This window comes from Paenibacillus sp. LBL, from assembly GCF_029893715.1.
Lineage (GTDB): Bacteria > Bacillota > Bacilli > Paenibacillales > Paenibacillaceae > Paenibacillus_AQ > Paenibacillus_AQ glucanolyticus.
The window spans coordinates 173,014-288,356 of sequence record NZ_JARXYU010000003.1 but is presented as its reverse complement, the minus strand read 5'-3'; the positions used below and the strand labels follow the sequence as shown (position 1 = coordinate 288,356).

Annotated in this window: 81 protein-coding genes (1 of these 81 running past the window's edge); 23 read left to right on the top strand and 58 right to left on the bottom strand. The window is 48.5% G+C overall.

Going from position 1 to position 115,343, the window contains the following annotated elements; genetic code table 11:
• Positions 1 to 138: 138 nt before the first annotated feature.
• A complete protein-coding gene (locus M2277_RS09660) occupies positions 139 to 1,386 on the top strand; it encodes a glycosyltransferase family 2 protein (RefSeq protein WP_006207745.1) in 1,248 nt (415 codons plus the stop codon).
• Between the two features lie 377 nt (positions 1,387 to 1,763).
• Here the strand turns inward: M2277_RS09660 and M2277_RS09655 are convergent, their stop codons facing one another.
• The 8 genes from M2277_RS09655 to M2277_RS09620 form a co-directional block, all read right to left on the bottom strand.
• The gene (locus M2277_RS09655) at positions 1,764 to 2,417 is read right to left on the bottom strand and encodes a response regulator (protein WP_006207744.1); all 654 of its coding nucleotides are present in this window, start codon (positions 2,415 to 2,417) and stop codon (positions 1,764 to 1,766) included.
• Positions 2,396 to 3,250 (bottom strand): sensor histidine kinase, encoded by an 855-nt coding sequence (locus tag M2277_RS09650; protein WP_006207743.1) that lies wholly within the window; start codon positions 3,248 to 3,250, stop codon positions 2,396 to 2,398. The genes M2277_RS09655 and M2277_RS09650 overlap by 22 nt, the downstream gene beginning before the upstream one ends.
• A 1,071-nt stretch (positions 3,251 to 4,321) precedes the next feature.
• Entirely contained in the window at positions 4,322 to 6,553 is a 2,232-nt protein-coding gene (locus tag M2277_RS09645; protein ID WP_006207741.1) for an alpha-L-rhamnosidase-related protein, read from the bottom strand.
• Between the two features lie 26 nt (positions 6,554 to 6,579).
• Entirely contained in the window at positions 6,580 to 7,419 is an 840-nt protein-coding gene (locus M2277_RS09640; protein WP_006207740.1) for a carbohydrate ABC transporter permease, read from the bottom strand.
• A gap of 14 nt (positions 7,420 to 7,433) precedes the next feature.
• The gene (locus M2277_RS09635) at positions 7,434 to 8,330 is read right to left on the bottom strand and encodes a carbohydrate ABC transporter permease (RefSeq protein ID WP_100086460.1); all 897 of its coding nucleotides are present in this window, start codon (positions 8,328 to 8,330) and stop codon (positions 7,434 to 7,436) included.
• Between the two features lie 57 nt (positions 8,331 to 8,387).
• On the bottom strand, positions 8,388 to 9,683 hold the full coding sequence (locus M2277_RS09630; protein ID WP_006207738.1) for an ABC transporter substrate-binding protein: 1,296 nt from the start codon (positions 9,681 to 9,683) through the stop codon (positions 8,388 to 8,390).
• Positions 9,684 to 9,703: 20 nt separating this feature from the next.
• Positions 9,704 to 12,034 (bottom strand): glycoside hydrolase family 65 protein, encoded by a 2,331-nt coding sequence (locus tag M2277_RS09625; RefSeq protein WP_006207737.1) that lies wholly within the window; start codon positions 12,032 to 12,034, stop codon positions 9,704 to 9,706.
• Positions 12,035 to 12,180: 146 nt separating this feature from the next.
• Positions 12,181 to 13,191: a LacI family DNA-binding transcriptional regulator gene (locus M2277_RS09620; RefSeq protein ID WP_280754666.1), complete on the bottom strand. Its 1,011-nt coding sequence runs from the start codon at positions 13,189 to 13,191 to the stop codon at positions 12,181 to 12,183.
• Between the two features lie 215 nt (positions 13,192 to 13,406).
• Between M2277_RS09620 and splB the strand changes: the two genes are divergently transcribed.
• Positions 13,407 to 14,432, top strand: a complete 1,026-nt coding sequence (splB, locus tag M2277_RS09615; RefSeq protein WP_006207735.1) for a spore photoproduct lyase — start codon at positions 13,407 to 13,409, stop codon at positions 14,430 to 14,432.
• Positions 14,433 to 14,558: 126 nt separating this feature from the next.
• On the opposite strand, the gene M2277_RS09610 is transcribed toward splB, so the two are convergent.
• Both M2277_RS09610 and M2277_RS09605 read right to left on the bottom strand, forming a co-directional pair.
• Positions 14,559 to 16,580, bottom strand: a complete 2,022-nt coding sequence (locus M2277_RS09610; protein WP_006207734.1) for a bifunctional diguanylate cyclase/phosphodiesterase — start codon at positions 16,578 to 16,580, stop codon at positions 14,559 to 14,561.
• Between the two features lie 373 nt (positions 16,581 to 16,953).
• On the bottom strand, positions 16,954 to 17,262 hold the full coding sequence (locus tag M2277_RS09605) for a winged helix-turn-helix transcriptional regulator (protein ID WP_051449079.1): 309 nt from the start codon (positions 17,260 to 17,262) through the stop codon (positions 16,954 to 16,956).
• Between the two features lie 219 nt (positions 17,263 to 17,481).
• Here M2277_RS09605 and M2277_RS09600 point away from each other — a divergent pair, with 219 nt between their 5' ends.
• Both M2277_RS09600 and M2277_RS09595 read left to right on the top strand, forming a co-directional pair.
• Positions 17,482 to 17,700 carry a hypothetical protein gene (locus M2277_RS09600; RefSeq protein WP_006207732.1) on the top strand — a complete coding sequence of 73 codons (219 nt, stop codon included), beginning with the start codon at positions 17,482 to 17,484 and terminating at the stop codon, positions 17,698 to 17,700.
• Positions 17,697 to 18,281: an NAD(P)H oxidoreductase gene (locus M2277_RS09595; protein ID WP_280754665.1), complete on the top strand. Its 585-nt coding sequence runs from the start codon at positions 17,697 to 17,699 to the stop codon at positions 18,279 to 18,281. Before M2277_RS09600 ends, M2277_RS09595 begins: the two co-directional genes overlap by 4 nt.
• Before the next feature lie 136 nt (positions 18,282 to 18,417).
• On the opposite strand, the gene M2277_RS09590 is transcribed toward M2277_RS09595, so the two are convergent.
• Positions 18,418 to 21,465 (bottom strand): FG-GAP-like repeat-containing protein, encoded by a 3,048-nt coding sequence (locus M2277_RS09590; protein WP_280754664.1) that lies wholly within the window; start codon positions 21,463 to 21,465, stop codon positions 18,418 to 18,420.
• A 196-nt stretch (positions 21,466 to 21,661) separates the two neighbouring features.
• Between M2277_RS09590 and M2277_RS09585 the strand changes: the two genes are divergently transcribed.
• Positions 21,662 to 22,075: a DUF2500 domain-containing protein gene (locus M2277_RS09585; protein WP_006207729.1), complete on the top strand. Its 414-nt coding sequence runs from the start codon at positions 21,662 to 21,664 to the stop codon at positions 22,073 to 22,075.
• Positions 22,076 to 22,313: 238 nt separating this feature from the next.
• On the opposite strand, the gene M2277_RS09580 is transcribed toward M2277_RS09585, so the two are convergent.
• Positions 22,314 to 23,264 (bottom strand): phosphotransferase enzyme family protein, encoded by a 951-nt coding sequence (locus M2277_RS09580; protein ID WP_006207728.1) that lies wholly within the window; start codon positions 23,262 to 23,264, stop codon positions 22,314 to 22,316.
• Between the two features lie 211 nt (positions 23,265 to 23,475).
• On the opposite strand from M2277_RS09580, the gene M2277_RS09575 reads away from it, so the two are divergent.
• Positions 23,476 to 24,099, top strand: coding sequence for a TetR/AcrR family transcriptional regulator (locus M2277_RS09575; protein WP_006207727.1), 624 nt, complete (start codon positions 23,476 to 23,478; stop codon positions 24,097 to 24,099).
• Positions 24,100 to 24,168: 69 nt separating this feature from the next.
• Here M2277_RS09575 and M2277_RS09570 read toward each other — a convergent pair whose 3' ends face one another.
• The 4 genes from M2277_RS09570 to M2277_RS09555 all read right to left on the bottom strand — a co-directional run bounded on the left by M2277_RS09570 (position 24,169) and on the right by M2277_RS09555 (position 29,194).
• On the bottom strand, positions 24,169 to 25,308 hold the full coding sequence (locus M2277_RS09570) for a toxic anion resistance protein (protein WP_006207726.1): 1,140 nt from the start codon (positions 25,306 to 25,308) through the stop codon (positions 24,169 to 24,171).
• 141 nt (positions 25,309 to 25,449) lie between these two features.
• Positions 25,450 to 27,138: a vWA domain-containing protein gene (locus M2277_RS09565; protein ID WP_006207725.1), complete on the bottom strand. Its 1,689-nt coding sequence runs from the start codon at positions 27,136 to 27,138 to the stop codon at positions 25,450 to 25,452.
• Between the two features lie 15 nt (positions 27,139 to 27,153).
• A complete protein-coding gene (locus M2277_RS09560) occupies positions 27,154 to 27,897 on the bottom strand; it encodes a hypothetical protein (RefSeq protein ID WP_006207724.1) in 744 nt (247 codons plus the stop codon).
• A gap of 454 nt (positions 27,898 to 28,351) precedes the next feature.
• Positions 28,352 to 29,194: a MurR/RpiR family transcriptional regulator gene (locus M2277_RS09555; RefSeq protein ID WP_006207723.1), complete on the bottom strand. Its 843-nt coding sequence runs from the start codon at positions 29,192 to 29,194 to the stop codon at positions 28,352 to 28,354.
• A gap of 199 nt (positions 29,195 to 29,393) precedes the next feature.
• Here M2277_RS09555 and M2277_RS09550 point away from each other — a divergent pair, with 199 nt between their 5' ends.
• The 4 genes from M2277_RS09550 to M2277_RS09535 are packed head-to-tail and all read left to right on the top strand — an operon-like array spanning position 29,394 to position 34,015.
• Positions 29,394 to 30,284, top strand: coding sequence for a DUF8171 family membrane protein (locus M2277_RS09550; RefSeq protein WP_006207722.1), 891 nt, complete (start codon positions 29,394 to 29,396; stop codon positions 30,282 to 30,284).
• Positions 30,277 to 32,421 (top strand): ABC transporter ATP-binding protein, encoded by a 2,145-nt coding sequence (locus M2277_RS09545; RefSeq protein ID WP_006207721.1) that lies wholly within the window; start codon positions 30,277 to 30,279, stop codon positions 32,419 to 32,421. Before M2277_RS09550 ends, M2277_RS09545 begins: the two co-directional genes overlap by 8 nt.
• Positions 32,396 to 33,205 (top strand): energy-coupling factor transporter transmembrane component T family protein, encoded by an 810-nt coding sequence (locus tag M2277_RS09540; protein WP_006207720.1) that lies wholly within the window; start codon positions 32,396 to 32,398, stop codon positions 33,203 to 33,205. Before M2277_RS09545 ends, M2277_RS09540 begins: the two co-directional genes overlap by 26 nt.
• A gap of 33 nt (positions 33,206 to 33,238) precedes the next feature.
• Positions 33,239 to 34,015: a PHP domain-containing protein gene (locus M2277_RS09535; protein WP_006207719.1), complete on the top strand. Its 777-nt coding sequence runs from the start codon at positions 33,239 to 33,241 to the stop codon at positions 34,013 to 34,015.
• Positions 34,016 to 35,089: 1,074 nt separating this feature from the next.
• Here the strand turns inward: M2277_RS09535 and pstB are convergent.
• The 7 genes from pstB to M2277_RS09500 form a co-directional block, all read right to left on the bottom strand.
• Entirely contained in the window at positions 35,090 to 35,845 is a 756-nt protein-coding gene (gene pstB / locus M2277_RS09530; RefSeq protein WP_036636430.1) for a phosphate ABC transporter ATP-binding protein PstB, read from the bottom strand.
• A 54-nt stretch (positions 35,846 to 35,899) separates the two neighbouring features.
• Positions 35,900 to 36,808 (bottom strand): phosphate ABC transporter permease PstA, encoded by a 909-nt coding sequence (gene pstA, locus M2277_RS09525; protein ID WP_006207718.1) that lies wholly within the window; start codon positions 36,806 to 36,808, stop codon positions 35,900 to 35,902.
• Positions 36,805 to 37,767, bottom strand: a complete 963-nt coding sequence (gene pstC / locus M2277_RS09520; protein WP_006207717.1) for a phosphate ABC transporter permease subunit PstC — start codon at positions 37,765 to 37,767, stop codon at positions 36,805 to 36,807. Before pstC ends, pstA begins: the two co-directional genes overlap by 4 nt.
• 106 nt (positions 37,768 to 37,873) lie before the next feature.
• Complete coding sequence (locus M2277_RS09515) at positions 37,874 to 38,728, bottom strand: phosphate ABC transporter substrate-binding protein (protein WP_006207716.1); 855 nt, start codon at positions 38,726 to 38,728, stop codon at positions 37,874 to 37,876.
• A 55-nt stretch (positions 38,729 to 38,783) separates the two neighbouring features.
• A complete protein-coding gene (locus M2277_RS09510) occupies positions 38,784 to 40,178 on the bottom strand; it encodes a stalk domain-containing protein (protein ID WP_231887978.1) in 1,395 nt (464 codons plus the stop codon).
• A 283-nt stretch (positions 40,179 to 40,461) separates the two neighbouring features.
• The gene (locus M2277_RS09505; protein WP_280754663.1) at positions 40,462 to 45,417 is read right to left on the bottom strand and encodes a pullulanase; all 4,956 of its coding nucleotides are present in this window, start codon (positions 45,415 to 45,417) and stop codon (positions 40,462 to 40,464) included.
• Positions 45,418 to 45,820: 403 nt separating this feature from the next.
• Positions 45,821 to 46,273 (bottom strand): hypothetical protein, encoded by a 453-nt coding sequence (locus M2277_RS09500; protein ID WP_006207713.1) that lies wholly within the window; start codon positions 46,271 to 46,273, stop codon positions 45,821 to 45,823.
• A gap of 408 nt (positions 46,274 to 46,681) precedes the next feature.
• Between M2277_RS09500 and M2277_RS09495 the strand changes: the two genes are divergently transcribed.
• Positions 46,682 to 48,598 (top strand): beta-N-acetylhexosaminidase, encoded by a 1,917-nt coding sequence (locus tag M2277_RS09495; RefSeq protein ID WP_006207712.1) that lies wholly within the window; start codon positions 46,682 to 46,684, stop codon positions 48,596 to 48,598.
• A gap of 116 nt (positions 48,599 to 48,714) precedes the next feature.
• On the opposite strand, the gene M2277_RS09490 is transcribed toward M2277_RS09495, so the two are convergent.
• On the bottom strand, positions 48,715 to 50,034 hold the full coding sequence (locus M2277_RS09490; RefSeq protein WP_006207711.1) for a sulfatase-like hydrolase/transferase: 1,320 nt from the start codon (positions 50,032 to 50,034) through the stop codon (positions 48,715 to 48,717).
• A gap of 159 nt (positions 50,035 to 50,193) precedes the next feature.
• Here M2277_RS09490 and M2277_RS09485 point away from each other — a divergent pair, with 159 nt between their 5' ends.
• Positions 50,194 to 51,063: an AraC family transcriptional regulator gene (locus tag M2277_RS09485; protein WP_006207710.1), complete on the top strand. Its 870-nt coding sequence runs from the start codon at positions 50,194 to 50,196 to the stop codon at positions 51,061 to 51,063.
• Positions 51,064 to 51,091: 28 nt separating this feature from the next.
• Here M2277_RS09485 and M2277_RS09480 read toward each other — a convergent pair whose 3' ends face one another.
• The 18 genes from M2277_RS09480 to M2277_RS09395 form a co-directional block, all read right to left on the bottom strand.
• Complete coding sequence (locus M2277_RS09480) at positions 51,092 to 52,075, bottom strand: hypothetical protein (protein ID WP_006207709.1); 984 nt, start codon at positions 52,073 to 52,075, stop codon at positions 51,092 to 51,094.
• Entirely contained in the window at positions 52,075 to 52,563 is a 489-nt protein-coding gene (locus tag M2277_RS09475) for an RNA polymerase sigma factor (RefSeq protein WP_280754662.1), read from the bottom strand. The genes M2277_RS09480 and M2277_RS09475 overlap by 1 nt, the downstream gene beginning before the upstream one ends.
• A 192-nt stretch (positions 52,564 to 52,755) precedes the next feature.
• Positions 52,756 to 59,016, bottom strand: a complete 6,261-nt coding sequence (locus M2277_RS09470; RefSeq protein WP_280754661.1) for a 5'-nucleotidase C-terminal domain-containing protein — start codon at positions 59,014 to 59,016, stop codon at positions 52,756 to 52,758.
• A 182-nt stretch (positions 59,017 to 59,198) separates the two neighbouring features.
• On the bottom strand, positions 59,199 to 60,152 hold the full coding sequence (locus tag M2277_RS09465; protein WP_006207705.1) for an ABC transporter permease: 954 nt from the start codon (positions 60,150 to 60,152) through the stop codon (positions 59,199 to 59,201).
• A gap of 6 nt (positions 60,153 to 60,158) precedes the next feature.
• Positions 60,159 to 61,214: an ABC transporter permease gene (locus tag M2277_RS09460; protein WP_006207704.1), complete on the bottom strand. Its 1,056-nt coding sequence runs from the start codon at positions 61,212 to 61,214 to the stop codon at positions 60,159 to 60,161.
• The gene (locus M2277_RS09455; protein WP_006207703.1) at positions 61,207 to 62,739 is read right to left on the bottom strand and encodes an ABC transporter ATP-binding protein; all 1,533 of its coding nucleotides are present in this window, start codon (positions 62,737 to 62,739) and stop codon (positions 61,207 to 61,209) included. Before M2277_RS09455 ends, M2277_RS09460 begins: the two co-directional genes overlap by 8 nt.
• 396 nt (positions 62,740 to 63,135) lie before the next feature.
• Positions 63,136 to 64,248, bottom strand: a complete 1,113-nt coding sequence (locus M2277_RS09450) for a BMP family lipoprotein (RefSeq protein WP_006207702.1) — start codon at positions 64,246 to 64,248, stop codon at positions 63,136 to 63,138.
• Between the two features lie 525 nt (positions 64,249 to 64,773).
• On the bottom strand, positions 64,774 to 64,962 hold the full coding sequence (locus M2277_RS09445) for a hypothetical protein (protein WP_006207700.1): 189 nt from the start codon (positions 64,960 to 64,962) through the stop codon (positions 64,774 to 64,776).
• 443 nt (positions 64,963 to 65,405) lie between these two features.
• Positions 65,406 to 66,425 carry an SPFH domain-containing protein gene (locus M2277_RS09440; protein ID WP_006207699.1) on the bottom strand — a complete coding sequence of 340 codons (1,020 nt, stop codon included), beginning with the start codon at positions 66,423 to 66,425 and terminating at the stop codon, positions 65,406 to 65,408.
• Between the two features lie 21 nt (positions 66,426 to 66,446).
• Positions 66,447 to 67,247: a TPM domain-containing protein gene (locus M2277_RS09435; protein WP_148248425.1), complete on the bottom strand. Its 801-nt coding sequence runs from the start codon at positions 67,245 to 67,247 to the stop codon at positions 66,447 to 66,449.
• Positions 67,244 to 68,275: a TFIIB-type zinc ribbon-containing protein gene (locus M2277_RS09430; RefSeq protein ID WP_006207697.1), complete on the bottom strand. Its 1,032-nt coding sequence runs from the start codon at positions 68,273 to 68,275 to the stop codon at positions 67,244 to 67,246. Before M2277_RS09430 ends, M2277_RS09435 begins: the two co-directional genes overlap by 4 nt.
• A gap of 27 nt (positions 68,276 to 68,302) precedes the next feature.
• Positions 68,303 to 69,004 (bottom strand): PspA/IM30 family protein, encoded by a 702-nt coding sequence (locus M2277_RS09425; protein WP_006207696.1) that lies wholly within the window; start codon positions 69,002 to 69,004, stop codon positions 68,303 to 68,305.
• 160 nt (positions 69,005 to 69,164) lie between these two features.
• The gene (locus M2277_RS09420) at positions 69,165 to 69,611 is read right to left on the bottom strand and encodes an Hsp20/alpha crystallin family protein (RefSeq protein WP_006207695.1); all 447 of its coding nucleotides are present in this window, start codon (positions 69,609 to 69,611) and stop codon (positions 69,165 to 69,167) included.
• Between the two features lie 266 nt (positions 69,612 to 69,877).
• Positions 69,878 to 70,105, bottom strand: coding sequence for a helix-turn-helix domain-containing protein (locus M2277_RS09415; RefSeq protein WP_006207694.1), 228 nt, complete (start codon positions 70,103 to 70,105; stop codon positions 69,878 to 69,880).
• A gap of 77 nt (positions 70,106 to 70,182) precedes the next feature.
• Positions 70,183 to 70,425 carry a cold-shock protein gene (locus M2277_RS09410; RefSeq protein WP_006207693.1) on the bottom strand — a complete coding sequence of 81 codons (243 nt, stop codon included), beginning with the start codon at positions 70,423 to 70,425 and terminating at the stop codon, positions 70,183 to 70,185.
• A gap of 107 nt (positions 70,426 to 70,532) precedes the next feature.
• On the bottom strand, positions 70,533 to 70,733 hold the full coding sequence (locus tag M2277_RS09405) for a cold-shock protein (RefSeq protein ID WP_006207692.1): 201 nt from the start codon (positions 70,731 to 70,733) through the stop codon (positions 70,533 to 70,535).
• 323 nt (positions 70,734 to 71,056) lie between these two features.
• Positions 71,057 to 73,843, bottom strand: a complete 2,787-nt coding sequence (locus M2277_RS09400) for a glycoside hydrolase family 3 C-terminal domain-containing protein (protein ID WP_280754660.1) — start codon at positions 73,841 to 73,843, stop codon at positions 71,057 to 71,059.
• A 463-nt stretch (positions 73,844 to 74,306) separates the two neighbouring features.
• On the bottom strand, positions 74,307 to 74,576 hold the full coding sequence (locus M2277_RS09395) for a hypothetical protein (RefSeq protein ID WP_280754659.1): 270 nt from the start codon (positions 74,574 to 74,576) through the stop codon (positions 74,307 to 74,309).
• 345 nt (positions 74,577 to 74,921) lie between these two features.
• Between M2277_RS09395 and M2277_RS09390 the strand changes: the two genes are divergently transcribed.
• Together M2277_RS09390 and M2277_RS09385 are read left to right on the top strand one after the other, a co-directional pair.
• Positions 74,922 to 75,407, top strand: a complete 486-nt coding sequence (locus M2277_RS09390; protein WP_006207689.1) for an RNA polymerase sigma factor — start codon at positions 74,922 to 74,924, stop codon at positions 75,405 to 75,407.
• Positions 75,404 to 76,015, top strand: a complete 612-nt coding sequence (locus tag M2277_RS09385; protein ID WP_006207688.1) for a zf-HC2 domain-containing protein — start codon at positions 75,404 to 75,406, stop codon at positions 76,013 to 76,015. The genes M2277_RS09390 and M2277_RS09385 overlap by 4 nt, the downstream gene beginning before the upstream one ends.
• 189 nt (positions 76,016 to 76,204) lie before the next feature.
• Here the strand turns inward: M2277_RS09385 and M2277_RS09380 are convergent, their stop codons facing one another.
• Both M2277_RS09380 and M2277_RS09375 read right to left on the bottom strand, forming a co-directional pair.
• Positions 76,205 to 78,226, bottom strand: coding sequence for a fructose-specific PTS transporter subunit EIIC (locus M2277_RS09380; RefSeq protein WP_280754658.1), 2,022 nt, complete (start codon positions 78,224 to 78,226; stop codon positions 76,205 to 76,207).
• A gap of 248 nt (positions 78,227 to 78,474) precedes the next feature.
• The gene (locus M2277_RS09375) at positions 78,475 to 80,427 is read right to left on the bottom strand and encodes a BglG family transcription antiterminator (protein WP_280754657.1); all 1,953 of its coding nucleotides are present in this window, start codon (positions 80,425 to 80,427) and stop codon (positions 78,475 to 78,477) included.
• A gap of 267 nt (positions 80,428 to 80,694) precedes the next feature.
• Here M2277_RS09375 and M2277_RS09370 point away from each other — a divergent pair, with 267 nt between their 5' ends.
• Complete coding sequence (locus M2277_RS09370; RefSeq protein ID WP_280754656.1) at positions 80,695 to 84,681, top strand: glycoside hydrolase family 10 protein; 3,987 nt, start codon at positions 80,695 to 80,697, stop codon at positions 84,679 to 84,681.
• Positions 84,682 to 84,819: 138 nt separating this feature from the next.
• On the opposite strand, the gene M2277_RS09365 is transcribed toward M2277_RS09370, so the two are convergent.
• Complete coding sequence (locus M2277_RS09365) at positions 84,820 to 86,073, bottom strand: mechanosensitive ion channel family protein (RefSeq protein WP_006207686.1); 1,254 nt, start codon at positions 86,071 to 86,073, stop codon at positions 84,820 to 84,822.
• 252 nt (positions 86,074 to 86,325) lie between these two features.
• Between M2277_RS09365 and M2277_RS09360 the strand changes: the two genes are divergently transcribed.
• The 5 genes from M2277_RS09360 (at position 86,326) to M2277_RS09340 (ending at position 91,878) form a co-directional block, all read left to right on the top strand.
• Positions 86,326 to 88,008, top strand: a complete 1,683-nt coding sequence (locus M2277_RS09360; protein ID WP_040680143.1) for a sigma-54-dependent transcriptional regulator — start codon at positions 86,326 to 86,328, stop codon at positions 88,006 to 88,008.
• Between the two features lie 162 nt (positions 88,009 to 88,170).
• On the top strand, positions 88,171 to 89,154 hold the full coding sequence (locus M2277_RS09355; RefSeq protein WP_006207684.1) for a 2-keto-3-deoxygluconate permease: 984 nt from the start codon (positions 88,171 to 88,173) through the stop codon (positions 89,152 to 89,154).
• 53 nt (positions 89,155 to 89,207) lie between these two features.
• Positions 89,208 to 90,503 (top strand): four-carbon acid sugar kinase family protein, encoded by a 1,296-nt coding sequence (locus M2277_RS09350; protein ID WP_006207683.1) that lies wholly within the window; start codon positions 89,208 to 89,210, stop codon positions 90,501 to 90,503.
• Positions 90,500 to 91,501 carry a 4-hydroxythreonine-4-phosphate dehydrogenase PdxA gene (pdxA, locus tag M2277_RS09345; RefSeq protein WP_006207682.1) on the top strand — a complete coding sequence of 334 codons (1,002 nt, stop codon included), beginning with the start codon at positions 90,500 to 90,502 and terminating at the stop codon, positions 91,499 to 91,501. Before M2277_RS09350 ends, pdxA begins: the two co-directional genes overlap by 4 nt.
• 200 nt (positions 91,502 to 91,701) lie before the next feature.
• On the top strand, positions 91,702 to 91,878 hold the full coding sequence (locus tag M2277_RS09340) for a hypothetical protein (protein ID WP_006207681.1): 177 nt from the start codon (positions 91,702 to 91,704) through the stop codon (positions 91,876 to 91,878).
• 149 nt (positions 91,879 to 92,027) lie between these two features.
• On the opposite strand, the gene M2277_RS09335 is transcribed toward M2277_RS09340, so the two are convergent.
• On the bottom strand, positions 92,028 to 95,678 hold the full coding sequence (locus M2277_RS09335; protein ID WP_280754655.1) for an S-layer homology domain-containing protein: 3,651 nt from the start codon (positions 95,676 to 95,678) through the stop codon (positions 92,028 to 92,030).
• Between the two features lie 232 nt (positions 95,679 to 95,910).
• On the opposite strand from M2277_RS09335, the gene M2277_RS09330 reads away from it, so the two are divergent.
• Entirely contained in the window at positions 95,911 to 98,850 is a 2,940-nt protein-coding gene (locus M2277_RS09330) for a histidine kinase (protein WP_280754654.1), read from the top strand.
• On the top strand, positions 98,850 to 99,620 hold the full coding sequence (locus M2277_RS09325; RefSeq protein ID WP_280754653.1) for a response regulator: 771 nt from the start codon (positions 98,850 to 98,852) through the stop codon (positions 99,618 to 99,620). Before M2277_RS09330 ends, M2277_RS09325 begins: the two co-directional genes overlap by 1 nt.
• A gap of 178 nt (positions 99,621 to 99,798) precedes the next feature.
• Here the strand turns inward: M2277_RS09325 and M2277_RS09320 are convergent, their stop codons facing one another.
• From M2277_RS09320 to M2277_RS09290, 7 genes are all read right to left on the bottom strand, one after another.
• Positions 99,799 to 100,608: a hypothetical protein gene (locus M2277_RS09320; RefSeq protein ID WP_280754652.1), complete on the bottom strand. Its 810-nt coding sequence runs from the start codon at positions 100,606 to 100,608 to the stop codon at positions 99,799 to 99,801.
• A gap of 24 nt (positions 100,609 to 100,632) precedes the next feature.
• Complete coding sequence (locus tag M2277_RS09315; protein WP_280754651.1) at positions 100,633 to 101,106, bottom strand: DUF5381 family protein; 474 nt, start codon at positions 101,104 to 101,106, stop codon at positions 100,633 to 100,635.
• Between the two features lie 20 nt (positions 101,107 to 101,126).
• On the bottom strand, positions 101,127 to 102,158 hold the full coding sequence (locus M2277_RS09310; RefSeq protein WP_076152520.1) for a WXG100 family type VII secretion target: 1,032 nt from the start codon (positions 102,156 to 102,158) through the stop codon (positions 101,127 to 101,129).
• A 272-nt stretch (positions 102,159 to 102,430) separates the two neighbouring features.
• Positions 102,431 to 103,210, bottom strand: a complete 780-nt coding sequence (locus tag M2277_RS09305; RefSeq protein ID WP_280754650.1) for a sensor domain-containing protein — start codon at positions 103,208 to 103,210, stop codon at positions 102,431 to 102,433.
• Between the two features lie 211 nt (positions 103,211 to 103,421).
• Complete coding sequence (gene lepB / locus M2277_RS09300) at positions 103,422 to 104,066, bottom strand: signal peptidase I (protein WP_280754649.1); 645 nt, start codon at positions 104,064 to 104,066, stop codon at positions 103,422 to 103,424.
• A gap of 727 nt (positions 104,067 to 104,793) precedes the next feature.
• Positions 104,794 to 107,580, bottom strand: a complete 2,787-nt coding sequence (locus tag M2277_RS09295) for an AAA domain-containing protein (protein ID WP_280754648.1) — start codon at positions 107,578 to 107,580, stop codon at positions 104,794 to 104,796.
• A gap of 227 nt (positions 107,581 to 107,807) precedes the next feature.
• Positions 107,808 to 108,080 carry a DUF6809 family protein gene (locus tag M2277_RS09290; protein WP_280754647.1) on the bottom strand — a complete coding sequence of 91 codons (273 nt, stop codon included), beginning with the start codon at positions 108,078 to 108,080 and terminating at the stop codon, positions 107,808 to 107,810.
• 157 nt (positions 108,081 to 108,237) lie between these two features.
• Between M2277_RS09290 and M2277_RS09285 the strand changes: the two genes are divergently transcribed.
• Positions 108,238 to 108,456, top strand: coding sequence for a helix-turn-helix domain-containing protein (locus M2277_RS09285; protein WP_076152526.1), 219 nt, complete (start codon positions 108,238 to 108,240; stop codon positions 108,454 to 108,456).
• Between the two features lie 631 nt (positions 108,457 to 109,087).
• Here M2277_RS09285 and M2277_RS09280 read toward each other — a convergent pair.
• The 5 genes from M2277_RS09280 to M2277_RS09260 all read right to left on the bottom strand — a co-directional run.
• Entirely contained in the window at positions 109,088 to 110,215 is a 1,128-nt protein-coding gene (locus tag M2277_RS09280) for an N-6 DNA methylase (protein ID WP_076152527.1), read from the bottom strand.
• 30 nt (positions 110,216 to 110,245) lie between these two features.
• Positions 110,246 to 111,196: a hypothetical protein gene (locus M2277_RS09275; RefSeq protein WP_076152528.1), complete on the bottom strand. Its 951-nt coding sequence runs from the start codon at positions 111,194 to 111,196 to the stop codon at positions 110,246 to 110,248.
• 8 nt (positions 111,197 to 111,204) lie between these two features.
• Positions 111,205 to 113,097, bottom strand: coding sequence for an ORC-CDC6 family AAA ATPase (locus tag M2277_RS09270; protein ID WP_280754646.1), 1,893 nt, complete (start codon positions 113,095 to 113,097; stop codon positions 111,205 to 111,207).
• Positions 113,097 to 114,029 carry a phosphoribosyltransferase-like protein gene (locus M2277_RS09265; protein WP_076152530.1) on the bottom strand — a complete coding sequence of 311 codons (933 nt, stop codon included), beginning with the start codon at positions 114,027 to 114,029 and terminating at the stop codon, positions 113,097 to 113,099. The genes M2277_RS09270 and M2277_RS09265 overlap by 1 nt, the downstream gene beginning before the upstream one ends.
• A 572-nt stretch (positions 114,030 to 114,601) precedes the next feature.
• Positions 114,602 to 115,343, bottom strand: the final stretch of a protein-coding gene (locus M2277_RS09260) for a hypothetical protein (protein ID WP_280754645.1). 1,436 nt of this gene lie beyond the right edge of the window; the window shows 742 of its 2,178 coding nt (coding positions 1,437-2,178); its start codon lies off the right edge, out of view; its stop codon occupies positions 114,602 to 114,604.

Sequence of the window (115,343 nt, the reverse complement as noted above, 5' to 3'; positions counted from 1 at the left end):
CCTCTTGCGGGCGAACGAGGTTGCCTTTTTTTATTCCCTTGCCCCAGGTTTACGAATTGAGAGTGTTCTGAAAACGACATTATCGATATCAACTTGATGGGTATCAGAAAATTCCAGTAAAAAAAGGTGGAGCGAGTCATGAATTTTGAGTATGTATTTGGTGTTGGATTAACCTTAATTCAGTACCTCCTGCTGTTCTTCTGGGCCTATTGGATGCTTATCAGTCTCTTTGGCTTTGGCAAACCGAAGAGACTGAAAGAACATGAGCCTGAGAAACGATTCCTTCTTTTGGTTCCAGCGCACAACGAAGAAGCGGTAATTGGACACCTGGTAGAGAATCTTCACAACATGGATTACCCGAGGGATCTCTATGAAGTGTGTGTTATTGCTGATGGATGCAAGGATAGAACAAGTGAAATCGCTAGAAAACTCGGTGCAACCGTTATTGAACATACATACCTGCCAGGAGAGCAAAAGGGAAAACCATATGGAATCAAATATGCGATTGAGCAGTATGGAGATCGGTTAATCCATGAGTTTGACGGTATCGCTTTCTTTGATGCTGACAACCTCGTTTCGTTAAACTATTTAAGGGAAATGAATAACCACTTGTTGAACGGGGATAAATTAATACAATGTTACCTGGATTCCAAGAATCCGAATGACAACTGGGTGACCATAGGCTACTCCGTAAGCTACATTTTCATGAACCGCTCCTGGCAGCTTGCCAAGTCCCGGTTAGGCTTAGGAAATGCCATCGGCGGAACGGGGTTCTGCGTAGATACGACCCTATTCCAAACGATCGGCTGGACTGCTCGTTCCTTAACGGAGGATCTTGAGTTTACGATGCAGTGCTTGCTTGAAGGCGTACCCGCTAGGTGGTGTCATTTTGCACGCGTGTACGATGAGAAGCCGGAGAGTTTCAGATCCTCCTGCATTCAACGTCTCCGTTGGGCAAGAGGGCACTGGGATGTCTGCTTCAAATACGCTCACAGATTAATGTGGCGATTCGTCACCAGACTGGACTTTAAAGCCTTTGATGGTTTGATGTACCTGATTAATCCTGGAAAAATTGTATTAAGTGCAACCACAAGTCTGCTTGTGTTCATATCTATGGCTACCGACTTATTAGATGCTCATCATTTGATTCCTTGGCAAGTATGGGTGATATGCTTGTTGTTCCAATTCATTTACGTAGGATACGCTCAGTTCCTCGATTCGAAGAATAAAGTCGGCATTTTCCGAAGCTATGTGTACCTGTACTTCTTCAATCTGACTTACGTACCGCTATTTCTTTGGTCACTCATCACCATGAAGAACGTCAACTGGAATCCAACAAAGCATACAAGAGCCCTTCAGTTGAGCGAGATTGAAGTGGATCAATAGCAATGTACATAGTGGATGAATATCACCAAAGCCGCAGGGAGCCTAGGCTCCCTGCGGCTTGCATTTCATCAGACCCATGACAAAGACTAGCAAACCAGGCTTTTAGCTCCAATACGCTAAGCGTGTGTTTCTCCTTTTTAAGCTGCTGAAACTACTATATATTTCGGACATTCCGCCAGCAATCGCTATTTCCCGAGAAATAATGACAAGCGCTCAGACCAATCTAAATTTATTATAAAATTAATTTTCATATTGAATGATAACTTACTAACATTTCCAGGATGAAGTAAAGAAACTATCGCCAAAAAAACCCGACACACTCTCAAATTGAAAGTCCATCGGGCTACCATTTACCATTATTCATCACCACTCGATTATTACAGCATCGCTTGCAGCCGGACGATCGCCTGTGCCCGATCCACCACTTCCAATTTGCTGTAGAGATTACTAATATAATTACGGGCAGTACCTTCGGCGATGTGCAGCATATCTGCGATTTCCCGGTTGTTCAGCCCCTGGACCATCAGTCTTGCCAATCCCTCTTCCCTTTCGGTCAATCGGATTCGATCCAGCCGGTTTCTCCGCATCACAGGATGGCCCTCCGTCATTTTGCTCATCCTTGCCGCCAATTTGGCTGCAACCGGAGCAGGAAGGATAAATTGGCCCGCGACCGTATCACGGATCGAGGCAATCATTTTATCTGCATCCATATCCTTCAACATATAACCGTTCGCTCCATGCGCCATTCCTTCTACAATGTAATCCGTCTCAATAAACGTAGTCAGAATGAGAATATAAATATCCGGATGGCTCTGCTTAATGTGCTTCAGGGCTTGAATGCCGTCCATGACGGGCATTTGAATATCGAGCAGCACGAGCCTGGGACGGAGTGTCTCCACCATTTCGCAAGCTTCTTCTCCGTTCTTGGCTGCACCGACCACCTCCATGTCATCTTCCAGATCCAGAATCGCCCGAAGGCCTTCCCGTGTTAACAGCTGGTCATCAGCAACTACAATCGTGATTTTTTCCATTCCTTTTCCCCAATCCATTGCATTTGGTAAGGCAAATCAATCCACAGCATACAACCCTGTCCAGGTCTGGAATCGACCGACAAGCTGCCTCCCAGTTGTTCAACACGTTCTCTCATCGCTTTCAGTCCAAAACCCATCACAATCATGCGAGCTCCAATGCCATAATCCTGAAGCCTGAACTCCAGCCTATCTCCCACAGGCATCAGGCTAAAATGAAATTCCTTGCTTCCCCCATGACGGATTCCGTTAGTCAAGCCCTCCTGCAGCGCATGATAGATCGTCTTCTTGTAAGCCGTGGATAGCCACTCGGGCAGATCGTGGATAGCCGCATGAATGATGACGCCCGTATTTCGCTCCGTGTCCCGGATCAGCTCGTGGAGCATGTTGGCAAGGTCTGCATACTTGTCCTCCTTCAACATGTGCACGGAGCCCCGTATTTCATTCAGGCTGTGCCGAACCAGATCCTGTGCCTCATTCAGCCGCTGAACACCGCCCTGCATGTCCTTATAGAGCAGCCTCTTTCCGGCTTCAATCTGCAGAATCGTCGACGTAAGCGTGTGCCCAACAATATCATGAATTTCTTGAGCAATGCGATTCCGCTCCTCATAGACAGAGGCCTCTGCCAATGCAGCGGATGTTTCCCGCATCGAGCGCTCCAGGCTTCGCGTTCTCTCCTCCACTTGCTGCTCCAGATTCTCCTTCAAATATTGGATTCCGGTATATAACTTAGCATTAGCAATCGAGATGGCGCATTGCGAGCCCAGCAGCTTCAGTACATCCAGCCGCTGTGGTGTAAATACGCTTCGTGACAGCTTGCTCTCCAAGTAGAGCACGCTGATCGACTTGCTGCTCTATATCAGATGCAGCACTTCCCTGCACTATGAAATCAAAAGATTCATCCCGTAATGGACAAAACGAATGGTGAAAACAGACCTCCTGTCAGAAGGTCTGTTTTCATGGCCTTGCATATTACTGCCAAGCATACCTTCCATTAGTTCCCCCATCTTCCGAAACAAACACCTCTTTCTATGTATTAATGATGTTTTTCATCGTTGTACCGAACACATATCATTTAATATAATGGAAGGGTCGTTCGACAAATAGTGAGTGCTGTCATCAAATTGTCATGTGACATTGATCCGTTTTTGGCGTGATGTAAGGTGTTTACCAAGTATTCGTGCCGCATCGTGCAGATTACTCAGGGTCAGGGGAAGTGCTTTCGGGTTTCTTCTTCTCTTGAGGAGCTTCTTCCAGTTTGAATTTATGGATGTCAATTCCTAGCTGAATACAAACGTCTTCTATTTTCAGATTAATAGTCATACATCACCCCAATGTACTCGCTATGACCTTACTTGTTATCCATCGATTGAAATCATGTTTCGTATCCAAAGCTAGGCGCCTTATGTCTCCTAAATATAATGCAAGATCCGGTGACACCAATAGTGTGCGTTGTCATCAATATTGTCATATGACATCCACCTCGATTTGGTTAATAAGGAAATAAATGCAATAAAATAACACTGATTATATTGCTCTTTTATTTATTTTCCACGCCATATTTTCAATACGGCACCCGCTTTAGTCAGCATCATGCCGCTCGTTGCCAGCAATGAGTGAATTCCAGTTCCTAGTCAATCCCTCCCTCACCCAGCCGGTTCATCCCGTCCCACACAAACCCCGAATCTGAGTGTTGTCCCGAACCATGTCTGTTAGTCTTTGAATCGCCTCTATAAGTTCTGTAGTTGGAAATAACGAGTTTATCACAGATTTCGGAGAGGACTTTCCATTTGAGGGGAACGAAAAAGATCCCTCATCCGTTTTACACGGTATAAGGGATCCCTTCTATAATGTGTATCTGCATCCATCCGGGCAAAACCGCCCATGGACGGACATTCTATGGTCACTTACGCCTGAACCTCTGCTGCTTCCACTGCCCAGTTGATAAATGTATCTGTGCTCTCAAGGCGTTGACCGTCCAGCTCAATGACAATGTTCCAGCCCTGAGGATTGCGAACGGTCACGATCCGTCCAGCTCCCGCTTGCTGCGGTGCAATAGAGATATCCAGCTCGGCTTCACCTATCTTGAGATTGCTCAAGCTGCACTCACGATCCGACCACGAGGTTGGAAGCTGAGGCTTGATATGGACCGTCTTCGCATGCGCACTTGGCGTCACGCCGAAGAAGTGGCGGATAACCGGAACCGTGAGGGCATACAGCGTCCATGCCTGTACCACGCAGCCGTAATCCGGGGACATCTCGGAAAAAGAGCCCGGGAGCACTTTCGAGAAGGACCCCAGCATTCTGCGCAGCAGTGCCAGCGCCTCGTCCGGATGGCCGTTGGCCGCTTCCGCTACCGCATGAACACCCGTCGAGATCGTCATGGTGCCTTGCTTATAGATCCCTGCAAGATAGGTGCCGTACTCTCCAATGAAGATGTCGGAACGCATAGTTTCAAGCGCCCGCTCGGCCTTCTCCGGATCGGCGATTCGGGTCTCCATCGGCGTCACGATGACCCAGTTCTTGTTAAGCAGCCATCCACGGTCAGCCTTCGCATCTTTGGCTTCCGTTAACATCTTCTCCAGGTACTTGCGATATCCCTGAATCCCTTCCCTCTCCGCCAGGGAAACCATATAATCGACCTTCGGTTCTATATCGCTTCTCGAAGCAACCGCATCTGCGTACAAACCTTCCGACTCGCACCAGTACACTTCGTTAATGGCGCGTACTGCCCGGTCTGCAAGCTCATTATACTTCTTCGCGTTCTCTTCCTCGCCCAGATGCCTGCTCATGTCCACCATGGCCTGCAGAGCCTGCGCGGTATACACCGCACTGTCGATCAGTTCCATGTTAAGGCCTGCAATCTCAATGATGCCATAACCCGAAGGGAACAGGTCCCCGTCCGGATCCATTTCTTGCAGAAGCCAATCGATACCCTTCACGCAATAGCGGTAATGGCGCTGCAGCAGCTCTTCATCTCCCGTCCAGCGGAACAGCTCCCATACAAAAGCGATATAATGAGCCGTCTCCTGGGTATTCCCCGGGTTCGATACGGCGCCCATGGTCGTGATCTCATGCACGATTCTGCCGTTGCCGTTGGCTTCCTCCGATTTTTGCAGCAGAAGATTCAGCGTATCCTTCGCCAGCTGTGCATCCCCGATAGCAAGCACGCCTTGAAGGGAGTACGTATTGTCGCATCCAAACCACCATGGATAGGTAGGTCCCCCGGCAGTTAAGCCGCGTCCAATTCCATCCACCTTCTGCACCAGCCACTGATTGTTCCACTTGGCCCATTTAAAGGCTTCATTCAGCAGATCCTCACCGGCGATTTCCAGCTTCGCGCGGTTCTCCACTACTTCATACAGTGCCTTCTTCTCCTGAAGAAGCTCCTCATGCGAAGAGACAAGCTTGTTATATACCGCTGCACTCTCCTCCTGAGATTCGTAGGAACCGGCAACAAACAAACGGAATTGCAGTGTCTCCTTCTCCTGAAGCTCGATCACTCCGCTCCGGAAGACGACACCCGTCCCGTTTCCGGCCGTAAACTCCGGCCCGTACACGGAGGCTCCCGTCTCTACCTCGGTCCCTGGTAAATCCGTACCGATCTGGACATACCAGTCATGGGCGCTGTCCTTCACCGCAACGGTTCGTTCGGAAGACAGGATGACTTCATCCTGTTCGCCGTCTATAATGCCGATTTCATCGGAGAACCAAACGGGACGAAGATCGGTACGAGCCAGCAGCTCCAGCTTCAGCCGCGTGGTTCCTTTTCCATAGGACAGCAGCTGGTAATCGGCCACCATTCCTTTTTCCAGCTCAGGGGCGAACTGAACACGCTCCAGCCGGACCGGAATATGGCCAAGGCCATGATCGTATTGGAACCGGCTGCCCCAAGGCTCACTCGTGAAGCTGTCCGAGCGGGACCAAACCGAAATGTTGCGGTCGATATCCGTGATTCTCAGCCAGAAGCCGTCCAGCAGCTTGATCGGGTGAAGCCATACACCACCCATCTCGTTAGCGACATGGTGTCCGAAATCCGGGAAATAGCCATCCTGGGTTCCGCAGATTTTCATATACTCACCGGCGTTATAGTATAGATTGAAGGGGTGTCTGCTATTTAATCCTGATGTACCCTGCATGTCAGCCTCCTATGGCATCCATCCGATCAACCTTTAATCGCTGAGGAGATGGATATGCCTTCGATGAAATATTTTTGTGCCAGGAAAAATACGATTAATGCCGGCAGCATAATCAGAATCGTAGCCGCCATCAGCATGTTCCATTCGACGTTATACAATCCCTTAAACATGGAAAGACCCAGTGCCAGCGTATATTTATCACTGGAGTTCAGATAGATGAGCGGTCCCTGAAAATCATTCCAGACGCCCATGAAGGTAAAGATCGATACGGCAATCAGCGGTGCCACCGACAGCGGCAGAACGATCCGGGTAAAGATCTGGAACCGGTTGGCTCCATCCACAAAGGCGGACTCGTCCAGGTCCCGGGGAATGCCGCGCATGAACTGGCGGATCAGGAATATATTAAAGGCTCCGCCGCCAAAAAACGCAGGAATGATCAGCGGCAGGAAGGTATCCACCCAACCGATCTCCTTAAACATAATGAACATCGGAATCATCGTAACCTGGGAAGGCAGCATCATCGTTGCCAGCAGCACCAGGAACAGCGTTCGTTTGCCTTTGAAGTTAAATCTTGCGAATCCGTAAGCACAGATGGCCGAAGATAATACGGTTCCGATTAAGACCGGAATCAGAATCATGACGGTGTTGCCCAGGAACTTGAAGAATGGTACGGCCTGCACGGCATCCCGGTAGTTGGTCCAATGCCACACGGTCGGGAAGAAGTTATCTTTGAACACCTCGGCCGGTGATTTCAGTGAGGTGAAGAAGGTCCACAGTAACGGAACAATGACGATAAGAGCCCCGGTAATGAGCGCCAGCATGGACAGGATATGCGGCAGGCTGATACGCTTGGCAGATTGATTCATGAATGACGCCTCCTTTAATCCTTATCATCGTCGCCCTGGTAATACACCCACATGGACGAGCTTCGAATGACAATCAGAGTAAATACAAGAATGATGACAAACAAGATCCAGGATAATGCCGAGGCATAACCCATCTCATAATCCTGAAATGCCTTGTTATAAAGATACAGGTTATAGAACAATGTAGAATTGAGCGGACCTCCGTTGGTCATGACAAAAGCTTGGGTAAAGTATTGGAACCCGCCGATAATCCCCATGATCAGGTTGAAGAATACCGTTGGCGATATCATCGGCAGCGTGATGCTGAAGAACCTCCGAATACGTCCGGCACCGTCCAGTTCGGCTGCTTCATGCATATCCTCCGGCACGCTTTGCAAGCCGGACAGATAAATAATGATGGTATTGCCGACACCCCAGATTCCCATTACAATGAGTGCTCCGAGCGCATAGGACGGGTCTTGAAGCCAAGCCGGGCCCTGGATGCCGAACCATCCAAGCGCTTTGTTCAATATTCCGTATTCGGGATTGAAGATCATCACCCACATCATCGATACGGCAACGGCCGGAATGACGGACGGCATGAAATAAATCAAGCGGAATACGTTCATGCCGCGGCTGCGCATATTGAGCAGCACCGCGATCAACAAGGACACGATTTGGTAGAGCGGCACCGATACCAGTGCAAATATAAAGGTTACCTTTAGCGATTGATAGAACAATTCGTCATGGAAAATCGCCTTGAAGTTGTCCAGCCCAACCCACTCGATCGATTGCACGCCCGTGATGATGTCCCACTTGCTGAAGGCTAGCAGCAGTGAGAACAGCATCGGGCCAATCGTAAACAGCAGAAGTCCCAGAAGCCATGGCATGATGTACAAGTAGCCGGCCCAATCCGATTTTGACTTTCGCATAACAGCCTCCTTGATGAAGCAGGTGAAGCGCATGATTATGCGCTTCACCTGTCATTTTTACTTGATTTTGCTATCCACGTTTTTCGCGGCTTCATCCAAAGCGCCTTTCACATCCTGCTGCTTCAGCAAAATCTTCTCCATGGCTTTGGTGAATTCTTCAACAAAAATCGGGCCATGGGTAGAGCGCAAGGTGACTGGCTTCTTCGCATAATCCATCATTTCGATAACCGGCTTGTCCGCAACTTCGTTAGCTTTCACTTCTTCCAGTTCCGTTACGGTTGCTGGAAGAACCTTGCCGTTCTCGGAGCGAAGCTTCTGGGCTTCGGTACCAGACAACCATTTCAACAGCTCATAAGCTTCCTGTTTGTGTTTGCCGTTCGCATTGATCGCCCAACCTGCACTAGCGATAATGCTGGTGCGTGTTCCGTCCTCACCGGTCGGAATCAGGGCTGAGCCGTATTCCACGTCCGATTTGTCCAGATCCGTCTTCACCCAGCGGCCTGTCACCATCATGGCCAATTTATCCGTCATGAACATAGAGGAGTCACCGCCAAGCGTCTCGGCATCCTGAGGGGTAGGCGATACGCGGTCTTCGCCTTGCGATAGCGCCACATATTTTTCAATAGCGGCTACCGTCTTCTCACCGTTCATGAACCCTTCGGCTTGCGTTCCATCTTCATTGGCTATATCTGTTCCATGATCCCAGAGGTACGTGTAAATCGGATATTCCCACTTGCCGGCATTGAAGCCGAATTCGGTATATTTATTGCCTTCCTTCTTGGTCAGTTTCTTGGAAGTTTCGATCAATTGATCCCATGTCCAGTCATCAGACGGGTATTCCAGGCCAGCTTCGTCAAACATGCGTTTGTTGTACCAGAGCGCCAGCGGATTGAAATCCTTCGGCAGATAGTACTGCTTGCCGTTGATGTTCATATTGTCGATCAGATCCTTCTGGAAGATATCCAGACTGAAATCACTATCCTTGCTTAAGTAGTCATCGAGCGGTTCCACAACACCTTTTTCAACATATTTGAAGTAATCGCCTTCGCCGATCAGGAACACGTCGGGTGCTTGTCCGGCTGCAAGTGAAGTTGTCAATTTCGTGCCATAGCCTTCACTTGGAATCGGCTCGAATTTCACCTGAATATCCGGGTGAGCTTTATTGAATTCATCAGCAAGCTTCTGCTCATTCGCGCTGGCGTTCACATCCCCCCATACGGTAAACGTCAGGTTAACCTTCTCGCCTGCAGCCCCGTTGCCAGACTCCCCGCTCTTACCGCCGCAAGCGGATAATGCCAAAGCAGCGATGATGACCATACTAAGCATTGTTGACCATTTCCAATTCTTTTTCATTGAATGACCCTCCTGATTGTTCAATATTGGATTTGAAGCTCTGTTGAGAACTTGATGGGGTTGCCGTGAATGACCAGCTGCACTTCCTGATCCGAATTTGCGGTCAGCGTCAAGGTCTCCCGGTTGATATGGACCTCCAAACGCTGCCCCTGCCAGTACAGCGGGAAGGAAAGCTCATCCCATGCTTTGGGCAGATTCGGATTCATATGCAGCTCTCCGCCAAGCATGCGCACTCCTGCGAACCCCAGCACGACGCATTCCCATATGCCGCCAAGTGAAGCGGAGTGAACACCGGCATCAGAAGAATACATGTACGGCCCCAGATCGATTTGCGAAGCCCGTTCAAACAGCTGATAGGCCAGATCCCGATCACCAAAGTCATTCGCCAGAATGCTGTGCGTTGACATGGAGAGGGAGGAATCATGAAGCGTTTTCGGCTCATAGTAGTCATAATTCGCTCGCTTCACTTCTGGCGTGAATTGATCCTCCAGCAGAAAGAACAGCATCATAATATCAGCCTGCTTGGATACCTGCATTTCCCCAACCTGATCCAGGTTATAGTCGTCGAAGATGCTGCCTACCTTGCTCTGCAACTTATATGGTGTTAAGTCGATGAGTTTCTTCTGTAAGTACGTGTCATCCTGCGGGATAATCCCATCCTGGTTTGGCTGTGGCAAATAGATTTGCTCAATCTTGCTCTGCCACTCGTTCATAGCTTCCTCCAGTTCCAGCTTCCCGTTCAGCGATTGGAACAAGTCAGCATTCGAATTCTGGAGACTGTGATAGTATTCCATAGCCAGTCGAATATTAAAGGAAGCCATATAATTCGTGAATGCGTTATTATCCACATGCTCCTTGTACTCATCCGGGCCCACTACCTCATTGATTTCATATACACCCTTGGCTTCGTTCCACTCCAGACGGCTGGCCCAGAATTTAGCGGTATCAAATATCATCTCGTAGCCGTATCGGTCCATAAAGTCCTGGTCGCCTGTCGCTTTGTAATAGTGCCATACCGCATAAGCAACATCGGATGTAATATGCTGTTCAATGAAACCGGACCAAATCTTAATCTGCTTGCCGGTTACGATATCCACCTGTCCCCACTCCGGCGTGACTTCGCCATCGCTTGGCCAAGCGGCCTCCCAAGGATACATCGCGCCTGTGAAGCCGTTCTCAATCGCTTTTGCTCTGGCGCCTTCCAGACCAAGATAGCGATACTCAAGCAAAGAGCGGGCGACCTCGGGATGGGTATAGATGTAGAATGGCAGGATGAAAATTTCCGTATCCCAGAAGGAATGACCCTTGTACCCCTCTCCGCTGAGCCCCTTGGCGCCGATGCCCATTCGCCGGTCATGTGCCGGTGTCATGATCACCAGATGATATATGGCAAACCGGACAGCCAGCTGATCGAAGGAGTTCGAAGATTGAATGGATACGTTGTATTGCTCCCAAACCTTGCTCCAGGCTAATTGATGTTCTGCAAAAAGCGGATCGTAACCAGCAGAATGGAACGCTTTCAATTCAGCCAGTGCATGCTGCCGAATATCGTCAAGGCTGGTTCCTTCAGCAAATTCACGGTCACGGCTTGTGAATACGGTTGCCATCTTCTCGAATTCGAGACAATCGCCCGCCGCTACATCAAATGCATAGGATACGGCCACTTTACGACGATCGATATCCATCTTGGGGGCTGTATCAATCTCTTGTTGATTTAACCGGAGTCGATGCGCCGCACCATGGACGAAATCCACCTTGGACTCGGTTGTCGTCTGAATCAGCTCAAGGAAGGTTTTATCGTAAATTCGCTTCTCACCCTCGTGGAAATGCTGACTGCCGCTGTTGCTGACCTGCCCGTCGATACCGGAGTTAATTACCAGTGTTATGCCCTCGTTCAGAGGAGTTATGCTAACCTTCAAACCGATCTGGTGCAGCTTGGCTAATGAGACAAAGCGCCTGAACTCAAATCGGATTTTCTTGCCCTCGTATTCCCAGATAAAACTTCGCACGAGCTCTGCATCGCGAATGTTCAGCATTCGCTCATACTCGGTCACCGTTCCCCGCTCCAGCGAGAACCTTGTACCGTCTATCCGGATGTCAAGTCGAGTAATATCCGCCGTATTCGGAAGCTCCGTCACCTCGAATTCATCGAATTTATTAAATGTGCCGTTAACGAACAGGTTTCTCTTCTCCCCGATATACGACTCTTCCGCAGCTGATCGGAGACCCATATATCCATTCCCAAGCGACATAATCGCTTCACACTTGCCTAAAGCCAGCGGATTGAATTGCACCTCGGCAAATGACCATTTCTTCAAATCTTCAGACTGTACCTCGTTGTAGCTCAGCATGGTTGTCATCCTCTCCAACTGTTTTTTCTCTATTTTTTGTAAGCGATACCTAAATCGTTTTCGATACTGCCAAAAAAATACCGAAAACGATTTCGAAATGAGCCTAAAATAAAAGCTTTCTTCACGCGAAAACGTTTTCGATAACATTATTGCACTATTATTGTCTCTCTGTCAACAATTTCGAAAGAAAGAATTTTGTGATATCCTGGCGTTTGATTCTCCAGCATCTTGATGACTTCCTCAAATGCCGAATAGCCGATTCTTGTGAAGTCCTGCCTGACCGTTGACAACCTGGGAGTCGTATAACTGGAGAGTACGATATCGTCAAAGCCCATGATGGAGATATCCTCTGGAATTCTAATGTTCAGCTCGCGGCAGCGCGTCATAAATCCGATGGCCATCAGATCACTGGATATAAAAACTGCGGTCAGATTCGGATGCCTCTCCAAGTACGGCTCGGTAGCCTCATACGCTACTTGCTCGCTGAAATCCGCTTCGATTACCCGCTTCGGATCATATACGAGTCCCGCCTCTTCAAGTGCTTCCCGGTATCCCTGAAGACGCTGCACGCTAACCGCTGCAAAATTGTGCCCATTGATCATGCCGATCTCACGGTGCCCTTTATCAATTAAATACTCCACGGCTTTTCTGGCGGCGCCTACGTTGTCCGTAATGACCGATCCGGTATGGGGACCGACAATGTCTGCATCCACTACCATGCATGGAAACTCACTGTTCACCAGCTCGTCAAAATATGGATCCGTTGTACGTAGTCCTGAAATCACAACGCCGGCAATTTTGTTTTCCTTACAGAACTGCCAGTACGATTTATCCTGCTGTTCAGACAAACTACGCGTATAGATCACCACTTCATATTGATAATGCTGTGCTGCGGCATAGACGCCGGTCATGATTTGAAACATAACACCATCTTTGCCGTTTGCCTGTTCAAAGTTCGATATGATCAGCGCAATGGTCTTGGTGACCTTGTGCTTAAGGTTTTTGGCAAGGCGATTCGGGAAATAGTTCAGCTCCTGCGCAGCCTTCATAACCTTTTCTTTGGTGGTTTCGCTTACATCGGAATAGCCGTTCAGAGTCTTGGAAACGGCTGAAATCGATACATTTGCCAGCTTGGCCACATCTTTGATTGACACCATTTATATCACCACTACCATTCGTTAGATTCACATACTATTGTATCCGTTACCAGTAAAATAGCAACAAAACGGATAAATTAGGAAGAAAAAAACGGTTCAATATCATACAAAAAGTGTAAATAATTTCAGCCTTTCCGGGGCTCTGTGGATGCATGATCGCATCTTCCATTGCAAATCCTATACCTGGATTTATTACTAGTATGGGAGGAATTCAATTGGAGCGTTTTGACCCGGAACTGGTCTTTTTCGAGCCGGCCGCTTTGGAGTATCCGCTTGGCAAAAAGCTTCATGCATGGTTTGAAGAGTTAGGCACTCCCATCAAAATGACCACTTCCCATAATCGGGTAACCGGCATTCCGGGGGAGACCGAAACTGAAAAATACCGCAACGCTAAACGCACCCTCGTTGTCGGGATTCGAAAAACTCTGGAATTTGATACGTCCAAGCCGTCTGCAGAGTATGCCATCCCGCTTACCACGGGATGTGCAGGACATTGTCATTACTGCTACCTCCAAACTACTATGAGCTCGAAGCCTTATGTTCGGATTTACGTCAATCTGGATGAAATTCTGGATCGGGCGAAGCAGTATATCACAGAACGTTCACCGGAAATTACCCGGTTCGAGGCGGCTTGTACCGGCGATCCCGTCTCCCTGGAGCATCTGACCGGAGCACTGGCATATTACATTGAATTCATGGCTAAGCAAGAACATGGACGGCTCCGATTCGTGACCAAATTCGCCAACATTGATTCCTTGCTGAACGTCGAGCACGGCGGACATACCCGGGTCCGATTCTCCATCAATTCCGATTATGTCATTCGGTATTTCGAGCCCGGAACCTCTTCCTTTGAAGAACGGATCGAAGCAGCGGGCAAAATTGCGGAAGCCGGATATCCGCTGGGTTTCATCATCGCTCCGATTGTCAAGTATGACGGATGGCAAGAGGGCTATTGGCATCTGCTAGAGAAGCTTCACGAGCGGTTAAGCCACGTAGAGGTAAAGGATCTAACATTTGAACTCATTCAACATCGGTTTACCAAAACAGCCAAAAACACCATTTTGAAGCGTTATCCGAAAACCAAGCTGGACATGGAAGAAGAAGACCGGCAGCTTAAATGGGGAAGATACGGAAAATTTAAATATGTCTATAAAGCAGAGACCGTTGAAGAATTCCAGCAGCTGTTCGAAAAGGGAATCAAGGAATATTTTCCAAAAGCGGAAATTGCGTATTTCGTGTAATCGGGTACACGCACCCAGCCCTGATCCGAAACTTTATTCTCCGCTCAACATGATAACGGACACCTCACGGTGCCCGTTATTTTCCGATATGTTTCTATTGATCTATCGTTAATCTAAGACCTTCCTCTATCCCATAACCTCGATCGTTTCGGCCTTGTGATCTTGCTCGTACATCCAGACATCAATCTCATCAATATCCATCGGTTTGCCGTAATAATACCCCTGCATGACATGACAGCCGAGTCCGGTCAGAAAGTCGATGTGCTCTTTATTCTCCACACCCTCGGCAATCACATCCAGATTTAAATTCTCTGCCATGAGAACGATGGCGTTGATAATCGCCCGTTTACTGGGCGTATCTAAATCGTTGGTGAAGAGGCGGTCCAGCTTCAGTGCATCGATCGGAATCCGGTCGAGCAGCCCAATCGAGGAATAACCGGTTCCGAAATCATCCATGGACACTTTAACCCCTAAAGCTCTGATGTTCTCAAGCTGTCGAATAATGTCGTTCACATCGTGCAGCACCATGGACTCTGTAATCTCAAGCTCTAACAGATGCGGGTCCAGCTCCGCCTTGTCCAGCACATTCCGAACAAGCTCCAGCAGATTATCGCCGTGAAACAGCCGAATGGACAAGTTCACCGAGACGGGCTGAACGATTCCTCTCTCCTTCCATGCCCTGCACTGCTTGCAAGCCTCCTCAAGCGTCCATCGGGTCATCGGTATAATGAGCCCCGTCTCTTCGGCAATCGGAATAAATTCAAGCGGCGATATTACACCCAAGCGGGGATGATTCCAGCGAATCAACGCTTCAAACCCGACCAACCGGTTGCTTTTCACATTCCATTTCGGCTGATAGACGATGAAAAATTCCTTAAGCTCAAGCGCTCTCTGCAAATCCTTCTCCAATTCCATTTTGCGGACCTCTTGAACGCCCATCTCCTCGGTGTAGAGGCATTGCTGATTCTTGCCGAGTCCCTTCGCCTTATACATCGCCGTATCCGCATTCTTCAGCAGCGTGGACCTGTCCGAGCTATGAACAGAACCGATGCTGATTCCGATGCTTCCCGTAACGTACAATTCATTGCCATCGATAAAGTATACGTTTTTAATTTTTTGCAGAATATCTTCAGCCAGCCGCTGGGCATACATCGGATCGCTTTGCTTCAAAATGATGAGAAATTCGTCTCCGCCGATTCGGAATACCTGCTGGTAGCCTTGAATGAATTGACGCAGTCGATTCCCCACCTCCTGAACGAGCATATCCCCAACATGATGACCGAGTGTATCGTTGATGGCTTTAAATTGATCCAGATCCAGAAATAAAACACTGATCTTCTCCGTTTCGGAATTACTTTCGAAGAAGCGGTTCATTTCATTGCGGTTAGGCAAACCCGTAATCGTATCCTGATAGGCCAGCTTTTCCAGCACATGCCGGTCAAAGAACATGGCCCCCCACGAAATCAACAGAATCGCAAAAATCGTAATGGTCACACAGTACAACAGAAAGAGATCCACAGACTGCGGCTCATGCTGAGTGATCATGCCGGAATGAGGCTCAAACCGTGCAGCCATCATTCCTGTATAGTGCATCCCGCATACGGCAAATCCCATAATGACCGCGGAGCCCCACTTCAGGAAGCTGGACTTGGAATGATTGCGAAAGCGGAGAAACAATATTAACGCTGCATAAGATGCAGCCAGTGCAATGATGGCAGACAATACCCAAATGACCGGGTCATAGCTTATTTCCGCGTGCATAATCATGGCTTCCATCCCCATGTAATGCATGGTCACGATTCCGCTGCCCATAATCAAACCACCGATGGCGATTTTGAACCAGTTGATGTCTCTGGGCATGGTAATGTAAAAAGCGATGAAGGAGGAGACCACACTCGCCAGCATTGACATGATCGTCAGAGCAACATCATACTTCACGTTCATATTCATATGCAGGGCCAGCATGCCAACAAAATGCATCGACCAAATTCCGCTCCCCATCACCATTGCGCCGCCAAAAAGCCAAAAGAACCTGGATTTGCCGCTCGCATCTGAAATCTTGGACGTAATATTTAAAGCGGAATATGAAGCAAGTATAGCAATCACGATTGAAAGCCCAACAATATAAAAATTATAGCTGCCGTCCATCTGAGCTGTGCACACTCCTTTTTCGACTAATTCTTAAGTCCTATGATGATCATACGTTTCCTGTCGGACAACGTTCCTGTTTCATTCCGTATCTCAAACCTGTTCGTACCGGGAAAATGCCAAACTCTGATTATTTATTACAGCCTCCCTGCCCCCGCATCCTATTCCATGATAACCAAGTGAACTATTCAATTTCTCGACAAGCTCGGTATCGTTCAAAAGCAGCAAAATATGAATTGAGTCTAAAGAACTAGATATTCAACAAATCTCTGGGTATTCCCTCTATTACTTTAGAAATAATGGAAAATAAAGTGGTTACAGCGAAAAAATAAAAAAAACTGCGGAACGCCATAGTTCGGTCCGCAGCTTGCTCTTATATATTGCCCTCAAGGGTGCTTACCTTCGTTTTTTCATTCAAATACTTCTCGCCCCAGTCGCAGATTTGATCCAGGATCGGCTGCAGCGAGTCTCCCAATTCACTCAGCTCGTATACTACCTTCGGCGGCACTTGATTAAAGACCGTTCGAGTAATGATCCCATCCTCCTCCAGTTCCCGAAGAGTCTGGGTCAACATCTTCTGCGTAATGTCCGGCATCTGCTTTTTAATTTCGCTCGTTCGCTTGGGACCATAACTTAAGTGGCACAGTACAATGACCTTCCACTTGCCACCGATCACATCCATCGTCGCTTCAGACGGAATATTGTATTTCCGCTCCCCGTTCACCCGTATCCCCCTCCCCTCAAGTGTAGAGTTATATCGACTTCCTACAGGCACTTCCAGGTATTAATGATACTTTTGGGTACCTATAGAACTATTAAGTGCGTACTTCCTTCCTGTCATTATATGATACATAATCTCCTTAAGCCAGTGCTGCAGCAAATTATTGGAGGTGGAATCGCGATGACACTTATTTACATTGCTGGCGGTTATGGTGTAATCGGCAGTGCGCTTAGCATTCTGCTCTCCATTGAGCGCATTCTGGGCTGGGACGGCTCACCGCCTGCCCCGGGAGGCTTTTACCTGTCCGAAACATTAGTGCATGCAGATGCCGCAATGTCGCGTATTGAACAATTTGGCATACAAATTTTCAGAGAAGAAAGAGAAGGTGAATTTTTATGAAAGTACTAACGGTTGTCACACACCCACGGGAAAATTCCTTTACGTTTGCAGTTACCACGAGATTTGTGCAGGGGCTTCGGGATGCCGGGCATGAAGCGGAAGTACTGGACCTTCATCGCATAGGTTTCAATCCGGTCCTATGGGAGGCCGACGAACCCGATTGGTCTGATCCTAAGAAGCTTTATTCTCCCGAGGTTGAAGCCGAAATATCACGAATGAAGGAGCACGATGCACTGGCTTACATCTTCCCGGTGTGGTGGTATGGGGTCCCCGCGATGCTGAAGGGGTATATCGACCGTGTCTGGAATCAAGGCTTTGCTTACGGCGGCGGCTCGAAGCTTCACCATAAACAGGTGTTATGGCTGGCCTTGGCAGGCGCTTCAGAAGACCATTTTGCCAAGCGCAGCTACGATCAAATGCTCTCCCATTCCCTCAATGTCGGGATCTCCAATTACTCCGGAATCGAGAATTCCCGAGTAGAGTTCTTCTACGACACCCTGGAAGCTATACCGGAGCACATGGAGGGCTTGCTGGAGCGCGCTTATCAGTTGGGACTGCATTATGCGGATCTCAAGGGATAAAGAAATCACTGCTTCATAAAATAGGGTCAAACGTTCGTACGACAAAAAAAGCGACCTCCCTCGGAGGCCGCTTTCTGATTGATAAAACCCTACAGCTATCCATAGAACTCTGGAGTTTCTATGGATCCACATGCAATCATGGTCCCAACACACGGGACAGTCTAACGAGCAGAACGGCTGCTTCCGCCCGCGTCATCGGCTCGTTCGGAGCAAAACGGTTAGCGCCTCTTCCTTGGAGCAGTCCATAATCTGCAGCCGCTTGTACGTACGGCTTAGCCCAGACTGGAATCCCGCTGTCATCAGCATAGGAGGTATTCCCGTCCATTTCACCGGACTCATTCATCACACGGGACAGCACCGCGGCGATCTCGGCGCGCGTAATCGGCTGGCCAGGCCGGAAGGTGCCGTCGGCATAACCGATCATAAGACCTTCCGTAACCGCCATATGAACCCCATCATGAGCCCAGGCAGGTATCGAATTGCCATCGGTAAAGCTTATGGAAGAGCCGGTTAGATCGGCTTTCAGCAATCTTCCCATCATAACCGCCCATTCGGCGCGGCTGACAGAAGCATGGGGACGGAAAGTACCGGATACGTCTCCCTTAACAATCCCGAGCGTAAAAGCCTTCTGGATGTCGGGCTCGGCCCAATGCCCCTGTATGTCAATAAAAGAGTTCTGAATCTCTTGATTCGGCTGTTCCCCTGTCTCCTCCAATGGCTCCCGCTTCAAGGTAAGGCGATAGGTTGTCGCCGATCCATCCTCAGCCTGAACACGAATCGTCAAGACATTATCCCCGTCCTTTAGAGGAACCGTGTAACCAGAGGTTACCCGCTCACCGTTGATCTCAACTTTTGCAGCAGAATGCATGATACGAGGGCTCACTACAACTTGAGCTTCCTTGGTGGTTACCGTATAATCGTAAACCCCTGCCTGGAATGGTGGAGTCAATGTGATTGGTTGGTCCCCTGCCGTAAGGCTCAGCTGCTGCAGCCTGGATTCCGAAGATAGTACCGATGGAACGGAGCCCGAGGACGATGATCCTGATCCTGACCCTGACCCCGAGCCGGAACCCGGAGCTGATGCAGACTGAATGGTCCCTTCAAGCCCTGGGCTGGCATTTCGGGCCGCATCCACTGCTTTAATCGCAAAATTATAGGTCGTATTCGCGGCCAAGCCGTTTATTGTATAATTTCTAGTTGTTGCAGGAACAGATTGTATAATCGTACCGCCTTGATATATTTCATAAGCAGCAATTCCCCTGTCGTCACTTGCTGCTGGCCACTCCAGGGTAACGGCACTTGACGTAACACTGGAGAATATCAGCTTCGCGCCAGTTTGCCATGAAGGCGGGGACGTGTCCGGAGAATCCGGCGGCACATCCTTAACGAGTGTCATCGTGACAACGGCTGACGCCTCCTGAGCGGATTCATTACCAGCGGCATCCGCTGCGGTCACAACGAATGCGTAGGTACCCGGACTGAGGTCACCGATATCAGCAGGCAGTATTGAGCCGTCGGCTGCACTGAGGCCCAGCCCAATCGGTGCTCCCCATTCTCCGGCATTTACTGTGCCGTCCGCATCGGCATCTACCCAAGGGTACGCCTTCACCATCGCTCCAGCTTCGCTGACCGCACCTGCCTCACCGTACAATTGATCCGGCATTCCCTGATACTGATCGATGATACGAAACTTGGAGACATCAAGGACAGGGGGCGTTGTATCCGGAACAGCTACCGGTTCACGAATCGTCACTTCGGCTCTCGCAGATGCTCCAAGAACAGCACCGTTCGTCGGATTACCCAGTTCAACAAAAAATGTCCGATCCCCCTGATCCCCATTCCTGCCTATAATGGAAATGGGATAAGACTTGGTTGTCTCTCCTTCATTAAACACAAGCAGCTCATCAACGGAGTTATAATCCGTACCGGCAATTGCTGTTCCTTCTATTGTGCGAAGCGAAACCTTGGTTTGACCGTAGCTGCCTGCTGCCCGGTAGACCGAAACCGTCACGCTTGCCGAATTCTCGGCAGCCTCGTATCGATCCTGCGCCAGGGACACAACACCCTCAGCAGCACTGTTGAAGATTTTAATATAGCCATAACTGATATCGATTATATCCGCTTTGCCGTCCCCGTTAAAATCCCCCGAAGCCACCGCAGATGACGGCCGGTCGAAATATGTCCGGGCAGATTGAAAGGTGCCATCCCCGTTGCCCAGCAGTATCGGATTGGATGAATCCTGGACTCCTCCGAGGAGATCCAGATTACCATCCCCATCAAAATCAGCAACCTCAAGATCTAGAGGAGAATGCCCCAATGGAAGTGTAATAACAGGCCTGAACGTTCCGTCCCCGTTACCAAGAAACACGTTCGCCGTGTGATCTCCATTGGCGGCTAACGCCAGGTCCATGTACCCGTCTGAATTCAAATCGGCTGCTTGAAGACCAATAGGCGATCTTCCCGAACTGATGGCCAATACGGAAGTAAACCCGCCCTGGCCGTCACCAAGCAATATGTTTACGTTATTCGATCCTACATTAGCAACAGCTAAATCCACGATCCCGTCGCTATTCAAATCCTCAGAGGCTACACTGCGAGGTGACATCCCTACAGGTACTGTGATCGCTGTCCTAAATGTTCCATCACCCATGCCCCGCAAGATGGATACGGTGTTGGAGCTGTTGTTCGTTACGGCGAGATCCAAGATCCCATCCCCGTTAAAATCCTTAGCTGCCAATCCCACTGGCCAATTGCCTGTCGGGTACGCCACTTGTTGTTCGAATGTCCCATCCCCGCGTCCTATCAGAATGCCTACCGTATTATCCACGGCATTCGACACTGCCACATCTGCATGCCCATCGCCATTAAAGTCGGCAACAGTGACCGCCCGAGGAGACCTCCCGACAGAAGTATCCTGCTTCATCTGGAAGGTTCCATCCCCGTTACCCAGGAGAACAGATATTTTATTTTCCACCAAATCGAAAACAATGACATCCGCTCTTCCGTCCCCATTGACGTCATCTGCCACAGCGTCGTAAGGATTTGTTCCCGCGCGGTATAACACGCCATCCTGAACTAGCAGTTTGTCCGCGGCATGCCCCTGTAAGGGTGCAGCCAACAGAGACAGACCCAGAAGGATCGGTAGCAATCTGCGGGCTCTGACTACACTTTTCTCCAGCTTCAACTCTCATTCCCCCTTTTAAGCAAATCTATTATATCTCAACCTTTCCAACGAAAAATCCCCCTGCAGGGGGATGTGGGGCCATTACTTATTGCTTCAGTAGGATCGTCGGCAGACATATTTCAAAATTTGAAACATTTCAACCATGGGTACCGTACATATAAACAATGAAAATTACGGACAGAAGGAGGTACCGTCGATGATGCCCCAAGGAATGTCTTTTGGCGGAGGGTTTGATTTTATGTTTACGCTGGTTCCCATTCTGATCGGGATTGTGTTCGTTATTGTGATTATCGGCTTCATCTCCAATGGCGCCCCCTATGTCAAGAATGCCAAATCGCCACGCACTTCCGAATTTGCCCGGGTGGTCTCCAAACGGATGGACGTCCGCCATCATACCAATCACCACAACGACGACAACGGAATGATGCACGCGAACCACTCGTCCCGCACGTATTATTACATCACCCTCGAATTTGATAATGGAGAACGGAGAGAGTACCTCGACGTCAAAAATCTATACGGTCTTGTTGTGGAGGGAGATACCGGCTATGCTTCCATCCAGGGCGATTGGATCGTTGCGTTTGAGCGGAATCTGCAGCCGCAATCCTAATGGATATGAAGATCATACCATTCTAAATTGCAACCGTGCTCCTACTTAAAATATCGCCACAGAACGACAGCCTTAGCTCCGTGATCATCTCGGGACTAAGGCTGTTGTTCATAACATCGCAAGAAAGGCAGTGCCGTCGTAAGCCATTATTTTGGGATTGATATGGACACGGACAGCACTAATGACGCTGCCAGCAGCTCTCTCCGGGACACGCCGCCCTTCAAACCAAAGCCAATGCTTATTCAAATGTTGGGAAACTTCGCAGAATGGTTTCCTTACGCCCCTTCATGTACCACTGCCCCCACGGATGGAGGTTGTCGAACTTTCCCCCGCAGGCTTGGAACAGTTTGATATAACGGCCCATTTCCCGGAGCTTCATGAAGTATGGGATTTCCCGAAGCCACTTCTCCTCCAGCTGATGCTCTCTACGATATCCATCCAGGAACGGCATAAGGAATTTGCCCGGGTCCGGGTCGGCCCCTTCGGTTAAACTTGAGAAAAAAGCAGCCACCGCAATATCATCAATAAACCATGAATACCGACTCGCATCAAAATCAATCAAACACAGCGAACTCCCATGAACAAAAAAATTACCGTAATGAAAATCAGCATGAATCAATCCATAAGTCTCCGCTGACACCGGAAGGGCTGAGATATAATGGAACAATGCCTGGTGCCGAGAGATGATCTCCTGTTCGGATGGTGGTAAATCGATATGCAACACCTTTTGGGCTTCAAATGACCAGTCCGGCCGTTTCGTGACAGGATCCTGGTGAACGTACGCTTGGGTGATGCGGTGCATATGGCCCATGAATTGGCCCATTCCCCTGTATAGATGCTCATTGGCATCATTCTCTCCCACCGGACGCCCCTTGGCCTCCTCGTAACATACGGCCGTATATTCACGGCCTTCCGCCGGGATGCGCTCCGCCATCTTCCCATCTACCGAGTACAGCGGTCTCGAAACACAGACACCCTTGCTTGCCAGAAACTCGACCCACTGTACTTCGCCTGCAATCTTTGCATACGGCTTGTGGGACTCATCGGTTATACGCAGGAAAACCTTGCGCTCTCCATGCCGATAGGAGGAAATCAAGCTATGCTCGGAGTCATGCGTTTGCTCCAGATTCTTTTCCAGCAGTCCGAATTTGTCTGCAGCTTCTATGCTCCACTTCATCCGGTGTTCCAATCCACAGCACCCCCTAACAAACTAAAGAACATTCCATTCCATCAGCCTAACCAAAAAGCGACCCTGTCAGATCTACGGATCACACTCCTCCTCTGCTCCAAGGGTAACCCTCCCAATCCCTTTTTCAATTCCAATTGTTGTGGTCAAAATGTTGGAGGGATATAATACGGGAGATAGATAAAATCGTCATGCATGAAAGAGGACCCCTATTATGAATCCTGAAACTCGCCATACCCGAACCCAACTCATCATAGAAGCAGCCGAGCATGTGTTTGCACATAAAGGCATTGAAAAAGCCACCATGCAGGATGTGGCCACCGAGGCCAAAATAGGCGTAGCGACCGTTTTTCGCTTTTTTCCCCGCAAAGAGAAGCTTGTTGTTGCGGTTGCGACGAAGAAGCTGGAGGCCGTCCTTGAGACCTTTCACTCCATCGCTGACCTGCCGATTTCCTGCATCGAGAAGCTGGAGCTGTTCTTCGACAACTTCATTTCCCTGCTGGAGCAAAAAGCCAGTTCCAACGTCAAGCTGCTCGAGAATTTCGAGAGTTATGCCGCTCAATTCACGGAGCCTCTCGAAGATATCGAGCTGTTTAACGCCGTCTACCGGAACATCTCCAAGGTATTCTCGACCATTGTCGAGCAAGGCATCCAGGACGGGTCGATTCAAGCCGACCTTCCGATCTCCGAGACGCTCTCTACCATCATCAATACGTTTGGTATTTTTGCCAGAAAGCTGTCCCTCCAGAAGAACATTCTGGTGGTCGAGCCTGACCTCGCGCCCGAGAAACAGCTGGCTATTCTTAAGCACATCCTGCTCAATTATTTGAGAACATAAGGATGAAGTCCCCATAAAAAAGAGTGCGCAGCACCCTATCTGCTCACTCTTATTTCGTTATGTCCACATCTACAAACCCAGCTTATGTCCCCGCTCCAAGCGCTGAATCTGCTCTTCGCCCGTTACGGCCAGTTCGCTGAACTGCTGGATCGTCTCCCGCATCCGCGGAAGAGCCTCCTGCTTGTAGGTGCTGATGGAATCCAGAGCCGACAGCACATCCGTGAACGCTTGCTTCAACGTATCCACGGAAATACTCGTTTCGAGCGATTGCTTGTGAATGGCAGCACCCTGATCCTTCAGCATTTTGGAGGTTGCGCTGATCAGGTTATTCGTGGTTTCGTTCAACAGCTCGATTTTCTTCAGGACAATCTTCTGATTATAGAGGGCGCTGGCTACCGTCACCGAGATTTTGAGCGCCGATACCGTTACGTTCCTTGCCCGATCCACGCCGCGGATCAACTCCTTGTTGTTCCGGATGACGACTTCAATAGCCATGATCCCCTGCTGGTTCACGACCAGCATCTGCTGCAGGTCCATCACCCGCTGGCGCAGCGGGAACAGTACCTCCTCGGTAATGAACCGGATTTTGTCCTCCGACTCCTGGCGTATTTTGGCCGCCTCAATCTGGGATTCGATTTCGGTGTCCATCAGCATACCCAGCTGAATTTCCTTTTGCAGCCTTTTGGTGAGCTCGCGGAGGGCCTGCTGCTCGATCTCGAGCGTGGTATTGTCGTTCTTTAATACCGTCTTTCCTTTATCCAGGGAAATGATGATATCCGAAATCACGGCATCCGCTTTTTGAAACTTGGCAAAATATCGCCGGAGCGGGTTAAACACCATGCCCAGAATCCCGCTCTTCGCAAAATCGATGACGCTCGGGTCCAGATCCTTCAGCTGCAGCTGCAGCTCCGTGAGCCCTCTGGCAACCTGGCCGCCTTCGTCCCCGGTTTTGGATAATCTTCCTACCGATACTTGCAGCAGTCCATTCTTCTCCGAAGAGGATCTCATCGTGCCCATACCGAAGGTGTCAATGGATTGCAGTACCTGTCTTCTCTTCTCGAGTGATTCGATATCCAGCTCCATGATGGCCTGCACGTTGCTCGCTGCCAGCTCCTTGAGCTGCGTGACTTCCTCTGGCTCGGGCTTCACCTGCTCTTCAATCGCATGCTTAATCTCTTCGGGACGAATGACTTCCATCGTAAATGACAATATAACCCCTCCTACAAGTTTCTGTAAAAACTTCGATATCAGAATAATATAAGATGCCCTTTCCTTCCGAGATAAGGGGTATGCCTCTAGAGTTTATGCTTGCTTATCTCTTAAAATGAGCGAGTATCACTTGGGATGAAACTACATCTGCACGTTCAGCAGCTGACCGATTTTATACACGACATCATCCGTATCGGCATTGATGCTGGCCGCTTCGTTAATGCTGGAGATGCTTTGAAGCGCCTGGATGTTGGCGTTATATCCAATTGTGTATACCGGGATTTTGAAGGCTTTAATCAGCTCCCGGATATCATCAAGGGAATGCCCTACGTTGGTCTCCCCGTCACTCAGCACAAAAATCAAAGGCTTCACGTCCGGATTCACCGCCATCTCGTCATGAAGCATCTTCATCGCCACCACAATGCCGTCAAATGTTGCGGTATTCCCGCTGGCCTCAAGGCTGTTAATCGCTCCGACAAACATCGACTGCTGGTTCAGGTCGTATTTGCCGATCGGAAGATTGATCGCGACATCCGTGGAATACGATACGAAGCCGATGCTGTTATCTCTGCCCAAATATTTCTGCCCCGTCAGCAAGGATTCCTTAAGACGGTGCAGAGGCTCGCCGTCCATGCTGCCTGATACGTCCGCTACAAATACGGCCGCAACTGGCTTGTTGCCATCCTTCTTCTCCTTCCACAGCTTCTGTGCGGACGGCAGCAGACTGCTGTCCACGACATCCAGCTCGGATTGGTAATCATTAAGGCCATTGAACCCTTTTTTATCGGCTAACTGTTGATATGGATCCTGTTCAACAAACGCTGCAAATTTCTTAATGATTTCTAACTTCTCCTTCGGCAAGTTCCCCAGTGCATACAAGGGACTGTCGTGCCTTACGCCAAACGGAGTAAACACGTAACCGCTCTTCATATCCGCCGCATTGACATAAGTCTGGTACTCCAGAACAAAAGCGTCCAGCATGCCCGACTTCGCCGCATCACGCATCTGGATCGTGGTTGAGGCCGTGAAAGGGACGTTCGCCTGGAATTTCTCGAAGCCCTGCACTGCTTTTTCGCTGAGCAGGTCTGAACTGTCAAACGTTTCAAGTGCCGTAATCAGGAAGTTGAGACCCGTGGAGCTGGCAAAAGGATCCGTGTAACCCATCGCTAGCTCATTATTGGATATCGCATCCGTCAGCGTCTTGACGTTCAGAGAGCCGTACTTCTCCACCAGCTCATCGTATTTGGCCTTTCTGGTCACAACACCGGTCACATTTCCGGTCAGACGCTTGGATACAATCTCCGCCTTGACGCCATATTCCTTAACCATTGCCCCCCACAGCTCATTCGAGGGCGTAAACGCATCCGGTACGTACTTGCCTGATGTTATGTAATCGGTTGCGGTTCCTGAAGCGATGTTGCGGATCTTCACAGATACCGGCTTTCCATTCACCACCGGCTTCGACAGGTTGAACTCCGTTGCTACTTCATTCAACCATCCGTCAATGCCCGGTCCTGCCTTCTCCGGAGATGAGAAGATTTCGACGAAGAGCTCCGTTGTATTCTCAACCGAGATCGGGAATTTGGATATGTCGGGCAAAGAATCCGCTACGGCGACCGGATCCAGGTCAACCTGACCTTTGATCGGGTCCGCCGCCGTGACCACAATGTCCTTGTAGATTTTGTTTATTTTCTTAGCTGCATCTTCCGAGTTAACCTCGGCTTGGCTTTTTCCCAGATTGGAGGTTAACGTAATCCCCGCATACACCAGAACAAACACAACGACCGCAATGGCCACTAGGACAACAAAGGCACTCCCTTTGCTTCGCATACTCATCTCCCTCTCTTATTGCTTGTATAATTTGGTTTGCTTGATCAACGCATCGATTTCCTTCATGCACGGCATATCTTCAACATCCCGGTAATCGGAACTGCCCAGTAATGAGATTTCCAGCAGCAGCTTATCCAGCTTCAGCATAATTTCCTCGTTGGCATCCAGATAACCGGCAACGTATGCCAGATACTCCTGGTACAGTTCCGTTTTCTTCTGTGCGACCTTGCTGGATAGCCGGGCTGATTTCTGCGGATTGGACATATTCGTGAAATCGGAAGCGGTGAAGGCACCAAGCTTGTTAAGGATCCCTCTGATATTGAGATAGAAGAGTTTCTCCACCTCGTCAATGACCGCCATGAATTTCTTGTAGCTGAGCTCCGTCGGTTCAAAGCGTTCACCCAGAACGCTTAGCAGCGCGCTTCTCTTTTTCTCGATTCGTTCCAATTGGTCCAGGGCAAGGTCAATGTCGTTCTTCAGCACTTTCACATGGCGGTAATGGTGAAGGGAGTTTATGTAATCCTCGCGGGTTTGAATCGTTTTGATCGGCTTCACAGCCGGAGACTTGAATAACAAGGCATAACTGCCATAGAACAATAGAAGAGCGCTGACAACCCATACCGTAACAACCGATGCCGTCTCGAAGGCGCTGTCGCCGCCGATGTGGAATCCCAGCAAGCCGGGCGAAACAAGCACAACATTCACCATGGCGATAACCGCCATAAGCAGGAGCAGCTTCACAGATTTCGAGCCATTCAAGAAATTAACACCTCCCCTACTCCTAAAGAGCGATAACTGGTTCTTCCCTATAACAGCCTCTCAAATATCCATAAATCCATAGACAACTGAAGGATATAACACATACTACGTCTTCATTCGAAGTTAGATGCATTTTCCTCACGGGATGGGCCTGGCGATTTACAATTCATGATTCATGGCATACTTATCGGATTTGCGCCTGACCCTGATAATACCCATATTATCGTCCTTGCCTGGAAATTCGTGAGTGATCCTAAAAGAAACTGCCGTACTAACAGGGGATTCAAAGATGAGGTAAGTCAGATCATAGAGGTAGCGTAACTATATCAAAATTACATAAATAATCCAATGGTTCTGCGTCAAAAGACACAAAAAAAGTCTTCCAGGCCATCCCATCCCTGAAAGACTTTTGTTTCTTATAAATAGCTTAAGCTCCGATCAGCGGGCAGCAGCCTTACGCCTTCCCACGCGGGAGTTTATCCGCATACCTTGTCCGCAGTTTCCCCAAATCATCCAGCTTCTTGAGCACCTGCTCCTTGTTCAGCATGCCAATGCTCAAGATCAGCTGCTCCACGAGCAGCAGCGGCGTCACCATGGAATGAAATTCTCCCATATCCCCCCGACTGACAAAAAACGAGAGCTGAGCCGGTGTTCCATACCGGAAATCCTCCCGGTCGGTGATCATGATGGCTGCATTTCGAACACGACTCACACAGTCCAGGATGACCTCCGTTTCCGGCAGCATTCGGGTGAAGCTGAAGATGAGCACGACATCGTCCTGTTCCAAATGCGCGAGCGATTCCAGCAGCTCATGGCCGCTTCCGGCCATAAGCCGAATGGACATGCCGAACCGGGACAGGCGATACGATAACAGCTCCCCGAGCGATAAGGACGGTCCCGGCGCATACACATACACACGTCTGGCCGAAGCCATCAGCCTGGCCGCCTGCTCCAGATCATCCGGATCCGTCTTCTTCGATGTCTCTTGAAGATGGTGCACGGCCTGCTCCAGCATCTTTACCGGCAAGCTGGATGCATCCATCTCGGATATCGTTTTTTCCAGCTTCACAGCCGGTGTCTTGTCCGAGGTCTCCCGAAGCTTCAGCTTAAACGCCTTGGCATTCTCGTACCCGACAGCACGCCAGAACCGGGATACGGTTGCAATGCTGGTACCCAGCCGGTCCGCGATTTCCTGCTCCGTCATGAACAGCATCTCCTCGGGATAGCGTTCGATGAAATCGGCGATTTTGAGCTGACTCGGCGAGAATCCGGATTTATCGGAAAATAGGTTCTTCAATTGCGCTGCACTCCTTCTACAGTGGGAATCTTGGGCGTCTTCTTACCAGTCCATCATACGCCGTGATTGTTATGTAAGTTTTATTTCATGATTATATTTATGTAAAAAATATTACACTGCGTTGACATACTACTCCGTTCATTTTAATAATCGCCTCCTATACTAATAGCAAATCCCATTTCCAAGGAGGCTTTTCTTAATGGCAAGCAATTCACGGGTGTACACCCTCACATCTTCCCAGAAAATGATGATCTTTGTTCTGTCCATGTCCCTGTACGGACTATCCAACATGTTCACGGAGCTCATCCCGTCATTCCGATTAGGTCCTGTCGAGCTTTCCGTTGAGTATTTCGCTTTTATCCCCCTCACCCTTTGCATGCTGTTTCATCCTTTTTATGCAGCTGTAGGAGCGGCGCTTGGCGAGGTCATCTTCGGTGAACTGATGCTGGGTCAATTCGGTGGATTGGGCGAGCTGGAGAAATTCCTTACCTTCTCCTTCGCCATGTACGTTGCCGGACGCATGGTGAAGGATCCTCTTAACCGGACGCAAGTAGGCGTTGCAGCCATGACCGGCGTTATCATCCATCAGTTGTGCAGCTCATTGGTGGATATCGGCAAGGTATGGATCGGCGTCGAAGAATTTGAAGCCGTTCCCGGGCTTGCGCAGAGCGTGGTTCTGGTTGAAGGCGTCGGCTTCCTGAATGATGTGCTGTTCTCCGGCATTCTGTTTGCCCTGCTGCCTACATTATATCTGGTTCCCCGATTGTATGGAAAAATCGAGCCGCTGCTTGGCATCAAGCCCCGGCAGAAGCTGACCCAGTATGAAGCGGCCGGCATCATCTCGCCGAAACTGGTTATCCTCGGGATCGTGCTTGCGCTCGTTGCCTTCGGAGCCGAATCCCTCTCCGAGACGGACTGGAACTTCGGGGAATGGGACAGCGGCTTTGCAGATCGGTTCGGTGTCGGCGCCATCTGGATCAGTATCGCAGCAGCTGCGATTATCGCCCTGGCCGTGCTGGTGTTCATGCGGGTCCGCAGAAACCGCAGTATGAAAGAAGAACATGCAGCGGAGAAACTGCCTTATGCCTAAACAAGTCACCAATCCTAATGTCAGCCCGGCTGTAAACATAACCGATGTAACGTTTGTCTATCCCGGCTCCGAGCAGCCGGTGCTGAATGGAGCTTCCCTTACGATTGGCCGGGGCAGCTTCACGGCGATCATCGGGGGGAATGGCTGCGGCAAATCAACGCTATGCAAGCTGTTCAACGGCCTGATCCCCCATTATTATTCAGGGGATTTCACGGGAACCGTTGAAATATGCGGGCTATCCGCCGAGAAGCATACCGTCTCGGAGCTGTCCCGTATGGTGGGTTATGTATATCAGGATTTTGATAACCAGCTGGTCCGACCGACCGTGCTGGATGAAGCGGTATTCGCTCCGCTGAATTATGGTCTGGCCGAATATCAGGAGATGGGTTCCCGCGCCCTTGAGCTGTGCGGACTGACACATCTGAAAGACCGCTACATATGGGAGCTGAGCGGCGGTCAGAAGCATCTGCTCGCCTTGGCGGGAGCGCTCTCGCTGGAGCCGGATATTCTTGTCGTTGATGAGCCGGTATCCCAGCTCGACCCCCAGCATGCCAGGCAAGTATATGATGTGCTGCGCCAGCTGAACCGCGTACACGGGAAGACCATCATTGTAATTGAACATCATACAGAGTTTATTGCCGACTACTGCGAGGAAGTCTGCCTGATGGAGCAGGGAACCGTAAGATGGCAGCGGCCCGTAGCAGAGGCGCTGAACAGCCTTGAGGACCTGGAGCGGCTGGGTATCCAGCCCCCAGAGGTTACCAAGGCGGCCGTCCAGCTGGCGGTCATGCTGAATCGTAGCGACATGGCTGCAGACCGTCCGCTTGGAGCACAGCCGATGCCGACCGGCTCCGAATCCGGCTCCCGCGCTGCCGGACTCGCTGAATCTCCGATCAAGCAGCCTTATCCGATTACCGCGGAAGCCGCCGAGATCTACTTCCAGGATCTTCTAACTCGGCAGGATGATCATTCACAGATGAATCGCAAACCACCCGCTCCGGGAGCGAATGATGATGCCCTCTTTACCGGCTTACACACGAAGCGAGGAATTCCTGAACCGCTGATGCAGGAAGAGGAGTTAGAGAGGCATCGGAGGCCAAGCACGGCTGTGCAGGAAGAGGTGGCAGGGCCGCTCTGGAAGCACAGCACGGTTGTGCGAGAAGACGTGGCAGAGCCGTTCCGGAAGCACAGCACGGTTGTGCGGGAAGACGTGGCAGAGCCGTTCCGGAAGCACAGCACGGCTGGGCGGGAAGACGTGGCAGGGCCGTTCCGGAAGCACAGCACGGTTGTGCAGTTGAATCAGGCCGCACTAAGGTACCGCACGATCCGCAAAGCAGATCATGAAGTGCTGCGAGGCATCGATTTGAGCTTGCACGAAGGCGAACGGATCGCTCTTGTAGGCAACAATGGTGCAGGCAAATCGTCCCTTCTGAAGCTGATCGCCGGAATCGCCAAGCCTTCAAGCGGCTCTGTGGAAATTATGGGACAAAGCACAGCGTTATCGTCGATGGATCAGATCTCCTCAAAGGTGGCTTATGTCTTTCAGAATCCGGAGGATATGTTCATTGAGGATAGCGTGTATAAGGAAGTTGCCTACGGCTTGACGAGCCGCCACTACCCGGAAGCGGAAGACAGGGCCAATCGAATGCTGGCCCACTTCCGCCTCGAGCCCTTCAGGGAACGAGATGCCCGGCTTCTCAGTGGAGGGCAGCAGCGGCGTGTATCGCTGGCGATAGGCTCGGCGATGATGCCTCATCTTATTCTGCTGGATGAGCCTACCGCCAATCTGGATTTAGCCACCCGTGAAGAGCTGCTGGGCACGCTGAAGGAGCTGGAGCAGCAGGTCCGTACGGTCATCATCGCCACGCATGACATGCAGTTGGTCCACCAATGGGCAACCCGAGTGATCGTGCTGCATCATGGCATGGTCGCTGGGGATGGCTCGGCTGCCGACATTTTTGCTGATCCTGCCTTAATCCATCGAGCCGGGCTAGCGCCTACCCAGATGATGGATTTATCCGCAAGGCTCGGCATCAACCCGCCGTACAGCTCTCCCACTGGGTTGGCACAGCATGTATACGCGATGATGACAGAACAGGAGGGAAGACACGATGCAGCTCGTCCGCAGCTGGTTTAACAAAATTACCATCGAACGCATTCAGCTTGAGCTGATGAATACCGCCTATGGGAGCGGTCATGCCACGCTATCTCGGCTCGATCCGCGCGGGATGCTGATCTGGTATCTGTTTTTTGCCATCGCGCCATGGTTTATCTCCAGTATGACCGTGCTGGCCGGATTGTTTCTCATGATGGTGGTCACCACGATCCTGTCGCGGGTAACGCCGTTTATTATTTTAGTCCTCTGTCTGGGCTTGATCGGGCAAGTCGGCTGGCTGTTTATCCTGTCTCTCTTTTTTGGCGGGGACATCAGCTCGGCCTTGCCGCTGCTGAAGCTGACGCTCAAGCTATCGGTCGTGTCGCTGGCCAGCATCACGGTTTTCTCCGGAATGGATCCTGAAAAAATCAGCGACGGTCTGTTGGCGCTCGGCATGCCGGCCGCTTTCTCGTTCAGTCTGTCTTACGGCTACCGGATTCTGCCGGTACTGTTCGAGGAGTTCCGCCATGTGCTGCTCTCCTACCGACTGCGGGGTAAAGCGCCGGATCAACCCGGCTTTCTCTACTGGCGGCTCGGCGTCTATTATTTGAAGCTGCTGGTGCTGTCCTTCTTCCCATTAATGCTGGCCACGGCCAAGCGTTCCCGCACGACGGTGGAAGCGCTGGAAACCCGCGGTTTTTCTTATGGCATGAAGAATCCGGCAGCGAAGAAGCTGAAGCTGTCCCATCTGAAACTAACGTCGCGGGATATGCTCTTCCTATCCGGTACCGCCGGATATACGGCTCTGCTGTTCTGGGTCGGCTAACTCTAATACAGATTTTATAAGGAGTGTTTGAATATGAAGATTGATCTGCACACCCATGCCAAATTGTCCAAGGCATCAGACTTCTCACAGACCTACTATGAAGAGATGGTCCGCGAAGCCATGGATAACGGGCTGCATGCACTCGCGCTCACCGAGCATTTTAACACACGCAACTTCGACGAGGTGTACCAGCAGCTGGACCGGATGTTTCCTTACAATGGCGAGTATTATGATGCAGGCGGTTTAAAAATATTCCCCGGCATGGAAGTCGACATTCGGGAGACCGGCCACATTCTGCTCATCGGACGGAAGGAGTTCATTCTGGAAACCCGCCGCCAGTTGAACGATTATACGGAGAAGGGTGCTTTTATTCCCTTTGATGATCTGATGGATCTGGCCGAAGCCCTGCCACTGCTCAAAATCGGAGCCCATCCGTTCCGGGAGAGCACGCCACTCCATCATTTGGACCACAGCCAGCTCCAGCGTCTGGATGCCTTTGATCTCAATGCCAAGGACATGTACCAATACGGCTGTGAGGCCAATCAGGATCAGGTCCAGCGTTTTGCCGCCAAACTCGGCAAGCCGGTGACGGCGGGCAGCGATACTCATCAATGCCTGCAGTATGGAAGTGTCTACAACGAGCTGGATATGCCCTGTGAAACTGTTGCCGAGCTGAAGCACGCGATTCTTCAGGGTGCTTACCGGCTTCATGTCTCGGATAGCCTCCCTCTTCAGGTCAAGGCGTCCGTCATGCTAAAAAAGCTGATGAAACAAATCATCCGACTCGAGACAGCTCCAGGCATCGTATAAGGTCACGGAATACGTTGTCAGCCCAGAGGCGGCTGGGTCATAAAAATGACTCGGCCGTCTCTTGGCTGTCTAGTCCCTTAGGTAGAAGGGGAATCTGCGGTGAGGGTGGGGAAAAACCTAAGATAATCCATCGAATCTGTGGCTATTGAGCGCCAATGTGGAGCAAATCTATAGCTATCAACGAATCTGCGACTATTGAAGGCCGAGAATTGAAAGGTAAAATGTTATGACTAACCAAATGAATCTGTAACTAACTATTGAACACCAACGTGGGGCAAATCTATGCGTATTCAACGAGTCTGTGACTATTGAAAGCCGAGAGTGGAAAGCAGGAGTTGCTATGGCGCTTGAACTCTACCAAACATGGTAACTAGAACTTCTCTTGACGGATGCCCGGCTATGCGGCTTACGGACCCTGAGTACGCTATTACCGCAAAAATAGTACTTTTCAAATTATAACGGACCGTAGGGACCTTATTTTGCCTTTAATTGCGGTTACGCACGGTTTTTTTGCTAAATAACGGCTGTGGTGTCCGATAAAACACGAAATCATGCGGATGATTGATAATAGCGTACCCTCGGTCCGTTAGATCCGGCCATTGCCAAGCAAACAGGGCAGATGGTGGGTATGTGTGTGTGTTACTTACCAAGCGAGCTGAGGAAAGGGGAATGCGGTGACATCATCAGGCGAGTCAAGGATGGTGCACGCACGTTGCCATCATCAAGCAAGCCGAGGATCGGTGCACTATCAAAAGAGCTGAGAATAGCTGAACCCGTTGTCATCATGCAAGCGAGCTGAGGATAGGCGAATGTGGCGAAATCATCTAGCGGACCGGGGATTAGTGCGAGCTCGCTGTCATTATCAAGTGAGCAGAGAATTTGCGAGCTTGATGACATCATCAAGCGAGTAGACGATAGGCCCGCGCGTTCCCATCATCAGGCGAGCCGACGATAGCCGCACGCGGTACCAACAACACGCGTGCCGAGGATTCGTGCGCACGCAGTATCCCCTAACAGAAACAAAGGGGTGTTCCGCCAGATCCAAGATCTGCTGGGACACCCCCTTTTGATGCATCAGCCGAACCGACCGCTGATGTAATCCTGTGTACGCGAGTCAACGGGATTGGCGAACAGCTGCCGGGTAGCGTCGTGCTCGATAACCTCGCCGTTCAGGAAGAACACCGTCTGCTGCGATACGCGTGCCGCCTGCTGCATATTGTGCGTAACCATGACGATGGTATAGCGATCCTTCAGCTCATGGGTCAACTCCTCGATCTTGAAGGTCGAGATGGGGTCCAGCGCCGAGGTCGCTTCATCCATCAGCAGAATATCGGGCTCCACCGCGAGCGCCCGGGCAATACAGAGCCGCTGCTGCTGTCCTCCCGACAAACTGAGCGCAGGACGCCTCAAGTCGTCCTTCACCTCATCCCACAGCACGGCAGAACGAAGGCTTTGTTCAACGAGTTCGTCCAGCTTCTTCTTGCCGCGAATTCCGTGCTGCTTGGGTCCAAAAGCGACATTATCGTAGATCGATTTCGGGAACGGGTTCGGCTGCTGGAATACCATTCCGATTTTTTTGCGGAGGGATTCCACATGCACCTCCCCGGAATAAATATCGATTCCGCCAATGGCTACCCTGCCTTCAACCCGTGCACCCGGAATCCGGTCATTCATCCGATTAAGGGTCCGCAGCAGCGTGGACTTGCCGCACCCGGACGGTCCGATAAAGGCGGTAATCGCACGCTCCGGAATCTGAACCGAAACATCCTTAAGGGCATGGAACTCGCCATAATACAAGTTCAGTTTGTTCATTTCAATGAAAGGCTGCATGACATGTCCTCCCGGTGTTGTTTTTGACGTGTTATCCAGATCGGCTTGACCCCATCAGGCTTTATTTTTACGTTCATTCAGCCACAGCGGCACACGGAATACGATATTAATGAGCAATGCAACAATGATCAGCACCGCCGTGGTCTTCTGGGCAATCTCCTGGGCATCCGGCACAATGGCCTCGGATTGGACATACCACAGATGTACGGCAAGGGTTCCACCCGGCGATAACAGATTGAAATCCCACATTTCCCCGGAGGTGGATACCCCGGCGGTCAAAATAATGACGGCACTCTCGCCGAACGCCCGGCCTGCTGTCAGGCAGATGCCCGTCATGATACCGTTCATAGCCACCGGCAGCAGCACACGGCGGATCGTCTGCAGATGGGTGGAGCCGAGCGCAAAGGACGCATTGCGAAGCTCAACCGGAACCGCCCGGATCGATTCTTCGGTCACTCTTGTAAGTACGGGCAGATTCAGGAAAGCTAAACTAATAGCCGCACCTAGAATCGTAAGACCGATCTCGAAGAATTCCACGAACAGCGCAATGCCAAACAATCCGAAGATGATCGACGGAACGGATGACAGTCCCTCCACGCATATGCGGACCACCTCAATCAGTTTATTGTTCGGGGCAAATTCCGCCAAATAAATACCGGCTGCTATGCCGATCGGGATGGAGACAATGAGGGAGATGATGAGCACATAGAATGAGTTAAACAGTGCCGGTCCGATGCCGCCGCCCTCTTCAATCTCGCTTGGCAGCCCGTACAGGAAGTTCCAGCTCAGCTGTGGCAGCCCTTTTTCAAGCAGCAGAAACAATAACCCGACAATAAATAAAATCACGATGATGCCGGTACCCCATACGAGTCCCGTAAACAGTCGATCCAGAAGGACGGAGGCCCCTCTGCGTTTGCCAAAGGAATAGGCCAGAGTAGGATGAGCCGGCTTCTTCACACTCATGAGTAGCGCCCCCCTTTTTTCTGAAGTATTCTAACCGCTACGATCATCAGCAGCGAGATGGCGAGCAGAATGAAACCCATCATGTACAAGCCATAATTCCAGGTGGAATCGAATTCCACGCTTGAAATCTGCATGACGATGTTACTTGTCAGCACGGCTGTCGGGGTAAACAGACTGTTTGGCAGCTGGGCCGTGTTGCCGATGACCATGACTACGGCCATGGTTTCGCCGATCGCACGGGCCATGCCCAGAATTACGGCATACATGATGCCGCTTCTGGCCGCTGGCAGCACGACCCGGAACACGGTCTGGAACCGGTTCGCACCAAGCGCGTAAGCCGCGTCGCGATATTTATTGGGCACGGCAGAGATGGCGTCGTCACTGATCCGGCTGATCGTTGGAAGTACCATGATCGTCAGAACGATGGAAGCCGCAAGCAGACCGTCAGCCAGATCATGTCCGCTGAGGTTGCGAAGCCAAGGAATGAGCAGGGTTAATCCCAAAAAACCGTACACCACCGAAGGAATTCCTACGAGCAGATCCAGCACGGGGCGCAGCAGATTGCGAAGCCACTTCGGCGTCATTTCGGCCAGGAATACAGCGATGATGACAGAAATCGGAATCGATATCAGCATTGTCAGGCTGGTTAGCGCCAGCGTTCCGAGAATAAAGGTAAGCGCTCCATAGTGCTCATTCTCCGGGTCCCAATTGGTGGAGAAGAAAAATTCCGTCAGCGAGACGTTCGAGAAGGTCAGGACGCCTGTACGGAGCATAAGGACCAATATGCATAACAGGACCAGGCATACAAACAAGGCGCTGCCGATACAGATCATGCGAAAAAGTTGGTTGGACCAGCGAAGACGCGCCTTCCGGTCAAACTTGGAGCCGGAAGTCTTGCCAAAGCTTTGACCCAGCTCGGCCGGGGCCTTGCTGTTCGTGGACGGGTTCATATCGATCATGTGGGGCTCTTCCTTTCACATAGAGAAGCCAGCTTGGCGTCCGTGCGCTGAAGCTGGCTAACCCTTTCCTTATGGAATACGCGTATGAATAACGTTCAAAGCGCGCTTATTTAACGGCGGAAAGCGGAATGAATTTCAGCTTTTTGAGGGAACCGTTCTGGAACTTGCTGCTTTGGATGTATTCGATGAAAGCTTTCGTTGCGCCAGTCGGCTGGCCTTTGGTCATGTAATAGCCGATGCCCCACACTTTGTAGCTTCCGTTAAGCACGTTTTTCTCTGTTGGCGCCACACCGTTGATCGACAATGCCTTCATCTTGCTGGTGACGTAAGGAAGGTCGATATAACCGATGGCATTCGGCGTTGTCTCAATCGTGGTTTTCATATCGCCACTGGAGCCAACCTCTTTGTAGTTATCGCCTTTGTTCATAAACTCTTTGCCATCCAGCGCTTTTTGCTGGAAGTTAACGCGGGTGCCGGAACCGAACTTACGGTTAACCACTACGATTTTGGCATCCGAGCCGCCAACTTCCTTCCAGTTTGTCACTTTGCCGGAGAAGATGTCCTGAAGCTGCTTGGTCGTCAGGCTGTTTACGCCCACATTCGGATTCGCAACGGCTGTGAACACCGTTACCGCAACGGGGTTTGCTACCAAGCCATCGAATTTATTAAATCCAGGGACGTTCTTGGATGCGTCCCAATCCACTGCGCCGATGTCGGCAATGCCTTTACGAACCGATTGAGGACCCGTGATCGAGCCTGCTGCGGAAGCCGAGATTTTCACTTTCGGATTCTCTTTCTTGAATTCACTCGCGGCTTGAAGCGTAAGCGGCAGCAATGCGGAGGAACCGTTGATGACAATATTGCCTTTCAGGTTGCTTTTGGCTTCTACAGCAGACGAAGCGCCGCCGATCAGAGACACGGCCACCATCACCGCTGTCAGGGATTTCATCCATTTTTTCATGTTATATAAACTCCTCTCAAATTGGAAAAAGATGGTCTATCCTTGATTGAAAACATTACTTCGTAACCGCTCTCCAGCTGTCGCCTGCATTCACCAAAACCCGGCCGTTCTCGATGATGGCGATTTGCGATCCGGCTACGGTGATGGCGGATACGTCAGCAGATACCGTGTACAGCTTGGTTTGTTTGCCCGTCGCCGTATCAATGGAATAGATCACGCTGTTGCTGTCGTCTTGGGCAGCCAGCACATATAGTACTCCACCGGACAGAATCGCTTGCTCCACATCGTAATCGGCAAACACGTTGGCTGCCTTCTGAGAAGCATCCACGGACAACAGCGTGGCTTGATCATCTGTGGACGGGACGCTAACGTAGTATGCTTTCAGTCCATCCGTGGACAGTACAAACACTTTATCATCCGAGGTCGTAGTCAGCTTCACAGCTTCCGGTTTCGATCCGTCGATGTTAAACGAAAAGATTTGCTGCTGATTGGATGAGAAATCAATGGACACATTGTCTTCATCGATATTCGTGGTATCGGAGGTTACCGTACCGAGTGTGGTCACAGTGTAAATGAATTTCTTGCCGTCGGCGGAAACGCTCAGATTTTCCTTATAGTCCACCTTGTCCTCCACCAATTTCGCGATGGAACCGTCGGCCAGACTCAGCTTGGCGATCACGGTGCCTTTATCCCCTTGCAGAAAATAGATAGCACTGCCGTCAGCCGACCACACGAGCTCCGGTTTAATGCTGTTATCGTTCGTGATCTGACGGGAAGCTTTGCTATTCAGATCCAGCACATATACCGCACCTTCTGCGTCCGTGTAGGCTACTTGATTGCCGCTGGGCGCCACCACCAGATCGGACCCGCCGCTTGTTGTCAGCAGCAGCTCGAACTTACCGCTTGTTGTATCAACCAGGTAATCCGTTCTGCCATTCTCATCGCTCTTGGAAACGATCAGTTTGCCCGCTCCGGCAAAACGAGGGTTCTCTGCCCCTTCCAGCAGTGGTACCGTGCTGATCTCAAGCACGCCTGCTCTGCGGGCAATGGTTCCGCCAAGCCCTGATACCAGCGGACGTAATGCAACATAGCTTGTGCCGCTAACATTTGTGACAGGCTGGGCCAGCGTGGATTTCACTCCATCTACCATCATCTGAGTGGAATTGGCTTTCAGTACAACGGTATGTCCGTTCAGCGTTATTGTCGTAGTGCCGCTATGTACTTCTGCTTGCGCGCCGGTTGCCTTGATCACATCGCGCAGCGATACAAGCGTCTCGCCTTTCTTCACCATGGAACGAACCACAACCGTGCTGCCATTGATGGTGAATGAGGAGTTTTGCACCTGGGCTGCAGCTGCAGCAGGCTTTACAGCCGGTGCGGCCGATACGGCGCTAACAACAGAAGTACCAACCACTGCGGCTACCATGGATACTACGAATGCTTTCTTCATTGACATTGGCTCTTGTCACCCTTCTCTTTTAACATTCTATTGGTTTAGGACTGTTTCACCCTGCTGCCCGGAACTCTGCTATTCTATTTATGAGAGCGTACCTGGCTCATCCCCCCAAACTCCTATCGTTCATGGTAAGCAGTAACCCTGCTTGATTGCTATTATAGGAGCGAATTGTAAACGGAAAATGTTGGAATTGTTATCTTAGTGTCAATATTTTCATATGCAAACAAAAAAGAGCCGCTGGAATCATCCAGGGCTCTCCTTCTCGTATCGCATGGTATTACTTCATTTGATTCAATAGATTCAGCATGGCCTGTGCGCTTTCAGCACGGGTGGCAATCGCCTTGGGTGCGAATGTTCCGTTCGTATGACCCTTCATCAATCCAAGGGACAAAGCCTGATTCACCTCTTGGGCTGCCCATGCCAATATCTGCGACTGATCCTTCAGCTTCGGAGCTTCCACGGCGGTAGCGTTCCCCTTCAACTGGTAGGCACGGAAGAGCATGACAGCCAGCTCCTCTCGGGTGACAGCCGCATTCGGTGCGAAGGTGTCTTGGCTTCTGCCTTTCACCAACCCATGCTGATGAGCTGCCGCAACAGCGGACGCATACCAGGCATCGCTGCTCACATCATTGAAGATCGTACCTTGAGCATCTTCAAGGTTCAGGGCCGAAGCGAGCATCGCGGCAAACTGAGCCCGTGTCAGCTGCTGATTCGGGCTGAATTTTGTATCACTGGTGCCTTGCACCACCTGTTTTGCCGCAAGCGCTTTTACCGCCTGCTCCGCCCAATGGCCAACCAGATCGGTAAATGATTTGTTGTACTCCAGTACGGCATATGTGCTGAAATGGCTCACCTCTGCCGTCAGCAGCCCATTCACGAGCTTGCCGCCTGCATAAGACAATCGGCCTTGGTCTGAGATTTGGTAGATTCCAGCCAAGCTGCCCTGTATGCCACTGTCAACTGCGAAACCAAGCCGTACGGGTGCGGTGAACTTCTCCTGTACATATTCCTTGCCGTCTTTGGTCTTCACGGAAAGGTTAAAATCATACATCTTGCTGCCCTGCTTCAGCTCAGCCTTCCCGAAAGCAGCGGCTTTAGCTATGAGTGAGGCAGCGGTCTGAGATGCAACCTCTTCCAGCTTGAAGGAAATCATCGCATCCTTGGCTTGATCCGCTGGCACAAGCTGCCGCAGCGCTTTGAGCAGTGCTGACGGAAGCTGGACAACCAGACCGTCTCTCTTTAGTTCCAGCGGCTTCGAACCGAGAATTTCTCCTGCTGTCAGTGGCAGGAGAATCTCGTTATCCTCTGCTCCAAGCTGAATCGTTACGTTCTCTTGCCCGCCTCGCAGTGACTCTTCGGAGATCACGCGCTGCCCCTTATCCGGCTTCGTTCCCGGATCGGTAGACGGGCTGCCGCTTGTTCCTCCATTGCCGTTGCCGCTTCCGCTTCCAGAACCGGGATTGCTGCCGTTGCCGCCGCCGCTCTTGGCGTCCGTCTTAATGACAACAGCCGTGAGAGGCTCAAGCGTGATCGAGCCAGCTGTTAATGCAAAGCCCGATTTTGCCTTGACGCCAACCGTGCCTGCCTCGTCATTATCCACAAGCACCGTGCCGGAAGTCAGGTCCTCGCTCAGCGTCAGCGATCTCGACTGGTTATCGGCATTAACAAACACATAGTAGCTGCCTGTTCCGTCCGTCGCTTTGTTTTTGTAGGCTATAACCAGATCCTGGGCTTTCACTTCAGGGATCTGCAAAAGCGTCACATTTGAATCCACTGCAGACTTGTCGCCCAAACGGAAAGCATCGGACGATTTTCTTAACTCAATCAATCCGGTAGTGTACTCGCGCGTCTTGTTATTCTCCGGGTATTTGACTTCATTAGTCGCCTTCTCCCAATCAAACATGTTGATGGCATCGGAAGAGTCATATGAGTCATGAATGAAATATCCGAATCCCTTGCCTGTCTCATCAACCAATTCATGATACTTCTGTTCCGGAACGCCCGGCGCTTTCCACTGTTTCGTACGGCCGTATTCCTGCCCGGCATGGAGGAAAGACGTCCCTTGGGAAGTCAGAGTAAGCAGGTTCCCAAGACGTATCCGTTTATGGATCTCCAGATCATGAGCTGCCACCGAAGGGTCCTTCTTGATGGACTGTGCAATAATATCGTATAACGGCAGATTGTCATGGGCTTCAATGTATTGAACCATGTCGCCCGGATCGTCCTGCTTGGTATTGCTTGGCTGCGCCTTGATATTGTTAAAAATCGTTTGGATATCGCGCGCGCCGCCTGTAATGAATCTAGGCTCTCCTTCGTTACCGAAGCCGGATTTCAATTCGTTGCGGAATTCATCGGAGAATACGCCGACGTCATTCGTTTTGTCCATCCAATTCTGGTCTGCGCCCTTACCCGCCAGGGAAGGATCAGACAGATGTCCTCCGAAGGTTACCCAGCCTTCACCGATAAACAACGCCTTCGGATTAATGGCAGCTGCGGCATCGTATGCGTTCTGTACCGCGTCATACGTGGCGTCGCCCATCATATCCCAGCGCATGCCGTCGATCTTGTACTCCTCGAACCAGTATTTCACGGAGTCTACCATCAGCTTCTCCGCCATTTTGTGGTTCGTTGCCAGATTGTTGCCGAAGCCCCCAATGAAATTGCCGTTAGCATCCTGGAAGGCATAATAGTTAGGCACGATATCGTTTAAAAATTCAGCCTTAGCCATATGGGTGTACACCACGTCGAGAACGACGCCCATATCCGCCTCATGAATGGCGTCAATCATCGCCTTCAGCTCTTTGATTCGAAGCTCCGGATCCGCAGGATCCTCGGAGTATGCACCGTCAGGCGAGAAGTAACTGTGCGGATCATACCCCCAGTTATACTCGTTGTCTTTTGCCGAATAGTCCAGTTCTCTATTCTTCATGGCAGCTTCGTCCCCGTAATACCAAGCCATCACAGGCAGCAGCTGGACATGAGTCACGCCCAGTGACTTAATATATTCGAGCTTGGCTTTGAAAGCATCGTACGACCCCCAAGTAGCGTTATGCAGGTCATTCTCGATGGTTGGATCCGAAGTAAAATCCCGAACATGGATCTCCCAGATGATGGCGTCTTCCCGCTGCTCATAACCCGGAATATCCGCGAAATCAAACCCGGCCGGATTCGTCTGGCTTAAGTCAACGATGGCCGCTTTGCCGACGGTATCGCCGTCAGGCCCAACTTCGCCCTTCGTATTCACTCTGAATTGCGCCATGGATTTGGCGTATGGATCAAGCACATTTTTCGTTACGCCGTTATGGCTCACCTCGTATTGATAGAAGTATCCTCTGAAGTCCTGAATGCCAAGGTCCCCAGGCTTCACCTGGACTGACCAGACGCCTTTATCGCCTTTTTGCAAAGCGACGTTGCCAATAAACTGCGCAGCATCATCCTTGTCGTATACGTTTGCGGTAACCGTGGTTGCCGTCGGTGCCCACAGCTTGAGCTCGGCCCCGCCAGCCTGGTAGGTTGCCCCAAGATCATTCCCATCGTAAGCATACATTTCATCCAGCATTCTCCAGCCTGTGGAGGCCGATATGGTTTTACCCGCGTAGCTTACCTTCAAGGGAATCTGATCCAGCTGGAATAACGCCATAACTTCAATCGTGGTGTTACCGGTAATCTCCACGTTCTGGATGTTAACGCTACCCCCGTCTTTGTCCTTGATTTGGAGCTCATTCTTCAGGGTCTCCGCTTCCAGACCTTCGGTCATCGTAAAACCAAACTGGAGCTTCCCGGGTGCCAGCACCTCAGCCGAGACTAATCCGGTAGGCACTTCACCATATGGCGATGTGTACACCGTGTTATCTCCCTCTTTAATAAACAGGTGCTGGTATCGGTCTACCAAAGTGAAGCCTTTGTCACCAGCTTCCTTGCCCGCATCTCCCTTGGATGGATCAAGGACCAGGAAATTCATCTTCTGGGCTCCCGATTTCATCGGGATATCCACATAAGCGCCATAGCGGTCCGTTTGACCCGCAGGGAACATCGTTGCGCCGGTCGGCCAGTCATTCGATGGCGCCGCTACATCTCCCCATAACCATAGACCAAACGGTTGGTAGTTCTGATCCTGTCTTGCATAGTGAACACGTACCGTATCTGCTGGAAGATCCACCGGTTCAAAGCTGTACACCGTATCGGAGCCTTCCTTAAGCCATACTTCCTTCATGTCCGGTGAAGCCAGCGCGAATTTCTTGTCTCCGCCGTCTTTATTGCCGCTGACGCGGTCAACAACGACGATGCCCACCTTCTGTGCCGCATCCTTCAGCGGAATGTCGACGAACGCGCCATAGCTGTCCAGCTGCCCATTCGGGAATGGCGTTGCCCCGTTTGGCCAGTTGGCCGAAGGAGCCGCAACGTCGTCGAATACCCACAGCCCTGTGCTGCCGTAATTCGCGTCAGCCCGATTATAATGGACACGCAGGTGGTTTGCGGGAACCGGAATTCCCGGATCTACAGGCACTGTAAAATCGGCAGCAACCTGATGATTGACAGCATTGTAACTGAACGTTACCTTAACATCCTGGGGCAGTTGAAGCGCCTCTCGGTTAGCCGGATACACCGGGCTAGCCGCTTCACCCCCTAAGGCAATCTGGTATTCGTGATCACCGCCATACACATCGGCTGTGACCGTATACACATTGTCATAATCGGAATCCTGCATAATCAGTCGTGCATCCGCCGGCGACCAGTCGGCCGCTTCGCCGATGCCTGATTGGAAGCTTCCTATGACTCTTGGAAGCTTATTCGCTTCCATCGGCGCGTAGTATGTAGAATCTGCGATCCGGTGGGTTCCATGATTGTAATAAAAGGTGACTTGGGCGTCCTGGCTTAGATCGATTAGAATATTGCCGTCCTTGTTGGCACCGCTGGTATTGGAGTAATTAGCGAATCCATAACTCTCCGTCCAATCCCCGTCAATGGCGATCTTGTATTCGTAAGATCCCGCAGGCAAATGGCCGGTAAACCTGTATTCGCCGTTCCCCATATCATTCATGGTGGTTGCGGCTGCTGTCGGATCCCAATCCGTATTATGACCAAGCTCGGACTGCAAAGTCCCGACCAACGTGACCTGGCTTGGTGCGCTATTGGCATTGGCCGCCGATGGCGGAATGCCTAGCATGGAGATAATCAAAGAAAAAATCATAATGATGGACCACGTTCGCTTGCTTGCTGCAGTCATTCTCATTAACAAATAGCCTCCTTCTGTTTTTAAATCAGGTAAGTGGTTGATGCTATTCTGATGCCATTCTTTGCGCAAACGCTTGCATTAATGAGTTTAAGCTTCCATCGTTTCAGGGAACGACAATTACTGACAATTGGGGAAGAATCACTCCGATATCTAGTGCTGGAACATGAGATGAAAGCGATTTCAATGAAAACGTTTGCATTTCTTATTGTAGTATCGCATCTCAAGGTCGTCAACCACATTTTGACCTGTTTTTAAAAAGTATTTTTTAGCTTGAATCAAAGCTCTATCCAGCAGTATCTAGCTATAACAAATAAAGGGAAACAGCGACTGTATGGCTGATTCCCCTTCAATCTTATTGAACCGTTTCAGCAGTTTCCGTTTCTTGAACGGTTGACATGTCTTATTCCTCTAAGGTGTGCACATTAAACGTCTCGGTGGCTAATGAAACACCATCGATGCCTAGAGCCTGAACATCTACATGGTTATGGAGTGATTGGTCTTTGATATCCCATACCAAAGACCAGCCGTCTTCTCCATCACTATCATACCCTATGAGTTTCCGTTCCTTGCCAACCTCCGTTCCTGTAGGAGATGACCAGAATAACACAGTGTCGGCATGCTGTGCCTCCACATAAATGGTTATTGTGTCAGCATCCCTTGGGACAACCCACCATCCATTTTCCTCCTCGGCATCTGTATATACTTTGTCCATCATCACGGATGTTTTGCTGAATCCGGAAGGAGCATCGGAATTTGCTTTGTCTGGAATGGTTTCAGGTTCCTCGTTGCGAGAACAAGCTGATGCCAGAATCATGGTCAGCATCAGAAATGAGATTACGATTATTTTTTTCATATAGATCCCCCATGTGTGGTTAACTTTGCAAGACTATTGAACTTCTAGATAATAATGTTTTGATGATGATTCGGATGATCTGTTGAATGATCCCCATGCTGTTTTACCGGCTGTCTAGGATATGTGACGTTATATCAAGTATAGGAATTAGCTAATACCCCAGCATAGGACTTATTAGCTACTGCCGCAGCATAAGAGACTTCTCTTTTGTTCTAATATTTACTGTTCATATATATATTAACTCTTAACACAAGCAATGGTTACGCAAAATTTTAGAGAGTTATGCCGCCATACCACCAGTGTTCGCAAAACTTAGGATTGATTTCCCTCAACGATTCCCATAACATTAAACATTATAATGATATAATGTTTAATGTTTGCAAAATCTTGGATGCAGGGGGATTTCATATGAAATTTCGTTTCGCGGGTGCTGTATCGGATATACTGCCCGGTGCGCAGCTGCTGCTAGACGAACTTGGCGTAGAACTTGGGGAAGGCGGAGTCACGGTTGAGGTAGCATTGTCCGAGGGCGAGCTTCAAGTCGGACGAGAACATACCCGAGCTTACATTCGTTACGGCAGAAAGCATCAATTCTTCCGGGGGCTCGGCTTGCTCATTCAACATAGCCGCCATAGCGATACGTTCCATCTTCAAGAGAACCAGCAATTTGACCAGATCGGCCCGATGTTTGACCTGTCCCGGAACGCCGTGCTCACGGTGGACAGCTTTAAACTCATGCTGAACAAGATGGCCTTGATGGGAATGAACAGCGTGATGTTATACATGGAGGATACCTACGAGATCAAAGGCGAGCCCTATTTCGGATACATGCGCGGCCGCTACACGCAGGCGGAGCTAAAAGAAATTGACGATTATGCCGACCAGTTCGGCATTGAGGCTTTTCCAAGCATTCAAACCTTGGCGCACCTGGAGGAGTTTCTGAAATGGGAGCCCATCAAGCATTACCGTGATACAAAGGGTGCCCTGCTTGTTGGCGGCGAGCAAACGGATGCCCTGATTGAACGAATGATCGAGGCTGCAAGTGCCCCTTTTCGCAGCAAGAAAATTCATATTGGCATGGACGAAGCGGAGGAGCTTGGACGAGGCAAATATTTGGATCACAACGGCTATGTGAGCCGCTTCGATATTATGATCGCCCATCTGGAGAAGGTTCTGGCAGCCGTTCGAAGGCGCGGCCTGAAACCGATGATGTGGAGCGACATGTTCCTGAAGCTCGCTTCCGGCGGAGGCGGCGATGCGGCGTATTACGATAAGGAAGCCTCGATTCCGGAGGAAATGGCCCGCCAGATTCCGAAGGATGTGGACATGGTGTACTGGGACTATACCCATATGGAGCCGGAGGATTACGAAAAGGTGATTGCCAATCATCGGCCGCTCGGCTGCAATCTCGTGTTTGCGGGAGCAGTCTGGATTTTTAACACGTTCGGCGTAAACTACGGTCTGTCCCTGAACGCTTCCGATGTGGCGTTGCAAGTGTGCAAGCAGGAAGGAATTCGTGAGGTATACGCGACCATGTGGGGCGATGATGGCAACGAAGGAAATCCCTTTGCAGCCCTGCTTGGCCTCCAGCTCTATGCCGAGCATGCCTATTCGGAAGAGAAGCCTTCCCGGACGCAATTAGCGGAGCGGGTGAAGTTCTGTACGGGCATCGAGATGGAAACCTTCCTGCAACTGAAGGATCTGGACGAGATTCCCGGCCAGGAACCCAACAACGCCAAACAGAGCAATCCTTCGAAATTTCTGCTGTATCAGGACGTGCTTCTCGGGATGTTCGACAAGCAGATTGAAGGCCTGGATCTGGCGAACCACTATGCCGAGTTAGAGCAAAGCATACGCGGGAAACGCAACAGCCGCGCAGAGCTGGACTACCTCTTTGAAATGCCGGAGAAGCTGAGTGCTGTCCTCAAACGCAAGAGCGAGATCGGTATCCTGCTGAAACAAGCTTATGATGCCAAGGATAACGATACCCTAAGACATATGGCCAAGAACGTGCTGCCTGCCATCTCCAGAGCTGTCCAGGAGCTGCGTCTCGCCCACCGTACGCAGTGGCACCGCATGTTTAAGCCCTTCGGCTGGGAGGTCATCGACATCCGCTATGGCGGCGTTATCACCCGCCTGGACACTGCGTCGTTCCGCATTCTGGAATACGCCGAGGGGCGAGTGGCACGAATCGAAGAACTCGAGCAGGAACGGCTCGTGTTCAGCACGACCCACCGCGGCAACCACAAGGGTGTCGGCTGGTGCAGCCATTATTACCGGATGGCTTCGCCGAACGTGTTCTACCATGTGCTGAATCCTTTTTAAGGGTCCAAGCTGCCTGGAATTGCAATACTTGTCACCAACACATCATGAAAAAGCCCCGGAGACCGGGGCTTTTTTGCATAATCGCTAAGTCTTAGATGATATGCCCTAATCCACGCTTAAGATCCTTGATTTTGCACTTCCTCATACCAGACTCGTACATCCCGGCTAAGGCGCTCCACGATCTCGGGATAACGGTCCGCCAAGTTGGATCGCTCTCCCGGATCCTTGGACAGATCGGACAGATGAACCTGATCCGGAACCACGCGATCGAAATCGAGTTTTCCGTTCAGCACCAGCTTCCAGTTGCCTTCCCGGACAGCCAGTTGACCTTGATACTCCCAGAACAATTGCTTATGCGGTGACGGCTTGCCCCTGAACAGCATCTCCTTCAGGCTGCTCCCATCCAGGGTAATCCCTTGAAGCGGTCCCGCCGCCAGATCGACGCCCGCCAGATCCAAGAAGGTCGGAACGATGTCCATCATGGCCGCGACCTCATCGCGCACTTGTCCGCCTTCCCATCCGTTCGGCCAGTTCAGTATGGCAGGTTCGCGGATTCCACCTTCGAACAGGCTTGCCTTATGCCCCCGAAAGATCCCCGCGCTCCCGCCGTAATAAATGTCTTCCGTCCCGTCCAGCCAGTTACGGCTCTCGGAAGACGGCCCATTATCGCTGGAGAAAAAGATGACCGTATCCTCATAACAGCCGGCTTCCTTCAGCGCCTCCACAATCTCTCCGACGCCATCATCCACCGCCGCAATCATGGCGGCCATCACCTGCCGATCCCATGGCAAATGCGCAAACCGGTCCATGTATTCCTGCGGTGCATGCATCGGATAGTGGGGCGCATTGTACGACGCAAACAAGAAGAACGGAGCCTCCTGCTCCCGTGACCGCTTAATGAAATCAACCGAGCGTTCTGTTATCAGTTCGGTCATATACCTGCCGTTCTCCCAAACCTCCGTTTCGTTTTCCCATAGATCATGCAGGGGATTGACGCCATGACCTTGCCCCCAATAAAAAATGTGCGAGTAAAAATCGACGCAGCCTGCCTTAAATCCAAAGAACTCATCGAACCCATGCGCATTCGGGCTGGTTTCCTTGGACAGGCCCAAATGCCATTTTCCATAAAGTGCCGTCCTGTACCCGGCAGGCTTAAGCGCCTTGGCCAACGTCACCTCGGCGGCAGGCAGCCCATGGGAACCGCGCTTTGCCCCCAGGATTTCACCGACTCCCGCTCGGACCGGATATTTGCCTGTCAATAAAGAGGCTCGTGACGGAGAGCAGACAGGGGAATTCGAATACCAATTCGTAAAACGAACGCCTTCATCTGCCAATCCGTCCAGATGCGGGGTTCTCACGGAATCCGAACCATAACATCCAAGGTCCCCGTAGCCTAGGTCATCACAATAAACGATGACAAAATTCGGTTGTTTCATATCTCCATTCACCTCGACTATGCTCGACTTGTTCCTCATATCGTACCCTGTCGCGGATCAACACGGAATGTCCAATCCTTGCAATCGTTATACAATATGTTGCATATTAACAATATCAAGCAAAGTGATCTTGTTTAGCTGGAAGGAGGAAGCAAAAGCATGACAGTGAACCAACGGCCATCCAGAGAAGAATACTTTAACAATCCGGCTTTCTTTGAGACTCAACTGGGACTATGGATATTCAAATCCGGATCCCATCCCTTCTTCACTGAAAAAGCCGGTCCCCGGTCCGTCGAATTTTATAGTATACATTTCGTTGCCTACGGCAAGGTACGGTTTGAATGGGACGGCCGCAACGTCTCCCTCTCGGCAGGCGACCTGTTCTGCCTCTTCCCCGGCTCGGTCTATACATATGCCAAGGACTGTGACCAGCCGTCTACGATGATCACCTGGACGGCCTTTATGGGCGAATTGATGCCATCCATATTAAAGCATGTCGATCTATGCCCCGAGCAGCCCTATCGACGGAATGCCTTCGGGGAGAGTGCCTTGGCGGTGATCAAGGAAATTCAGGGATTGCTCCGGCAGCCCCAACAGGATCACAGCCTTCAGCTGATGTCGCTGGGCTTCCAATTGATCCACAGCATCGATCCGAACCGGAACCAGCGACATCCGGCTTCTTCGTCTGCTTCCGATTGGCTCGAATCCGTTCCCGGGTATATGAAGCTTTATTGCACAGAGAACCTATCTGTGGAGGAGCTTGCTGCGTGGGCCGGTGTGCATCGCAGTCATTTCACCCGTGCGTTTACCCGCCGATACGGTATCTCTCCGTCCCGCTACATGCAGCAGCTCATTATGGAGAAAGCGACCCGCCTGTTATCCGCTGAGGGAACCAGCATCACGCATACCGCTTTATCTCTTGGGTATTCGGATTTGTTTACATTCTCCCGCGCCTTTACCCGGTATTTTGGTATGACGCCGAGTGCATTCGTAAAAGGTCATCGCTCTTCATCGACGGCACGCGAATAAGAAGAAGCCATTGCGCTGAACAAACGCCCTACTCTTCCATCCGTTCCCACAGCGCCGTGAAAGCCTCGGCATCCAATTGAAAGAATACAGGAGCGTTTGCGTATCTTACATATTCCCCGTCTCTGAACAATCTTAACTGGACTTCCGTTCCGTCCTGGAGCTTAATATACAGAAATTTCTGTTCTCCCGATCCGGTCTCGTAGATCCCTTGCTCGAATAGAGGATCGGCCGCAATCGGCTTCGCCTCATACAAGGCCTCGACGAAGGCTTGCACCTCCGACTCGCCGGAAAAATCGTGCAGCTTGTTCTCCCCCATGTTCCAGCTGTCAAAATCCTGCCATTTTACCGATGTCATTCGATCCCTTAAATTCAGCTTGCCTATCAAGTCCTCGCCCTTGGTCACCGTAATCCCATTCAAATGCTCATACAGTTCAGCGTAGATCTCCCCATCATGCTCTACATAGGACATGATTCTAAAATCCAAGTCATACCCTTTTACCGAGTAGATGTCCATTTCTCCTATTGTTGAAGCGAGTTCCGTATAATCGTCGGGGGAACTCCATTCCGTAATGCCCGATTGGGACCGTCCCAGCTTGTCGCCCCGCAGCTGCTTGGCGGTTTCCGGCGATATTCGCGTGCTGGTATGGGTGTAGATATTCCCCTGATATACAACCAACCCGATCATGTCGGCTTTAACACCGCTCTCTCTCGGAAGCTCAATCTTCGGAATGATCACCGGATCATGACCGACCTTAGCGATCGGTGTCGTGTTCTCTCCGGTCCCGGGAGTCACCGGGGTATTGCTGACAACTGGAGCATCTTCTCCATTCAACATGAGCGAAATAACCAACACCACACCTAGCATGACAGCCGCACTAACACCAGCCATCCCCATCCGGTTCCTTCTTGGCGTTTGGCGCCCATTCTGTTTCATTCCATTCATAAGCCGCTCCTCCAATCCTTGGTCAGGTTCTATTTGATCTATCAATTGGTTATAGTCATTCCGATTCATCAATCGTCCTCTCCTTCCAAGTCCATTCGCAGCAGCTTCCTGCCGCGCTGAAGGCGCATCTTGACCGCGGATTCGTTAATCTGCAATATCCCGGCAATCTCCTTAACAGAATAATCCTCGTAATAAAACAGGTGGATGACCGACTTATATTTGAACGGCAAACTCATGACATGGTCCATCAGCATCCGTTCAGATGGCTCAGCAAAATAATCGTTCATATGCTCCATTTTGGTTACCCGCCTGCGCCACAGGCTTCCTTGCATGTTCTTGCAATAGTTGGTTATCACCCGAATCAGCCAAGCCTTCTTATGCTCCTGGTCGCTGAATTTAGGCGCTTTATGCATCAATTTGATGAATGTTTCCTGAATAGCTTCTTCTACATCCTGTTTGTTCCCAAGGTACACCATCGCTATTTTAAAAAGCATATTGCCATATAATTCATAGGTTTCCGTAAAATCTCCGCCCGGCCGGAGCGAATCCATCTGCATCGCGTGTAGACCTCCTTTTACCCTTAACACAGTTATGGACGTGGATCGGTCACATTTGTTTTTGCTTTTACGAACTAAAAAAAAGAGCTGCCCCTGAGGGGCAGCTCTTTCTCGCCAACCAATATCTCCGCTTATTGGAACACGAACACTGATGTGAACATCCAATCTCCATAAGCCGCATGCACTGCATGTTTATTTTACATACGTCAAATCCTGAATCATGCGATGAAGCACAGCGGCGCTTTCGGCTCGGGTTGCGCTGGACTGAGGATTGAAGCGCAGCTTCGGATCCCCGTTCAGAATACCAAGACCCGCCAATTCATATACAGCTGCCTGCGACCATGCGCTGATCGAGGACGCGTCAGCGAATTGGGCTTTTGCCGCGTCTGCCTGATGGTATCCGGCATAGTCCATAGCTTTGTATACCATCAGCGCCATCTGTTCGCGTGTAATGTCCCGATTCGGCTTAAAGTTGCCGTCCAAATATCCGGTTATGATGCCGGCATCGGCTGCCGCCTGGATCTCACCGGCATACCAGTCGGATAACGCAATATCCTGGAAAGCCACTGCCTTAGTGTCGGCCGTGAGGCCCAGCGCCCGGACTACCAGTGCCGCGAATTCGGCTCGGGTTATCGGAGCATTCGGAACAAAGTTCTGCTCCGAACGTCCGGTCACGATCATGTTCGCTGCAAGGGATTCAACGTCTCCCTTGGACCAATGTGTCCCCATGTCCTGGAACGTTACCGGGTTCAGAAGAACCAGGTACGTGCTGTTCATTTGACTGTAGATATCGATTCGTTGACCATTCACTTTGAACGGCACCGGCGTGTATTCACTGCCTGTTCCGTCAACCCGAACAACCGCAATTTCGGAGGAACGATAGTTCTTGGCAACATTCAGGGACCGCTTCACATACGATTGGAACTTATCCAGCGTGATGGTTTTGCCGCTGCCGGACGTTGCGGTTACCGTGTAGCTTAGGGCTTGCAGCGCATCATGTCCTTTGGAGGCTGCCGATTTAAGAGCATTCGAATCCACGGCAAGTTGAATGACCAGCTGGATACTGTTTATATCCGATCCGACTTGAGTTGCCAGAGCCTGCAGGTTGATCTCCCGCTTCGGAAGCTCGTAGCTTCCGTATGGAGTGACCACGTTCAGCACTTGAGCGCTTGATTGATCAAGCCATGCCCGCAGCGCTTCATTCTCAATCGTAATGGATGAAGACTCTATAGGCTGCGCACTTGTAACCTCAATGGTGACTTTCCCGTCTGAAGGCAGCTTCAACGCTTCCTTCATAGCCGCTCCGGTTACGGAGCCTGCTGCCGCGCCATTCTCCACTTTAACCGGAACCTTCACCTTGCCTGCTTCCGCCGGTGGCGTCGTGCCAGGGTTTGTAGGATTCACTGGAGGCGTCGTTGGTCCTGGAGTTCCAGGCGTGCCCGGGTTCCCAGGGTTGCCTGTCCCAGGCTCTCCTGGCCCGCCAGGAAGCGGCGCTCCTTTCAGGTCTGTAATCCGACCCTCGACGGCCGAGGTCTTGTCCGTGATGGTGCCTACTTTTTTCACGTAATTCGAGAATACCTCATAGTCAGGCATATAGAGCAGGTTCACGCGCCCTTCCAAATATGCCTTTTCGAGCGAAGCGTAGAAATCGCCGCCCTTAGCGGTAAATGCATTTGTCGCTACCTCATATGATTTGTTCATATCAATCGGCTCGTAGCCGTTCTTGCCTTTCACCTCGATACGCAGTACGCGCGATCCAACCGGTTTGGTTGAATCGTAGATAAACTTCATGCCCGCAATATGCGGGAAGCGTCCATCCTCGGCCGGGGTTTTGGAAACCCCGTTCTCCAACGCTTCTTTAATCTCGGAGCCCGTCAGCGTGATGGTGACGAGATCATTGTTAAACGGCAGGACGGTCATTACGTCACCCATCGTAACTTTGCCGGCTCCAATCGAATCGCGAATTCCGCCGCCATTCTGCAAGGCAATGACCGCATTCGTTCCGGCTGCTTGCGCCGCATCCAGCATTCCGTCCGCGATGAGATTTCCGAGATTCGTTTCCTTCGTGCGCACATCGGCACGGACGCCGTTCAGTTTCACTTCCGTTGTACCAACCTCGGTTTGTTTTAACTGATCTACGCCAGGTTTGTACTTGGCATTCAAAATGGCAAGTGCTTCTGTATCCGGCTGAATGACATACTCGCCTTTGCTGTTTTTCTCGTCAACTGAAATGAGGCGGCTGTTCCACTCCTGCAGAACGCCCTCGTTGTCAAATACGACCTCTAGCTGGCCTAAGAATTGGCCTTTTTCACCTGTCTGCACGATCAGTTTCGGCTCGCTGTCCGAACGGTCTACAACCGCCTGATCCAGCTTGGTATGACTATGACCGCCCACGATGATGTCGATGCCTTCAACTTGCTTCGCCAGGTTGACATCCACGTCATAACCGAGGTGCGACAGCACAACGATTTTGTTGATGCCTTCATTCTTCAGCATCGCGACGGTGTCTTTTGCCTTTTGCACCGCATCATCAAAGGTAACGTCTCCAGGGGAAGCGATGTTTGCCGTGTCTTCGGTCGTAAGACCGATCAAGCCGACCTGCTCACCGTCTACCTCCATGATGATGGCCGGGTAGATGGTTGCATCCTTGGCATCCCGGGCTACTTCATTCTTGAACTTTTGGCTTAATATAGCATCGGCTGAGAAATTCACGTTCGATGAAACAAACGGGAACTTCGCATGCTCAATGAAATCATTCAGTACTTCGGATCCTTTATCGAATTCATGATTCCCGAAGGTCATAGCATCATATTGAACCATATTCATGAACTCCAGATCCGCAAGTCCCAAGTATTGGTTGAAATAGAGTGTGCCGGAGAATACATCCCCCGCATCCACGAGCAGTGGATTGACCGCATGCGCTCTCGCCTCTTTAATTGCCGTGACCCGGCGAGCAACGTTGTTCGGAGAGCTTGTGGTATCCAGATTGGCATGCGTGTCATTGGTATGCAGGATCGTAAGCGGGAACCCGTTAGCGGCCTCTCCTTGCAAATCGATCTGCGCGACAACCGGATCATGATCCGATACGCGGCCCTTGGAAGCCGGGAAATCGGCGTTCAGGTGCACTACATCGACTTGCGTAGAACGGGTCAGGTTCTTGCTGACCAGAATATGATCCAGCACCTGCGAATTTCCGTCATACGTGTACGTATACTGCTCTTTCAGCGGCAGCGTATCAATCAGGTTATCTAATTCATTCCCTTTCAAAATCGTTGCCGTCTGCGTAAATTGGAAATCATTCAAATCGCCCAGAACAACAACGTTTGCGTCCGGATTTGCGGTTACCACGCTCTTAACAAATCCGTTAACGACAGCCGCGATCTGATGACGCTGCGCTTCGCTGGAAAGAACCGGCGGCTGCGTATTTCCGAATGGTCCCTGGTCCCCGGATTTCGAGTTAAAATGATTCGCAATCACAATCACTTTCTCGCCCCGGAATTCAAACTGCGCGGCCAGCGGCTTGCGTGAGGCATTAAATGCAGGATTCTGCGGATCAATCCTGCCTGGATTATAGGTCAGCTGATCCTTAGCTGCATCATAGGCCACGGAATCCGTGGAAGAGCCTTTTTTGTTGTTTACACTGTCCGATAATTGAACACGGTCCGGGTTGTAGAGGAATCCGACACGAATGTTGGCTCCCGGCGCTCCCCCGTCATTATTATTAACCGGATCAATGTCGGTAAAGCTGTAGGTTGGGCCTCCTGCTGCCTTAATGGCTTTAATCAGAGCATCGTAGCTTAAGTCTGCTGCGGTGGTTCCATTGTTCTGCTCACCGTTGTTGTCCTGCACTTCTACAAGCCCGATAATATCCGGGGACTTGATGCTGCTAACAATCGACTCGGCCAGCTTGTTGATTTTGCTGGAGCCTACGCCCGGATAGAAGTTCTCGATATTATATGTCGCCACCCGAAGCTGCTCGGCATTCACATCAATGGTGGATACCTCTTGTTGAAATGGGCTGCTGTTAATTGCAGGCAATTCGCCTTTGCCCGGAATCACCTTGAAATTGCCGCTGTTGTATCCGATCACACCGATCACATCATCAGCAAACGTATCCCCGGTGCTTACTTCCTGTCCTGGATTGCCATAGGCAATAATAAGGCGCTGCGGATTGAAATTCCCTTGTTCTTTCAGAACGAGACCGCCAGCCGGCGTAATCACATCTGCTATATGATTTTCCACGCGGGTCGCGATATTGTACGTTCCGCTGCTTGTCCAGTACGGACTAATGATGGTTGGCTGCGGAAGTCTGACCCGCATACCCTCCAGGGACTCATAGAAATCGATAGCGTCTTCCTGCGGCTCGAATGCTGTCATCCCGTCGTTATCGATAATGGCATCCGGAATCGGACGTCCACCCTTACCTAAAGTAACAGGCTCTGGCAGTGGTTGACCCTGATCCAGATTATTCAAGGATTGCAGCTCAATTTGAGTCGATGTCAGATTGCTTGAGCTTCCTTCGTTAAATTCGGCCACTTTACCGGTGACGCTGACCAAATCTCCGATCTGAGGCCGGCTTGGATCCGTAGAATACACAAAGATCGCATCAGAGGTATTCGGATTGGAATCCGGCTTCGGATCCTGAATATAAAAACCTTTGATGTTGCCGTTAGAGAAAGTATAGCCGTACTGCGTGACAACACCCTCGATATCTTTTACGGTTTGACCGTTGTAAGGCGAGGCATGGGTTTCCCCCTGAATGTCCGCAATGCGCGGCTGCTGTGTAGCCTTGTAGGCAAATTCGTATACCTTGCTCACATCCACACCAGAAACAACAATCGCTTTGATAGTCGTATCACGGTCAATTGGAATTGGCGAGCTGTACTGCGTGCTGGATGTCGTTGGAACCGATCCGTCCAGCGTATAATAAATGTTTGCACCTTGCGTAGGGCTGGACAGCGTTACCTTTCCGCCGGTAACAATCGGTCCGGCACCCGGGCTCGCCATCACAGAGAATAACTCTTCGATTAAGGCATCCTCACCCAGGGGGATCAGTTCATAAATACTTCCGAACTGCTTCACCACACCCGTAACGCGGCTGAACGATTTAACTGTCTTCAGCTTGGACAAGCCGGAATAGATAATGAATTCATGCCCGCCCTGTTCGGCTGTATACTCACCCGGCTTGTTCTCCGACTTGATGGTTACATCCTCCAGGGAGACGAGCCTTGCTTCGTATGTCTCTCCTGTTGCTGGAGACAGGTCAGCCCCGGTGATTGGGAGAGCCTGCGGCAATCCCACTTGGGTGCCCGTTACGCTGTTCGGCAGCAAGGCGTGTGGTTTGATCTCCTGAAGATTGTTGTAAATCTCCATCACGCCTGCCACACTGACCCGGTCGCCAACACCAGCATTCAGCGGGTAGTCATAAAGCACGATACCGGCCGCGTCGTCTTGAATATAGGTTTCTCTGCCTTCGATATGCGTAATGATGCCTTCCGTCCACACATGCTCGCCTTTTGCCTTGCTGCGGGCTTCCGTAACGGATTTCTGCGTTAAAACATCGTATTGGAACGAGGTTACCGGTCCATCCGGTTGGCCCTCCTGGGCTGCGTACGCATCCACTCGTGTTGGCTCGTTGATCACAATTGGATTATTGACGAGCTGGAAGCCGGACCCATTCCCGCCGGACAAGTACACATCCGCATAGACGGAAGCTCCCACCGTAGGAGGACTTAGCGTAATCTCCGTTCCGGCTGGCCAAGCATTCGGTCCTGGATTAGCCGTTACCAGGCCAAGTCCATTCCCCGGATTGACCGGTGTTGCAGGAGCTGCACTGTTACGCGGATCCGGCGTCGCAACGATAAAATCCGCTGCATTGTTATCCGTATCAAGACCACGATCCGATTGACCAGTGGTCAATTCTTTGCGAATCGCTGCCGTGCCGTTGGACAAAGCTGCCGTTGGATTCGTTTCAGATTCTATTGCAGTTGATCCATAACCAATGAGATCGATACGATCTCCCGCCGCATTCACCAGATCCACGATTCCGTTGCTGCCGCTTAAATTAAGCGATCCTAGAACATCGGGTGTCGGCAGAGCATTCCCTGTTGTGCCACCACTCTGTTGGACTAATAGATAGGTATAAGGCTCCATAATGCCGTTTAAAGAGGTTGTACCGTTAAATGCACCCGAGGCCGCGCTGGCATAACGTACCTTCCAGCCTGTGAGGTCAACTGGACTGCCCGTTGGATTGAACAGCTCGATAAAATCATTCTTATATTGCGCTCCGCTGTTTCCCCCTCCCCCGTATACCTGGCTGATGACAACCTGATCATTGTGGGGAGCAGCCTCCGCAACCTTCACGGGACTGAAAGGAACAAGGATACTCAGGAGCATCACGATGGCCAAAAGCATGCTGAGATGCTTTTGGTACTTATGTAATCGAATGTGCATTCAGGTTTTTCACTCCTCTATTCTATTAAATTTTGTAGCCTTATTAACTATATATAACAGATATGTTTGGGGAGTTCTAACATAAAGTATGCCCTATGTAAAAAAACCTCCGATAGACCTAACCCATAATCTGGATAAGCGTATCAGAGGTTCTACTTATGTTACATTTCCTTGCGTATACGTTACCGTTTACCTGAATCGAACGGCTCCCCTACCGCCTTCGGTGCATTCGAGGATTTGGAGAAAATAACCAAAGCGATTAGTGTCACCACATAAGGGAAAATCTTAAGAATAACCGGTGGGAACACCGCCAGCGATGGAATGACCTGCGATACGTTGGCTACCGTCGTGGCAAACCCGAAGAACAAGGTCGCCAGCAGGATGCCAAGCGGCTTCCATTGTCCGAAGATGAGCGAAGCCAAGGCAAGGAACCCTAGTCCCGCAACGTTCCCCGTAAATTCGCCAGAATACGTCAACAGGATAACAGCTCCCCCAAGCCCGGAAAAAGCCCCCGAGATCATGACGCCGACATACCGCATGGACTGGACTTTAATCCCTGCTGCTTCCGCCGCATGCGGATGCTCACCGCAGGACCGAAGTCGCAGGCCGAACGGTGTTCTGTACAATGCCAGTGCACTGAGCACCAGCACCAACAGAACTAACCAGGTCGTAGCATAGGTTTTAGTAAAAAATAAATCTCCGATGATCGGTATCTTCGACAGCCAAGGCACATCGAACGGCGCGAAACCATTCGTGATGCTGATCTTGCCGCTGCCCGTAATGTTGCGGGCCAGGAAAATCGTCAAGGCGCCTGCAATCATGTTGATCGCCGTTCCGCTTATGATCTGGTTGGCACTGAGGTTAATGCTGGCAAAGGCATGCAGCAGAGAGAACAGCGCACTCGCTGCGGCCGCTGCTAACAGCCCTACCCATAATACCCACGATTGGCCGGGCCATTGCGCCTGCATTTTGAAAATAACAAAAGCTCCGATGAAAGAACCGACAATCATCAACCCGTCAAGGCCGATATTCACGACTCCGCTTCGTTCACTGAACAGCGCGCCCAAGGCGGTAATCAAAAGCGGGATCGTGTAAGCGATGGCATACGGAAAAATCTGTTCAATCGTTGTCCACATATGTCCTTACTCCCCCTGCTTTTTATTTGCCGCACGACGCAGCTTCAATTTGCGGTAAAGACGTTCGATCAAGATGCTGGTTGCTGCAAAATAGATAATAATAGCGATGATCGAATCGGCAATCTCCGGCGGAATCTCCGTCATGGCATTCATAAACCCTCTGCCCGAGTAGAGAATCCCGAAGAACAAGGCCGACACCAATACGCCGAGCGGCGCGTTAATTCCGAGCAGGGCAACAGCGATGCCGTCGAATCCCTGGCTTGGCAGCACGCCGATCTGCATGCTGGATGCATTCCCCGCATATTGCGCAACGCCGGCAAGGCCCGCGAGCCCCCCGGAGATGAACATGGACAGGACGATGCTGCGTTTTACGGCAATCCCCGCATATTCGGACGCATGGCGGTTGAACCCAACTGCCTTCAGCTCATATCCCAGCGTCGTTTTGTTAATCAGGAAAGCTACAATCAATACGGCGATGACCGCGATAAAAAAGCCCAGATTGACATAGGAGCCTTGGAACATATCGCTGAGCCACTGCTGATGCAGCATCGCATCCGGCGGAAGCTGGCGAGATTCCGTCTCCAGGCTTGTCCCTTTGAAATAAGCTGGAATGACATAATAAACGGTCCAGTAGGCCGTCCAGTTCATCATGATGGTGGACACGACCTCATGCACGTTATATTTGGCCTTCAAAAAACCGGGAACGACCGCCCATAGCGCACCGCCGATAAACCCGGCCAGCACCATCACCAACAGGAGCAGGGCACGCGGCAGATCCAGCGAGAGACCAACTGCCGTCGCGCAAAAGCCGCCGAACAGCATTTGTCCCGCTGCACCGATATTAAACAGTCCGGTACGGAAGGCAAAGGCTACCGACAAACCGGTCAGAATAAGCGGAGTTGCCGTCGCCAGCGTATTTCCGATCCTCTCCGGGTTCTTGAGCCCACCCTGGATGAGATACTTATACCCTTCTACCGGATTGTGACCGGTCAGCGCCATAAGCAGTGCTCCCGCGATGAGTCCGAACAGGACGGCAAGCAACGATTTTACGCTGTTATTCATGTGGTGCCTCCTCTTTTTGATACCCGGCCATCATCAGCCCGAGCTCTCTTTCGTTCGTTTCGGAGGTTTTGACGATACCTACCAGTTCACCGTTATTTATAACGGCAATCCGGTCCGACAAGTTCAGCACTTCATCAAGCTCCAGGGAAACCAGCAGAACGGCCTTCCCTTTATCACGCTGTTCGATCAGACGACGGTGAATGTATTCAATCGAGCCTACGTCAAGGCCGCGGGTCGGCTGGACCGCAATGAGCAGATCGGGATCACGTTCAACCTCGCGTCCGATAATCGCTTTTTGCTGGTTACCCCCGGACATTGAACGCACGATCGACCGGCCGCCCGTTCCTGACCGTACATCAAAGCTCTGGATGATATGCTCCGCATGCTTGCGAATCGCAGCAGGCTGAAGCAGGCCATTCTTGGAGTAAGGAGGCTTGTTATACACCTCGAGAATCAGATTCTCTTCGATTGTATAGTCCAGCACAAGTCCTCTTTTTTGGCGATCCTCCGGGATATGACCGATCCCGCTCTCATTCCGCTGACGGACAGATAGGCCGTTCAACGCTTTGCCGTTCAGGTTTACCGTTCCACTCTCCGCTTGTCGAAGACCGGTGATGGCTTCGATCAGTTCGGATTGGCCATTGCCATCCACGCCCGCAATGCCCACAATTTCTCCGGCATGCAGATCCAGGCTAAAGCCTTTGAGTGCATCAACCTTCTTGCTGTTTTTCACTGTGAGCGACTGAATTTGAAGAACGGTTTTACCCGGGCTGCTCTCCTGCTTGTCTACCTTGAAGGAGACGCTGCGGCCCACCATCATTTCGGCCATGGCCTCGCGGCTGGTGTCCGCGACATCGACGGTGCCGATTGTTTTGCCCCGGCGGATGACGGTACAGCGGTCCGCAACCGCTTTAATTTCTTTCAATTTATGCGTGATCAGAATGATCGATTTGCCTTCCTTGACCAAATTTCTCATGATGCCCTGCAGATCTTCGATTTCCTGCGGCGTCAGCACCGCGGTTGGCTCGTCAAATATGAGTACTTCCGCATCGCGGTACAGCATTTTGAGAATTTCTACCCGCTGCTGCATACCTACCGAGATATCCTCGATTTTGGCGTAAGGGTCTACGTTGAGGCCGTATCGTTTGGACAATTCCTCCACCCGCTTGGCAGCGGATTTTACATCCAGGCCAAAGTAATATTTGCGCGTCTCACTGCCCAGAATAATATTCTCGGTCACTGTGAACGGGTCGACCAATTTAAAATGCTGATGCACCATCCCGATTCCGAGTTTATTTGCCACATTCGGATTGGAAATCCGCACTTCCTTGCCGTTGACCTTGATCGTGCCACGGTCAGGCTGATACATGCCGAACAGGATACTCATCAGGGTTGACTTGCCCGCTCCGTTTTCCCCAAGCAGAGCATGAATCTCGCCCTTCTTCAGCCTGATCGTGATATCGTCATTGGCCACAATCCCCGGAAATTCCTTGCGGATGCCCACCATCTCGACAACATAGTCCATGGTTTAGGGTCCTCTCCTTCTTCTTGGTTAAATATCTTCTGTGTTCAAAAATTGCTTAAAAAAACGCGGATCGACTCACTTCCAAACAGCCAGAACGCAGTTAAATAGTTCTGATTCTATTCAATATCAGGATGCAATCGCTTGCGCCGGTGATACGGTCTGATACCTAAAATAGCCCCACAAAGTGGAGCCTATGCTTCGATGCTTGTTCCAAATACTTTGCGGGGGCCCCAAAACATATAAATGCGATTACAGAATTGCTTACGCTTCGCTGAAATAACTTATAATTTCTAATACCTTAAAAAAAGACGGAGGGAATCCGTCTTTTTTTCATGCGGTATCGCTGCTTTTCAAGTAAGTCTATCCACGCTCTGCTAATGCTCTTGTTGTCTTGAATTACTTAATTAATTCGCCTTGCTCTCCGGCCACTTTAATTTCCCCGGCTTTGATCTTGTTGAACACATCATCCACTTGCTTGAGGATGTCTTCGCTCAGGTTCGGGTTCTTCTCAGGAAGACCGACACCGTCATTGGTAGCATCCAGTGTGAGTGTTTGTCCACCTGGGAATTTACCTTCGGTTTCCGCTTTGATCATATCGTAAGCCGCTTGGTCGATTTTCTTAACAGCGGAAGTCAGAACGACGGACTTGTCGCCTTCGTAAACGCCATCTTGATACTGGTCAACGTCAACGCCAACGATCCAAACGTCTTTGCCGTTCTGAACGCGGGTCTTCGCTTCGTTAATCGCACCAACACCTACGCCGCCAGCTGCCGCGAAAATGACATTGACACCGCGGTCATACATTTGAGCCGCCAATTGGTTACCTGCTGCAACATCGTCGAAAGTTCCTTGGTATACCACGTTTTCTTTGTTAATAACCAATTTTGTTCCGAGATTATCGTTCGCATAAGTCACACCTTGCTGGAAGCCCCAGTTGAACTTCTGTACAGGCGGAATTTCCATGCCGCCGATAAATCCGGCTTGTCCATCCTTCACATGAAGCGCAGTCGCTACGCCAGCCAGGAAGCCAGCTTCATGCTCAGCGAAGAAGATCGATACCGTATTTTCTTTAACTACCGGGGCTGCGCCTTCTTCTCCTGAATGAGGCGTTCCGTCGATAATAACGAATTTAGCGTCTGTATACTTGTCCTGTGCTTTGAACACGGCTGTTTCAAATTTGAAACCCGGGGTTACGATAAATTTAAATCCGGCATCGTACAGGTTTCCGATCTCTTTGGTGTAGTCAGCTTCTGTTGTTCCTGCAGGCTTCAGGTATTTATACTCCATTTTGAAGTCCTCATTGGCCTTCACAATGCCCTCATATGTTCCCTGGTTAAACGACTTGTCATCAATGGTTCCCGCGTCCGTAACCATACCAACCTTAAAGTTCGCTTTAGGTGCGTCTCCGCCTGCACCGCCGCTTGGTTCTGTAGCTGGTTTGTCGCCGCAACCTGCCAGCATTGTGACAGATAACGCCAAACTGATTAAAGATATGACCCCTTTTTTCATTAAGGATAACCCTCCTAGGTATATATGCCCGAATACTAGATTCGTGCTATTTACAATATATTAATAAAACAGACCCTTTTCAACATAAATTTGGGGGATTCTGTCAAACTGCATCTGTGCCGCGGTGAAACGTTTAAGACATGTTTTATCCCAATTTTAGAAGACTTAGGTAACCGCTCTCAACATGATGTTGATATAACGGTTTTTATAGATAACACGGGGGTTACAGGTGATGTGATACACAAAGCGAGGAGGATATAATATCAACTAAACTTCGAAAAAAATAAATAGACTTTATTCTACCACATTTGTATTTGGGCTTGTTTGTTATGGCTGCGTTAAGTATTAAGGCCTACTGTTTACATTCTGTTCTTGTACAAAAATACAGGTCGTCGGAATGAGACACATTACCAAAACTCCTACTTCCATTCCTTTCGTCACCCGCAAGCTTCCATATCCTGAAAGAAAGCACCTCGGCAAGGTGCTTGAGCAGGATGTCATCCATCCTGTAGCTTGAATTATTATTCATTTACGACGAACTTTCATCATGCGGTTATACATGACAAATGCGGCAATAATCATGGCAATAAAACCGAGATTGCTCGCCGACTCCGGCGACATGCCGAACACCGCAGCCAGGTTCGAAACCAAGCCGTTCGTAAGCAGCGCAACCGCAATCAGCATGATCGGACGCCACACATTATACCTTCTCATCCTCGAAACACCCCCAAGCCAGTTTCGCAAGCAGAATACCAGAACATCAGAATACCTGAGATCATAGACTATTAGCTGTCATTATACCATGAATAAGAATGCGTTTACATTAATAATTAGATTCATAGGGGAATTTATGAGTCGATTGATTCAATAACAAATCCAAAGTCAAAAAAGAATCGGAGCCGGGATGAGAACGAAATTTCGAGAAAGCTGCTTCATTTGAGAAAGATATTTATATAGAAGAAACAGCAATTGATTTGTAGAACAAACACCTAATTACAGTAAAACGAACAGCCCCCCGCTCCTTTGAGCGGGGGGCTGTTTTCATGAAGTAATCGATAATTCGCTGGCTCCAGCCAACACTAATATCGTGAAGTAACGAGTCTGAAACTGCTCAGCGTAACCATATGTTGTGCGGCTATTTCAATTTAGAGCGGAACTCAGCCCAGCTTATGTCCACAATTCGGACAGAAATTCGCTCCTTCGTTCTTCGCGCCGCAGTTCGGGCAGAAGTTAGGCTTCTTATTGCCTTCGGAGGAAGATGAAGCCGCAGTTGACGCAGATTTCTCCTTCTCAGCTGGTGGCTGCTGGTTTTGATTTTGGCTCTGGCTCTGGTTTTGGTTCATATTTTTCATCATCTCATTGGCCATGTTCATGCCCATCATCATACCCGCCATATCCGAAGCAGCGCCGCCGCCCTGCACCTTGCCGGATGCGATACCGTCGGTCATGCTGACCTGCTGGTACTTTTGCAGATTGCCAATCATTTCATGGGAAGCCGTCTTCGTAATCATATCCTGAATTTCCTTCGGATAATTGAAACTCATCACCTGGAAGCCGGTGATTGTCATCCCGTTGTCCATCACCTGCATATCCAGATCTTCACGAATCCCTTGTGCAATATCCGCGGCATTCGCCTGCAGATTGAACATATCCTTGCCTTCTCGACTGATCCACTTCATCAGCAGTTGATCGAGCACCGACGTAATCCGGATCTTCACATCCTCTACAAGGTAACTCTCTTTCATGCCGGCAATTTTGTCGATCAGTGTAACATAATCGGTCACTTTGAAATTGAACGTGCCGTTGGCACGAATTGGCATACCCCCGGGCAGCTGGGGAGTCGGGATCAGAACCGGATTCTGCGTCCCCCACCTGACGGTGAATTCCTTGGTGTTAACGAATAACACCTCCACGCGCATGCCGCTGTTAAAGCCGAATTTAAACCCTTTTAACGTGGACAGGAATGGAATGATATCCGAGTCAATGCTGTATACCCCTTCATCCTCGAAGATCCCTTCGATCTTGCCGTTATTTACAAATATTGCGTCTTGCCCGGAGCGAATGACCAGCTTGCTTCCTTTTTTGATCTCCCGGTTGCTCCATTTCCAGAAAATCATGTCATCTCTAAACTCTTCCCATTCCACGACATTGGAGAATTGGTTCTTAAAAAATCCCATCTATACAATCCATCCCTTCCATTAAAATTTCCCGCTGCTGCTGCTGTGAGAATGCCCACCCCTGGTGACGCCTCCGCCTCCTCCGCCACCCGAACCTCCGCCCGTGTTGCGCTCAATCTTCCGCTTCGTTGTTGTTGTTCGAATGTATCGGTCCTGATGATCCATGATTCCCGATGTGCTGGCATCCTCATAGGTTCGACGGTTGACCGTCACACGGCCGCCGGAGCGGTAAGCCATGATGCCTACGGCAATTGCGCCGATGGCAGCGGCACTGCCAAGTTGGAACCAAATGTTAAACAGGACATTATCCGGGTTCACACCAGGCTCAAAGCCCATATAGCGGTGAGCGGTTTTGATGTATTTTTCAAAAGCCTGTTTATAATCACCATTCGATAAATCGGGTGTAATCTTGCTGCGTATTTTCGTAAGCCTGCCGGAGTCCAGATACTTCTCAGCCTTATAATAACCTTCCAAATGCACGTTCCGAGTACCATCACGAGCACTCATGACCATGGTCAAAATGACGGTATTGCCGTGCGGCTTGTCATACCCGGGTGCATACTCATCGTAAAAATTTTCCGTCCATAACTCATAATCGTCATTGGGAACGCTGTTAACCGTAAGGATCATAAAGTCCGTCTCGCGCTTTGCGCCGTACTCATTCGCCATTGCATTCAGCTCATTGCGTTCTTCCGGACTGAGCAGATTCGCTTCATCGAAGATCAACGGTTTCATATCCTCTGCTGCCACCGCACCGGCGGGAACCATCCAATATACAGCCAGTAAGAATAAGACCGCCCATAACGTATATCGTCTTCTCACAGGAACCCTCCCCCCATCGCCCAGGAGATTAGCTTCAATGATAGCAAGGAGACGCCAGAAATGCCTGCAAACCATGCAGCCACCTTGGCTTTGCTGATCGGCGGTTTGCCGACGACCTTACCCGTCTGACCATTCATCGCAAAGGTATGCTCGGATTTATTGTAGTCATAGTGAACCATCCATACCGGAAGCAGCACATAATCGGCTTGTTTTAAAGTTGTATCGATCTGTTTGTTGGTGTAACTCACGGTTGTATAACCTGACACCGCTGTCGAAATATAGGAATCAATGTAGGAGCTGATTTTTTCTTTGGCGCGTGGATAGAGCTGCTCGTCGTTCTGACTGTATTTCTCCGCTATGTAACCGGCAAGATACGGCGTCTTGAACTCCTTCAGCTGCTGATAGGGAAATGGCTCCAGCTTATCCATCAACTCATCGTTCATCTTCTCCGAAGCGTCAATTGGCACCTTCACATAGTTCAGGCGAATTTTCCGATAGATATCAAAATGCTGCGTTTCCGTGTACTGATAATCGCCTCTCGTGTAGGTTCTCACCTTCGTGCCGCGGGCATGAACCTCGACCCGGTTATGCAGTTCATACAGCCAGAAGGGCACATACATTCCCGTAATGCCCTTGATGCGATCCGCGGTCATAAACCCACCTGGCGTCAGCAGGCCGTTTCTGCACCATTTCTTGAAAGCCTTCACGGCCTCTTCCTTCGTAATCGAAAAAGGGATCACCATCACCGGAGCCAAATTACCGCTCAATCGATCGCTGAGCACAACGGCCGAACCGCAGAAGCTGCAGGTCGTTGCACTTGTCTCCGGTTCGGTCACGATGACAGCCCCGCAGCTGTTGCAATGATACTCCTTCACCTCGTCCTCGATAAAAACCTGCTTCTTCAGGGGATCCGGGATTTGCTCGATATTGTCTTTTCTACCGCAGCTTGGGCAGGATAACCTCCCTGTATTACCGTCAAAAACCATGCCACTGCCGCAATTGGGGCATTTGTATTCAATAACCGGCATCTGCTCACCTCAATAACAAAGAAATGGTTAGTCCTTCTTATTCAGCTTTTCCTTCATGGCTTCCAGTTCATCCTCGGCATGGGGAGCCTTGGTTGAACCGGCTACGCCCTTCTCCATGTTCTTCGCCAATTCGGCGATCAGATCATCCAGATCATCTTCCTTAGCACCCGCACGAAGCTCAGCCAGGGCGATCGCTTCATCCAGCGCGCGGTTCGCTTTCTCTTCCATCGAATGAAAGGCTGAATTCGCGCCACCCGAGGAAGAGCGGGAATTTAATTCCTGCTGAGCCTTGGCAGCGGTCATTTTCCCTTTCAGCTCGGCATGGCGTGCTTCCAGCTGGCTCATATCCGATACAAGTTTATCCTGCATTCGCTTCATATTCGCGGCGTTTGAGGAAGCGGCATCATATGCAGCCTGCAAATCGTCCAGCTTCTCAGCCTGCACCGCTTTTCTCTGCAGGAACTTCAAGGCATCGTCCTCGTTCCCCGCTTCCACAGCCTTCTCCGCATATCGCTGCAGCTTCTTGATCTCGGCGCTGCACTCATCAAGCGCCCGCTTTGCCCTGCGCTCATCCGATAGCACGGAGGCCGTCTCCGCTTTCACCTTGCCCAGATCACTGCTCAAGCTCCGCATATAACTGTCCACTGTTTTCTCCGGATCTTCGGTCCGTTCCAACAATGAATTCACGTTGACCATCATAACATCCTTAAACCTCGATAAGATTCCCATCATGAGTTTCCCCCTCGAAAAGTTTACATTTATCCTATAATACCCTATGTACCGACGAAAGGTTTCATTTGCCGAAATTCGATGGAATATATGTAAATTTATAACTATTAATTACAGAAAATAACCCCCCGACCCTAAGGATCGGAGGGTTCGTATAGGATTAGATATCATCCCGAATCTGGATGCGTTTCTTACCGGAGTTAGGCTGCTTCGGTATTTCAAGCTTAAGCACCCCATCCTTCAGCGATGCCGAGATTTGGTCCTCCGCAATCTGCTGAACGTAAAATCTGCGGACATATTCGCCATAACGGCGTTCCTTCCGGACGATGTGCTGGTCCGTATCCTCTACGCTGTGATCTTCCTTGCGAACGGCTTTGATCGTTAAGTAAGGGTCAGCGTAGCTGATTTCGATGTCTTCTTTTTGGAAACCGGGCAGCTCCGCCTCAACCAGATAAGCCTGCTCACTCTCTTTAATGTCCGTCTTGAAGGACATCATCGAGCCCTTAAACGGCGCAAACACGTCATCATTAAAGGCATCATGAAACGACTTCACCAGCTGACCGAAGGCATCTTCTCTGCGCTTCCCAAAAGGAATCAATTCAAACATCATCTATTTCCCCTTTCTTTGACCTTGTTTGACCTTACGCCTTTATTATATGCCGGGAGAACGTAGATGCCAAAACCGATTTAGAAGGAAAACAGACCAAAATAACGCGTTTTCAGCCAATTTACGTGGGTAATTTAGTATGATCTTTTCGTTTGACCTTTTTTGACCTTCGAACTTATTCACTCTGGATTCATTTGAATTCGTTCTCATTAAGCAGCGTGAAATTAAAGAAAAGGACATCCCTGAGGATGCCCTTCCATATCGGCTTATCGTTTCTTCATAATCTGATCGATTTCACTCTTCAACAAAAGGTATCGATGCACGCTTCGCATGATCGGAACTTTGGTTAGCTTATTCTGATCGACATAGCTTTTCATTTGATCCTTAGACAGACCTAACAAATTACCTGCTTCAGAAACGGTTAATACCACTTCGTTGCTTGTCGCATTAAACGTTTTCTTCACCTTTAGATTCCAATCCTCGAATACCTGCATGAGATTCTCAACCTTTCTTATACTTAACTAATGAAATGAACAAACCATGTTCTATCGGAATTGCAGGAGCCTGCCTCTTACGATTTAGTATCCTTGCGCTGATTCTTGCGGTAAAGTTTGATTTGCTGATCGGACGAAACGAGTATCGGCAAAATCTTATTGCTGCTGACCATGGACGACGCGCACTGTGAACAAACGGGAACTTCCTTGAACGAGAAGCTGTCTCGAATCCAACCGTTGCACCCTTCCTTCGTACAGGACCAAATGGCGGTCAACTCTTCTGGCAAATTTTCCAGTGGTCTATTCCAAGAGTAAGACATTGAATTTCCCCCTTAGCTACATTTTTAACGCCCTCATTGCCCTTTTACAAAGCTTGCCTTTTATAAAAAAATCCCCAAACGATACGTTTGGGGATCCTTTCAGAAATCTACAGTTTTACAACGTTCTCGGCTTGCTGTCCGCGGTTACCTTGGACTACGTTAAATTCAACGCGTTGTCCTTCGTCCAGCGACTTGAAACCGTCACCTGTGATCGCACTAAAGTGTACGAATACGTCTTCTCCACCTTCAACCTCGATGAAGCCAAATCCTTTTTCTGCGTTAAACCATTTCACTGTTCCTGTTTGCATAGAAACACCTCCTAAATTTATATGATTTTCTCATTTTGGTTAAAAAACAAAAAATTCACATATTGAACAAGGTTAATAATCAAAATAATAACCCTCTGCAATATGTGAATCCCAGGTCAAAATCCCAATAAACTTATTATACCCCAAGGGTCAGGAAATAGCAAATGATAAATCATTTCCAATAACATCTACACAATTAACGTAAATAAATAAGGTAAACATCGTTTTAAAGATGAAGAAGAAGCCCGCTCCTCGAGCGGACTTCTAATATTTCACAATGACAATGGCATACAGATCATGCAGCGTTTTACCAACGATGCTGTCTAAACCCGTTTAAATTCAATCCAATCGATCTGTAGGCCAGGTTTGACAAAATCCAGCTTCATCTCATAATTACCGGCCTCCAACCGGACTTTGACGAGCTTCTGTTTGATCCATCTGCCGTCCGTGCCGTTCGTTTGAATCGTTGTCACCGGCTGATCATTCAGCGTCACGTTGCACGCGCTTTGCGCCAGCTCGGATTCCGGCGACATGATGCGTACAATGATGCGGTATTCGCCAGGCTCCTCCACGTTCACATAAGTCGATCCGCCTGCGGCAGGCTTCACCTGCATATTCCCGGATAAGGTCTGAGCCTGTTCCGGCGAGAGGGAACGATTGGATTTAAAAGCACCAACGGCCTCCTCCTTCACCTGTTTCCTGGAGAATACCGGAGCGTGCATCAGAAATTCGCATATGTTCATCGCGCTGCGCTGCAGCTCCCCACGGGTAAGCGTCCCATTTTCGAGGGATTCCAGCGTATTGTCTTCCCACGCATTGATTTCCGCGCCATAGTTCATGACCACCATGTACAGATCATTTTGCGCCCGGATCATCCAGTTCGTATTTTTTCGATCAGCTGGACCCCCGTTTACCACATCATTCATAATGGCCCACCAGTCGGTCATCACGATGCCTTGAAAACCCCACTCCCCGCGCAGGATCGTAGTATTCAGATCATAGTTGGATGCTGCCCAGTGCCCGTTAATCGGGTTATAGGAGGTCATGATGCAATTCGCCCCGCCCTGCTTCACCGCAATTTCGAAGCCTTTCAAATAAATCTCGCGAAGGGCTCGTTCGGACACAATCGCATCCACCTTACTCCGATGTTTTTCTTGGTTATTGCAGGCAAAATGCTTCAGGGTAGCGTTGGAGCCGCCCTTCATAATCCCGCGCGTGCACGCCGCAGCAAATGCCCCGGAGATCAGCGGATCTTCCGAGAAATATTCGAAGTTTCGTCCATTCAGCGGACTCCGCCGAATGTTCAGTCCCGGTCCAAGCAGCGCATCAATGTTGTAACTGAGCAGTTCCCGGCCTTCCATAACATACAGCTCTTCGACCAGTTCCGTATTCCAGGTCGCTGCGAGCAGTGTGCCAATCGCAACCTGTGTGGCCTGCTGTCCGCTGTCCATCCGAATCCCGGACGGGCCATCCGCCGTACAAGCCACCGGAATTCCGTAGTCGAGCAAGCTGTCGCTTAACCCGCCGAATGCGGAGGCCGTTCCCGCTGTCACCAGCGGGCTGCTCATGCCCTCCCCTCTGACAATCACCGCGAGATCCTGGTCGCTAAGCTGAGCGACAAAGTCCTCCATGCTGGCTTTGCCCTCATAAACATCTCTCAATTTATAGCCTTTATTTTCGGTTTGCTCCAAGGCAGCGGGCAGATTATGCTGGATCCGGTCCGCTATGGATACCTTGCGCTGCGGAACTTCCTCGAAGATCAGTTCATAGGAGCCGTCATCCTTGCGGGCACCCGGCTTCATTCTTGTGAAGCTTTCCGTTGGCGCCATGGCTTCCTGAAGCTGCTCCACCACTCGAAGCGTATCCACCACGTAGCCGCTGTGACCCTCCATACCGATGGACTCCACGCTTCTCACGCTGGTTCCCACGTACAAGTTATAGATCCCGGCTTCTAACACATACGCGGAAGGCTGCCCCGTCACACCGGCATCATCATAAGAAGCCATTGCATGAACCGGGAAGCTGATCGTAAGCTGCTGCGAATCGCCCGGTTGAAGCTCCCGCGTCTTACCGAATGCGGCCAACACTTTGGCGGGCTGACCCAGCTTTCCTTGCGGCGCTTCATAATAAACCTGCACGACCTGTTTACCTGCATAGGTGGACCCTGTATTTTTTACGTTTACACGGACTTCAATGGATTCTTCACCATCTTTGACCGTTCGCTTGGCTTCTTCAAGGGCAACTTCGAACTCGGTATAGGACAATCCGAAGCCGAACTCATACTGAACTTGGCTGGGTCGAAACGTTTCGAAAAAACGGTACCCTACATAAATGTCTTCCTGATACAGGTTCTTCTGTTCATTGCCATAGTTACGGGTGGATGGATAATCCTCGATTGAATAAGCAATGGTGTCGGTTAACTTCCCGCTAGGGGTCACCTCACCGACCAATACGTCCGCAATCGCGTTGCCACCTTCCATGCCACCGTGCCAAGCGTAAATGACACTGGAAATCGGGTGTGCGTAACCTTCATCATTCATCCAGCTCATATCAATAATGTTGGATACATTCAACACAACAACGGTCTTATCAAAATATGCTGTCACCTGCTTCAGCATCGCTTGTTCCTCTGCCGTTAACTGGTAGCTGCCGGACTCGTCGGCATTATCCTGGTCTTCTCCCGCGGTGCGGCCGATTACGACAATCGCTTTGTCGGATATATGTCTTGCTGCGGATACCAGTTCATCCGTTAGAGGCATTTCCTTCTGGTGCCACGGCTCAGCCGCCCAGCCACCACCGCCATTATCGAAGGGGTTCTGCTCAATCCACTGTTCATAGGCAGTTGCTAATTCCTCGTTAATCGCAATGCTTTTCTTATCCCGAAGTCCGTCAAGCAGATTCGTGGTATGGGAAACATGAACACTCCCTCCCGAACCGGTACCGCTGCGGTAATAGTTAATCTGCGTTCTGCCAAAAACGGATACGGTATCGTGTGCTTGAAGAGGAAGCACCTGTCCTTCATTCTGTAACAGTACGGCACCTTCGGCGGAGACTTTTCGGCTGAATTCAGCAAAGCCTTCCAAAGGAACTCCTAATCTCTCTGTGCTCAATAGATTCCCTCCTAATAAATAATCGACATCTATTCACTATCATAGTAACAAATTCTGTATATGAATATGTAAAAAACTCTTGTAAGGAAATTCTTATCCTATTTCTTGCAAATAAAATAATTACGATCGAATGGTGAAGCTGGTATACTTGAAGGTATAACGTTTATCTTGATTGGATTGGCACGCTTTTTTTGAGAATATAACTGCGAATGGATCTAGTACCTTAATATAATCTGCTTTCAATAAAAGGAGGCACTCCCTTGAAGATCATCTCCAGGCTGTTTTCTGAGTACTTGCTTATCCCCCGGCCTTTTCGTTTATTGATTTTATGGGGCTGGATTTTCCTCTTTTTTGCCATTGGCATTAAGCTCAATTGGTTTTTTAACTTTTAACAACGTACAACCTCCATATTGGAAGTACGACAAAATACAACGATTAAGAATCCCATCTCCGATGGCGGAAATCACAACCCATTACTAAGAAATTGCAGGTAGTCTCCTGGTTCAGATAAAAATTCAATTGCTAAACCAGATATTCCTATTAAAACACCATACAGAATATGAACCTTTTTCTCGCTTAACTTTGTTTTTTCAAAGATAACAATTAATGATATAAGAATCACCAAATAAACAAGATTACTGGCACTACTTTCTTTAACAAAGTTAGATAAGAATAAAGAAACACCAAGAGCAAACAAAAACAACGGTATTCTTAAGGTGACCATTTTTTTCATAAACTCCTTCCTTTCTGGGTGCTCAGTGTGCGGAAGCTGTTTCGATGGATTCGTCGGAAGCTAAACAAGCAAAAACCACCGTCTAAGGTTGGAGCCTGTTTACGGTGGTTTGTCGTTAGATGATTAAATTATGTCTCAAACGCACGCCGTGGGTTTCACAGCCTTTGATCATGAACTTTAGAGTCTTCACCGTTCCCGCGGTGAGGGCTCTATTTCTATTATAGTTAGTAATACTACGACGCAATTACTCTTTGTAATCATATTTTTGCGTAAAACAAAAATATTCCTAAACCTGTTGTAACGTTTATCATGATTTACGGATATATAGTTTGGGGAGGTGAACAGATGCAAGACACCGATGAATTATACAGGGAATATTCGACCCAAGTATATAAATTCGTATTCAGTTTTTGCCACAATCACTTGCTGGCCGAAGAAATCACACAAGAAACTTTTTATAGAGCTATAAAATCCATACATAGATACGATGGAACCTGCAAAGTGTACGTGTGGCTTTGTCAGATAGCTAAGCATGTGTGGTACCAGGAGCTGGACAAGCAGAACAAGAGGAAGGCTGACCCGTTGGAAGACAGTTCCTTATCCGAATCCTCCCATTCCACAGAATCTCAGTTCATTCTGGCTCAAGAGAAAATGGACTTGTTCAAACAGCTTCATTTACTGGATCCCCATACAAAAGAAGTCATGTATCTGCGCATGACCGGAGAATTCAGTTTTCGGGAAATCGGCGAAATTCTGGGCAGAGACGAAACGTGGGCCAGAGTTACCTTCTACAGAGGAAAACAAAAATTGATGAAAGGAAGAATGTCATGAAATGCGATATGGCTCGGGACTTGTTACCCTCCTATATTGAGAAACTAACTTCTTCGCACAGTAACGAAGAAATCGAAAAGCATCTGCAAACGTGCGAAGAATGCCTCCAGTATTACAAGGAAATGACCAAACCAACGGATCTCTCCGTGCCCGTCATGGATAAAGAAGAGGTTGAGAACATCAACTTTTTGAAAAAGGTGAAGCAAAAAAACAGAAAAACACTCCTTCTCTCTATCTTGGCGGTGCTCATATTGGTGGCTGCCATTATTAAGCTGTTTGCCATCGGCTTTACGGTGTCATCTCAGGATGTAGATATCGTTCATCAGAAAGTGAATGGTCGCCTGGAGGTACACCTATCTCTGAAGAAGAACGGCCAGGACTTGGTGTTCTCGGGCAATAGCAAATTTATCTATGATGAGAATGACAATGTAATCGGCTACGAAACTCGTTACACCCCTAAAGGCGTGCTTCATAATCCTTTTGATGATGTGGGCGATGAGATTATGCTGGGTACAGAGATGAACAACGATACGGATTATTCGAACACGTTTATTCTTGTATTCAAAGATAAAACCATGACGTTCATCGATGGCGTTCTGGTGGAATAGAATACATCGGATAACATCCGGTCACAGCCTATGCAAAATTAAAGCCAGTCCCGCTCATTTCTTGCGGGACTGGCTTATTGTAACTCCAGCGGTTCAGCCATTATCCTTCAGCTATAAGTCTAGCTTCGTGGCTGCCGCCGAAACGAAACGCCCAACCAATCATTCGGTAAAGTCTCTGAGCTTCTTGAATTAATGCACCTGATCGAGCAATTGATAGGCTTGCTCCTTCGTTGTCACCGCCAATAGCGCTTCTCGGAAATCATCATCCATCAGCTTGCGGGACAGCATCTGCAGCACTTTCAAATGCGCATTCTGTTTACTATTCCGCGGCACGGCAATCATAAAGATCAGTTTGGCTTCACTGCCGTCCAGACTCTTCCAATCCACACCATCCTGCTTGATACCAAAGACTACGCTTGGTTTCAGGACAGCATCCGATTTACCGTGAGGGATCGCAATATTCAGGCCGATGCCGGTGGAGCTTTCTTGTTCCCGGGCTAAAATGGCCTGTTTAAAATCTCCATCAGCGCGTACCGACCCGTTCCGCTCCAAGATCCCGATCATTTCGTCAATAACGGCATCCTGTGTCGTTCCAACCAGATTCAGATTTATAAGCTCCGGTGTTACAATATCCGTCAATTTCTCAACTCGAATAACAGGTGGTTCCGTTACTGTCCCCTTATTACTCTCGATTGAGGACACTTCGGCTGAGTTCCGAGCCAGAGGTACACCCGCACCTGCGTCTTCGTCTGCTGCCAATCCCTCACCTGATCCGACAGGATTACCAGCCGCTCCTCCTCCAACAGCTGCCGGCGTCACAACTGCCACATCTTTCTTGAGCAGGCTTACCATCATCACCGATACGGCTGCGCCGACCATGACCGCGATGAAGAACATCAACACATTATCAACGGCACCAAGTACGGCTACAATCGGACCGCCATGGGCTACGCTGTCACCGACACTGCCAAACATCGCAATCACCGAACCTGTCATCGAACCGACCATGATACTCGGTATGACGCGCAGCGGATCTTGTGCAGCGAATGGAATCGCTCCTTCGGTAATACCGAACAGTCCCATCGTAAAGGTTGCCTTCCCAGCTTCACGTTCCGAAGGCGTAAATTTCCTTTTGTTCATCATGGCTGCCAGTCCCATCGCAATCGGAGGAACACAGATGGCAACGGCAATTTGGCCCATAATCTCATAATTTCCTTCACCGATCATAGCCGAGCCGAACAGGAACGCAACCTTATTCACGGGCCCACCCATGTCAAAAGAAATCATCGCGCCCAGAATAAGCGCTAACAGAATCGAACTTGTGCCCTGCATTCCCGCGAGCCATGCAGTCAACGCTTCGAACAGGTCCGCAACCGGAGCACCAATCACAAAGACGAAGATTAACCCTACAACCAGTGAAGCCAGCACCGGGATAACGATAATGGGCATAATCGGCTGCAACGACCGGGGAACCTTGATCTTTTTAATCGCAAGTGCAACATAACCTGCCAGGAAACCGGCAATGATCCCCCCGATGAATCCAGCTCCCGCTTCACTTCCGTAAAAGCTGCCGTTCGCAGCTATGAACCCGCCGACCATACCTGGTGCAAGACCCGGCCTGTCCGCAATACTCATTGCGATAAATCCGGCCAGGATCGGAACCATGAAGGTAAACGCAGCCCCGCCGATACTCTCAATCGTTTTCCAGATCGAGCCTTCCGGTATAACCAGACCGCCCGGCGTCTTCACACCGCCCATCGTCAGTGCAATCGCAATGAGCAGCCCGCCGATCACGATAAACGGTACCATATAGGATACACCGTTCATCAAGTGACGGTAGATCGGATTTTGTTTCGGTTTGTTCTCTCCTGTATCTTCAACAGACTTGGACTGTGCCTGATAGACGGGCACATCCCCTCTCATCATCCGTTGGATCAGCTCTTCCGGACGACGGATACCCTCCTGCACCCCAACAACAAGCAGTTTTTTACCCACAAACCGGTCTTTCACCACCGTTTTATCCGCTGCGATGATAATACCATCGGCTTCACGGATATCCTGCTCCGTGAATTGGTTCTCCACGCCAATGGAGCCCTGAGTCTCAACCTTCAGATCAACGCCCAGCTTCGCGCCTGCCTTCTGCAGATTCTCAGCGGCCATATACGTATGTGCAATTCCGTTAGGACATGAGGTAATCGCTAATATTTTCATGATCGTCATTCCCCTTCTTTCCTGTCATGTTCCCGCTTACATTTATAGTGTACACGCTGAAAACGCTGTTATCGGACGAACTTTTTACCGGAACTTCCGGAAAAACAGGTTTATTTCGCAATAAAATATCCCGCAAAGTGGAGCCTATGCTACGCCGCTTATTCCAAATACTTGGCCGGGACCTGAAAAAAATGTAAAAAGCAGGACGTATACGCCCTGCTTCATCATCACAAACACTACTATTCATGTTACCCTTTTAACGTATTCAGCAATCGAATCGCATCGGTCTCCTTAGCCAACACACTGACCAATGCCGGCTGCTCACTGATCCGCGACAATTCTTTGAACAGCTGTCGCATTTCTTTCCGCTCATCATGCTTAATCGCAAGCAAGAACACAAGCTCTACCTTCTCGGTTCCCCAGGTGATGGGCTGCTTCAGAGTAACAACAGCGATGCAGGACTGTTTGACCCACTCCGAGCTGCCATGTGGAATGGCAATGCCGCCCCCTATTGTCGTAGCCGACATGTGTTCACGATCCAGCACGCTTTTCGTATACCCTGCCTCGACATACCCTTTGTCCTCCAGCATGAGCGCAAACTTGGCGATTAACTGTTCTGGACGCTCTGCCTCCTGCTGAGGAAAGACAAGAAAAGGTGTCGTATATGTCAAGAAAACCGATTCCTCAGCCGTTCGGCTGTCCGGCTCATCAAGCCGGCGGATCGCCTGCTCCAGCTTCCGTTCATCATTCGCCTCGAGCAGAGGGGAGACGAGGATATGAGGTGATTTTAACTCGGGCAGCTCAACGGTCGTAATAACAAGATCCACCTCATGAGCTGCCAGATAATCCTCAACCTCCGCTCTGGACATCGTTGTCTCCACATGCACGGATGGGAATCTCCGTTCCACCTTCGCTAGAAGCAATTGTGACATTCCAACGCCCATGTGACACACAATAATCACCTTCTGAGGGTGACTCTCATTCTGGTGAAGCCGTTCCACGGACGCCTGAAAGTGCAGCGTCAAATAGGCGGCTTCCTCTTCGGGAAAGTGCAGATGGAGCGCTCCCCCTACCTCTTCCAGTGCGATAATGACCCGATCGAACATATAGGGATACATCCTTTTGATCTCGGCCAGCATCGGATTGGACACAGCCAGACCGTATTCAAGACGATTTATGGTTGTGTACAAATGCACTTTCAACCCGTTCAATAATACCTGGTCCTTGGAAAACGGGATCATATTCAGTTCCGACATTCGCTGAATCAGCTGCTCAACCAATTGGGGCAACAGGGGGTGGCTATCCGCCAGCTCGCTCCGTCCAACGCCCCCATCCTCCTGACTGTATCGGAACTTCCCGCCAAGCAGGTGCAGGGTAAGATAAGCCGTTTCTTCCTTGGAAAAAGGGACCGCGAACAGCTTTTGCAGCTGCTTCAAAAAGCCTATCGCCCATGCAAACTCCGCTTTGTTCTCCAAAAAGGCAATGTCCTGCCCGGAAAGCGAGATCGGCTGTCCCAGCTTGGTCCGCTTGACCATGAGCAGAATATGCAGCATCAGGCTTTCAAAGGTTTCATCGGTGAAGCGAAGCTGATGCTGCTGTTGCAAAACCTTCAACTCATTGTATACGGTTGCAATCTCGTGCGGTTCATACTGGTTGCGCATCATCTGTCCCGTTAACTCGGGACGGTTGATCAACTGGTTCAACCGTGCCAGTGCCGTCCGTTTGTTCTTCTCCGAGCCTTCAATCATGAAGCCCACGCGCTGCTTGGTCACCAAGCTCAGATCAAAGCTCCGCAGCCAGTTCTGAATCTTTTCCATATCCCGGCGGATAATCGCCTTATTCACGTAAAATGGGGAAGCCAAATTCTGCAGCGTTACGGGTTTCGCGCTCATCAAGAGCCGATATGCCAGGTGCAGCACCCTTTCCTCATCGGATTCATCGCCGGTGGTGCTCTCGTTGGAATATAAGCGGTGGAATAATTCAGCCTGATCCGCTTCGCTGATCTCCAGATAGATGCCAAGTCCCGGCCTTTTCACCAGATGACCACCGGAGTGCGTAACTATATATTCTTCAATCACCTTCAGATCGTTTCGGATCGTCTTCTCCGAGCACTCGGTCTGATCCGCCAGATCCTGCACGAGCCACAACCGGTTCGGTTCCATTAACAAATTGCGAAAAATCTCTTTTTGCCTGTTATTCATTCCAATCTCCCATATTCAGCTTATTTGGAGAGCTCACGAATCGTGAGCAGGTACTTGGTCCTACTGTATATCATATCCGGTCTGTGTGGCAATCGGATCGGGGAAATGGCAGCAAAAGATATTTAAAAAGCAAAGGATCATCTTTAATTTACAATAAGACTCGCACTCCTGCCGGATGATAAAATTGGGAAAAGGAAAGGAGGTCTCTCACCACATTATGTAAGCGCTTAAATTAATTCATTCATCACGATAAAGGGAGGACAGTAAATGAATAAATGGACCCAACAAGTCATCTCGATGATGACCGCGGCAGCTTTGCTCATACCTTCAGGCTGGTATGCTTCGGACGTAAACGCGGATGCACAGGCATCACCAAATATCGAGACCGTATATCATGAAAGCTTTGAGACCGGAGTTGGAAAAGCCGTGCAATCTGGCAGTGCCAGCTTAACGCACGTTGCCGACAAAGCGTTTGAAGGGAATGATGACGGCGGGGCTCTGTATGTGAGCAATAGAGCAAACAACTGGGATGCCGTTGACTTCAAATATGCCGACATCGGCTTGAAGAATGGCGAGACGTATACGGTAACCGCATCCGTCTACGTGGACGCAGACGTGATCGTGCCAAGCGGCGCACAAGCGTTTTTGCAAACGGTAAACAGCTACGGCTGGCTGGACGGCAAGGATTTTACAGCCGGAAGCGCTGCCGTGCTTAGCAAGGAATTTACGGTGAATACCGGGACGGATTCAGCCCTGCGGATTCAATCCAACGATGAAGGGAAGGCCGTTCCGTTTTACCTCGGAGATGTACGCATTACCAAGAAAGTGACTCCCGGCGGCGGTGAGGAGGAATTACCGAGAGACCCCGCCCTGCCTTTCACCACCATCGACTTTGAAAACCAAACGACAGGCGGCTTTGAAGGCAGGGCAGGCACCGAAACGCTGACCGTAACAGAGGAAGCCAACCATACGGAGGGCGGCTCGTACGCTTTGAAAGTCGAAGGCCGGACAACCTCATGGCATGGCCCTTCATTGCGAGTAGAGAAATACGTAGATAAGGGCAGCGAATATAAAATATCAGCATGGGTCAAATTGATTGAGCCCGCCAGCTCACAGCTTCAGCTGTCCACCCAGGTTGGCTCTGGAAGCAGTGCGAATTATGTAACTCTGGCACCCAAAACGATCAGTACCAGCGACGGATGGGTTCAATTTGAAGGAACTTACCGTTATAACAGTGTGGGGGACGAATACTTAACCATCTATGTAGAAAGCTCGAATAACGGGTCTGCATCCTTTTATATCGACGACATCAGCTTTACAGCAACAAGCGCGGGCCCCGTCGAAATCGAGAAGGACTTGATTCCCATCAAGCAGGCGTATCAGAACGAATTCCTGATCGGCAATGCCATCACGGCGGAGGATCTGGAAGGTGTGCGACTTGAGCTGTTATCCATGCACCACAATGTCGCCACGGCAGGCAACGCGATGAAGCCGGATGCGATGCAGCCGACAAGAGGCAATTTTACGTTTAGCTCAGCGGACGCCATGGTCGATAAAGTCCTGGCAGAAAATATGCAGATGCACGGACACGTGCTTGTCTGGCACCAGCAATCACCGGCGTGGATGAATACGGCGCAGGACGGACAAGGAAACTCTGTGCCGTTAAGCCGCGATGAAGCACTTGAGAATTTGCGGACGCATATCCGCACCGTCATGGAGCATTTTGGCGACAAGGTCATCTCTTGGGATGTCGTCAATGAAGCAATGAACGACAATCCGCCAAATCCGGCCGATTGGGAAGCTTCGCTCCGCCAATCCCCGTGGTATCAAGCCATTGGACCGGACTATGTCGAGCAGGCCTTCCTTGCGGCTAGGGAAGTGCTGGATGATCATCCCGAGTGGGATATCAAGCTTCATTACAACGATTACAACGAAGATAACCAGAACAAAGCTACTGCCATTTACAACATGGTAAAATCCATGAACGACAAATATGCAGAAACTCACCCAGGCAAATTGCTGGTTGACGGTGTCGGCATGCAAGGGCACTACAACATCAACACAAATCCGGAAAATGTTAAGCGGTCCCTGGAGAAGTTTATCTCCCTGGGTGTAGAGGTTACCATCAGCGAGCTGGACATCACCGCAGGAAGCGACTACCAGCTTCCCGAGCCGCTTGCGAATAAACAGGGCTATTTATACGCCCAATTGATGAAGATCTTCCGGGACCATGCGGACAGCATCAGCCGCGTGACCTTCTGGGGGATGGACGACAGCACAAGCTGGCGGGCTTCATCCAATCCATTGTTATTTGATAAGAACCTTAAGGCCAAGCCTGCCTACTACGGCGTCATTGATCCTGACACCTTTATCGAAGAGCATCAGCCCGGCTCCGAGAATGTCAACCAATCCAGTGCGGCGTATGGTACACCTACCATCGACGGGACCATCGATGCCCTGTGGAATCAGGCTCCCGCCATGCCGATCAATCGGTATCAGATGGCTTGGCAAGGTGCGACCGGCGTGGCAAAGGCGCTCTGGGATGAACACAATCTGTACGTACTGATTCAGGTTAGCGACGCGCAGCTGGATAAATCCAGCACCAACGTCTGGGAGCAGGACTCCGTCGAAATCTTCGTGGACCAAAACAATGCAAAAACGACATTTTACCAAGATGACGACGGGCAGTACCGAATCAACTTCGACAACGAAACTTCATTCAGCCCGCTGAAAATCGCCGAAGGCTTCGTATCGGCAACGCAGGTATCAGGCACCAACTATACCGTGGAAGCGAAGATTCCGCTCAAATCGATCACTCCGGCAAACGGAGTCAAAATCGGCTTCGACTCGCAAATCAACGACGCCAAGAGCGGCGCTCGCCAAAGTGTAGCTGCCTGGAATGATACAACCGGCAACGGTTATCAGGATCCATCCATATTCGGCGTGCTGACCCTTACCGGCAAACCCGGAAGTCCAGGCGGGAATGGCCCCGGCAGCGGGGACGGCGGCAGCGGTGGTCAGAATAACAGTGGCGGCAGCAGCAGTCATAGCAGCAATGGTGCCGGCAGCCCATCCGGCATCTCTGTGAGCGAAAATGGCGTAGTAACCATCAAGGCGGAAGTGAAGGTCATAGACGGACGCGCAGTGGCTGTCATTTCCAGTGACCTCCTGAAGAAAGCACTTGAGCAAGCTGCTCAAATGGTCAACGGCAAGAAACAGATTATTGTTGAGGTGACCCAACAGAACGATGTCGATTCATACGACATACAGCTGCCTAGCCAAAGCTTGAAGGGTCAGGAAGCCTTTGAGCTATTGCTGAAGACCGAACACGCGGTCCTTCATATTCCAAGCAACTTGCTTTCGAGTACAGCGGATCTCGCTGAGCCCGTGTCCGTTCGCATCGGCACAGCCTCTACAGCCCCAATGAGCGCAGCGGACAGAGAACGGGTTGGCACCCGTCCGGTGATCCAGCTGGAACTGCTGGCAGGCGGCCATGTCATCGACTGGAACAATCCCAAGGCACCCGTAACAGTAGAAATTCCTTACGCGCCGGCTGTGACGGAACGGATTCATTCCGATCACATCGTGGTGTGGTATATCGATGGCAATGGCAAGGTTCATCCTATTCCAAATAGCCGATATGATGCGGGATCTGGCAGGGCTATTTTCCATACAACCCATTTTAGCACCTTCGCGGTAGCCTATGTGTCCCACGCGTTCGGAGATCTGGCAAGCGTCCCTTGGGCGAAGGATGCCATTATGCACATGGCGGCACGCGATGTCATCAAGGGTACAACTGCGAGCAGCTTCTCCCCGGAGACCTTTATCACGAGAGTTGACTTTGCAGCGCTGTTGGTTCGGGCTCTGGAATTGCAGAGCAGCGGAAACCCTGCGGCTGCCTTTAACGATATCGAGCCAAGCGCTTATTACAGAGACGCCATAGACACTGCGCTTTCCCTTGGCCTCGTGAATGGATTCAAGGACCAGACCTTCAGACCAAACAGCCCCATTTCCCGGCAAGATATGATGTCGATGGCAGCACGGGCATTGTCTGCAGCCGGCAAGAAAGCCGAGGGCAGCGGAAGCTTGGACGGGTATCTGGATGCAGCAAGCATCTCTGGCTATGCCATGGACAGCGTTGCGGCCTTAGTGAAGTCCGGAATCGTAAACGGCAAGAACGGCAAGATCGCTCCGCATGACTCGCTCACCCGCGCGGAAGCGGCGGTGATTTTGCACCGGATTTGGAACCTGTAATGCAGCGATAGAACCTTCATAAACAGAAGCAGACGCCAGTCGATGACTGGCGTCTGCTGTATTTTCAGCACACAATGCAAACCGTTATCCTAAAGCTTACATGTCTCTTTGACGATCTGCGATCTTGGTTTTGGTATCTCAATATCCTCGCGAATACTCTGGACTTTCTTTCAGTTGGACTATATCATGGCCCGTCGGATTCTGGAAGGCACGAAGCCCGAATGTCGGGGCGACGGCAAAAATATGATCAAAAATATCGGCCTGAATCGATTCATACACTGCCCAGTTGATATCATTGGTGAAAGTGTAGATTTCCAGTGGCAGTCCATTATCTCCCGGCGCCAGCTGTCTGACAATCAGCGTCATATCCTTATGAATTTTCGGATGATTTCTTAGATATTGATGGATATATTCTCTGAACACACCTACATTCGTAAGCTGTCTGCCGTTCACTTTGCTATCCGTATTAATCTGATGCTCCATGTTATAAGCGTTAATTTCATTTAATCTGGTCGTGACATAATCGCTAAGGTAGTGAATCTTCTGAAATTCCTCAATCATGTCCTGAGTACAGAAGCTTATGCTGCTCGTATCAATGTAGAAGCTGCGCTTAATCCTTCTGCCGCCGGATACCTGCATGCCTCTCCAATTCTTGAACGAGTCCGAGATGAGGGCATAGCTCGGAATCATCGTGATCGTTTTATCGAAATTCATCACCTTTACGGTGTTCAAGGTAATGTCGATGACGTCACCGTCCGCATTATATTTGGGCATTTCAATCCAGTCGCCTACGCGTACCATATCATTCGATGATAGCTGAATGCCTGCTACCAGACCTAGTATGGAATCCTTGAAGACCAGCATCAGAACAGCCGATAAGGCACCCAGCCCACTGAGAATGATCAACGGATTCTGACCGATCAGGTTCGAGATCACCACAATGCCGCCGATGATGAACAGAATGATGTTCGCCACCTGAATGTATCCCTTGATCGGTCTGATCTTGGAGATTTCAAACGAACGATAAATCGCGTCAAAGGCGTTGAGCAGCGCATTAAATACCATGATGGTTACGATAATCATATACGTCATGGCCGCTTTTTCAATCAGAACCTGGTACGAGGGAAAGATGGATGCCGAGAAATAGATGATGATGGCCGGCACCAAATGCGACAGCTTGTGGAACACCTTTTTCTCCACAATGATGTTGTCCCATGTGTAGCGATTGCTGTTGACGATATGTATAATCGTCTTCAGTACGATTTTTTTAGTTATGATATTTGCCAGAATTGAGATCAATGCGATAAATAAGACCATGATCATACTCGAAAGATACACAATGGTCTGTTCACTCATGCCATATCCGTCTAGTTGATTTTTGATAAAATCCATTGGTTCCTCCTACCGCTGTTTATATTAGCCTATTATTATAGAATAGATTCCAGCACGAAGCAAAAGAACAAAAATTCCCATCCGCGACCTCATGTGGGTAATGAACATACAGGTTCAATATCCAGCAGCGGAGATTCGCCATGCTTGCAGGGTGCGATTCCGATATAAGTTGGCTATAATGGAGGTACGCGCCTGCATCTCGCAAGAACGAGGTACACGGCCAATTGATTTATACAAAAAGGCAGGATAAATATGAGTATACATGTCCATATGATTGCTCCATATGAAGCGATGATTCCCGTAATACAAGAGTGTATTCCCCATTTTCCCGAACTAGACATTCAGTATGCGGTCGGCGATTTGATGAAAGGGGCTGAGCTGGCAGCCCATGCTGAGAAAAACGGAGCCGAAGTCATTATCAGCCGCGGCGGAACGGCGCAGCGCATCAAGGACGCCGTCACGATTCCCGTCATTGACATCCACCTGTCGGGATACGACATGATCCGTTCTCTCACGCTGGCGAGTCAGTTTAACGGAAAAACAGCCATCGTGGGCTTTTCCAATATTACTTCCGGCGCACAATCGATTATTGAGCTGATGGATTTGCCATTAAAGGTATACACCATCCATAGCTCCGAAGACGTTGCCAGATTACTGCTGGAGCTGAAGTCTGACGGCTACCGCCAGATTGTCGGCGATGTCATCACCGTGAATACAGCCCAGGCATACGGCTTAAAGGGCTTGTTAATCCATTCAGGCAAAGAATCGATCATAAGAGCTCTGGAGGATGCCCAGCTTATCTATCGCTATCTCAGCAAAAGCAACGTCGTTTCCATGATACTGAACGATCTCGTTACACTGGAGCATCCCAATCTCGTTATTCTGAACGATCGGAATGAGGTCATATTTGAGCGATTGACGGATTTTGACCACAGCCCTTTGACGGACCATCATATTTTTCTGACTAATACCAGCCTGGAATTCCACAAATCCAAAATTCAGAATATGTTCATGGTCGATGATTTCCAGTTGGCGGTCACAGCTTATGAAACAACCTTGAATCATATAAGTTATAAAGTATACACGCTGGAAAAAGAACAGCCTTATGCGTTTGCGCAGACAGGCGTAAAGGCATATCAAGAAGCACTAGCCGAACCTGTTGTCGCGGAATCCCCCGCTATGCGCAGGGCATTGGACCATATCCAAGCGCTCTATCAGCACCATGAGCCCATTCATCTGCTTGGGGAGAAGGATACGGGGAAGTCCTTCCTTGTTCAATATTTTCATCAGTTGTACTCGGACGGCGGCTTGCTGCTTCAGATCGATATGGCCCAAATCTCCCCGGATCAGTTAGAGAAAATTCCGTTGTCCAACGTTCGCAATGTGGAATTCATCCATATCGAACAAAGCGTACCTGATCCTCGTTTTGCTGCATTCGTTCAGGCCTGCCTTCCTAGGCAGATCGGCGTATTCATGCTCAGTGAACAGCAGCTTGACCAAGCCGGAACCGGACATATACAGCTCAATACAGTCATCATGCCGCCCCTGTCTGACCGATTGGATGACCTCCCTTCGCTCATTCAGCATTTTCTAAGCCGATACCATCAAAAATACGGAACCAATGCAGTAAAAATAAAGGATGACGCATTGCAGCTGATACGGCAGTCCGCTTCGTTTATGACAATCGGCCAATTAAAACAGCTCATCAAGCAAGCGGCCCTGAACGAGACGGATTACGTGATTTCAGCCGAAACCTTATCTCGCCTGCTGGATGGGTATTCTGCCTCAAACCCTATCCAGCTTGAAGGAACCCTAAAAGAGATCGAGAAAGAAATCATTCAACATGTACTCCGTGAGGAGAATAATAATCAATCAAAGGCGGCAGAACGATTAGGGATTAATCGGGCCACGCTTTGGCGCAAACTTAAAGAATGAATTTAAGTTTGCGTCTTTTTTTCGTTATATATGTTGCAATTTTAAACAGTTAGATAAAATTTTATTATTTACATAAATTATATGTTGCTAAAATAAGCAATATGGACTAGTATAATGACTGCAAGCGCTTCAATAAAACGATTACATTAAGGAGCTAATACTATGAAAATCAAAGCGACATTAGATCGTATCCCTGGCGGTATGATGGTTGTTCCCCTCCTCGTCGGAGCGTGCTTCAATACATTCGCACCTAATGCTTTGCGCATCGGCGGTTTCACGGAGGCTTTATTCGTGAACAGCTCGAGTACACTCATTGCCCTGTTCCTGCTGATTGCCGGAACGCAAATCACGTTTAAAACAGCAGGGTCCTCTGTTGGTAAGGGTGTCACACTGCTGGTGTTTAAATGGGCTATCGGTGCACTATTAGGATTGATCGCCATTATGTTTGCCGATTCCAATGGATTATTCCTGGGTCTTGCCCCTCTTGCCATTATCGCCGCGATGACAAATTCCAACGGCGGACTGTATATAGCGCTAGCCGGACAATATGGAAAAGAGGATGACAAGGCTGCTTATCCTTTCCTTGCTTTAAGCGACGGACCGTTCTTGACGATGGTGGCCCTCTCGATCTTCGGCGCTATGGGTTTTGCCAACGGCATGTTCTCGCCGATGTCTTTTGTTGCGGTACTGCTTCCCCTGCTCGTCGGTGTCGTGATCGGGAACCTGGACCGCGATATGGCCGATTGGCTGCATAAAGGCAGTGACAAGCTGGTTCCTTTCTTCGCTTTCTCGCTGGGTATGGGCATCAATTTCTCGTCCATCATTCAGGGTGGACTGAGCGGCATCCTGCTTGGGGTGATGACCGTATTGATTACGGGCGGCATTGGATTCCTTCTCTTCAGAGCCATCGGCTGGAACCCGATTGTCGGTGCTTCGGAAGGCTCCACAGCCGGTAACGCAGTTGGAACGCCGGCTGCAATTTTGGCTGCCAACGCCTCATTCGCTCCCATCGCTGAACTTGCAACTGTACAAATCGCCGCGAGTGTCGTGACCACGGCCATCCTACTGCCGATCTTTATCGGCTTCCTGTCCAAGAGATTGGAGAAATCAGGCGGCGTAGCCAAATACAATAATCCAACATCATAGAGGTTTTTTTAAGAACCCCTCTATCCATCAGCTTTTTAAGAGGAGGCAGCAGCATGAAATTAGCTATTATCGCAGATGATTTGACAGGTGCCAATGACAGCGGGGTCCAACTCGCCCGTCATGGCTTGAAAACAAGTGTGTTATTCGATATGGACGAAGATAATATTCATCACTATGATGCTGTTGTCTTCGATACGGACAGTCGTTCCATTACATCAGAGGAGGCATATCGGCGAGTAAGCCGAGCCGCCCAATTTTTAACGGATGCCGGGTTTGACACGATTTTCAAAAAAATGGACTCCACCATGCGCGGCAATATCGGGATCGAGATCGATGCCCTGTACGACATAGTGAAGCCTGACTTCATGATGATCGTCCCGGGTTATCCCAAAAACAATCGCACCATTCTAGATGGCACTCATTATCTGAATGGCGTGCCGCTGGCAGAGACGGAGATTGCCAACGATCCCAAGACACCGGTCACCCATTCCTATCTGCCGGACCTGCTTCAATTGCAGACCAAACATGCCGTCGGCGTGATTTCAGTCCGCGATCTGAACGCTGGCAGGGACCATATTAAGAATAAGTTAAAGGAATGGATAGAACAGGATATCCCGTATGTGCTGGTGGACTCCACGGAAGAAGCGCATTTAGAGCAGATCCTGCGAATAACCAAACAACTGGACTATGACTTCGCATGGGCTGGATCTGCAGGCATTGCCAACTATCTTCCTTCTCATTACGATATTTCGAGCCGTCCTGTCGAGCTCACCATCAAGCAAAATCAGGGGCCAATCCTTACCGTCGTGGGCAGCGTGAACAAGAATTCCCGCGCACAGCTTAAACTGCTGCTTGAACAAACCGATGTTTATCCGGTACCATTCAGCTCCTACAAGGCTGTATCCGCGCAAACAGAGCGCGATGAGGAAATCCAGCGCGTGTATGAAGAAGTGAAGACCCAGGCACTGCAAGGCAAGGACATCGTCATCTACTCAACCGCAGAGCAGTCTGATGTTGACCAAGCACGAGCAGTTGGTGAGACTAGAGGACTTAATCACACCGAGGTCAGCAATGAGATTGTGCGCGCCATTGGTGAAATCTGCGCCAAGCTGCTGGAGAACGGGTATTTCCAGGGTGTATCCATGACTGGCGGAGATACCGCCAAGCAGATCTGCATGAAATGGAAGATTAGCGGCTTTGAATTGTTGGACGAGCTTGAGATTGGCGTGCCGATCTCGAAATTTTTAAGCGTTGACGACCTGTATGTCATCACCAAGGCAGGCGGATTCGGCAAACCGGACGTATTTATCCACGCGATTCATAAGTTAAAAGGAGGTCATACCGCATGAAACCGACCGTTGGAATTACGATGGGCGATGCCGCAGGCATCGGACCCGAGATTATTATGAAGGCACTCTCCCATCAGGAGATGTACGATAACTGCAATCCACTTGTTATTGGAGATGCAAAAATTTTAGAGCGGGTACTGCCCATTATCGGTTCAGACTTACAGGTACGCGCCATTCAGGATCCATCCGAGGCCAAATATGAATTTGGCACCGTGGATGTTATCGATCTGGATCTCGTTCCGGCCGACCTTAAATTCGGCGAAGTATCCGCTATTGCGGGAGATGCAGCCTTTCAATTCCTGGCTAGAGCGATCGAGCTGGCGAAACAGCACAAGATCCACTCCATCTGCACAGCTCCACTGAACAAGGAAGCTTTACATCAAGGCGGGCATCTGTATCCCGGTCACACCGAGATCCTGGCGGACCTCACCGATACAACAGATTTCTCGATGATGCTGACAACGCCGAACTTACGGGTGATTCACCTGACTACACATATGGGGTTGATCGAAGCCATTCAGAGCATCACCCCGGAAAGAACGTATACCGTCGTCAAGCTGGCTCACGATACTCTGAAAAAAGCCGGTTTCGACAATCCAAGAGTGGCCGTCTGCGGAATCAACCCGCATGCGGGCGAGAACGGGCTCTTCGGCAACGGAGAAGAAGAGAAACAACTGCAGCCGGGCATCGAGCGCGCCCAGCAGGAAGGCATTAACGTTGTGGGCCCCCTGCCTGCGGACACCTTATTCTTCAGAGCAGGCAGAGGCGATTTCGATATCGTGGTTGCTTGCTACCATGACCAGGGACATGCCCCCATCAAGGTCATGGGCATCGAAGAAGGCGTGAACATCACGGTCGGACTGAAGGGCGGCATCATCCGCACCTCGGTCGACCATGGCACCGCCTTCGATATTGCCGGGAAGAATATCGCCGACGACAAGAGCATGCTCGCCGCGATTCGCTCGGCCATTGAGCTGGCTCCGAAGGATTGGATTTAGTCGAGTGACGATTTGAAGATGTCACATGTGGAAGACCCGGCCTCTGCCGGGTCTTTTTTTGCTGTTTTTTTTGCTGCACACAATAACGGTTTCTGCCGCTTGCCCTCAATTCAGGCCAATGCGGTAACCACGAATAACCGAATACCAGCCAGCACATACTAAACATCACAATCGATTCCAGTACAAGGAGGACCTTTCCATTGAGCGACCATCAACCGGACAAGAACCTGATCAACACGGTGAAAGACCTCGAAGCGACACCCGTGAACAGCCTGGAGGCCCAGCAGCAGCAGCAGGCCCGCAATGATCGCCGGAAGCAAGCCCAGCATGACAGCAACGGCAAGTACAAGGAGAATGAATCCAAGAACTATCATTAACCGCGTTGTGACCATATGGGCTTCTATACATGCCAATCCCCCTTCATATTACACGTCAAAAAAGCGGCCCGTTAGGGACGCTTTTTTATTTGGCTTAAACGCTTATTCTTTTGTAGTTACATGCTCATACAAATCGCCGCCACTGCTTTCTATTCCTTCCAATTCTCAACTCCGGTTTCGAGCTGCTCGAACGAATGCGGAATCGAAGCTTCCATGATGTCGGAATAGTAGTCATGTCCTTCCGGAACATCGGTCCATTTCGGTTCAACCTTGATATCCCAAGGCTTACGATCCAGCAGCTGGTTAAGGATCCGAATGACCTCTACCCTTGTAATGGATTGGTTCGGATTGAAGGACTTCTCCGTAAAATCGAACAGCACTCCTTGCTCCTGAGCCGTTGCGATGGCTGTCTCAGCCCAGTGTCCCGTTACGTCCGTATATGTGCTTTCCTGTACGGCATCCCATTGGTACACATTCATAAGGATCTGCGCAAATTCAGCCCGCGTGATCTGTTTCTTCGGTTTGAACGTGTTGTCGCTAAAACCGACCATCCATTTATTATGAGTTGCCGTCGTGATGGCGTTCATTGCCCAATGTTTTGCAGTTACATCTGAATAGGATACTTTGTTGGCTCCCGCTTCAGCTGTATACAAACGGGACAGGATCGCAGCCATCTCTGAACGGATAATTCCGCGGTCCGCTTGGAACGTGCCGTCTGGATATCCGACCATGTAAGCACGATGATCGCCTGAAGCCTTCACTTTCGGCTGTGCAGAGAAACTGAATTTCACGATGGTATCACCGACGTGGATGACTCCGTCCTTAATGTAGCTGTCATTCCCGAAGCGCTCTTCACGCTTGTCATTACGGCTGTCAAACACGATGTAACCATTCTTCTCGCCTAGGAAATAGTAATCGCCATCTGCGTAAACCATCCAGCCGTATTGGCCACTGTCAGAGCTGCTCTGCGGGTTGTGGTTTTTGTTCGGCGAAAAATCCGGAAGCTCCGGCAGTTGAACAACCGTTCCCGGCACTCTGCCTTTGGAACGATTCAGCTCCGTATCTGCCCAATACAACTGCATATTCACTCCTGCAACCGGCTGACTTGTCACCTTATCGAGAATCGTGCCATATGGATCGACCAGATCAACCGATAGCTTTGCATTACCATTGCTGTCAACGCTTAACTTGCCGGCAGGGCCCGCCAGCTTCTCTCCGTTAGGTGCGATTACATTCAGCGACAATGTATACTCGCCGGCAGCAACTTTCGGAAGCGTAAAGCTGCCGTCCTGGTTCATTACGATACTCGGCAGATTCAGCTCTTGCCCGGTTGCCGACTTTATTTTCCCGGATACTTTTAAGTTGTCGCCGACAAGCTTCGTAATTTTCTCCTGAACGACTTTGCCCCCGTTCGCTTGGTCGGAAACAACCACTTCCGCTTTCATTGTGGCTGCAGGTTGTTGTTGTACAACGCCCGTGTTCCCTGCAGGTGGAGTTTCTTCCAGTACCGCAGGCGCGTGAGGTTTGACGCTGACCACATTGGACACGCCTGCATGTGGACCCGATTCAACGATTAATCGGAAATAGTAGGTTTCACGGCTGGATAAACCGGCTATGGTTGCACTTGTGGAGCCGCTATCCAGCGTCTCTAATGGGCTAACCGGTGTGAAGGTAGTACCGTCTGTAGATCGTTCAATTACAATGCTTGATGCCCCCGTTAGAGCAGGGAAATTCAATGTCACTTGTCCGATGCCTGCAACGGCCGACAACGTGGTGATCGGTTCCGAAGGCAACGCTTCGACCACATTGGATACGCCTGCATACGGACCTGATCCGACGTTCAATCGGAAATAATAGATTTCGCCGTTCGTTAATCCGGTCAAGGTTGCACTCGTTGAAGCCGCATCCAGCGGCTCTGATGGGCTAACCGGTGTAAAGGTAGTTCCATCGGTAGATTGTTCAACAACAATGCTTGATGCCCCTGTTAGAGCAGGGAAATTCAACGTCACCTGCCCGCTGCCTGCAACGGCCGACAACGTGGTTAACGATTTCGAAGGCGAAGCCTGGACCACATTGGATATGCCGTCATATAGCCCCGATTCAACGTTTAGCCGGAAATGGTAGGTTTCACCGTTCGTTAACCCGGTTACTGTTGCGCTTGTAGAAGTCGCATCCAACGTCTCCAAAGGGCTAACCGGCGTAAAGGTGGTTCCATCAATAGATTGTTCAACAACGATGTTCGATGCCCCCGTTAGAGCAGGGAATTTCAATGTCACTTCCCCATTGCCAGAAGCGGCGGTCAACGTGCCTAAAGGAGCCGGATCAGCCGCATTCACATACACGGTGAATGTCTTCTCGCTTGTAAGCCCGTCCTTGGTGATGGTTGCCGTCAAGGTCACGTAAGTTCCCGACTGGGTGATAACCGGTCTGGTTACGGTTCCGTCGGGCGCGATGATCGACGGCTGGTCAGAGGACCAGACGGTAGTTACGTCATCGTCCTGCTGCAGGGTAAGATTGTTTTTTACCGAGTTTTTGGTGTCGCCGGGCTGAAACCGGATATCGGTATTGCTCTCTGCCTCTTCGATGTCCAGAATAGCCGCTTTATAATCTGTAATCAGTTGATCTGCGATACGATCGGCAATCTCTTGAATGATATCGGCGCTGGATTTGTCGGAATGGATATGTAGTCCGCCGCCTGTAATGCCGTCGATAAACGTTTGGTCGATGTCCGCATACGTGGCGCTGGTTACACCAACATATTGTGCACCGGTGTTATTGAACGAGTTTGTCAGATTGGATTGATTCGAGCCCCCGTCCAAATCCCCGCGAGGGTCATCGTTAATGTTCACGACATAGCGCAGTGGCGACGTTCCCCAAAGGATATTATCCGCAGCCACATCCAGTGTCTTGCTCGACGTTGAATACAACTTCATATTATCAAATGAAAAAATCGAGATGATCTCGCAGCCATGGCCGATATGACTAACAATGGGCCCAAATTCATTCCCGTAAACATCCGGAAGGGTTAAATTCCGAATGATCTGGTCGCCATTATCCCACATGCTCAGCGTGGTGTCCGTTGCTACGATTTTGATGCTGTGATGAGTGGATGCCCCTTTCGGAAAACTTCCGATCGAGGTAACGCCTGTCATCGAACTCAAATCTCTTCCCGTCTCATGATGCAGCGCGGATGCATCCACACCATTGATTTTATATACCTTGACGGCGCCTTGAACATATAAAATCGAATAACCGCTCAACTTTCCGTTGCCATCGATCTGCGTATTAAATAGAAAACCGCCGCCTTCCATGCTGTGGTAATCCACTTTGGATTCGTCCATGTCGAAGGTAATGATCTTTTTGCCCGAAGGGCTTCCCTGCGTCAGCATGTAATCCTTATAAGCAGGCGAGGTATAACCATAGAAGGTTAACGTGCCGCCATTGTTGGAAATTTGAACATGATTGTAATCGGCGGTTTCAACCGCCGGGCGAGTGGCATAAGGTCCGCCTATATACCAGCTGTCATAACCGTTATGGACATACGTCGTATCCGTTACCGTTGCCCGGTCTGCACTCGCGTCCATGATCGACACATATTTGGGATTTACGCCTTCCGCTATCAGCCTGGCTTTAATCGCATCATTTAATTGGCTCTCAAAATCACTAGAATCATAGATGCTCGTCCCAGCATTATAGTAGACCTCTGCTACCGGCGAGAGCGCATATGCCATCGGCATATTCGTAACAATTAACAGTGCTGCCACTATCATGGATATGATTTTTTTCTTCAACTGTTTCACCCATCCTGTAAGTTTAGTAACCGTCTGACATTCTACACCGACATGTGACCCCTTATCCCCATTTTTGAATAAATTGTGCGGATAACACCCTCCAGCAGATCAGATTGTAAAAAATGTAATTCCAACATATCAGAAGCATCTCTCAAAAATCTCTCAAATTCGACTTCGATCGACAGGTAGATTTTTGAGAGATCTTTGCCATATGATAGAGTCCATAGGGGTGTGACTATACATGAAGAAATGGATTGGTTGTCTGGGTGCCATATGTGCCCTAATCGCCATTCTCTATATGATCTTTAGCGATCAGGATACAGGTGCCGTCAAAATCAAAGCCGTAAACGGCGTGCTTGACCTGCGAGAGCTCAAGGAGACATCGTTTGTCTCGTTAGCAGGCGATTGGAAATTCACCGGCGAAGCTTTTGTTGCCCCGACAGACTTTTCCAGTGAAGCCGAACATCTGCCGGTACCCGGTCCCTGGGCATCGGAGGTCGAGTGGGGCTCCTATCAATTAATGGTATATCTGCCGGACCACTGGTCGGGAGAGATCGGTCTCCGCGTTCGCAATATCTGGTCCGCTCACACCATCTATGTGGATGGAGTAGCCCTTTCGAAAATAGGAACCGTGGCAGCAACCAAACAAGCGACAACACCGGACAATCCATCCTATGAAGCGTACTTTAAACCGGACAGCCGGCAGCTCCTTATCACCATTCACGCATCCAACTTCTACAATACGAGAGGCGGCATCGTCCTGCCGATTGATTTCGGCGACGCCGAACTGATGAAGGAAGACGTGCAGCGGGATCTGTCCCTGGAGTGGACAGCTACCTTATGTTTGCTGCTGTTCAGCATGTTCCATATGACAATCTACCTGCTGCGAACAAAGGACGAAGCCTTCTTGTACAGCGGGCTGCACTTTCTGCTATTGGCCCTGGTTATCGTGCTGCGAGGGGAACGGCTATTCATTCGGGAGTTCCCCTCGTTTCCTTTTGAGCTCTATTTTCGGCTGCAGGATACCTTTACCTTCCTGGCCTCCATCCTGCTGATTGTCTTTATCGTCAAAATGATTCCTTCCATCATGAGTCGAAAGACGATGTATCTGCTGTTTCTGCCGATCCTGGCCTATGCATTCTTCAATGCGGTTCTCCCGGCCAGAACCCTGTCGGTTACGCAGTACCCGCTCTTTTATTACAACGATGGATTCATCCTGGGCATTACTATTCGCATCTTCTATTTGACGCTTAAAAAGCGAATCAACATACGCCGAAATGAAGCAATCATCCTAATGTCCATGCTGCTGTTTCTTGCCGTATTTGCGATAAGCGCTTCATCGGACAATTTATTCTTTACCGGGCGAAATTACATGAACCGTATCGGGTTGGTCGGGTTTGTCATGACGATGAATGTTTTTCTCGGTATACGTCTGATGAACCGGGCTGAGGAATCGGAACAGCTGAGCACAAGGCTGCAGAAGGCAAACGATGCGAAGGATGCCTTCCTGAAAGTCACGACCCAGGACTTGCAGAGGCCATTGCACGATGCCATCCATCTCGTGGGAGCCATGAATCGGGAGCCCGATCGCGAGAAGCAAGGCCAGCAATTGTACTTGGCTGAGCAGCTAATGGGGAACATGGTTTATTTATTGAGGGATCTGCATGATTTTACCCGTCTTCGATTTGATGATTATGCGATCCAGCTTAAGTCCACCAATCTTCGGATGGTCATGCTTCATGTCATTCAGCTGATGCAGTTTACCTTCACGAATAAAAAAATCGCAATCCATGAACAGATTCCGAAGCAGCTTTACGTATGGGCGGATGAGCAGCGCTTAACGCAAGTATTCATCCGGATCATGACAGAGATCTCTCACGATATCGCAGAAGACCGACTGACGATTGAAGCTATACAGGTGGGCACGGATATCCTGCTTAAAGTGACGTCAACCGGCGGATCAACGCCAGTGAATCGGGATCGCCCGCATTCTTCGGGACTCATGATGACAGAAGAACTTGTCCAACAGATGAACGGAAGCATCGCATATGAACGTTTGCAAGGCAGAATTCGCTTTACGGTCACACTGGCTTTCAGCGAATGTAAAGAGCCGGTTACCACAGCCGAATATGAATACAACCTGGAGTCTGCGGCACACGCAGAAGATCGGGATCTGGGAACACTCCTGATTGTCGATGACGATGCGATGCATGCGGAGGTCATGAGGGACATGCTGGGGGATGCCTACCGGGTACGAATCGCGTATACGGCTCAAGAAGCGCTTGATTATTATAGGAATCATCCAAAAATCGCGATGATGATCATGGATGATATCATTCCTGGCGACATGAATAGTCTGGAGCTGCTTCAACAAATCCGTACTCAGGCATCCGTAATGGACCTGCCGATCTTAATGATGATTTCTTCCGAGTATCCCAGACATATCGAAATGATTTTCGCTGCTGGCGCCAATGATTATTTACTGAAGCCTTTTTCCAAAGAGACCTTGATGGCCCGCTTGAATGCCGCAGAACAAACGAAGCAGTCTATGCAGAAGGCGATTGAATATGAAATGGCCTTTCTGCAGACCCAAATCAAACCGCATTTTCTCTATAATGCGCTCAGCAACATCATTGCCTTTTGTTATACGGACGGGGAGCGTGCAGCCTATCTTCTAACGATGCTCAGCTCTTTCCTGCGTTATATATTTGAGACGAGCCGGGACGGACAATTCTCTACCCTGCAGAAGGAGCTGGAGATTATCGACGCCTATGTAGAGGTGGAAAAAGCCAGATTTGGCGAACGGTTAACCTTCGCTTATGACATCGAACCGTCCATTGCCGCGGAGCATGTTCTGATTCCGAGTCTGCTCCTGCAGCCTTTAGTCGAGAACGCGATTCGCCACGGCCTGTTCGACAAGGAAGGTCCGGGTCATGTTCAGGTCACGGTTTCCTTGCAGGGTTCCTGCTTGAATATCCGCGTCGCCGATGACGGGGTAGGTATGTCGGCCTTGCAATGCGCTCAATTAATGGGGGGAACGGCTGCCCATGCCGGAATCGGATTTACGAATGTACGTCGGCGCGTGCATGACCTATCCCAAGGGAGCCTGGAGATTGACTCCTCGCCGGGTAATGGAACAACCATTCAAATCATGATTCCCGTGAAGGAGGGACAAGGGTAATGTGGAAGATCATCATCGTGGAGGATGAGAAACCGATTCTGGGCCTGCATGCCCGATTGCTTGAAACGTATGGCCCGTTTCAAATTGTAGGCTGCTTCGAATCGCCATTTGATGCGCTGCAGGAAATACCCAAGCTGGATCTGGACGCACTCGTGCTCGACATTGAAATGCCGAGAATGACGGGACTTCAGCTGGCCCAGAACTTGGTGGAGAACGGGATCGACGTGCCTGTGATCTTCACGACCGCTCACCAGCAGTATGCCGTGCAGGCCTTTCGCGTGCAAGCCCTGGATTATCTCTTGAAACCGATGACCATGAATATGGTGAAGCAGCTGGATGAACGCCTTCAGAAGTATTATGGTCAGAGACCAAAGCCGATCCCTAATAATACACTCGATGTCCAGTTATACGGAGAAGCATCCGTTATGAGAGGAGACCAGCTTGTAAAATGGCCTACCCGCTTAACGGAGGAGCTGTTTTACTATTTGCTGCTTCATGAAAATAAGTTATGCCATAAATGGAGAATCATCGATGATCTCTGGACGAACGTAGAGGAGAAGCGAGCGCTGTCCAATTTGTATAATACGATTTATCGGATGCGTCAGCTGTTGATGGAACTGGATATTCCCATCGTCATCGAGCGAATGAATGAAGGTTACATCATGAATACAAACAACAGCATCGTTGTGAAATCGAAGGAAGGGCCGGATGCCCTTCTGCTGGAATCGAAAGGATATCTGTGGGCCTACGCTTTCGAATCCGCACGATAAGCAAAAACCACATTCGCATGCGGATGTGGTTTTTGCATTTTTCAAATCCGATCTCAATATCCTCGCGAATATTCCGGGCTTTCTTTGAGATGGACGATAGCAAGATATCCGCTTGAATCGATTCATACACTCCCCAGGCGGTCTTTCAAGATGAGCCGTACTAAACTTACCGTTTTACCTAAGCCAAAGTTGCAGCAAAAGAGCCCAGCGTCTTTCTGCATGCAGAGAAGGATTGCAGCTCAATGCAAATCTGTGGTTCCTCATTTCTGTCCGCTTCCTGATTACGTACAATCCAGACCCCTTCATTAGCAGGAAGCACAAACAAAATATCCTCGATTGCCGTCTGATTTCCGCTGCCAATTCTTATCGTGCTTAGATTGTCCATGGTACGGGCATTGTTTTGAAAATCCTGCTGCCATTTTGCAATCAGCTGCTGCTGGTCAGATGAAAGCTCATCATGAAGAGGGGAGGCAGGGAATTCACCAGATGTCAGCTGGTTCCACAATTCTTCAGTAATCACAACCTTGGATTCGGATAAAGTCGTCCCTTCGGCTTTCGAAGGCTCCACTCCATAGAAACGTACAAGTTCCTCTTCCCAATCCGCCGGCTCTGTCCAGGTTAGAAAATGAAGCGTATTATTGTCAGACAAGTGATACAAATACCGCTGCTGCAGCTCGTGGATCGTCAGTACTTTGTTAGAATTCCGATCCGTAATGCCTCTGAGCATATAATTGCTGTACAGCAAATGCTGAATCATTTGCGTAATTTCGGAAGGAAAACGAACCTCTCCGTTCTCTTCATCAATCGATTCTATAAAACCTTTGGACATCAAGCTATGTGTAGCGGCCTGAAACAAAAGCTCCCATCTGTCTTCAGACAGATCTCCATAATATGCCTTCATAAGTCCTGCAGCCATTTCCTCCCCTTGATGAACGGCCAAGGCGTAACCCAGCTCTTCTAATGAAAATATATAGGTATGCTTGCTCATGTAAGCAAATCCTCCAATACAAATCTATTTCGATTCCTTTCCGTTACGGCTGATCAGCCCCCGCAGGCGCTTCATGGCAGGTTGAATTTCGGTATCGGTCAACAAATAATACGTATTCACGGTCCAGGTCTCTCTGTTTTTCAAATGAAAAATCAGCACAGGAAATTTCGGAAGCAGCCACTTCCGAATGGAAGGGCCGCTGTAGCTGATGCTTGTAATCTCCGCCCAGGCTACGGTCCGCGTACCATCTGAAATGGAATTTTGATCGTAGGTGAGAAGCTGCGTATCTGATTTCAGCGCCTTTGGCAAGCTGACAACCAAATATCCTCCAAAAAAAGGAATTCCTATGATGGCTGATGTAATACAAAAAAACTTGCGAATAAAGGAAGTATCCATAAAAAAAGCTGCGTACAGCAGAAACAGGCAGGCCAGCACAAACAGTAAACTGCCAAGTGATTTGCCCCATGCCACGGATTTCCGATATGATATTGCGTTCATGATTTAGCGCCTTCCTGAAATTATTTGAACAGTCCGCTAATCCAGCGAACTCCTTTTTCGACCACTTTAGCTGCGCCATCACCGACAAAGGCTCCAACCGTACCGCCTACATAGGAACCGATGGCCGCACCAACCGGACCGCCAATCATCGCTCCGACGGCTCCGCCTGCTACAGCTCCGCCATAGGTGGCGGCTGTTTTTACAACAACGTTGGATGCGGCTACAGCTACTTCTTCCCCGTTAAGCTTGCCCTCACGATACTTACTGACAAGGCCGGAAGCCTCACCGATCACATTAAAGGTTGCGTTAATCGGGAATATCTTTTTAGCGATCATACCTGGGATTTTCTTGGTAGCGATCCCATATCTACCTTTTTCCACGCCGACTATGACCTGTCTAGTCCATTGAGGAAAATTCTTAGCTTGACTAAAGCCTAGCCCAAAATTGAGACCGAATTTGCTTGCCACTCTATCAAAGCCTTTGATTCCGTTCATCATGAAGCCTGGGTTCACAATTTGGCGATTTATGCCTCTTGCCAAGTTCTTCAAGAACGTATTGTTACCTTTGCCTTTAACCCATGGAGCATTATGAATTTTGGCTCGGGACGGATTTCTAGGATCTACTCTGAGTTGTACCGTCTTGGTTAAGACTAAGGAAGCACCCACAGAGCTGTAAAGGAGAGTTCCCCACTTTTCCAGATTATCTCTTGCTTCAAGCGAGCTGTCTAACACGTTCTGGGTTTGATCAATCGGATCGGTGACCGTCCTTGCCTGTAAAGAAACTTGAGTGGAATCGGTCTCTTTAAAACGGTTGACAATCGTATGTAATTCCGTGCTGACTGAACCCACCGCTGCGGTGAAATTATCCATTTGCTGACGGGCCAGCTGGAAATTTTGATAGAATTGTTGCCTTGTCGTACCTTCCCATCCACTTTCAAGAATTTGAATCTGCTGGGTAAGGTGGCTGCAAATTTGCACCCCGATCTCCCTGGCCTGTGCAAATTGTTGGGATATCTCCATAAGTCTTTCCGGAGGAACTAATATTTTACCCATGGCACTCACCTCAACAATATACAGATTAATGTAATTATTGTAGTAAAGGTCATCCATCTTCACAAAAGGAACAAGTAACAGAATAGTAAAAAATCGTTAGGACCTTGGGACCATTTTCCTTTTCCCCATAGTCGGAGGACAGAGCCAATTACGAATTCAAACCCATATCATTCAGTCAAAAGTAAAGTACCTTGTGCCAAATGGACTAAATAATCTTCAGTTGTCCAAATAGATCAGGCTTCAAGTAGTGGAATTAAAAAAAAAGAGAGCTTCTAAAGCTCTCTATACGCCGTCTGCATCATCCCTTGAGAAGGCTGATCCTCATCGTACTCATAATATTGCGATTGAACAGGTACTTCTACTGGTACTGACGGTTGCGGATATGGCTCATCCACATACATGATTCTGCGCTGAATTTGCATCAGCCCATTTACGACGCGAAGCGCGATCCAAAATAGAACAAGTCCAACGCCTGCGTACAGCAGATATTGCTGGTTATAGGTCCAATCGATATGAAAATAACTAAACAAACTATTCTCTAAAATATCAATCTGCATTTCATTCATCAAAATGATATGCACCACTGGCAGAGCAATCAATCCCAGTCCTAGTGAAATCACCGTTACCATAACAACAAAGAATACGATACCCGTTACAAATCTTAGTAAAACGAGCAGCAGATTTCGAATAAATAAGCCGCCGTCAAAATCACTCACCATTCGTTTCAACCAGTTCTGCCCCGCTTCTGACTGTTGATGGTTGCTATACGCTACAGGAGGATTAGGTAAACCTAAAATTTGTCTAATCAAGCTCTGTTCAAAAATCACAATCCCATTCAACAGCTTGGCTACTCCAAAAAACAGCGGTATTCCGATAAATACTGGAGTTAATCCAATGGATAGTACAATTCCCGTGATGGCCACTGTAAAATAGATAATCCCTAATGGGAGGGATAGCATTAAGTAGAGGATCGTTGCATAGGTTTTTGGATTAAAAAGCACCCAGTTCACCTTACCTGCCCGCGCCTTTGCGGTCGTTTCCATTGCCTTCATATTCAAACACTCCTTGGCTTCATAAGTCACGCTCTCAGATATACATCCATTATATCTGCCTTATTTGCCCGACATAACCGTCTTAGGGGGTATCTGATCCTAGACTTTAGACTAGGGACTGGGCTGGCTTAGATGGACTTATTGAAGCTAGGACGCTGTTAGTGAGGTATAGGAACCGCATTATATCACTCATTGCTCGTCGAAGAATATATTAAAATTCTTTAGTGACCCCCAGTACTTTACCTTGAATATTTTTAAATGGAACGGGGCCAAAATGACGACTGTCCACACTTCTTCCCCAATGATCACCTAAGACAAATATATATTCTTTAGGAATTTCAACTTTACCCATGTTCTGTTTAAAAAAATCATGGTCTTCCTCAGTTAATTTAAAATTGGGGTCAATTTCTTTTTGTTTATCAATATACTCCTGCTCAGTTAGACCGTATTTTGCTGCCGCACCGTAAAAGCCATCAAGTTTTTTGTCATTGACATAAACCACTCCTTCTTTTATTTCCACACTATCTCCCTCACTTGCGATAAGTCTAGAAATATAATGGTCAGCTAACTTAAAATTTGGGTTATCCTTAAATCCTTCAAACTCTGGAGGTATAAAATAAACAATATCGCCCGGCTTCATAGTCGTATGGTCGATTTCCGAGTCAATTACTAACGAACCATCCTCAGCATAATGATATTCCGTTCGTTGACGGCTCATGTTGTCGAGTCTATAGTCAATTATTTTTAATACCTTCGGTTTTTCTGAATCGTTTATGCTCTCCGTGGATGTCTTATCTGTAGAACATCCCGACATTAGAAAAATCAAAATAAGACCAAGAATCCACGTTCTTCTCATCCCAGCACCTCCTGCGTCGGTACAAATCTAACATATCCTGATGCACTTACATGTAACACTAAAAAACAAAAATAGATCCTACTTAAAAGTAGAGCTATTAAATTTTCTTCACCCAATATTTTCATCTGATTTTTTTTGTATTGCTGAATTTACGAGAGACAAGCCATATGAAATTAAGTAATGAATTAGACCAACTAATGACGTCAAAGAGATCGATATGAATCTCACATTGACACTCCAAATATTTTTGAAAAGAAAATATGAAGCAAAAAATGATAAACAATACAATATTACACTTAGCAAAACTTTAAATGAAATCTTTCTAACGAAGAATCGATTTATAAGAAACGATAATATTGAGAAAAAAATAAAGAAACTCGGTAAAAATATTAAAACCATAGATATATCAGTAAACAAAGGGAAATCGTTATCGACATATCTCGGCCAGAAGACAATTATGCCGATAATTGATACTGATGAAGTAAGAAACATCCAGAGTTTTAATAGACCATTCAATCATAAACACCCCCTGCTTGAAACAATAACAAGATAAATCGCAAAAGAGCACCCTACTAAAGGACGCTCTTCAGTACAGAGCTTAAAAAACAGCGATGGCGGCACTATTTTCAACAATCAATCTTTTTAGAAACTTCAATTCAAAACACATGTTATGGAGCCCTATTCCTCTCACTCCAGATGAGAGAATTATCACCGAACCCTATGTAGATCATTCCACCTTATACAACATAGAGCCTAACAGCTCCCTAATCCTCTGTTCTTCTCCGCTCTCGTTGGTACGGAACCTTTCTAATTCCATTCCAAACTTTTCAAAAATATCTTCCTTTTTCTTATCTCGCTTTAGTTGTTCAGGATTGTTCTCGTGAAAGGCAAATCCATCAACTTCAATCGCCAGCGCTAGCGATCTGTCCAGTTTATGATAAATCACAAAATCAACAGAAGAACGATTTCGGACGAATCTGCGCTCTTCCTCATTTAACCGTCCCAGGTCGGTAAATAAATTCATTAGTAAAACCTGATTCCCCAGTTCAAAATCCTTAAACATAGGCTCCTGTAATATCTGGTCGAGCAAGGCGTGCATAATATTCTCGCTCCGATGCCTCGATTTATTAAAGAAACGAACACGTTCTCGAAAATCCTGTAGATGATCAGAGTACTCCTTGTATAACAAGTCAAATATAGAATGAATCTCGCTCTCCACGACGTTGTCGTCCAGCGTACTATATTCCATATATCGCATGAGATCTCCCACTTCATTCCCATACTTGCGAAACGCAGACTGATCGGTCACCAGAATAAACCTCTCCTGCGCACGGGACACAGCCACATTAATCATGCAAGGATCATTAACAAACTTCATCCCCATGCCTCCTGCTCTCGTTCGGTCGAGCACTGTAGACATGATCATAACGGACTTCTCACGTCCCTGGTATTTATGGATCGTGTCGCTCTCAATGTCAGCAGTGAATTGCAGAGCCGCTTTCTCCACTTGCTTGCGATATGGCGTCACAAAGCCGATATCCGCATGCCCTGCTGCTGCTTCGAGGTACCCCAACAGAATTTCCTGTTCAATGACATCAAGTTCCCTGACATTGAACTTTCCTTTTTTGCCATGGGTTACTTCCCTCATGTGATTGCCCGGTGACGTCTTGTAGATCAATAAAGGAGATTCGGAAATCCCCGGATCGGTAAAAGCAATCAATTCGCCATCGTAATATTTCCTGTTGCAGAATTCAATAATTTGGGGATGACAGCGGTAATGCTCTCTTAACATCACTTTTGGAACGGAATCCCCGTATAAAGCCAACATGGACGACAACAAATTATGCTCGATATAACTGTAAGCTTCATCCATGTCAGGAGCCGCCTGGCTCTGGATTTTCTGTACAATCTCCTTCCCCATGATATGCGGCAGTTGCTTGGTATCGCCCACAATAATAGCCTGCTTGCAGCAGGACAAAGCCAGAGCCCCTGTCATCAGATCAACCTGTGAGGATTCGTCAATGATGCAATAATCAAATAAGTAATTCGCAGGTATACAATTCCGCAAAGAATGCGTTGTACTAAGCATAATCGGATAGTGCTCGATAAACGTTTTAAACTTGTTGTTGTGAGTGTATGTCTTCTCATTGCAGTCCACAGCTGGACGGTTATGGTATTTCTCATGTAATCGGTGCCGAAATAGCGTTTCGGAGAACTGCTGGTGCTGATCCATTAAGGCTTGATAGTCCTGGGACTCCAATTCTTTCTCAAGCTCCTGAATGCGATCTGATAGCTCCTCAACTTTTAACGTGTAAAATTTACGCTGAACATTCAAGATGACATCCAGCCCCTGCTCTTTCAATCGTTTGAAATCCGTAAAACCATGCCTAAAGAACAACTTGAATTGGTATAGGAGCTTATATTTCCTTTTCATCTCTACAGCCAGGAAGCTGTCTTTCATAAACTCCAGAATCCGCTTTGGTGTCTGCCGGTAAAATGACAACTTCTCTAAAGGCGGGACATCCTGTCTAGCATAATAATGCTCAAAATGCTCCTGTTCAAGCAAATAGGCCGACAGCTTCTGCATAAGCTGTGCCTTCGCCCGATCCAGTTCCATCAAGCGGTGAATACGTTGATCCAAATCTTGTAGTTTGGCGTTTAACTCATCCTCTGGCAACTCACTGGACCATTCCGCTACATCCCAATTGGGTAGATTGGCAAAAAACTTTTTCTTGTTCTCTTGGTTGCCCAAACTAGCTACAAAAAAGTGGTACCCTTGCCGTTCCATCTTTTCTTGTACATTCAGAACTGCAGCGTTGTTACCGGAAACAACCGCTACCTTTTTCCCCTGCATAACCGCCAGATTCGCAAGGATGTTTAAGATCGTCTGGGTTTTACCCGTGCCCGGAGGACCTTCGATAATACTGATGGTGCTTTTTAAAGCCTGCTCAAGCGCAGTCCTTTGACTCAAATTGTACCTGAACGGGAAAATCGGTTCGCTTGTAACCGGGATATCGCTCTTTATAGGTTTTTTCTGAAGATAATGGCTCAAAGCACTATCCGGATCTACATAATGTAGTTTCGCAAATTGCTTGGCCAAAAAAGCTTCCTTGTTCTCCTGTTCATCCTCACTTTTTACATATTTTGAAATCGCGCGCCAATAGTCCAGAATCTGACGCCCTTCAGCGTTTTGGGTACTACTACTTCTAACTTGAATACGTCCACTATCGTATGTACGAATACTCCCATTGTTGAAACACACCCGAATCTTTGGCCCGAAATCTAGCACCCGTTTTACATTATAAAAAGGATACTCATCGTTAAAAACAGCCATATCCTCCGTTATGTCCTGAACGGTCGGCGTCAGTAACTGTATATCATTGAGTTGATACGGATAAGCCTTGGAAGAACCTTTATATATAATCCTTACTATTGGAGGATCTATTTCATATGAAGATACATCCTGTGTCTTGTCATCACCTTTAACGATGATCATAAATCTCTCTTGGTCCATGGCAGCCTCTTTTGTATGTATAGTCGATGTTATATACAGAGGTTTCTATAAACTGGGGGAATATTCCTGCCGCGCTGAGGAATTTAGAGCGAAGATACCTTATGGGAGCTGTATGCGTTATGAAATTCGTTTTGCTATATGCGGGGTAGGGTGATAGTCAATATTTTGCGGTATAAAAAAAGACACTGTTCGTGTCTTTACGGCAGTTCTATGAGTGTTCTTACTAATCACACGATCTCAGAGTACACCTCGATGATCATCGTCGCTCCCAGCCTGAAACCATCAGTAAAAGAAGCCGCCATTTCCAGCCCTTGGACTTGTCGATACAAATCTAAAAACTCCTCAAGCTCATGAAACTCATCATCGGAAAGCCTCTTCTTCCAGGCATCCATGGACTCGGATATTTGCCGGCTCAATTGGCGATACTGAGGGTCGGTGGAAACAGCCTTCTCTACAGGATTCAACTGTCCGTAATATAGGGATTCCAGGAAGCTTGGCATGGGATTCTCCTTCCTTAACAGATGATTCGCGGATCGATAAACACTTATCTGATAAATGCATCCATGTTACGCATATGAGTACCAGTGTTGGAATCATTATACGGTACGCTTATGCGTATAGTCAAGTCGAATTCGATCTATTTAAGAGGTGATTATTATGGGGAAAAAAGTTGTCGTTAAAATCCCGGAATTAACCAAAGCACATAATATTTCTTTGCGGGAATTATCCCGACTATCCGATGTACGCCATGCTGCATTAAGTGAACTTGCCAATGGAAAACGGGAAAGTATCAGCTTCAGTCATATTGAAAGAATCGCTGAGGCTTTGAATATAAGCGATATACGGGAGATTATTGAGTTAGTGGATGAGGGGTAACTTTAAAGATTAGGTATATTAATCTATGAAATTTCTTAAAGGCCTGCCTTCGATACAGGGAGCAAAACGATGATGAACCTCGTTCAGTTTATCTAGAATCATTGGAATCAGCCCTTGGCCTTGAGAATATGCTGAGTAAAATCTTTTCACAACAGCATCTACCTCGTACAGCTGATTAAAAAATAAACGGGAATGTAGTTTTTAGTGAACAAGCTGCGGGTCAAGCGGGCCAAAGAGATACTCTGCCGTACCCCGAAGTTAAGCTGGCAGATTTGACTCAACCGGGCTTCTCGGGCAGCAAATTACCGGCGGCCATAAAACCACCTGATCTCAAGCTCTTCATAGGGGAATACACGTCCTCAAGATTATGGTAGATCAAACGTAACAATAACTAAGTGAAGCTCCTGAAGCTCAATAGACTTAAGGACAGCCCATAACTGAAGTCAAACTACAATTTCATTAATAAAATGAAAAAAACCCACCTAATTGAGCGGGTTTTCCATATAGAGGGAAACGGTCAATAAATTTAAAGGTAAAGCTCCCGAATTCTCACTAGTTGCTTTTACACGATAAATGACCAGTTGCTGTAAATCATTTATCGATTACTTGTTAGATGCTGGGTTTAAGTATGTTATTTAGAATAATTAATTATATCCTCAAGGTCGGATTTTGTGATATATTTAGCTGCTAAACCTTTTCTTTGTTTTGTAAAATCCGTTTTCTTTAAAATATAAATAATCTGCTCCAGTGCCGAACTATCTTTTGGTCTAATAATAAATACACAGTCTGAAGTTAAATAGCCTTCTTCTCGTTCGGTTATTGTAGCAAAATCTCCACATTTTCTCCCAACTCGTGTTAAAATGATATCGTTCTTTTGTGTGAATTTGGGATAATTGGGGATTCTATGAGTATATTTTATTCCAGAGTGATTTATGACTCCAAAACATATTGAAGTACTATGCAGGACAGGCTTCCCACTTTCCCTAAAGGTACCACTGCTTACACTGTTACGGATAATCTTGTTATGTAAGGAATGGCCATTTCCTTTAGGTATGTAATCCCCCGCCCATAAGCCTTCTTTAATTAGTTCCGTACTTCTTGCTTCTATCCATTCTAAATTATAGGTATCCGCTTCCATATATGCTTTATATATGTTAGTTTCGATGTTATCTAGTTCTTTTTTTTGTAAGATCACAATTGCGGTTGCGAGCGCTTCAGAACCAAAAGATTTATCAGGAAGATATATAATCTTTTTTAATGTGAACCCCTGGCACAAATATTTCCTAAGAGGCCATTGAGTCAGCGAATTTATCAATCCTATAGGTACAATTGCAGCTAAATATCCTTCATCTTTAACTAACAATGAATTGCAGATCATCATGGTACTTTCTAGTCGATTAATCGTATATCCTGGAAACTGATAATCTTCCGTGAGAGTTCGAAGAGCATCCACCACTGTTGGGTGTGGTGATTCATATTTAAAAGGTGGATTTGCTAGAACGAGATCGTATTTTCTACCACTCACAACCTGATCTATTGAAAAAAGTCTACCTTCCATGATAATGCTATTTATTGATCTGCTATCGATGTCAACTCCTGTTATACTCGCAGTTGGCCACTTAGCCCTAGCAGCATTTAGTAGATTCCAAGAACCCGCGCAAATATCCACAATACTATCCGGATTTATTAGTCCACACTCGCTTACTAATAATTCAGCTAATAATTTTGGTGTATAGTACTTACTGTAATCTATTGTCATATTCCACCCTTAGCCAGATAATTACACTCCCTAATTAAAAAGCCCATTTAACATAAATCCTCTTGTCGTTCCTATTCCGGTACTTCTTCTTCTATATAGTCTTGGATGATCATACATGACTTTAACATCTTCATATTTGATTGCAAATAGAATTGTAGCAAGTGTATGAGGTTTTGTTCCCAATGGAGCTACTATTATCTGATTATTCTCTGAAAATTGACGATATTGCTCCTCTAAAACTGCAAGAGCAAAAAAAGGATCCCATGCGGTAACTCTTCTTAAGCTGTTAATGGCCTCACTACTTTTTAGTGTATCTAGGTTAGAATAAATACCCAACATATGCCATCCAGCATTAAAAGAAGGCATAGGCAGTATAGGTACAATATCCAATCGCCCATCAGTAAGTAAGTATTCACACAGCTCTTGAAACCTACCACCTTCAAATCCTATAAAAACTATTAACATCTGGTGCTTCTCTTCATCAGACAATCGTAAGAAGCCTGGTATTGCACTTACAGGGGAATGCTCCTCACTTAATAAAAAGTTCGGTATTAACCATTGGTTTTCTGATTTAAGGTATTCTTGCGGTTGTACATAGAGAATTACTAGATTATCATATTTCTTTTCGTGAAATGCTTTAAGAATTATGAATAGGGATTCCGTTTGTAACGACGTCATATCAATTACTAACTTCATTTCAAGTGAAATTAGGAATTCCGCTAACTTTTCTGCATTTAGTACAGGTTCATTCTCAATTTTAGGTGTCTTTACATGAAAATCTATATATTCAATATTTATATTTGACTTCTCCGCATCAAATATAACATGAACTTTTTTTGAGTTTATAGAAATTTTATTTTCAAAATATACACACCTATCATCAGAATGGTGACCTTTCACTAATATAATATCTGAAGTGAATACCCCGTCAATTTCCGTACTAGACATCATTCTCCAAGAGGCTACATTGCTTATATTCATATTTTCACCTATGTCATCGGATCAAAGAGATCCATTTGGATTATCTCATCAGGAACTTCATTAGTTTTCAAATATCGCTTCAATAATTTAGAAGCCACTTGTTTTCTATCCTCATCATTACCAATCATTAATGCTTCAAAGTCTATTGATTTTAGCTCTAGTTTATGCATTTTTCTATACGAAATATTGTAGAAAGGAGAGTAAATTCTATTGAAAAAGTAATCCCTACCTCGTCCTTCAACCTCAGAGCGTAATTTAGTTGCAGGAATTTCCTGCAATATTGAATACATCAGGGCTGTTCGCATTAAATTACGTGACTGATCTGACGTATCTCCAATAATAGAAAAATGATTTCTTTCAGGTTGGCTTTGCCTAGGGTCTTTATTAAGTTGCTCAAATATTCTACCTAGCTGATTGGCAAAAGAAGTTAAGGCAGGCCCTGACGGATATGAAACAATTTCAAATACTTTCCCTTGGCTTACATCATACGCTGCTCTTGACTGAATCTCATGGTTAATTGGCCGCGGATTTGAGACCGAGAATCCCTCGTCTAAACTCAATTCCCATGCTCTTGAAAATAAGCTCACGAAATTCCTCATTATTTTTGAAGATAACAAAACATATGTTTCAAACCCAGCATACGTCTTTTTCGTCCTGAACTCGCTACAAAACAAAAATAACGTACCTATTTTGCTATGTTGATAAGCTTCGTTGTATTTTTTAGGTGAAAGTGTAATCAATTTAACGATATCTTCTGGACTTTTTCCTCTATCCAATAATACTAAATTAAATCTTGTTTTTAATGGATTATCCTTAATAATTAGGGATTTCTCTAATTCATTTTTATCAATTACCGCAGACGCTCTATTTATGTATTCTCTAATTCTGTCGATATATTCAGATTTACGCTTACTATCTCTTTCAACCTGTAATGCTTCTTCCTCTGGCGCAAGATCAGGCAGCAAATTTTTTATATTTAGGAATTTAGAGTCAGTAATATTGTTTAAAGCCAGACTTTTATTAAATGCTTCAATAATAAGAGAACTGTAATCTTCATTTGAAAATACTGTTTGATAATTTACCATATCAAAATCAGCTATTTCCTCTAAATTCTCTGATAACGCTAGAGTTTGTTGAGTCCACCATCCCCCTGGCCTCATTGCTATTTTAAAAATTACTGGAGGCTGATTTGCTTTTATCAAGGTATTTACTATTCGTTGTTGCTGTTCGCTCATATTTTCATATTCATCGATCAAGACAAACCACACTTTATTTTGGAATAAACTGTTTTCCATAAGTGCTGTACAACACTCAAATATTAGTGTCCCATTATTAGAAAGTAATGGACAAGGAAACTTAGTTGGATTATTTATATACCTTACCAACTCATCTAATCTAAATTTTATATCTTTCTCCAAACTTTCAAATGTCAAAGTTATAAACTCGTCTCCCTTAAATATCTCGAAATAACGAGAAATAAAATACTCCAATGACTCTTTCGGTACTACATCCAATTTAATCAGAATGCGGAGGGTTTTTACCATTTGTTGCACTACTCTTAAATTAAAGTAATGAGCATAGAGATTTGCCCAATCCTCATCATCAATTCCTCTCCCCCTAAAGCTTGATACAATATTGGTATCTGCCCTAATGTAACAGCCTAAATAATTCGTATCTTCCCAAACACGCTGTGCTTCGTTTACACTCTTCCCATTAACCACATATTCAAATGCTAATGACTTTAATAACATTGTTTTTCCAGTTCCTCTTCCACCAACCAAAACAGCAGCTTTTTGTTTTAATAAACGAGAGTAAAATGATTCTGCTGGCATAACAAAGTAGTCAAACACTCGATTGCCGAGTTCTTCAGCTCGTGTTGCAAATATCACTTTAGACTCCACTAAAATTCTTCCCCTCTATATGGTATTAAAGAAGTCCAACCGGCTTGTTCCTTGTAATAAAAGGGACTGCTCAAATCCGGAGCCCCGTGTTCAAAAGTAAGTGCCCAGCTTTTATCTGAAAACCCACTTAGCGGGATATTTTCTTTGGCATTAAGATTTGAGAGGAATTTCATAGCATTCTCGTAATGACCTGGATCCCAAAAGCCATCATTAAGTACTTCTTGCTTAGTATCTAATACCTCAGCAACACTGACTTGAAGATTTGTATCAGATTCGATTAGCCGTAAAGATTCCTCTGGAGCAACAGCAACACAAACAAAAATTTGCGCTGATGGACGTAATTCAAGTATCTTATCCTGTAGAGAACAATAACTATTTCCAATCTCTTTTCGATGTATAAGTGATTCTAGAACCTGCGTCCCACTACCTATCATATCATCAACAAAAATCACACCATGAACATCTCTTCGTTGTAGCTTGTTTATTAGTTCGGTTTCGCTGTTACAAATTTCCTCTTCTGAAATTATGGATAGATTTCTTAATATTCTTACTGTCATTGATCCACTAGCAGCAGCATCAAAGGTCAAAGGACAAACAAGTGTGTTCCTTCTTACTTCCTCCATTTTTTTTGCCCATATTAAATCCTCTGCATATTCATTAGTTTTTAAAGTAGATTGTAAGATTTTCTTTATAACCATTGCAAATGAGTAATTTATCAATGAGATAAAATCTTTATTATTATAATAAATAAGTTGTTTCGCCAAATATGCAGCGTAGTATCGTTCTTCATCAGTGTTAAACTGCTGTGTCCATCTCTTAAAGCGTTCGTATGTAACATTCCCCCACATGTTGTATTTAATTAAAGTCGCGATTTTGTCGAATACTATATTTACTGTCATTAACGACTCTTCTGAATCAAATGCTTTTACCATGGTAAGCTCCTTTGAATTATTGACCTTTCAATAATCCAATTATAGAACAAATAACCAAGTGTGGCTGTCGAATATAGTCGAATTCGATAAAATTGAAAATTAAACAGATATCAGGTCATTGGATTCTAAGTGGTGATATAACCAATCTTATTTCACTTTAAAACTAATAAGTAAATGTAAATAAAAAATCCACAACCTTAGTCGGTTGTGGATTTATATGTATGGAGGCGAGGGGAGTCGAACCCCTGTCCTCCATATATTAATCCGTTTTAATGTGTTTTATTTGATTCCTTAATCCCTTAATATTTCTTGATTTTACTGTACTTATTTTTTATTCAGTATTTCTTTGTGTTAACCAAATATAGATATGTTTATCTGGTATGTCTACAATATGTCTACTAAATTTAGATCACATTCATATTACTAATGCTCTAAGCAATACAGAATATTCTTTATTTCTATGCTTTGTTCGATTTCGATTATATGGTAAATTGGCGAGAGCTTAAAATGCTCTCGCCAATAAATAAAGATACAGTAATTTAATGATTAATAAAACCAAACATGAACAATGTTTAGATAGCAACAAACAATTTATTGATCATGTTTGTCATAGCGTTTTCAAATTCCTTAACGACAATATTCCGAAAATCATTAGATGCAAAAATATCTTTAAATTGGTATTGGACATTTCGCATTGCTTGGTCATAGCTAACTGGTGCATCATATGTCGCTTTAAGTTTTTTCTGAATCTCGCTATTTCCATATGATAACTGAAAAGCAACGAGATCTAAAATCCTCTCATACCTTATGGGGTTGTTAAAATACTCACGAAGCTTAACGTGAAGCAATTGTGCATATCTAGCTTCAGCGTCCATCCTAGCTAAAACCCCTTGGTTCAATCCATCAAATGCATCCTTTTCACTAAAAGCCTTTTCACCAAGTGACAGGATTAATCTCTCTATTTCCTGCTCTTTTAAATTACCAACTAATGTAGCAACTTCATTTTTTTGATACAGTACATCTATGCTACCTATGCATTCACGTAAAACTTTTCGAAGTAAGCCTTTCATATTTATACTAAAATTCCCGTATACTTTGGCATTAGTCGTATGCCCAATCCCTTTTTGTAACTTCCGCCAATATGTGACGACACTATGCCCAGATAACCGAAATTTCGTTGTGATAAGATATCCATTGACATTTACTGTATCCTCTGTCAATTGATATTGAATTCTATCTAAAATGCTTTTTAGATTATCATTTCCAACCTGAATGGAAATGGCCGGTTTATTTGGATTTTTTGTTGTAATAAAC

Coding starts and splice junctions, on each gene's coding strand:
- pstB (WP_036636430.1), bottom strand. CDS start 35,845: ATGCAGCCTTTCATTGAAATGAACAAACTGAACTTGTATTATGGCGAG.
- pdxA (WP_006207682.1), top strand. CDS start 90,500: ATGAAACCGACCGTTGGAATTACGATGGGCGATGCCGCAGGCATCGGA.
- lepB (WP_280754649.1), bottom strand. CDS start 104,066: ATGAGAAGAACGTGGATTCTTGGTCTTATTTTGATTTTTCTAATGTCG.
- M2277_RS09440 (WP_006207699.1), bottom strand. CDS start 66,425: ATGGGATTTTTTAAGAACCAATTCTCCAATGTCGTGGAATGGGAAGAG.
- M2277_RS09630 (WP_006207738.1), bottom strand. CDS start 9,683: ATGAAAAAGAATTGGAAATGGTCAACAATGCTTAGTATGGTCATCATC.
- M2277_RS09315 (WP_280754651.1), bottom strand. CDS start 101,106: ATGAACGCAATATCATATCGGAAATCCGTGGCATGGGGCAAATCACTT.
- M2277_RS09460 (WP_006207704.1), bottom strand. CDS start 61,214: ATGAATAACAGCGTAAAATCGTTGCTTGCCGTCCTGTTCGGACTCATC.
- M2277_RS09295 (WP_280754648.1), bottom strand. CDS start 107,580: ATGGACCAAGAGAGATTTATGATCATCGTTAAAGGTGATGACAAGACA.
- M2277_RS09645 (WP_006207741.1), bottom strand. CDS start 6,553: ATGCAGGGTACATCAGGATTAAATAGCAGACACCCCTTCAATCTATAC.
- M2277_RS09550 (WP_006207722.1), top strand. CDS start 29,394: ATGGCAAGCAATTCACGGGTGTACACCCTCACATCTTCCCAGAAAATG.
- M2277_RS09465 (WP_006207705.1), bottom strand. CDS start 60,152: ATGTGGACAACGATTGAACAGATTTTTCCGTATGCCATCGCTTACACG.
- M2277_RS09325 (WP_280754653.1), top strand. CDS start 98,850: ATGTGGAAGATCATCATCGTGGAGGATGAGAAACCGATTCTGGGCCTG.
- M2277_RS09660 (WP_006207745.1), top strand. CDS start 139: ATGAATTTTGAGTATGTATTTGGTGTTGGATTAACCTTAATTCAGTAC.
- M2277_RS09610 (WP_006207734.1), bottom strand. CDS start 16,580: ATGGACGGCAGCTATAATTTTTATATTGTTGGGCTTTCAATCGTGATT.
- M2277_RS09575 (WP_006207727.1), top strand. CDS start 23,476: ATGAATCCTGAAACTCGCCATACCCGAACCCAACTCATCATAGAAGCA.
- M2277_RS09475 (WP_280754662.1), bottom strand. CDS start 52,563: ATGCAGATGGATTCGCTCCGGCCGGGCGGAGATTTTACGGAAACCTAT.
- M2277_RS09275 (WP_076152528.1), bottom strand. CDS start 111,196: ATGAATATAAGCAATGTAGCCTCTTGGAGAATGATGTCTAGTACGGAA.
- M2277_RS09450 (WP_006207702.1), bottom strand. CDS start 64,248: ATGAAAAAAGGGGTCATATCTTTAATCAGTTTGGCGTTATCTGTCACA.
- M2277_RS09385 (WP_006207688.1), top strand. CDS start 75,404: ATGAAATGCGATATGGCTCGGGACTTGTTACCCTCCTATATTGAGAAA.
- M2277_RS09635 (WP_100086460.1), bottom strand. CDS start 8,330: ATGCGAAAGTCAAAATCGGATTGGGCCGGCTACTTGTACATCATGCCA.
- M2277_RS09370 (WP_280754656.1), top strand. CDS start 80,695: ATGAATAAATGGACCCAACAAGTCATCTCGATGATGACCGCGGCAGCT.
- M2277_RS09470 (WP_280754661.1), bottom strand. CDS start 59,016: ATGCACATTCGATTACATAAGTACCAAAAGCATCTCAGCATGCTTTTG.
- M2277_RS09355 (WP_006207684.1), top strand. CDS start 88,171: ATGAAAATCAAAGCGACATTAGATCGTATCCCTGGCGGTATGATGGTT.
- M2277_RS09490 (WP_006207711.1), bottom strand. CDS start 50,034: ATGAAACAACCGAATTTTGTCATCGTTTATTGTGATGACCTAGGCTAC.
- M2277_RS09290 (WP_280754647.1), bottom strand. CDS start 108,080: ATGCCAAGCTTCCTGGAATCCCTATATTACGGACAGTTGAATCCTGTA.
- M2277_RS09595 (WP_280754665.1), top strand. CDS start 17,697: ATGAAAGTACTAACGGTTGTCACACACCCACGGGAAAATTCCTTTACG.
- pstA (WP_006207718.1), bottom strand. CDS start 36,808: ATGAGTGTGAAGAAGCCGGCTCATCCTACTCTGGCCTATTCCTTTGGC.
- M2277_RS09455 (WP_006207703.1), bottom strand. CDS start 62,739: ATGGACTATGTTGTCGAGATGGTGGGCATCCGCAAGGAATTTCCGGGG.
- M2277_RS09380 (WP_280754658.1), bottom strand. CDS start 78,226: ATGAAAATATTAGCGATTACCTCATGTCCTAACGGAATTGCACATACG.
- M2277_RS09480 (WP_006207709.1), bottom strand. CDS start 52,075: ATGAATCGGAATGACTATAACCAATTGATAGATCAAATAGAACCTGAC.
- M2277_RS09515 (WP_006207716.1), bottom strand. CDS start 38,728: ATGAAAAAATGGATGAAATCCCTGACAGCGGTGATGGTGGCCGTGTCT.
- M2277_RS09285 (WP_076152526.1), top strand. CDS start 108,238: ATGGGGAAAAAAGTTGTCGTTAAAATCCCGGAATTAACCAAAGCACAT.
- M2277_RS09330 (WP_280754654.1), top strand. CDS start 95,911: ATGAAGAAATGGATTGGTTGTCTGGGTGCCATATGTGCCCTAATCGCC.
- M2277_RS09305 (WP_280754650.1), bottom strand. CDS start 103,210: ATGAAGGCAATGGAAACGACCGCAAAGGCGCGGGCAGGTAAGGTGAAC.
- M2277_RS09320 (WP_280754652.1), bottom strand. CDS start 100,608: ATGAGCAAGCATACCTATATATTTTCATTAGAAGAGCTGGGTTACGCC.
- M2277_RS09405 (WP_006207692.1), bottom strand. CDS start 70,733: ATGCAAACAGGAACAGTGAAATGGTTTAACGCAGAAAAAGGATTTGGC.
- pstC (WP_006207717.1), bottom strand. CDS start 37,767: ATGATCGATATGAACCCGTCCACGAACAGCAAGGCCCCGGCCGAGCTG.
- M2277_RS09375 (WP_280754657.1), bottom strand. CDS start 80,427: ATGAATAACAGGCAAAAAGAGATTTTTCGCAATTTGTTAATGGAACCG.
- M2277_RS09485 (WP_006207710.1), top strand. CDS start 50,194: ATGACAGTGAACCAACGGCCATCCAGAGAAGAATACTTTAACAATCCG.
- M2277_RS09310 (WP_076152520.1), bottom strand. CDS start 102,158: ATGGGTAAAATATTAGTTCCTCCGGAAAGACTTATGGAGATATCCCAA.
- M2277_RS09500 (WP_006207713.1), bottom strand. CDS start 46,273: ATGAAAAAAATAATCGTAATCTCATTTCTGATGCTGACCATGATTCTG.
- M2277_RS09655 (WP_006207744.1), bottom strand. CDS start 2,417: ATGGAAAAAATCACGATTGTAGTTGCTGATGACCAGCTGTTAACACGG.
- M2277_RS09585 (WP_006207729.1), top strand. CDS start 21,662: ATGATGCCCCAAGGAATGTCTTTTGGCGGAGGGTTTGATTTTATGTTT.
- M2277_RS09420 (WP_006207695.1), bottom strand. CDS start 69,611: ATGTTTGAATTGATTCCTTTTGGGAAGCGCAGAGAAGATGCCTTCGGT.
- M2277_RS09625 (WP_006207737.1), bottom strand. CDS start 12,034: ATGCTGAGCTACAACGAGGTACAGTCTGAAGATTTGAAGAAATGGTCA.
- M2277_RS09360 (WP_040680143.1), top strand. CDS start 86,326: ATGAGTATACATGTCCATATGATTGCTCCATATGAAGCGATGATTCCC.
- M2277_RS09620 (WP_280754666.1), bottom strand. CDS start 13,191: ATGGTGTCAATCAAAGATGTGGCCAAGCTGGCAAATGTATCGATTTCA.
- M2277_RS09415 (WP_006207694.1), bottom strand. CDS start 70,105: ATGCAGGTATTCGAGGATTGGAATCTAAAGGTGAAGAAAACGTTTAAT.
- M2277_RS09540 (WP_006207720.1), top strand. CDS start 32,396: ATGCAGCTCGTCCGCAGCTGGTTTAACAAAATTACCATCGAACGCATT.
- M2277_RS09565 (WP_006207725.1), bottom strand. CDS start 27,138: ATGCGAAGCAAAGGGAGTGCCTTTGTTGTCCTAGTGGCCATTGCGGTC.
- M2277_RS09495 (WP_006207712.1), top strand. CDS start 46,682: ATGAAATTTCGTTTCGCGGGTGCTGTATCGGATATACTGCCCGGTGCG.
- M2277_RS09600 (WP_006207732.1), top strand. CDS start 17,482: ATGACACTTATTTACATTGCTGGCGGTTATGGTGTAATCGGCAGTGCG.
- M2277_RS09445 (WP_006207700.1), bottom strand. CDS start 64,962: ATGAGAAGGTATAATGTGTGGCGTCCGATCATGCTGATTGCGGTTGCG.
- M2277_RS09505 (WP_280754663.1), bottom strand. CDS start 45,417: ATGAGAATGACTGCAGCAAGCAAGCGAACGTGGTCCATCATTATGATT.
- M2277_RS09265 (WP_076152530.1), bottom strand. CDS start 114,029: ATGGTAAAAGCATTTGATTCAGAAGAGTCGTTAATGACAGTAAATATA.
- M2277_RS09395 (WP_280754659.1), bottom strand. CDS start 74,576: ATGAAAAAAATGGTCACCTTAAGAATACCGTTGTTTTTGTTTGCTCTT.
- M2277_RS09425 (WP_006207696.1), bottom strand. CDS start 69,004: ATGGGAATCTTATCGAGGTTTAAGGATGTTATGATGGTCAACGTGAAT.
- M2277_RS09535 (WP_006207719.1), top strand. CDS start 33,239: ATGAAGATTGATCTGCACACCCATGCCAAATTGTCCAAGGCATCAGAC.
- M2277_RS09390 (WP_006207689.1), top strand. CDS start 74,922: ATGCAAGACACCGATGAATTATACAGGGAATATTCGACCCAAGTATAT.
- M2277_RS09410 (WP_006207693.1), bottom strand. CDS start 70,425: ATGTCTTACTCTTGGAATAGACCACTGGAAAATTTGCCAGAAGAGTTG.
- M2277_RS09510 (WP_231887978.1), bottom strand. CDS start 40,178: ATGAAGAAAGCATTCGTAGTATCCATGGTAGCCGCAGTGGTTGGTACT.
- M2277_RS09605 (WP_051449079.1), bottom strand. CDS start 17,262: ATGGATGTGATCGGTGGCAAGTGGAAGGTCATTGTACTGTGCCACTTA.
- M2277_RS09365 (WP_006207686.1), bottom strand. CDS start 86,073: ATGGATTTTATCAAAAATCAACTAGACGGATATGGCATGAGTGAACAG.
- M2277_RS09280 (WP_076152527.1), bottom strand. CDS start 110,215: ATGACAATAGATTACAGTAAGTACTATACACCAAAATTATTAGCTGAA.
- M2277_RS09350 (WP_006207683.1), top strand. CDS start 89,208: ATGAAATTAGCTATTATCGCAGATGATTTGACAGGTGCCAATGACAGC.
- M2277_RS09545 (WP_006207721.1), top strand. CDS start 30,277: ATGCCTAAACAAGTCACCAATCCTAATGTCAGCCCGGCTGTAAACATA.
- M2277_RS09430 (WP_006207697.1), bottom strand. CDS start 68,275: ATGCCGGTTATTGAATACAAATGCCCCAATTGCGGCAGTGGCATGGTT.
- M2277_RS09640 (WP_006207740.1), bottom strand. CDS start 7,419: ATGAATCAATCTGCCAAGCGTATCAGCCTGCCGCATATCCTGTCCATG.